Annotated in this window: 83 protein-coding genes, 9 tRNA genes, 1 pseudogene, 1 riboswitch and 2 other annotated features; of the genes and pseudogenes, 19 read left to right on the forward strand and 74 right to left on the reverse strand. The window is 42.7% G+C overall.

Annotation, left to right across the window (positions count from 1 at the left end):
- Positions 1-292 precede the first annotated feature (292 nt).
- Positions 293-2,041 carry an ABC transporter transmembrane domain-containing protein gene (locus E4K68_RS15650; protein WP_135379865.1) on the reverse strand — a complete coding sequence of 583 codons (1,749 nt, stop codon included), beginning with the start codon at positions 2,039-2,041 and terminating at the stop codon, positions 293-295.
- 1 nt (position 2,042) lies between these two features.
- Positions 2,043-3,794 carry an ABC transporter transmembrane domain-containing protein gene (locus E4K68_RS15655; protein WP_135379866.1) on the reverse strand — a complete coding sequence of 584 codons (1,752 nt, stop codon included), beginning with the start codon at positions 3,792-3,794 and terminating at the stop codon, positions 2,043-2,045.
- A gap of 520 nt (positions 3,795-4,314) precedes the next feature.
- On the opposite strand from E4K68_RS15655, the gene cphA reads away from it, so the two are divergent.
- Positions 4,315-6,924, forward strand: coding sequence for a cyanophycin synthetase (cphA, locus tag E4K68_RS15660; protein ID WP_135379867.1), 2,610 nt, complete (start codon positions 4,315-4,317; stop codon positions 6,922-6,924).
- Positions 6,925-6,972: 48 nt separating this feature from the next.
- Here the strand turns inward: cphA and E4K68_RS15665 are convergent, their stop codons facing one another.
- Positions 6,973-7,647 carry a hypothetical protein gene (locus E4K68_RS15665; protein ID WP_135379868.1) on the reverse strand — a complete coding sequence of 225 codons (675 nt, stop codon included), beginning with the start codon at positions 7,645-7,647 and terminating at the stop codon, positions 6,973-6,975.
- A gap of 305 nt (positions 7,648-7,952) precedes the next feature.
- Between E4K68_RS15665 and E4K68_RS15670 the strand changes: the two genes are divergently transcribed.
- Positions 7,953-10,553 (forward strand): EAL domain-containing protein, encoded by a 2,601-nt coding sequence (locus tag E4K68_RS15670; RefSeq protein WP_135379869.1) that lies wholly within the window; start codon positions 7,953-7,955, stop codon positions 10,551-10,553.
- 220 nt (positions 10,554-10,773) lie between these two features.
- Here the strand turns inward: E4K68_RS15670 and E4K68_RS15675 are convergent, their stop codons facing one another.
- The 8 genes from E4K68_RS15675 to E4K68_RS15710 all read right to left on the reverse strand — a co-directional run bounded on the left by E4K68_RS15675 (position 10,774) and on the right by E4K68_RS15710 (position 21,380).
- Positions 10,774-11,802 carry a 3-deoxy-7-phosphoheptulonate synthase gene (locus E4K68_RS15675; protein ID WP_135379870.1) on the reverse strand — a complete coding sequence of 343 codons (1,029 nt, stop codon included), beginning with the start codon at positions 11,800-11,802 and terminating at the stop codon, positions 10,774-10,776.
- Positions 11,803-12,134: 332 nt separating this feature from the next.
- Positions 12,135-13,970, reverse strand: coding sequence for an acyl-CoA dehydrogenase (locus tag E4K68_RS15680; protein WP_135379871.1), 1,836 nt, complete (start codon positions 13,968-13,970; stop codon positions 12,135-12,137).
- A gap of 116 nt (positions 13,971-14,086) precedes the next feature.
- Positions 14,087-15,316, reverse strand: a complete 1,230-nt coding sequence (locus tag E4K68_RS15685) for a thiolase family protein (protein WP_135379872.1) — start codon at positions 15,314-15,316, stop codon at positions 14,087-14,089.
- Between the two features lie 54 nt (positions 15,317-15,370).
- Positions 15,371-16,714 (reverse strand): acetyl-CoA hydrolase/transferase C-terminal domain-containing protein, encoded by a 1,344-nt coding sequence (locus E4K68_RS15690; RefSeq protein ID WP_135379873.1) that lies wholly within the window; start codon positions 16,712-16,714, stop codon positions 15,371-15,373.
- Between the two features lie 265 nt (positions 16,715-16,979).
- The gene (locus tag E4K68_RS15695; RefSeq protein WP_135379874.1) at positions 16,980-17,762 is read right to left on the reverse strand and encodes an enoyl-CoA hydratase-related protein; all 783 of its coding nucleotides are present in this window, start codon (positions 17,760-17,762) and stop codon (positions 16,980-16,982) included.
- 72 nt (positions 17,763-17,834) lie between these two features.
- On the reverse strand, positions 17,835-18,686 hold the full coding sequence (locus E4K68_RS15700; protein WP_135379875.1) for a 3-hydroxyacyl-CoA dehydrogenase NAD-binding domain-containing protein: 852 nt from the start codon (positions 18,684-18,686) through the stop codon (positions 17,835-17,837).
- 332 nt (positions 18,687-19,018) lie between these two features.
- Entirely contained in the window at positions 19,019-20,428 is a 1,410-nt protein-coding gene (locus tag E4K68_RS15705) for a sigma 54-interacting transcriptional regulator (RefSeq protein WP_135379876.1), read from the reverse strand.
- 520 nt (positions 20,429-20,948) lie between these two features.
- Positions 20,949-21,380, reverse strand: coding sequence for a DUF2695 domain-containing protein (locus E4K68_RS15710; protein ID WP_135379877.1), 432 nt, complete (start codon positions 21,378-21,380; stop codon positions 20,949-20,951).
- A gap of 285 nt (positions 21,381-21,665) precedes the next feature.
- Between E4K68_RS15710 and E4K68_RS15715 the strand changes: the two genes are divergently transcribed.
- The 9 genes from E4K68_RS15715 to E4K68_RS15755 all read left to right on the forward strand — a co-directional run bounded on the left by E4K68_RS15715 (position 21,666) and on the right by E4K68_RS15755 (position 22,464).
- Positions 21,666-21,749, forward strand: a tRNA-Tyr gene (locus E4K68_RS15715).
- 4 nt (positions 21,750-21,753) lie between these two features.
- A tRNA-Lys gene (locus tag E4K68_RS15720) sits at positions 21,754-21,830 on the forward strand.
- Between the two features lie 8 nt (positions 21,831-21,838).
- Positions 21,839-21,913 (forward strand) — tRNA-Gly (locus E4K68_RS15725).
- Between the two features lie 5 nt (positions 21,914-21,918).
- Positions 21,919-21,995: transfer RNA gene (locus E4K68_RS15730), tRNA-Arg, on the forward strand.
- Between the two features lie 39 nt (positions 21,996-22,034).
- Positions 22,035-22,119: transfer RNA gene (locus E4K68_RS15735), tRNA-Leu, on the forward strand.
- 14 nt (positions 22,120-22,133) lie between these two features.
- Positions 22,134-22,224 (forward strand) — tRNA-Ser (locus E4K68_RS15740).
- An 8-nt stretch (positions 22,225-22,232) separates the two neighbouring features.
- A tRNA-Asn gene (locus tag E4K68_RS15745) sits at positions 22,233-22,307 on the forward strand.
- Between the two features lies 1 nt (position 22,308).
- A tRNA-Met gene (locus E4K68_RS15750) sits at positions 22,309-22,385 on the forward strand.
- A gap of 5 nt (positions 22,386-22,390) precedes the next feature.
- Positions 22,391-22,464: transfer RNA gene (locus E4K68_RS15755), tRNA-Gly, on the forward strand.
- A gap of 125 nt (positions 22,465-22,589) precedes the next feature.
- On the opposite strand, the gene E4K68_RS15760 is transcribed toward E4K68_RS15755, so the two are convergent.
- From E4K68_RS15760 to E4K68_RS15805, 10 genes are all read right to left on the reverse strand, one after another.
- Positions 22,590-23,204: a phosphoribosylanthranilate isomerase gene (locus E4K68_RS15760; protein ID WP_135379878.1), complete on the reverse strand. Its 615-nt coding sequence runs from the start codon at positions 23,202-23,204 to the stop codon at positions 22,590-22,592.
- Positions 23,201-23,986, reverse strand: a complete 786-nt coding sequence (gene trpC / locus E4K68_RS15765; RefSeq protein WP_135379879.1) for an indole-3-glycerol phosphate synthase TrpC — start codon at positions 23,984-23,986, stop codon at positions 23,201-23,203. The genes E4K68_RS15760 and trpC overlap by 4 nt, the downstream gene beginning before the upstream one ends.
- The gene (trpD, locus tag E4K68_RS15770) at positions 23,983-25,002 is read right to left on the reverse strand and encodes an anthranilate phosphoribosyltransferase (protein WP_135379880.1); all 1,020 of its coding nucleotides are present in this window, start codon (positions 25,000-25,002) and stop codon (positions 23,983-23,985) included. The genes trpC and trpD overlap by 4 nt, the downstream gene beginning before the upstream one ends.
- A gap of 14 nt (positions 25,003-25,016) precedes the next feature.
- On the reverse strand, positions 25,017-25,583 hold the full coding sequence (locus tag E4K68_RS15775) for an aminodeoxychorismate/anthranilate synthase component II (protein ID WP_135379881.1): 567 nt from the start codon (positions 25,581-25,583) through the stop codon (positions 25,017-25,019).
- Positions 25,583-27,043: an anthranilate synthase component I family protein gene (locus tag E4K68_RS15780; RefSeq protein ID WP_135379943.1), complete on the reverse strand. Its 1,461-nt coding sequence runs from the start codon at positions 27,041-27,043 to the stop codon at positions 25,583-25,585. The genes E4K68_RS15775 and E4K68_RS15780 overlap by 1 nt, the downstream gene beginning before the upstream one ends.
- Before the next feature lie 111 nt (positions 27,044-27,154).
- Positions 27,155-27,400 (reverse strand) — a binding site (T-box leader).
- 58 nt (positions 27,401-27,458) lie between these two features.
- Positions 27,459-27,704: a binding site (T-box leader), on the reverse strand.
- Positions 27,705-27,818: 114 nt separating this feature from the next.
- Complete coding sequence (locus E4K68_RS15785) at positions 27,819-28,625, reverse strand: DUF3786 domain-containing protein (protein WP_135379882.1); 807 nt, start codon at positions 28,623-28,625, stop codon at positions 27,819-27,821.
- Between the two features lie 110 nt (positions 28,626-28,735).
- Positions 28,736-29,314 carry a nitroreductase family protein gene (locus E4K68_RS15790; RefSeq protein ID WP_135379883.1) on the reverse strand — a complete coding sequence of 193 codons (579 nt, stop codon included), beginning with the start codon at positions 29,312-29,314 and terminating at the stop codon, positions 28,736-28,738.
- Positions 29,315-29,426: 112 nt separating this feature from the next.
- Positions 29,427-30,593: an amidohydrolase family protein gene (locus E4K68_RS15795; protein ID WP_135379884.1), complete on the reverse strand. Its 1,167-nt coding sequence runs from the start codon at positions 30,591-30,593 to the stop codon at positions 29,427-29,429.
- 551 nt (positions 30,594-31,144) lie between these two features.
- Positions 31,145-31,909: a MerR family transcriptional regulator gene (locus E4K68_RS15800; RefSeq protein WP_135379885.1), complete on the reverse strand. Its 765-nt coding sequence runs from the start codon at positions 31,907-31,909 to the stop codon at positions 31,145-31,147.
- A gap of 235 nt (positions 31,910-32,144) precedes the next feature.
- Positions 32,145-33,092, reverse strand: a complete 948-nt coding sequence (locus tag E4K68_RS15805; protein ID WP_135379886.1) for a glutamate mutase L — start codon at positions 33,090-33,092, stop codon at positions 32,145-32,147.
- Positions 33,093-33,386: 294 nt separating this feature from the next.
- On the opposite strand from E4K68_RS15805, the gene E4K68_RS15810 reads away from it, so the two are divergent.
- Positions 33,387-34,022: an NlpC/P60 family protein gene (locus E4K68_RS15810; protein WP_135379944.1), complete on the forward strand. Its 636-nt coding sequence runs from the start codon at positions 33,387-33,389 to the stop codon at positions 34,020-34,022.
- Positions 34,023-34,220: 198 nt separating this feature from the next.
- Here the strand turns inward: E4K68_RS15810 and E4K68_RS15815 are convergent, their stop codons facing one another.
- Complete coding sequence (locus E4K68_RS15815; RefSeq protein ID WP_135379887.1) at positions 34,221-34,841, reverse strand: nitroreductase family protein; 621 nt, start codon at positions 34,839-34,841, stop codon at positions 34,221-34,223.
- A 347-nt stretch (positions 34,842-35,188) separates the two neighbouring features.
- Here E4K68_RS15815 and E4K68_RS15820 point away from each other — a divergent pair, with 347 nt between their 5' ends.
- Positions 35,189-35,698, forward strand: coding sequence for a flavin reductase (locus E4K68_RS15820; RefSeq protein WP_135379888.1), 510 nt, complete (start codon positions 35,189-35,191; stop codon positions 35,696-35,698).
- A 186-nt stretch (positions 35,699-35,884) separates the two neighbouring features.
- Here E4K68_RS15820 and E4K68_RS15825 read toward each other — a convergent pair whose 3' ends face one another.
- Entirely contained in the window at positions 35,885-36,943 is a 1,059-nt protein-coding gene (locus E4K68_RS15825; protein WP_135379889.1) for an ATP-grasp domain-containing protein, read from the reverse strand.
- A 291-nt stretch (positions 36,944-37,234) separates the two neighbouring features.
- Between E4K68_RS15825 and E4K68_RS15835 the strand changes: the two genes are divergently transcribed.
- Positions 37,235-37,768 carry a LysM peptidoglycan-binding domain-containing protein gene (locus E4K68_RS15835; protein WP_135379891.1) on the forward strand — a complete coding sequence of 178 codons (534 nt, stop codon included), beginning with the start codon at positions 37,235-37,237 and terminating at the stop codon, positions 37,766-37,768.
- Positions 37,769-38,077: 309 nt separating this feature from the next.
- Here the strand turns inward: E4K68_RS15835 and E4K68_RS20695 are convergent, their stop codons facing one another.
- Positions 38,078-38,254, reverse strand: coding sequence for a hypothetical protein (locus E4K68_RS20695; RefSeq protein ID WP_199241799.1), 177 nt, complete (start codon positions 38,252-38,254; stop codon positions 38,078-38,080).
- 389 nt (positions 38,255-38,643) lie between these two features.
- Positions 38,644-39,528 carry a class I SAM-dependent methyltransferase gene (locus E4K68_RS15840; protein ID WP_135379892.1) on the reverse strand — a complete coding sequence of 295 codons (885 nt, stop codon included), beginning with the start codon at positions 39,526-39,528 and terminating at the stop codon, positions 38,644-38,646.
- A 214-nt stretch (positions 39,529-39,742) separates the two neighbouring features.
- Between E4K68_RS15840 and E4K68_RS20700 the strand changes: the two genes are divergently transcribed.
- On the forward strand, positions 39,743-39,916 hold the full coding sequence (locus E4K68_RS20700; protein ID WP_199241800.1) for a hypothetical protein: 174 nt from the start codon (positions 39,743-39,745) through the stop codon (positions 39,914-39,916).
- Between the two features lie 114 nt (positions 39,917-40,030).
- On the opposite strand, the gene E4K68_RS15845 is transcribed toward E4K68_RS20700, so the two are convergent.
- The 14 genes from E4K68_RS15845 to E4K68_RS15915 form a co-directional block, all read right to left on the reverse strand.
- A complete protein-coding gene (locus E4K68_RS15845; protein WP_135379893.1) occupies positions 40,031-41,059 on the reverse strand; it encodes an anti-sigma factor domain-containing protein in 1,029 nt (342 codons plus the stop codon).
- A complete protein-coding gene (gene sigI / locus E4K68_RS15850) occupies positions 41,056-41,769 on the reverse strand; it encodes an RNA polymerase sigma-I factor (RefSeq protein WP_135379894.1) in 714 nt (237 codons plus the stop codon). Before sigI ends, E4K68_RS15845 begins: the two co-directional genes overlap by 4 nt.
- 179 nt (positions 41,770-41,948) lie before the next feature.
- Positions 41,949-42,917 (reverse strand): DUF5667 domain-containing protein, encoded by a 969-nt coding sequence (locus E4K68_RS21485; protein WP_135379895.1) that lies wholly within the window; start codon positions 42,915-42,917, stop codon positions 41,949-41,951.
- A 443-nt stretch (positions 42,918-43,360) separates the two neighbouring features.
- Positions 43,361-45,832 (reverse strand): hypothetical protein, encoded by a 2,472-nt coding sequence (locus E4K68_RS15865; protein ID WP_135379897.1) that lies wholly within the window; start codon positions 45,830-45,832, stop codon positions 43,361-43,363.
- Positions 45,822-46,985, reverse strand: a complete 1,164-nt coding sequence (locus E4K68_RS15870) for a hypothetical protein (protein WP_135379898.1) — start codon at positions 46,983-46,985, stop codon at positions 45,822-45,824. Before E4K68_RS15870 ends, E4K68_RS15865 begins: the two co-directional genes overlap by 11 nt.
- 88 nt (positions 46,986-47,073) lie before the next feature.
- On the reverse strand, positions 47,074-48,261 hold the full coding sequence (locus tag E4K68_RS15875) for an MFS transporter (RefSeq protein ID WP_135379899.1): 1,188 nt from the start codon (positions 48,259-48,261) through the stop codon (positions 47,074-47,076).
- Positions 48,262-48,380: 119 nt separating this feature from the next.
- Complete coding sequence (deoC, locus tag E4K68_RS15880; RefSeq protein WP_135379945.1) at positions 48,381-49,052, reverse strand: deoxyribose-phosphate aldolase; 672 nt, start codon at positions 49,050-49,052, stop codon at positions 48,381-48,383.
- 39 nt (positions 49,053-49,091) lie between these two features.
- Positions 49,092-50,081, reverse strand: a complete 990-nt coding sequence (locus E4K68_RS15885) for a substrate-binding domain-containing protein (RefSeq protein WP_135379900.1) — start codon at positions 50,079-50,081, stop codon at positions 49,092-49,094.
- A gap of 94 nt (positions 50,082-50,175) precedes the next feature.
- Positions 50,176-51,159 carry an ABC transporter permease gene (locus E4K68_RS15890; protein WP_135379901.1) on the reverse strand — a complete coding sequence of 328 codons (984 nt, stop codon included), beginning with the start codon at positions 51,157-51,159 and terminating at the stop codon, positions 50,176-50,178.
- A 6-nt stretch (positions 51,160-51,165) separates the two neighbouring features.
- Entirely contained in the window at positions 51,166-52,662 is a 1,497-nt protein-coding gene (locus E4K68_RS15895) for a sugar ABC transporter ATP-binding protein (protein WP_135379902.1), read from the reverse strand.
- Positions 52,655-54,214, reverse strand: coding sequence for an FGGY-family carbohydrate kinase (locus E4K68_RS15900; protein WP_135379903.1), 1,560 nt, complete (start codon positions 54,212-54,214; stop codon positions 52,655-52,657). Before E4K68_RS15900 ends, E4K68_RS15895 begins: the two co-directional genes overlap by 8 nt.
- Before the next feature lie 15 nt (positions 54,215-54,229).
- A complete protein-coding gene (locus E4K68_RS15905; protein WP_135379904.1) occupies positions 54,230-55,276 on the reverse strand; it encodes a galactitol-1-phosphate 5-dehydrogenase in 1,047 nt (348 codons plus the stop codon).
- A gap of 14 nt (positions 55,277-55,290) precedes the next feature.
- Complete coding sequence (locus E4K68_RS15910) at positions 55,291-56,205, reverse strand: sugar-binding transcriptional regulator (RefSeq protein WP_243450409.1); 915 nt, start codon at positions 56,203-56,205, stop codon at positions 55,291-55,293.
- Positions 56,206-56,541: 336 nt separating this feature from the next.
- The gene (locus E4K68_RS15915) at positions 56,542-57,978 is read right to left on the reverse strand and encodes an MFS transporter (protein WP_135379906.1); all 1,437 of its coding nucleotides are present in this window, start codon (positions 57,976-57,978) and stop codon (positions 56,542-56,544) included.
- 470 nt (positions 57,979-58,448) lie between these two features.
- Here E4K68_RS15915 and E4K68_RS15920 point away from each other — a divergent pair, with 470 nt between their 5' ends.
- A complete protein-coding gene (locus tag E4K68_RS15920; protein WP_135379907.1) occupies positions 58,449-59,084 on the forward strand; it encodes an MBL fold metallo-hydrolase in 636 nt (211 codons plus the stop codon).
- Positions 59,085-60,422: 1,338 nt separating this feature from the next.
- Here E4K68_RS15920 and E4K68_RS15925 read toward each other — a convergent pair.
- The 6 genes from E4K68_RS15925 to thiD form a co-directional block, all read right to left on the reverse strand.
- Positions 60,423-61,571 (reverse strand): GDSL-type esterase/lipase family protein, encoded by a 1,149-nt coding sequence (locus E4K68_RS15925; RefSeq protein WP_135379908.1) that lies wholly within the window; start codon positions 61,569-61,571, stop codon positions 60,423-60,425.
- A gap of 62 nt (positions 61,572-61,633) precedes the next feature.
- On the reverse strand, positions 61,634-62,371 hold the full coding sequence (locus E4K68_RS15930) for an SDR family oxidoreductase (RefSeq protein WP_135379909.1): 738 nt from the start codon (positions 62,369-62,371) through the stop codon (positions 61,634-61,636).
- Positions 62,372-62,506: 135 nt separating this feature from the next.
- A complete protein-coding gene (gene thiE, locus E4K68_RS15935) occupies positions 62,507-63,139 on the reverse strand; it encodes a thiamine phosphate synthase (protein ID WP_135379910.1) in 633 nt (210 codons plus the stop codon).
- A complete protein-coding gene (thiM, locus tag E4K68_RS15940; protein ID WP_135379911.1) occupies positions 63,132-63,944 on the reverse strand; it encodes a hydroxyethylthiazole kinase in 813 nt (270 codons plus the stop codon). The genes thiE and thiM overlap by 8 nt, the downstream gene beginning before the upstream one ends.
- On the reverse strand, positions 63,911-65,140 hold the full coding sequence (cytX, locus tag E4K68_RS15945; protein ID WP_135379912.1) for a putative hydroxymethylpyrimidine transporter CytX: 1,230 nt from the start codon (positions 65,138-65,140) through the stop codon (positions 63,911-63,913). The genes thiM and cytX overlap by 34 nt, the downstream gene beginning before the upstream one ends.
- The gene (gene thiD / locus E4K68_RS15950; RefSeq protein ID WP_135379913.1) at positions 65,137-65,940 is read right to left on the reverse strand and encodes a bifunctional hydroxymethylpyrimidine kinase/phosphomethylpyrimidine kinase; all 804 of its coding nucleotides are present in this window, start codon (positions 65,938-65,940) and stop codon (positions 65,137-65,139) included. The genes cytX and thiD overlap by 4 nt, the downstream gene beginning before the upstream one ends.
- An 88-nt stretch (positions 65,941-66,028) precedes the next feature.
- A riboswitch (TPP riboswitch) is annotated at positions 66,029-66,142 on the reverse strand.
- Between the two features lie 225 nt (positions 66,143-66,367).
- Between thiD and E4K68_RS21490 the strand changes: the two genes are divergently transcribed.
- Positions 66,368-67,255, forward strand: coding sequence for a lytic transglycosylase domain-containing protein (locus E4K68_RS21490; RefSeq protein WP_158291441.1), 888 nt, complete (start codon positions 66,368-66,370; stop codon positions 67,253-67,255).
- 168 nt (positions 67,256-67,423) lie between these two features.
- Here E4K68_RS21490 and pylSn read toward each other — a convergent pair whose 3' ends face one another.
- The 17 genes and pseudogenes from pylSn to E4K68_RS16050 all read right to left on the reverse strand — a co-directional run bounded on the left by pylSn (position 67,424) and on the right by E4K68_RS16050 (position 89,655).
- Entirely contained in the window at positions 67,424-67,747 is a 324-nt protein-coding gene (gene pylSn / locus E4K68_RS15960) for a pyrrolysine--tRNA(Pyl) ligase small subunit (protein ID WP_135379914.1), read from the reverse strand.
- A gap of 82 nt (positions 67,748-67,829) precedes the next feature.
- Positions 67,830-68,657 (reverse strand): 3-methylornithyl-N6-L-lysine dehydrogenase PylD, encoded by an 828-nt coding sequence (pylD, locus tag E4K68_RS15965; RefSeq protein ID WP_348982866.1) that lies wholly within the window; start codon positions 68,655-68,657, stop codon positions 67,830-67,832.
- Complete coding sequence (pylC, locus tag E4K68_RS15970) at positions 68,654-69,847, reverse strand: 3-methylornithine--L-lysine ligase PylC (protein ID WP_135379915.1); 1,194 nt, start codon at positions 69,845-69,847, stop codon at positions 68,654-68,656. The genes pylD and pylC overlap by 4 nt, the downstream gene beginning before the upstream one ends.
- Positions 69,848-69,869: 22 nt before the next feature.
- Positions 69,870-70,937, reverse strand: coding sequence for a methylornithine synthase PylB (pylB, locus tag E4K68_RS15975; protein ID WP_135379916.1), 1,068 nt, complete (start codon positions 70,935-70,937; stop codon positions 69,870-69,872).
- A gap of 77 nt (positions 70,938-71,014) precedes the next feature.
- A complete protein-coding gene (pylSc, locus tag E4K68_RS15980; RefSeq protein ID WP_135379917.1) occupies positions 71,015-71,848 on the reverse strand; it encodes a pyrrolysine--tRNA(Pyl) ligase large subunit in 834 nt (277 codons plus the stop codon).
- Between the two features lie 265 nt (positions 71,849-72,113).
- Positions 72,114-72,827, reverse strand: a complete 714-nt coding sequence (locus E4K68_RS15985; protein WP_135379918.1) for a vitamin B12 dependent methionine synthase — start codon at positions 72,825-72,827, stop codon at positions 72,114-72,116.
- A 246-nt stretch (positions 72,828-73,073) separates the two neighbouring features.
- Positions 73,074-73,871, reverse strand: a complete 798-nt coding sequence (locus E4K68_RS15990; RefSeq protein WP_135379919.1) for a methyltetrahydrofolate cobalamin methyltransferase — start codon at positions 73,869-73,871, stop codon at positions 73,074-73,076.
- Between the two features lie 165 nt (positions 73,872-74,036).
- Positions 74,037-74,678 carry a corrinoid protein gene (locus E4K68_RS15995; protein ID WP_135379920.1) on the reverse strand — a complete coding sequence of 214 codons (642 nt, stop codon included), beginning with the start codon at positions 74,676-74,678 and terminating at the stop codon, positions 74,037-74,039.
- Positions 74,679-74,840: 162 nt separating this feature from the next.
- On the reverse strand, positions 74,841-75,020 hold the full coding sequence (locus E4K68_RS16000; protein ID WP_135379921.1) for a hypothetical protein: 180 nt from the start codon (positions 75,018-75,020) through the stop codon (positions 74,841-74,843).
- A gap of 305 nt (positions 75,021-75,325) precedes the next feature.
- Complete coding sequence (locus E4K68_RS16005) at positions 75,326-76,744, reverse strand: trimethylamine methyltransferase family protein (protein ID WP_135379922.1); 1,419 nt, start codon at positions 76,742-76,744, stop codon at positions 75,326-75,328.
- Between the two features lie 35 nt (positions 76,745-76,779).
- Positions 76,780-77,433 carry a corrinoid protein gene (locus E4K68_RS16010; RefSeq protein ID WP_135379923.1) on the reverse strand — a complete coding sequence of 218 codons (654 nt, stop codon included), beginning with the start codon at positions 77,431-77,433 and terminating at the stop codon, positions 76,780-76,782.
- A 42-nt stretch (positions 77,434-77,475) separates the two neighbouring features.
- Positions 77,476-78,954, reverse strand: a pseudogene (locus tag E4K68_RS21180) (trimethylamine methyltransferase family protein).
- A 286-nt stretch (positions 78,955-79,240) separates the two neighbouring features.
- Complete coding sequence (locus E4K68_RS16025) at positions 79,241-81,025, reverse strand: sigma 54-interacting transcriptional regulator (protein WP_135379926.1); 1,785 nt, start codon at positions 81,023-81,025, stop codon at positions 79,241-79,243.
- Positions 81,026-81,396: 371 nt separating this feature from the next.
- Positions 81,397-82,842, reverse strand: a complete 1,446-nt coding sequence (locus E4K68_RS16030) for a trimethylamine methyltransferase family protein (protein ID WP_199241801.1) — start codon at positions 82,840-82,842, stop codon at positions 81,397-81,399.
- Positions 82,843-82,889: 47 nt separating this feature from the next.
- The gene (caiT, locus tag E4K68_RS16035) at positions 82,890-84,506 is read right to left on the reverse strand and encodes an L-carnitine/gamma-butyrobetaine antiporter (RefSeq protein WP_135379927.1); all 1,617 of its coding nucleotides are present in this window, start codon (positions 84,504-84,506) and stop codon (positions 82,890-82,892) included.
- Positions 84,507-85,249: 743 nt separating this feature from the next.
- Entirely contained in the window at positions 85,250-86,575 is a 1,326-nt protein-coding gene (locus E4K68_RS16040) for an MFS transporter (RefSeq protein WP_135379928.1), read from the reverse strand.
- A 1,832-nt stretch (positions 86,576-88,407) separates the two neighbouring features.
- A complete protein-coding gene (locus E4K68_RS16050; protein WP_135379930.1) occupies positions 88,408-89,655 on the reverse strand; it encodes an amidohydrolase family protein in 1,248 nt (415 codons plus the stop codon).
- A 680-nt stretch (positions 89,656-90,335) separates the two neighbouring features.
- On the opposite strand from E4K68_RS16050, the gene rmuC reads away from it, so the two are divergent.
- Positions 90,336-91,661 (forward strand): DNA recombination protein RmuC, encoded by a 1,326-nt coding sequence (gene rmuC / locus E4K68_RS16055; protein ID WP_135379931.1) that lies wholly within the window; start codon positions 90,336-90,338, stop codon positions 91,659-91,661.
- A gap of 67 nt (positions 91,662-91,728) precedes the next feature.
- On the opposite strand, the gene cydC is transcribed toward rmuC, so the two are convergent.
- The 12 genes from cydC to E4K68_RS16115 form a co-directional block, all read right to left on the reverse strand.
- Positions 91,729-93,462 (reverse strand): thiol reductant ABC exporter subunit CydC, encoded by a 1,734-nt coding sequence (cydC, locus tag E4K68_RS16060; RefSeq protein WP_135379949.1) that lies wholly within the window; start codon positions 93,460-93,462, stop codon positions 91,729-91,731.
- 2 nt (positions 93,463-93,464) lie between these two features.
- A complete protein-coding gene (gene cydD, locus E4K68_RS16065; protein WP_135379932.1) occupies positions 93,465-95,198 on the reverse strand; it encodes a thiol reductant ABC exporter subunit CydD in 1,734 nt (577 codons plus the stop codon).
- A 361-nt stretch (positions 95,199-95,559) separates the two neighbouring features.
- A complete protein-coding gene (gene cydB, locus E4K68_RS16070) occupies positions 95,560-96,564 on the reverse strand; it encodes a cytochrome d ubiquinol oxidase subunit II (RefSeq protein WP_135379933.1) in 1,005 nt (334 codons plus the stop codon).
- On the reverse strand, positions 96,555-97,943 hold the full coding sequence (locus tag E4K68_RS16075; RefSeq protein WP_135379934.1) for a cytochrome ubiquinol oxidase subunit I: 1,389 nt from the start codon (positions 97,941-97,943) through the stop codon (positions 96,555-96,557). The genes cydB and E4K68_RS16075 overlap by 10 nt, the downstream gene beginning before the upstream one ends.
- A gap of 202 nt (positions 97,944-98,145) precedes the next feature.
- Entirely contained in the window at positions 98,146-99,012 is an 867-nt protein-coding gene (locus E4K68_RS16080; protein ID WP_158291442.1) for a uroporphyrinogen decarboxylase family protein, read from the reverse strand.
- Positions 99,013-99,173: 161 nt separating this feature from the next.
- The gene (locus E4K68_RS16085; RefSeq protein ID WP_135379936.1) at positions 99,174-100,007 is read right to left on the reverse strand and encodes a putative manganese transporter; all 834 of its coding nucleotides are present in this window, start codon (positions 100,005-100,007) and stop codon (positions 99,174-99,176) included.
- Entirely contained in the window at positions 99,992-101,041 is a 1,050-nt protein-coding gene (locus E4K68_RS16090; protein WP_135379937.1) for a GTP-binding protein, read from the reverse strand. The genes E4K68_RS16085 and E4K68_RS16090 overlap by 16 nt, the downstream gene beginning before the upstream one ends.
- Positions 101,042-101,060: 19 nt before the next feature.
- Positions 101,061-102,794 (reverse strand): ASKHA domain-containing protein, encoded by a 1,734-nt coding sequence (locus tag E4K68_RS16095; RefSeq protein ID WP_348982867.1) that lies wholly within the window; start codon positions 102,792-102,794, stop codon positions 101,061-101,063.
- A complete protein-coding gene (locus tag E4K68_RS16100) occupies positions 102,787-103,788 on the reverse strand; it encodes a uroporphyrinogen decarboxylase family protein (protein WP_135379939.1) in 1,002 nt (333 codons plus the stop codon). The genes E4K68_RS16095 and E4K68_RS16100 overlap by 8 nt, the downstream gene beginning before the upstream one ends.
- Positions 103,789-103,817: 29 nt before the next feature.
- Positions 103,818-104,870: a uroporphyrinogen decarboxylase family protein gene (locus E4K68_RS16105; RefSeq protein WP_135379940.1), complete on the reverse strand. Its 1,053-nt coding sequence runs from the start codon at positions 104,868-104,870 to the stop codon at positions 103,818-103,820.
- Position 104,871: 1 nt separating this feature from the next.
- Positions 104,872-105,519: a corrinoid protein gene (locus E4K68_RS16110; protein ID WP_135379941.1), complete on the reverse strand. Its 648-nt coding sequence runs from the start codon at positions 105,517-105,519 to the stop codon at positions 104,872-104,874.
- Between the two features lie 303 nt (positions 105,520-105,822).
- On the reverse strand, positions 105,823-107,316 hold the full coding sequence (locus E4K68_RS16115; protein ID WP_243450410.1) for an LTA synthase family protein: 1,494 nt from the start codon (positions 107,314-107,316) through the stop codon (positions 105,823-105,825).
- 1,537 nt (positions 107,317-108,853) lie between these two features.
- On the opposite strand from E4K68_RS16115, the gene E4K68_RS21495 reads away from it, so the two are divergent.
- Entirely contained in the window at positions 108,854-108,988 is a 135-nt protein-coding gene (locus tag E4K68_RS21495; RefSeq protein ID WP_282432999.1) for a hypothetical protein, read from the forward strand.
- The last annotated feature ends 156 nt before the right edge of the window (positions 108,989-109,144 follow it).

Raw genomic sequence — 109,144 nt, forward strand, 5'->3', positions numbered from 1 at the left:
TGCGAGTTTCTCTCATTGGCTGTCCTTGTTGTTTAGTTTTCAAAGACCATGGTTTAAACTTTGTTTCCAGCACCCGTTTGGGCCGGAATCACATCTTAGCATTTTCAACTCGCGTTGTCAATCACTAATTTGTTTCATACAGATGGATCCAGTTTGAAGGTATCTTCTGATCAATCTGTGCGTCGTTTAGGCGCTTTGTTAGAATACCCTTTTTTACTCGTGTTGTCTACTGTTATTTTTATCCATTATCATTTATTACTCCCTTATTGGACTTTTTAAGATAGTTCTCTCGTTATATCCTTGCTCCCTGCTGCATCATAAACATTTTGTGATAGAGCCCTTCTTTAACTAAAAGCTCTGGATGTGTACCCTGTTCGATAATTTTCCCATTGTGGAGGACCAAAATCAAGTCTGCATCCTGGATTGTGGAAAGCCGATGAGCAATCGCTATCGTCGTACGTCCCTTGCGCATTTTTCCTAAGGCCGTTTGAATGGCCTCTTCGGTTTCAGTATCGACACTGGCGGTTGCTTCATCTAAAACAAGGATTTTTGGGTTACCAGCCATTGTCCGAGCAAAGCATATAAGTTGACGCTGACCGCTCGACAAAGTAGCCCCCCGCTCCCCGATTGGTTCTGCAAAGCCCTGAGGAAGTTTTTGAATAAATTCATCGGCTTGAACAAATAGTGCAGCATCTTCCACGTCTTGCTTACTCACGACTGGCCTAGAAAGCGCAATGTTTTTAGTGATATCTCCCACAAATAAAAATGGATCTTGGGCCACAAGTCCAACTCTCGATCGCAACTCATCCTCGGAAAACTCAGATAGAGATACCCCATCGATAAGTATTTCCCCACGAGTGACCTGATAGAAGCGCATGATGAGATTGGCGACCGTGCTTTTACCACTTCCAGTATGCCCTACTAAAGCGACGGTCTGTCCTGGATAAGCGATAAAACTAATTTTTTTCAAGACATCTGATCGATCGTCAGATAAAACGTCGTAAGAAAAACTAACATCCTTAAATTCAATCTGGCCATTTAGAATCGAAGGAGGCTCTGGACCGCTGGGGATAATAGGAGTTAAACGGACATCATCCAAAATCTCAAAGACCCGTTCGGCTGCTACCAACGATTGCTGAACCTGAGACAACCTCTGCATCATCATATTCACGGGTTCAAAGAAGCGATCCAGATAGTTTATGAAGGCATAGAGTACGCCAATTTGAATCGGTCCTTTCAACGACTGAAACCCAAAGAAGTCTAAAACAAGCACGAGGGCAACGGTATAAATTAAATCAACAGCTGGTCGGACAAACAGGCTTTCTAAGCGAATATTGTTAATGGCTGCATTGTAGTAGGCACTATTTATGACACTAAACTCTTGCCGGAAGCGCTTTTCCTGACGCATGGCCTGTACGATAGTCATCCCTTGGATAGATTCATTGAGTTTGGCATTGAGAAGACTCAGTTCTTTTCGCATAGTCCGATAAACTTTTGTGCTCAACCTTCGGTACATATACATCAAGCAAAGAATTGCAGGAAGCAAGACCAGGAAAAACGTGGCCAGTCGAACATCCAAACTAAACATGGCAATAAAAATACCAATTAGAAATACAAAGTTTTGCACTAAAGTCGAGAGAACACCTACGAATAATTCCTTGATCGCCTCAGTGTCATTAGTAATTCGTGAAACCAAGGCCCCGCTCGGAGTTTTGTCAAAAACCATAAGGCCAAGGCGTTGAACATGGTTAAAGATATCGACCCGTAATTGTTGGATCACCTTCAGTGCAATCATATTAAAGCTGACGAGCTGATAATAGTGTAAACCTACTGAAAGAAGATGAAGTCCCAAATACCCGCCTCCTAGGAGCACTAGCTCGCGTGTATCGAACGAACGTGGTATTAGATGACGATCAAGAAAGACTTTGACCAAGATTGGACCGATGACATCGGCAAAGGTGGCTAACAGTAAGATCACCGAGGCAACACTTAACGCTTTATAGTGGGGTCTGAGATATTGAAGTAAGCGCCGAATCACCATATCATGCTCCCCCTTGCTCAATTAGAGACTCTAACTGCTGACTTCGGTAAGTGGAAGCATACCATCCCTCAACAGCCATAAGTTCGGCATGAGAGCCGTATTCAGTAATTTGTCGATTCTGTAGAACAATGATTAAGTCCGCATGTTCAATAGCACTCAAACGATGAGATGAAATCAGAGTTGTCTTTTGGGACCGTTTTTCTTTTAAGCCTTGTAAAATAGCCTTTTCAGTTCTGGCGTCTACAGCGGACAGTGAATCATCTAAAATAAGGATTTCCGGTTCGAGTAAGAGAGCGCGTGCAATCGATATGCGCTGTTTTTGACCTCCTGAAAGGGTTACGCCCCGGTCCCCAACCAAGGTGCCATATTTATCTGGGAAATGTAGGATATCCTCGTGGATGGCGGCAATATCAGCAACTGCTTGGATTTCCTCCAGCATTGCTTCCGGTTTCCCGAAGGCAATGTTTTCAGCAATCGTCGTTGAAAACAAAAAGTGATCCTGAGGAACATAACCAATTGCTGCCCGCAAGGCTCCGAGCTTCAGGTGATAAATTGAGACACCGCCGATTTTAATGTCCCCCTCAGATAGATCAAATTCCCGCATAAGGAGACGGAAAAACGTGGACTTTCCACTCCCTGTTTTTCCTACGATGCCCAAGGTTTGCCCCTGCGTGACCACTACGTCAATTTTATTAAGAACCCACGAATTAGTTCCTGGATAAGCAAATGAGGCCATCTCATACGTCACTTGTCCGCTGGGAACTCGATCCATTGCCCCCTCCTGTTCACGAATTTCTTTTTTAACTTTAAGTAGCGTATTCACCCGATCATAAGACGCTCGCCCACGTTCTAGAATGTTAAAGAGCCAGCCAAAAGCTAACATAGGCCAAATAAACTGTCCGAGATAAATCGTAAACTGAGTGAGCTGGCCAAAGGTCAACTTCTCGTTCACTACTTCTCTCGCTCCAAAGGCAATGGCGAGGAAAAAGGAAATTCCAATAATCAATTGGATGGTCGGATCAAAGAGCGCATCCACTTTCGCTACGGCGATATTCTTATCCACGACGTCGGCGGATAACGTTCGAAAGGCTTCTTTTTCCGCTTCTTCCCCCCCGAACGCTTTAACCACTCTGACCCCAGAAATGTTTTCCAGAACTTTGTCATTAAGATCGGAAAAAGCTGCCTGTGCCTGATGGAACCTTTTATGGAGCATTGTACCATAATGGCTGGTGGCCCAGGCCATTAGTGGCATAGGCAGTAAGGTTATAAGGGTAAGTTTCCAACTGATAAAAAAGGCCATAGAAAAAACGACCAGGCTCCCTGTCGTCAGGGAATCGACAAACGTCAGAACCCCCATCCCGGCCGTCATTTCGATCGCTTGAATATCGTTTGTGGCATGAGCCATTAGATCTCCAGTTCGATGCTCCTGATAAAACTGCGGCGATAAGCAGGTAAAATGTTCAAAAAGCTGCTTCCTTAGCAACCGTCCGAGCCGACTCGACGCCCCGAAAATTAGCAAACGCCAGATATATCGTAATCCGTAAGATGTTAACCCCGCAGTTAAAAGAAGCAAAGACCACTTGTACAAAATTCCTTGGGTAAGATTTTCTTTACTCATTCCGTCTACGATAACCCGCACCGAATAGGGAGGAAACAGATTGATTAGAGCTACACTTACCAACACTAAAATACCTATACAGTAGCTTTTCTTTTCTTGTTTGAAAAACCACATTAGCTCTCTAAAAAGAAGCATATACTCTCCCCTTAAATTTTCTAAATCAAAATGCCAACCTATTCTAACGTAGGGGCTCTTAAGTACAAACTTATGCGACAAAACCTACCTACTGTCGTGAGTTTTTATAAGCAAGAAAATAATTATACAACGATGTATAAACAAAACATACCAGTGTACATGTTCAGCACTTGGATATATTAGAATCACAATGGTTTAAATTAACTTCTTGTTGTTAGTAGCAACCTTTACAAGTAGTTAAACTAATCCATTGTTTGAAATATATGAGGGGGAGCTTAAACACTCTCCCTTTTAAATCCCGAATTTAATTCAAAGATCACGCTTATTAGCATTTAAAAATAATGTTTTTATTCCCATGTCATAATTTCGAAAAATGTTTTCGACTTTACGACAGGTATCTGATCAATGAAACTTGTTAATTTGGAGAATATCTAAAAGCCTAGTTTTCAAACGCTAATTTGATCATTAATCTTGTTACTTTTTAATACGTTAGGGATGTGAAATTAGGAGGAGAGCTTTCGTGAAAATTATTAGTTCTAAGGTCTTTCAGGGTAGAAATATATATTCACGCAAAAAGTGCATAAGATTAAACCTAGATTTAGAAGGTTATAGTGAAATTCCAAGTAAAGAAATTAATGGGTTTAATCAAAATTTAGTAAGTATGTTGCCAGAGCTTACTAAGCATCGATGTGGAATAGATGAAGATCTAGGCTTTATTAAAAGACTTACTGAGGGAACTTATTTGGCACATGTATCAGAGCATATCATAATAGCACTCCACAATATGCTTGGTTTAGAAATAAGTTATGGAAAAGCTCGGGAGATATCCGGAGAGAATTATTATGTCATTTATCAATATGAATATATGAATACAGGGCTAGAGGCTGGGAATATAGCAGTTGATCTCATTAACTCGTTAGTAAATAAAGAGCCGTTCGATTTAGACTTGAGATTAACTAGGTTAAAGGAACTATTATTAAGTGAACAACTGGGATTAAGTACACTCGATATTTGTAACGAGGCAAGGAAACGGGGAATTCCTGTATTAAAGATCGGCGAAGAAAGCATATTTCAATTAGGTTATGGAAAACACTCAAAAACGATACAAGCAACCTTGGGTAGTGATACAAAGGAAATAGCTGTAAGTATTGCACAGGATAAATTATTAACGAAAGAATTACTGAGCTTGCATTGTATACCTGTAGCAAATGGCATCAAAGTAGGGCGAAAAATCGATGCCATTTTAGGGGCTAAGGATATTGGTTATCCAGTGGTACTTAAACCTCAGTTTGGAAACCAAGGCAAGGGAGTTATTGCCAATATAAAAGATGAGATAGCGTTATCAAATGCTTATGAACGTTTAATTAAAGATTACAAATGCCTAATAATCGAAAAGCATATAAGTGGGAAAGACTATAGAGTATGCAGTGTTTATGGTGATATAGTTGCAGTTTCAGAAAGAATTCCTCCACATATCATAGGAGATGGAATAAATTCTATTGAGAAGCTTATACGTAATACTAATGAGGATATTCGCAGAGGTGAGGGCCACGAAAAGGAATTAACTAAGATTAAAATAGATGAGATACTTATAGCCCACTTAGATCAAAAGAATTATTCATTAGAGTCTGTCCTTCCCAAAGATGAAACGATAACTTTAAAAGATAATGCAAATTTATCGACGGGTGGTTTTGCTATAGATTGTACTGATTTAATATGTGAGGAGAATATTGAACTATGCAAAAGGGCTGCGAGTGCTATTGGACTGGATATTTGTGGTATAGATTTACTATGTCAAGATATTAGTAAACCTCTGAATGAAGGAGGAGCCATTATAGAAATAAATGCTGCACCTGGTATTCGAATGCATCATAATCCATATAGTGGAACAAAACGCAATGTAGCAGGACATATTGTTGATAAATTATTTAAGGATAGCGCAGAAAAAACTCCCTTAGTATCAATCACAGGTACAAATGGGAAAACCACGACCACTAGACTTATTGCCCACATACTTTCAATTGCAGGATACACGGTTGGCATGACCACAACTGGTGGAATTTATATTGGTGGGAAATGTATCTTTAAAGGTGATACCACCGGTCCAAAGAGCGCTTTAGCTGTACTCATGAATAAGGATATTGATGCAGCAGTCCTGGAAACTGCCAGGGGGGGGATAATAAAAGGAGGATTAGCCTATGACGTTGCCGATGTCGGAGTTATCACAAACATAACTCAGGATCACCTTGGAATAGATGAGGTGGAAACTATGGAAGACTTGGCAAAAGTTAAGGCGCTGGTGGGAGAAGCAGTTAAGGACGATGGCTATGTTGTTATTAATGGGGATGATAAGATGAGTATACGTATCTTGCCCCGCTTAAAGGGTCATCCTATTATATTTTCTCATGACAAGGATAATGTAGTTCTGCAAGCTTACATGAGAAACGGTGGGTATGGTGTCTATGTCGATGAGGGTAATATAATCATCCAGAAAGGCTCTCATTCTGAAGCGTTAATCGAAATAAAAAATATAGGGATTACGTTAAAAGGCATTCTCAAATATAACATTGAAAATGCAATGGCTTCCTGTGCTGCTGCAATAGGACTAGGTATTGATTATAAGACGATTAGACAGGGCTTAATGTCCTTTTACTGTAATCAAAACCCGGGAAGATTCAATATGTATCTTGTCAATAATAAAAGGGTCATATTAGACTATGGCCATAATAAAGAAGGCTATAATTGTGTGCTAGATGGACTTAAGTATATCGAACATAATAAACTTATAGGAGTCATTGGAGTACCAGGCGATAGACCAGACAGCGATATAGTCGAAGTCGGTAAATGTGCCGGAGAGAACTTTGATTATATTTTTATAAAGGAAGATATGGAAAGAAGAGGCCGAGCTAAGGGTGAGGTAGCAGATCTCCTGGAGAAAGGTGTCATGGCATCAAAATTTCACAGCAAGAACATTAGAAAAATTCCAGAGGAGACGGAAGCCTTTAAAGCAGCTTTAGATCTTGCAGATCCTGAAGATATTGTCATTGTCTTCTTCGAGAAGTCTGAACCTCTTATTGATATAATGAGAAGCAAACTTGATGAAACAAATCTCGTTGCATTAGCTAAATAAATTTAATACAAACATAATAGCTTATTATGCTTCGCATTAATAAATAAGTTATTTGCGGACTTTAGCCAATAACTGTGATCGCTTTGCGGACTTAGCTTTTTCATAGTTACTCTTAATAGCACCTAGGATATCGGTAGAAAGATTATTTGCAACAAGTTCAGCCTGCATAGCATTTAGGGTACTGTAAAATTGACTGTCTATGCTAGCCTCAAGCATAGTTCCTGCTTGAAGATATTTTTGAACCAGCTCTGGACGGTTCAATGTGCCTGCTTTACTGCCCTGCACATACTCCTGAATTGCCGTTGAATACAAAGTATCTAAACGGCTCAAGGCTACACTCTGCAAATGGTTAAACTGAGGCTTATACTTATTGTTTAGTTCGTCTTGCGTAATCGACTTCGCAACAATAGTTTCATTCTCAGGAGCTGAAGTTGTCACTATTTTGGCTTCCTCCTGCTCTTTTGACTTTTTCATCATAGAAACAATCGTTGGACTATCAATCTTCTTTGCTAAATCCCCCACTGATTTCACATTATTAACGGGTCCTGAATTATTAACTACGTTCTCATCATCAAACGAACTAAAAAAATCAGTCCCAAACTGATTATTAAGTTGTTGTTGAATTTTCGGGTCAGGCTTAAAATATTTATTGTATCCCCAAAAGCCGACCAGAGCTATAAACAGGACCAAGATACCTGTAATTTTCAGAAACTTCTTTTTCATAATTTCTCCCTACAAATTAATGTTTAATGCTTATCAGATATCTCTTAAATTATATACTCTCAGACTTTGTTTTGGAAAGACTAGCAGATAGAATCTTTGATTAGGAAATTTTCTGGTTGTCGGCAAATACTTGATGAAGAAGAAATTTCAAGTATTGTGCCGTACGGAATTAAGAAGGAGTGACGCGATCTGTGTCGAATAATGCAAATAGTATTGTAACTTCAAAACGATTAACTGATGCTCATATGGTAATGAAACAAACAGCAAGATTTAATATATGAGTAAATGGAGATAAGGGGCTTTCAATGAATGTCGAAGTTTTATTTACTAATAAGAAACTATGTGTAGGTTGTAATAAATGCATTGCTAAATGCCCTGTCAAAGCAAACGTAGCGTTCTTATATAAAGGTGAAAATAGGGTTAAAATTGATCATTTGAAATGCATTCACTGTGGGGCATGTATAGATGTATGTGATCATAATGCCCGAGACTTCACGGATGATACTGAGAGGTTTTTTGCTAACTTAACACGGGGTATTGGTATTTCTGTCATCGCCGCTCCGTCGATCCGATTTAATTTTCCCAATTATAAACGGTTATTTGGTTATTTAAAGTCTTTAGGGGTAACGCTTATTTACGATGTGTCGATCGGTGCAGATATCACGACTTGGGCTTATCTGAAAACCATTGATGAGCTGAAACTAGATTCAATTATTGCTCAACCCTGTCCTGTGATCGTGAATTACATTCAAAAATACCACTCTGAATTAATTAAATACCTTGCCCCACTCCAAAGCCCCATGATGTGCACGGCAATTTACTTAAAAAAATACAAAGGGATCGTCGATAAGATAGCCTTCTTGTCTCCTTGCATCGGCAAAATCGATGAAATCCAAGAAATAAATACCATGGGGCTTGTTAACTATAACGTTACCTATCAAAAAATGGAGGTTTATTTTGAAAAGAATCATATTAACCTCAACGATTACCCAGAGGTAGATTATGAGGATAGTGGGTGTGGGATTGGGTTAACCTTTAGTCGCCCAGGTGGACTCCGAGAAAACATAGAATTACAATTTGGTGGCGCGTGGATACGACAAGTAGAAGGTCCAGAACCTGCCTATCGTTATCTAGATGAATACGCCAAACGAGTTCAGGAAAGCAAGTCATTGCCACTGATTGTCGACATACTGAACTGTACGGGAGGGTGCAATATTGGTACTGGAACGTGTAAATTAACGACTATTGATGATGTGGATTATAAAATGAATGAACTAAAAAAGGCCAAATTGGCCAAGCATATCAAAAATCTGCCTAAGGGAGAAATCCCGTTGGTTTTTGAGTTGTTTGAATATAAACTCCGACTTCCGGACTTTACCAGGCAATATGAAGATAAGTCGCATCTCATAATCCATGAAGAGACAACTAATCTCGAACCGATCTTCACACAGTTACATAAAACGACAGAAGCATCCCGGAATGTGAATTGTTTCTCCTGTGGTTTCGGCAATTGCCACGACTTCGCAAAAGCAGTGGCATTAAGGACAAACCATGTAGGCAATTGCATTGACTTTAACCGTCAAGAGTTAGTGAGCGAAAAAGTACACCTTTCTGAAACGAACAAGGAAGTTAAGCAACTTCATTACTTAGCGACCCATGATTTCCTGACGAACATACCCAATCGCTATTACCTAGAGGAATACCTAAATATGTTGATTCATAGCGAAGGGGGATTTCAAAATGAGAGCGCACTCCTATTTATAGATCTTGATAACTTCAAAGTCGTTAACGACTCGTTTGGACATTCAAGTGGGGATCAGATACTCCTTGATTTTGTGGCTAGATTAAAGCAGAATTTGGGACAAGACGCTTTTCTGGCTAGACTTGGTGGCGATGAATTTGCTGTCGTGTTGAGAGATACAAGACTAGAAAAAGCGCGTGCAGTCGCCAATCAATTAGTACAGGCTTTGCAGATCGATGAATTTATCGTAAAAGGCCATCAGGTGACGATTAAAATCACAGCGAGTATCGGAATTATGATGATTGATGGCACACAGGATACACAATCACTTTTTTCATATGCTGACGTCGCCTTATATACCGCCAAGGACGAGGGTAAGAATCGGATTAGTATAATTCATTCTGATGACGATATTGAACACTTATCAGAGTCCAATAATAAAATTCTGCAAATAAATGCTGCTTTAAAAGAAAATAGGTTTACGTTATACTTTCAACCCGTTTTTAAGATGGATGGAACAACCATCATTCATTACGAGGCCTTGTTAAGGATGATCGATCTCGAAGGAGGCCTTATTTTACCCAACGATTTTTTACCGATTGCTGAGCGTTTTGGACTGATGTCCCAAATTGATCGCTGGGTTGTTGATTCAGCGATTGAGATATTAGGCAAACATCCTGACTTATCAATTTTCGTAAACATCTCGGCATCGAGTCTTGGAGATATAGAATTACTGAAATTTATCGAGGGTAGAATTGAAAAGAGTGATCTTCAGCCCTTCCGAATCGGGTTTGAAATCACCGAGACGGCAGCAATCAGGGACTTAGATCAAGCAGAACATTGGATTAAGAGGTTAAAACTAATGAGTTGTAAGTTCGCCTTGGATGACTTCGGAGTCGGCTTTCTGACATTCACTCATCTACAAAGGTTGCCAGTAGATTATCTTAAACTAGATGGAACCTTTATTCGAAATCTCGACACTAGTCCCACTAATAATGCATTGGTCCAAGCCATCAATGCTGTTGCTCATGCCCTTGGTAAAGCGACCATTGCTGAATACGTTGAAAATGAGGATATATGGACAATTTTGCGTGAACTAGGGATAGATTATGGTCAAGGCTATTTTTTAGGAAAACCTCTCCCCTTCAATACACCAAGAAGTTGAACCACTTAGAAACATTTCGCTAAAAATAGCCGCCGCGTATGCGGAGGCTATTTTTGATTGGGCCCTCTTATAGTCTAGTATTCAAAAACATCGACTGGAACATCAAGAACTTAGGTGTCTCTATCGATTACGATCTCTACAACTGCCACAACATCAGGAACAATATTGCGCACGTAGTACCTAGCGGTAGCTACTTTGCCAGTATTGAAATCTTCTCCGTTTAAATATTTTCTGCGACATAATAAATTAGTTTTTCAGTACTCTCCCATCCAAGACAGGCATCCGTGATTGATTTTCCATAAATATTCTCCCCTATGCCTTGCTTACCTTCTATTAGATAGCTTTCAATCATGAGACCCTTGATCATCTTCTTAAGTAACGTATCATATTTCCTACTCATTAAGACTTCTCTTGCGATTCTTGGCTGTTCAGCATAACACTTCATAGAATTTGCATGGTTTGTGTCCACAATAATAGACGGATTTGACAATTGTAGTTTTTCATACTCGTTAGAAATGCGTATTAAATCCTCATAATGATAATTCGGGATATTTCTAGCATTAGAATCTACTGCACCTCTTAAAATAGCATGGGTGAGAGGATTACCGGTTGTTTCAATTTCCCAGCCATTATAAATAAAAGTATGACCCTGTTGTGCAGCTATGATCGAGTTCAACATAACTGAAAGGTCACCACTTGTAGGATTTTTCATACCTACTGGAGTATCGACACCACTCACTGTTAATCTGTGTTGCTGATTTTCGACGGAACGAGCCCCAATTGCAATATACCCTAAAACATCTGAGAGATAGGTATAGTTTTCCGGGTAGAGCATTTCATCCGCAGCGGGCATGTAAAATTCACATAATGATCTTAAATGCATTTTTCTGATGGCTTTTATTCCTTCAAATAAATCTGGCTTTTTGCTTGGGTCTGGTTGGTGCGCCATGCCTTTATACCCCTCACCCGTTGTTCGGGGCTTATTGGTATAGATTCTTGGAATAATTATAATTGAATCGCTTACTTTTTCCTGAACCCCAGCAAGTTTTTCAATATACTCGCAGACAGAGTCTTCATTATCCGCTGAACATGGACCTACTATAAGGATAAATCGATCATCCTTATCTTCAAAGATATTGCTTATTTCTATGTCTCTTTTTTCTTTAATATCTTTAATGTGCTTTGGCAAAGGAATTTGCTCTATAATCTCATCGGCAGTTGGGATTCGTTTCAGGAATTTAATACTCATTTTCATTTCTCCTTCGTAAAACCACCTATAGCTTCGCGGCATTGCTTGACTAGTATAACTTCAGTATAGAATTTTTCTCCTAGACTATCAATGTACTCAGTAAAGTATATTGTATTTGTTAAAGTAGTGCTTAATGTTACTTTTGCGATTTAGACATATTCTTAGAGAGTCTCGCACTACGTGGTGATGAACTGAGACATATCCCGGACACAACACTAAAGAGCCCTCCCACGGTAGAATGAATCTACTGAGGGAGGGCATTGACATGTTATGGGAATTTCAAAAGATCACATTTGCCGTGTTCTTATCCCCTTGTTTCGATTCGTTTTGCTCTAGTACTCGAAAACATCGATTGGAACATCAAGAGCTGAGGTGTCACCATCGATTACGATCTCTGCAACTGCCCATACATTAGGAACTACATTGCGCACGTAATACCTAGCGGTAGCTACTTTGCCGGTATAAAACTTATAATCAAAATGATCTGATCCCACGTCTTTGGCTTTTTTATCTGCCAATATAGCCTGATCAAGAATTTGGCGACCACAGAATAGTTGGGCTGTAGCCGTAAGGACACGGTGGGAATAGAGGGGAATCATGCTCATGTTAGTCTTGGAATATCCAGCCAGAGCCTTTAGCATCTCTTTGTAAGCATCAAGAGCCTTGCCCAAGTTAGCAAATTCCTTGTTTAAGGCTTCATTGCCTTTATTAGCTTCATAGAAATCGACGATTTCCTGTACCCAAGCGCCGAATATAGAGCCACCCTTCATATTCATTTTGCGGCCAACCAAATCTAGCGACTGTATAAAGTTAGTGCCTTCCCAGATGGAGTAGATCTTCATGTCGCGAGCGATTTGGGATACGGGATACTCTTCACAGTAACCATACCCGCCATAGGATTGGATCGCTTCGCCAATGAGCCACCAGCCTTCATCCGAAGGATAGGCCTTGCAAAGTGGGGTGGCTATTTCAATCAGATCGTTGGCAGCTTGCCTTACGGCCGGATCGGGATCACGATGCCTCTGGTCAAACGCGAGATAAACCCTATACATCATGGCTCGTATGGCTTCAATATGAGCTTTACCCATCATAAGAGTGCGCTTTATATCTTCATGGTTAATGATGGCAACCCGACCAGCCTTGGGATTCGTTAGAAGGCGACCCTGAACTCTTTCTTTAGCATTATCGCGGGCATTAGCAAAGGCGTTGATAATACAGGATAGAGCCATATGGCCGGTTTCCATACGGGCCATGTTCATCATTTGGAACATCTGAGCCATACCTTCGCCCTTGCCTTCGTTTTCGCGAGGGTCAATACCCAGCAACCAGCCGCGACAATTTCCGTTTTCCCCGGCAGCTAAAGCGGCCGTGACAGAACCATGCTGTCCCATCTTATGCTCTACTCCAGTGTTCTCGAAATCGTTGTCTTCAAAGCTACCATCTTCGTTGACCCATAACTTAGGAACAACAAACAGTGAGATGCCGCTTGTACCCGGTTTGGCACCTTCAATACGAGCCAAGTAGAGGTGGATGATATTTTCAGTAAAATCATTATTTCCGCCAGTGATAAATATCTTATTCCCTTTGATTTTAAAAATCCGCGAATCGTCGGTCGGATAAGCCTTGGAAGAAATATCCCCTACATCAGTCCCAGCGCCAGGCTCGGTCAGACACATCGTTCCTGACCAGGTTCCGTCCATCATCTTAGGTAGAAACATCGCCTTCACTTTATCATCGCCAAAGCTCTGGATCAATCCGGCTGCCCCACTGGTCAGCAAAATGTAGGGCATAAAGGTTGGATTAGCAGCACCTATCAATTCCCATACGGCGGCATATAACATTTCCGGTAAGACCATAGCATCGGGTGAATTATCGATATTGCTAGTACCCCAGCCATCTTCCTGCAACTTATGGAAAAGAGGTCCAAAGCTAGGCGGGGTCGTTACTTTACCGTCATCAAAGGTCACTGGGTGAGTTTCGTTTTCATCGTTAGTCGGCTCAATGACTTCCTTGCACATTTTTAGAACGGGCTCCAGGATTGATTTAATATCATCTTTCGAATAGTAGTCAGCAAACTGCGGGTAGTTAAAAACTCCCTCAGTCGGAAGCCATTCTTGAATGATAAATTCAAAATCTCTAATATTATTCACGGCAAAATTAGAAGCCATGTTTACATCTCCTTCAGTTCGAATCGTTATTTTACACCCTTTTTAACTTCATTTACTCAAAAGAGGTAAGGCCTAAAAAACCATCACTCTCACGATAGATTTATAGAGGGGAAGCTCTATATATCTCTAGTCCACAGGGATGCCATCGCTGCTCCGCCACCTACGCAAAGCGAAGCTCCGCCTGTTGTCTTTCCAAGTCTTTCCAGTTCGTAGTAGAGACTGACAATGATGCGCAGTCCAGTAGCACCCACCGGATGTCCCAGCCCAATTCCAGAACCATTTGTGTTAATGTTGCCATCCTGCTCAAAGGTACCGATGTTCAACATAATACCTGCTTCATCTTTAATTTTTTTACCAACGCCAAGGACTTGGGCCGCAAAGGCTTCGTTAATTTCCCAGTAATCAACGTCTTCATACTTCATGCCTGCCTCTTTCAAACATTTAGGTATGGCAACCGCGGGGCCTAAACCCATGACGCGAGCTTCTACCCCTTCATCACAGACATTGATAAGTTTCATCAGAGGTTTAATTCCCAGTTCTTCAGCTTTTTTCTTAGTCATTAAGACGACTGCAGCTGCGGCGTCATTAAGACCAGAAGCGTTGGCAGCAGTGACCACTCCGTCTTTTTTAAAAGCGGGTTTAAGTTTAGCCATACTTTCGAGACTTGCTCCCCGAATAGGATGCTCGTCATGCGTGAACACGTACTCTTTCTTCCCCTTTTTGACGGGAACAGGAACAATCTCTCTCTCGAAACGACCTTCATCACTAGCCCTTACTGCTCTCTGATGGCTGAGAAGTGCTAAGGTATCGCATTCTTCTCGTGTAATTCCATACAGTTCAGCAATATTTTCAGCAGTTCCGCCCATGTGGGAACCGGCCAGTTGACAAACAAGTCCATCGGCTAACATGGCGTCCTGAAGTTTGACATCCCCCATTCTTGCACCCCATCTAGACGTCGTAGAGATATACGGGATATTACTCATACTTTCTGTACCGGTGACTAGGGCAATATCGTATTTACCCAGTTGCAGTTTCATAGCAGCAATTTCCACCGCTCTCATGGCTGATGCGCAATTCTGGTTGACCATGCAAGCACTCGATTTGGGATCCATTCCTATTTCCATAGCCACAATACGGGGTGGACAAGAGCCATTACCATGACCTAAGCACATTCCAGACACGATTTCATCCACCTGTTTCGGCTCAATTCCCGCACGCTTAATAGCCTCAGCAGCAACTATCTTTGTCAATTCATTGGCCGATACTGGTTGGAGCGAACCTCCATAAGCACCAATCGGTGTTCTACAAGCGCTAACCATTACAACATCATTAAGTTCGATTGCCATAAATCAATTACCCCTTTATTAAGTTTATACTTAGAATTTGGGTGATCTACTGTCTTAGGATATCTTGTTGGATCTTACCCAAATTTTATTGGCCTCCGCTTCTTTGATGAGTTCCTCGCGTAAATCAGGATGAGCAATATTTATCAAAGCTTCGGCTCTTTCCCACGTACTCTTTGCCTTAAGCATGGCTATACCGTATTCAGTGACCACATAATAATTGATACTCCTAGGAACGGTCACAATCGCCCCCTGCGTCAGAGTGGGCTTGATACGTGATTGCATCTTTCCCTCTTTATCCGTGAAGGTAGAGGTAAGACAGATCAGGCCCTTACCTCCCTTGGATTTATAGGAGCCATAAATATAGTCTAACTGGCCGCCGGTTCCTGAAATATGCCTAATTCCTGATGACTCTGATGCGACCTGACCAAAGAGATCCACTTCTATCGCGTTGTTAATGCAGATCATGTTGTCATTTTGACAAATTATATCTGGATCGTTAGTATAATCGACCGGGTAACTTGCACAATTTGGATTATTATTTAAAAAATTATAGAGCTTATTGCTACCCATGGCAAAGGTATAGACCATCTTACCTTTGTCTAATTGTTTGCGCAGGCCATTAATTCTTCCAGCTTCGTACATATCCACAAATGAATCTACTAGCATTTCGGTATGAACGCCTAGGTCTTTTAAATCTGATTGGGCTATCATGGCACCCACTGCATTAGGCATAGCTCCAATCCCTAACTGCAGGCAGGCACCATCCTCGATTTGTCCTAGAATTATTGAGGCGATTGTTTTATCCACATCGGATATCGATGCTGCAGGAAGCTGAATCAGGGGTCGATTGTCGCCCTGAACAAAATAGTCTATTTCGGATACATGTAAGGTCTCCCTTGAGCCACCCAGGCATCTCGGTACGGACTCATTGACTTCGGCAATCACTATTTTAGCAGCGTCACAGACAGCATGAGTAATGGAATTAGAGGTCCCCAAGTTCACATAGCCATGTTGATCGGGAGGCGTAACCTTGATCAAGGCTACGTCAACAGGGACATAACCCCGGTCATAAAAACTGGGGCCTTCGTGATAGTTGAGCGGTATATAGTTGCACAAATTTTTATCATGGAGCTTTCTACTCGCTCCACTGAAGTGCCAGTCATTATAAATGAAATGCTTTCTTTCCGGATCATTGATAACCGTTTGCGGTGGAAAAGGACAGGTAACGGTTCGAATGATGACCCCTTCTAATTCATCTTTTCTCTTGGCCAAAGCTGCATCCAACACATGAGAAGCCATCATAAATTCTCCGTAATGAACAAGATCGCCTGATTTAACAACCTTTACCGCCTCATCAGCCGAGACGAATTTGCGCTCGTACTCGCTCTTATAATCCAAGTCAACCCCTCCTTATGAATGAACGATTTCCAAGAATCCCCCGCCAAAGCTTAAGTCCCAATATTCAGTCTTTTCTTGTCAAATTCACGTTTCGAAGATTTGGACTATATCACCCTATGACCATTCTTTTCACTTAGTCTGTTCCCTTAACTATCTGTATGCGCTTGGTTGGCACCACAGAAATATTGTTCGACCAATAAATCATCCATGAATCAGTCGCATCACGCTATTTTTGCCTCTACTAGGCTGTAGCATGATTTAAGTGTTACTTACCCATAAACTTCGGTTTTCTTTTTTCAACAAAAGCACTCATTCCTTCAGACTTATCAGCGGTAGCACAGCACATCCCGAACATATCCGACTCAATGCTCATAGCAGTTTCAATATCGACCTGCAAGCCTTTATTGATGGCAAATTTGGCATAACCAACTGCAAGTGGAGCCTTGGCGGCAATTTTCCTGGCAAGTTTCTTGGCTTGGTCCATCAACTGGTCGAGAGGATAAACATGGTTGACCAAACCTAAGCGGTACGCTTCTTGGGCATTGATTACCTCGGCGGTGAACGTAAGTTCTTTAGCACGCCCTTCACCTATCAAACGCGGAAGCCTTTGTGTTCCTCCAAAGCCGGGTATAACGCCAAGCCCTACTTCAGGTAAAGCAAAAACTGCAGTTTCCGAGGCTAGTCTCATGTCGCAAGACATGGCCAATTCACACCCCCCGCCCAGTGCAAAGCCGTTGACAGCTGCGATAACAGGTTTTTCCAGAAGTTCAAACTGCCGCATTACTCGTTCTCCTAGATCTGAGAAGAATCTTCCCTCAGCTGGAGAAAGTGGAAGTATAAACGAGATGTCAGCCCCGGCCACAAATGATTTGTCCCCCATTCCAGTCACGATCATAACCTTGACGTTTGGATCCGCTTTTACCTCTTTAATAGCTTCTTCCAACTCGTATAAGGCTTCAGCGTTGAGAGCATTCATGGCTTTAGGTCGGTTAATATAAAGTATGGCTAGATCATCTTCTTTTTCCAAAATGAGGTTATCGAATTGCATAGTTAGACCTTCCCTCCGTGCGCACTCGTGTGTCGCTCGAATTATCCATCTATAGCTCGCTGATTCTACCTACTAATTGTAGTCATAGAAGCCCTTGCCAGTCTTCTTGCCTAGGTGTCCAGCCCGTACTTTTTGTCTAAATGCCAACGATGGACGGTATTTGGAATCGGCAAATTCTTTGACGAAAAATTCGCAGACTGCCAAAATAATATCGATTCCAACCAGGTCTGCCAACTCCAAGGGACCCATAGGCATTCCTGCACCCAGTTTCATAGCCTTATCGATTTCTGCAGCTGAAGCGATACCTTCCTGGAAAACGTTAGCAGCTTCATTTATATAGGGAACCAAGATACGGTTAACAATGAAGCCAGGACTTTCTTTAGCGAGTACTGGTTCTTTGCCAATTTTCTTGGCCAATTCTATGACTGTTTGCACAACATCTTCGGTTGTTACAACGCCCGGAATTACTTCCACTAATTTCATCATGACTACCGGATTGAAGAAATGCATTCCCAACACTTTGTCAGGTCGGTTGGTAGCTGCCGCGATTTCCGTAATACTTAGCGCTGAGGTATTGGTCGCTAAAATGGCATCAGCCTTACAAATATCACCCAGTTGCTTTTGGACTTTTTTCTTTATCTCAATGTTCTCTACAATCGCTTCGATGACAATATCGACATCGCTAAAATCGTTAATATCTGTACTGCTTACGAGCAGAGCCTTATAATCAGCTACGGTTTCGGCGGTCAATTTCCCTTTTTCCACCGCTTTAGCCCATGCTTTGTTTAACCCATTAACGGCCTTTTCCACTATTTCTGGTACTACATCTATTAAAACCACACTATATCCTGCTTGAACGCTTACTTGAGCAATTCCCGCGCCCATGGTGCCAGCCCCTAATACGCCGATTTTCTTAATTTTCACCATTCTCCTCCTCTACATCCTTGATAGAAACGTAGCCTCCTAGCGTGTTACCTCTCACCTCCTTAGCTCTTCTTGTACAGTTTATTAAGCAATAAGCATGCCAACCACGCCAAGATTATTTTAAAAAGCTAAAAAGCCGTATTCTCGGCCATGCGAAGATACGGCTTAGCATTAATTCAGAGATAATAAATTGCTAGGGTCCCAAAATGAGACTATTTTTATCAGAACCAGGGTTGCAAAAAGCGACTATAGTACCAATCGCCGCTATGATAGGCTAAGGAAACCGAAAGAAAAATATAAGTTTGTAATGTTGAAAATTGGGGATAAAGCCCTTAGTAATCAGAGATTAAATTATACTTTCTTAATTTACGGTACAAAACCGATTTATTTAGACCTAGAATTTTAGCGGTTTGAGCCTTGTTATTGTAAGTATTCTGTAAAACCCTCCGGATGGTTTCCTCTTCCAGTTTTCCCACCGCTTCACCGAGGTTATCAACGCTCTTAACGCTAATGGGCTCGATGCTTGGCACAGGTCGCAACACTGTTCTCGATAACGAAGGAAAAAACTCAGGGGTAAGACAAGAGTCTTGATTCAAGTCTGCCAGGTTAATGGCCCTCTCCAGTAAATTTTCCAACTCCCGTACATTACCCGGCCAATCATAGCTACAAAGTAGCTGTAATGCTTCTTCAGATACGTTCTCTACTTGGGTATGTAAACGCTGGTTCAATTTAGGCAAGAGGTAGTTTATCAATAAATAAATATCCCGCGGTCGTTTACGCAGGGATGGAACATTTAGAGTTACCACATTCAAGCGATAATAGAGATCTTCTCTGAATGTACCTTTTTTCATCATCTCTTCCAGATTACGGTTGGTGGCTGCTATTACTTGAACATCCACCCGAATGGGTTTGGTCCCTCCCACCCGCTCAACTTCACGCTCCTGCAAAACGATGAGCAATTTGGCTTGCATGGCCAGAGGCATATCCCCAATTTCATCCAGAAATATCGTACCATGGTTGGCTATTTCAAATTTGCCCAGTTTTCCTCCCTTCCGCGCTCCCGTAAATGCTCCTTCTTCATAGCCAAACAACTCTGATTCCAAAAGATTGTCCGGCAACGCAGCGCAGTTCACCCTAACAAAGGGGCGATCCTTCCGCGGACTGGCCTGGTGAATGGCATTGGCGAAAAGTTCCTTGCCTGTACCACTTTCCCCCATGATTAGAACCGTCGATCCAGTATTCGAAGCTCGCTGGGCTATGGATTTTACATTACGAATGGTTTCATCCTCACCTACAATATTATTGAAACAATATTTAGAACTATATATACAACTGACTACATCCTTATATACAGTCAGTTCTCTTTCTAACTCTTTCAACTTTTTGGAAAGAATTTTTGCTCCCGCAGCTCCTAACACTAGGCTTTGCCCCATGGCTCCGATCAGTTTTTCATCTTTATATAAAGGCATACGAAAGACAATGGTATCATGACCATTTACCGGCCAATAATCAGCTAGATGTACCCCTCTGGTCCTTAATACCTCCGGAAGTCTAGAGTGAGGCGTAACCTCTAAGATGTGCTTGTTCAATACATCTTCTTCCTTCAGACCCAGTATTTCTAGATAGGTCTTGTTAACTTTGCTAATTCTGCCCAAGGTATCGACCAAAATGATTCCAATGTAGGGATTTTCCAGAATTCCATCCAAAATCTCAATAAATACCTCGTTTTTCAAGTCTTCCATCGGTCTACCCCCTCGTATCTTCTCCGATTCGTCCAACAATCACTTAGACATGCAAATGCATTATTAGCGTTATACAGTATTCAGGAAATGAGCGTTGTGAGAAATAATATATGAATTCAGTTAATTATCATTTAGTCTATTTTACCCTAGACTTATATCTCTATATAATTTGACAGAAATGCAATACATTCCTCTATTTATTCATGATTAATCTTGAACTATATATCATAAAGATCCATTCATTCAAGATAAATAACATAGAAACTGATCATAATCTCTTAGAGACATTATATATTTTTAACCAATATATTCCGTACCAGTATGCAGCCCTAACCATTAAAGAGTTTCACCCTAGCGACAGCGCCCATGCAGTCGCACCAAAAAAGCACAACCTCCTAAAAATTAGGGCCGTGCTTGAACCGTTGTGCAAATACCCTTGTGCCGTTGTTTATAATATCTTAGACTTCATTGAAAGATTAAATCGACCTTAAAGAGATCCGTTGCATCCTCGGTTCAAGATCTATTTACCTATTAATTGACTCTCGACATTAAAAATAATCTCACAATCACAAATCCCACCATTTTTCCTAAGCACCTCTAAAATCTCGTTTATTTTTCCACGACTGAACTGCATCTGAGTAAGTATTTGACGGCTCAGGCGGAGGGTATGGTCGCATGTTAATCCTGAGAGTTTTTCATTCAACCTATAAAAAAACATTCTATGAAAAAGAAGGCTCAATAAATCAGAGTCCTTGTTTAAACTTGCCTTCTCATAGTTATACAGAGAGTCATAGTCTAGAGTTATTGTTTGCAATCCTGAGATAATTCTACGATTTACTTCTTCTTTAATTAATTTTCGGTCTTTTAATACTTCATTTTCTGGGGTTACTTGTTCTCTGAGCTCTCTTCGTTTTTCTTTCTTGGCTATTTTTTTACCCCTAGCTAATGGCATGAATATTGCCCCCTGTTTGTTTAGTTGGTGTACCTCATTATATAGGTACTATGAAGTATCATTTGTCCAAAGTCCTATTATAATACTTACTTCGTTGGTTAAAAAAATGAAAGCAGATTTTCATGGGAGCAACATTTAACATCTTCAATTAAAGGATATCCTGGTAAAAAAATCCCTTTGACCTATAGCATATTTTTGTGTATACTAATAATCGTCTGTTGGAGATAATCAGCTGAGTTGCTAGAGCCCCTGCCATACAAGCATAATAAGGTTTTTATCTCAAATGGGTAGGTGGCCGAGTGGTTAAAGGCGACAGACTGTAAATCTGTTCCGCGAGGTACGATGGTTCGAATCCATCCCTGCCCACCAAAACGGGCCATTAGCTCAGTCGGCTAGAGCACCTGACTTTTAATCAGGGTGTCCCGCGTTCGAGTCGCGGATGGCCCACCAATCAATTTGCGGGTGTAACTCAGTGGTAGAGTGTCACCTTGCCAAGGTGAAAGTCGCGAGTCCGAATCTCGTCACCCGCTCCAAAAACGCGCTCGTAGCCCAGCTGGATAGAGCGTCTGACTACGAATCAGAAGGCCGGGGGTTCGAATCCCTCCGAGCGCACCAAGATTTCCAGTTCAATCGAGGTTAATGGCATTATCAAATGCGGGAGTGGCGAAATTGGCAGACGCGCACGCTTGAGGGGCGTGTGGGTAACACCGTACGGGTTCAAGTCCCGTCTTCCGCACCAACTTTAAAGGATTTGGAGAAGTACTCAAGTGGCTGAAGAGGACGGTTTGCTAAACCGTTAGGGTGGGTAACTGCCGCGAGGGTTCAAATCCCTCCTTCTCCGCCATCATACATTCCTCGATAGCTCAATGGTGGAGCAACCGGCTGTTAACCGGTAGGTTGTAGGTTCGAGTCCTACTCGGGGAGCCATGGCAGGGTAGCCAAGTGGTCTAAGGCAAGTGGTTCATACCCGCTCATTCGAGGGTTCAAATCCCCCCCCTGCTACCACATATGCGGGTGTAGCTCAATGGTAGAGCACTAGCCTTCCAAGCTAGCTACGTGAGTTCGATTCTCATCACCCGCTCCATCATCAATATTCTCGCTCATGACAAAATAACAATTTTATAAGATACTTGAAAACACCCTATTGAAATCAATAGGGTGTTTTTTGATAACTATGAAACGAGAAAGACATGCGTTCCGGTCCCATTTCTAGCCAATAGATCTAATTGCTTCAATGATCCGTTTGATCTTAGTTTCATCTTTCAAGCCGTCAGTTTCGGCACCGCTGCTTACATCCACGCCAAAGGGATGACATTCCTCAACTACCTGAGCGATATTGCCACTTTCCAACCCGCCAGCTAGAAAAAACGGTTTATGCAGCGTAGGAATTAATGCGCGATCGAAGGTTTTTCCGCTGCCGCCGTATAGCCCTTTTTGGTAAGTGTCCAGTAAAAGCAGGTCGCAGGACAGCTTCTGTGCCTGAAGAATCTGTTCCGTACTCTGTACTCGTATTGCTTTGATCACGAAGCACGTGGTTTTCTGTTTGAGCGCCCGGATATACTCTTCGGTTTCATTGCCGTGAAGCTGTACTACTTCGATGACTCCCGTCTCACATAGTTCGATAATGGATTGCACCAGTGCATTAGTAAAAACGCCCACTGATTTAATATGAGGATCTAACCCAGCTTTGAGATGGCGCGCCTGTTCAGGCGTCACCTGCCGGCGGCTGTTTGCAAACACAAAACCAATATAGTCAGGCCGCCATCGGTTGACGGCGGCGATGTCCTCTTCCCTTGTTAGTCCGCAAAGTTTGATTTGTGTCATAGGGCTCCTCCCCGCAGTTCTTCGAGCATTTTCCCCTTGTCCGGACTGCGCATCAGGGTTTCCCCGATCAGCACGCCGTTGACGTTGGACTGACGTAGTACATCTATGTCTGCAGCTGTTTGAATTCCGCTTTCCGCCACAAAGAGGATGTTTTCTGGAACGAGTTTTCGAAGGGCCATGCTGTTGCGGATATCCACGGTGAAATCCTTGAGATTGCGGTTGTTAACCCCGATTATTCGCGCCCCTGCTTCAAGGGCTGATTCAATTTCCCTCTCGTCGTGAGCTTCTACCAGCGCGGACAGACCAAGATCGTCACAGAATGAAATATAGTCGCGGATGGTCTGTGTGTCGAGTAGGGCACAAATGAGAAGGACTGCAGACGCACCGATTGTTTTTGCCTCATAGATCTGATAAGCATCCACCGTAAAGTCCTTGCGCAGGACAGGAATGGAAACCGCTTTTTGTATTTGAAAAAGATAGTCATCTCTACCTAAAAAATAGTCTGGCTCAGTTAGCACGGAGATTGCGGCGGCTCCAGCCTGCTCATAGTCTTTGGCAATTTGAAGGTAAGGGAAATCTTGTGCGATTAGCCCTTTGGAAGGGGATGCTCTTTTGACTTCACAGATGAAATTGATGTCCTGTCTATGCAACGCCTTTTCAAACGGAAAGCCTGTCTCTGAACCAATGTTTCTGGCTGCTTTTTTGATTTTTCTAAGAGGGATCTGTGCTTTGTTCTGCTCCACCCTAGTACGGGCGGAAGCTGCAAGTTTATCGAGTATCATGGCTGCACCTCATGGGTCAGTTTGGAAAACTCAGCCAGTTTGGCAGCAGCTTTTCCGCTGTTGATCAGTTCCTCTGCCCTTTGGATGCAGTCCTCGACAGTGCAGTTGTCAATGCCAAGATAGAGCGCCATAGCTGCATTGAGCACCACTACATCACGTTTTGCTCCCTTTTCCTTGCCGCTTAGAATGTCCCGTGTAATTTGGGCATTGTCTTCAGGCATGCCGCCCGCCAGATCCGGTAACTTGCAGCGATTAAACCCAAACTGTTCAGGAGTGATATCGTAGGTCGTTAGTTCACCATGGCGAATCTCGCAGACGTGAGTTTCACCGGTGAGTGTCACCTCGTCCATGCCGTCACAGCCGCTGACCGCTAAGCCGCGCACCACGCCAAGATTCGAAAGCACTTGGGCAAGCGGTTCCACCAGCTTCCGATCGTAAACGCCCATGAGTTGCATGGTGGCTCCTGCTGGATTAGATAGTGGTCCCAAAACGTTGAAGATGGTACGCACTCCCATCTCCCGGCGAACTGGTGCTGCGTATTTCATAGAAGAATGATAGAGCTGAGCGAACATAAAGCAGATGTTACTGTGCTCCAGGATTTTTTCACTCTGTTCGGGGGAAAGGTTCAGGTTGATTCCAAGACACTCTAGTACATCAGCCGCGCCGCTTTTGCTTGATACGCCACGGTTGCCGTGTTTTGCCACTGGTACCCCGCCTGCCGCGACCACAAAAGCAGATGTAGTGGAGATGTTGAAGCTACCCACCCCATCGCCGCCTGTTCCGACAATGTCGATGACCTTGCGCACCGGGTTAATCTTCAGCCCATTTTCACGCATGACGGTCGCGCAGGCCGTAATCTCATCGACTGTTTCTCCCTTCATCCGCAGTATGGCCAGTAAGGCACCCATCTGAGCTTGGGTAGCTGTACCGTCCATCATTTCTCTCATAACCACTTTTGCGGTCTCAAAGTCAAGATCTTTTCCATTTAGTACTTCTTGTATTGCTTGCTGTATCATTTTCATTTTCCTCCTTATAATTCCAAAAAGTTTTCTAGAATTACATGCCCCATCGGGGTCAGAATGGATTCTGGATGAAACTGCACCCCGTAAACGTCATAGTCTTTATGTTTAACTGCCATAACTTCGCCTAGTTCGTCCTCTGCGATTACTTGCAGCTGAGTGCTCATCGTCTCTTTCCGAGCGATCAGGGAATGGTAACGTGCCGCGTCGATCTGTTGCGGAAGCCCTCGGAAGATGGAAAAGGTGTTGTCAATTTGGATGTGACTTTTCTTTCCGTGCATGAGTTGTCTTGCGTGACAGATTTCGGCTCCGTATACTTCACAAATCCCTTGATGTCCTAGACAGACCCCGAGGATCGGGGATTTTCCTGCCAGCTTACGGACGACATCTTCGCAGACGCCGGCGTCTTTCGGGTAGCCCGGCCCGGGTGAAAGAATGATGTGGGAGGGATTTAGAGCTTCGATCTCTTCAACCGTCAGTTCGTCGTTTCGTACAACTCGAATATCTGAGTTAATGCCGCCTGCAAGCTGGACCAGATTATAGGAAAAGCTGTCGTAATTGTCGATCAGTAAAATCATTAGTCATCCACCTCCCCTGCATTGCGGATGGCATTCATCACGGCCAGCGCTTTATTGGCGGATTCCTCATACTCGTTTTCGGGTATGCTGTCCGCCACAATGCCGCCGCCTGCCTGAACATATACTTTTCCATCTTTCTTTACAGCCATGCGAATGGCAATACAGGTATCCATATTCCCTGTGAAATCCAGATATCCCAGCGCACCTCCGTAGATTCCGCGGGGTTCCTTTTCCAACTCCTCAATAATCTCGCACGCCCGGATCTTCGGTGCGCCGGAAAGAGTACCTGCAGGTAACACTACCTCAATGGCGCTGTATCCGTCACGTTCGGGCAGAATGTTGCTTTCTACCCGAGAACAGATATGCATGATTTTTGAGTAACGGTGAATCATCATATATTCCGTGACCTCGACAGAAGAGTACTCAGAAATTTTCCCCAGATCGTTTCTACCCAAATCTACCAGCATATTATGTTCAGAAAGTTCCTTTTCATCAGCCAAAAGCTCCTGTTCCAGTTTCTTGTCCTCTTCCTCCGTTCTCCCCCTCGGGCGGGAGCCCGCCACTGGAAAAGTAGTAAGCCGACCATTTTGCAAGCGCACAAGCGTCTCAGGAGATGAACTCATAATCTCATCTCCGTCGATATTCATATAGACCATATAGGGGGAGGGATTGGTCGTTCTCAATACGCGGTAAGCATTCATGAGGCTTCCTCTGTAAGGCGTGACAAACTGCCTGGAGATAACAGCCTGGAAGATGTCCCCATCCCTGATGTATTCTTTTACCCGCCCCACGATGGAGCAGTATTCTTGTTTGCTCATATTGCAGGTAAATTGCACATTTTTTTCACTCTCGAGTTTTGGCAACGGCTGTGTATCACGTATGATGCCAGCGATGACTTCGAGTTCAGCCATAGCCCGTCCGTAGTTTTTCAGGACATTGTCAGTTCTCATATTGACTACAATGCAGATCTTTTGTTTTAGATGATCATAGGCGATCACCTTGTCAAACAGCATAAGATCAAAATCGTTACAGTCGCCTCGTTTTATATTTAATTTCGGTTCCGTATAACCAATAATGGCATAAGCGAAATATCCTACAAAACCTCCAGTAAAGGGTGGCATATCAGGCATCTTCGGGGATTTATAGTCCTTCTGAATTTCCCGCAGCACTTCCAAAGGGTTATTGGTTTGTATTCTGGTGATATCACCATTCCGCTCGATCGTAACCATTTGTTCCTTACAGGACACTCGCATCAGCGGATCGAATCCCAGAAAGGAGTAACGACCCCACTTTTCTCCCCCCTCTACGCTTTCCAACAGATAGTAGCGTTTGCTAATACCGGACAACTTGCGCAGCAGTGTAATAGGAGTGATAATATCAGCATAGATTTCCCGACATATGGGTATTATGCTGTACTCCTTAGCTAATGTCAGTATTCTTTCACAATCCGGTTTATTCATCATCTTCACCTTATTTCATCGATTACCCTTATTTCAGAAGATAATAGGATGAAACTCCTTCTTTTCAGATTTTAAAGGGTTTTTGAGCAATAAAAAAAGCTATTGCCCCCGTTAAGGGACAAAAGCTTTTAGCTTCTGCGATACCACCCAAATTGGTAAATAAATTACCCACTCGTTTTACACACTATCATGCGCACCCCACTGATAACGGGAGGGTTCCCGTCGACGTCTACTCCCTTTCGGTTTCAAGTCGCCCTCGCAAGTCCATTCAGTGAATTCCTGTATACCGCCTTCCCACCAACCGGCGGCTCTCTGTAATACGTTCCTAAACCTACTTGTCTTGCTCATCGGTTTATATATTTAGTTTTTCGGATTATAAAGCGTATTTGACGCATTAAAAAAGCCTTTGCCCCTGTCAAGGGACAAAAGCTTTTAGCTTCTGCGATACCACCCAAATTGGTAAATAAATTACCCACTCGTTTTACGCACCATCATGCGCACCCCACTGGTAACGGGAGGGTTCCCGTCGACGTCTACTCCCTTTCGGTTTCAAGTCGCCCTCGCAAGTCCATTCAGTGAATTCCTGTATACCGCCTTCCCACCAACCGGCGACTCTCTGTAATACGTTCCTAAACCTACTTCTCTTGCTCATCGGTTTATCTAATGTAATAAAGAATAAACGTTATAGCATTATTTGTCAACCTATTTTCAACTTTTATGATGCAATTTTAACGCAGGGCTCCGCACAATTTCCCCGGATATCTGTGCGAATTTTTCATGGCTTAATGTGCCTGGAAGTAATCTTTTGAAACATCACCAATAGCCCAACGCTAAGTCTATAAATAGAATCAATGTTGAGATTGCCCTCCGCAGACGAATCGAAAAAAACGTTAAGCTTGGATTCTAGTTCCTCTTCTGGTTTAGTGTAACAAAGGAGCATTGGAAGCTTTGGGAGAGGGTGTAACACAAGGGAAATATCAGAAGAGAAACTAGTCTCCACTGGCTTTCCGCTAAAAATACAAATCATGTCCTTAATAAGATCAGGATGGTTATCAGTAAGTTGTTTTAAAGGTTTTTCAAACTTATGTTCGAAATATGAATCCCATATTGTCTTATTACTAAGTTCCCTGAACGGAACCCATTTCATGGAAAGATCATTTCCTGCACTGTCAATAATATAGTTGAGTAATGGTACCGTCACCCATTCATTAATATGGCAGTCAGATGTAATATTCCCCTCAGGATCAACCTTAAAGTCCTTTCCAAGACACTTAATGGTCAACTTATTACCAGAAAGCGTAGCCCCCAATCGTTCCACAGATGCAGAAAAATCAATGGTAGCAACTTTTCGTTTCAACGGCTCGAGTATTTGCTTCAGTTGCTCCTCAGGGGTCGCTTGTTTGATAATTTTCCCATCAAGTTCCTCAATGATCTTGCTCTCCATATGAGGGCATTCGTTGAGCCGTTTTTCTCCCTTTATTACCGCAGCGGCAAACGCCAAGCAGGTCGCCACCCCACACAGTTTACAATTTGTTTTTGGAAGTAACTTGTAAATTTCCAGAGGATTATCTAGTTGTGACATATCGCATTACCCCTTCCAATAGATTCACTGATAAAGCATTTGGGGCATAAAACTTTGTTATAATTCAACGCTAAACGTCTGACAGCGCCAGCGGGGTTGCTTAGCTTGTGTTAACGATTATGAGTAAATATTAAGTCATCTAGGGCACGTTTGGGCACATGATGAATTCCTTGCTGATCTCTCCAGTATTTTATGTCTCCGGATTCACCTAATTTTTCTATGACTACCACCTCTTTTGGTTTACCCAAAGCAATCACAGATACGATTTCAAAATGACCGGGTAAGTTCAGTTCTTGGGCTAGAGCGACACGATCAATCGCATTAAATTGGCAGCCTCCTAACCCTTTTTCGGTTGCACCCAACAAAATGCTCTGAATGGCAATTCCATGGTCCCAGAAGAAACCTTTACTGATTTTTTGATCATGAAGCACGATCACGTAGGCACTAGGCCTCTCCCCTTCTTCTGGCCCGTCCCAGTCTTTTAAGTAACCAGCCCATTTTAATGTTTTGAAAATCCGTTGATTTGTTTCGAGCCTTTGAGATAAAAAGAACTTTAACGATTGGTGGTTCCCACCTGTTGAAGAAAGTCTTGCAAGATCAATAAGTTCTCTTAAGGTCTGCTGACTGACATCTACGTCTTGATAAAATCGGCGATAGGTCCGGTTTTTTTCAATAAGTTCACGAATCATTATCATAGTCCTCCTTGTTTAGCCAAGAGTTACATTTTACATTATTTCTTAGCTTTTGCCTTGAAACCCAAAACCTGCTAAGAGACCCATACTAATATGACTCTTTAGCAGGTTATCTTAAGTCACTCACAAGTTGAAGTAAACTCATTGGGGTTCCGACGTCTAACCTCCCCAATTCAGGGCTACCGAGAATCTGAGCATTTTCATGAGTGGCCATTCGGTAGACTTCCAACTTCGGAATCCCGGCTTGAACCATCCAGTCCATTTCATCATAAAAGCTCTGTGCGTGCGGTACTCGATAAGCACCAGCATCTGTGCCTACACCCAGTCGGACTTTTAAATGATAGGCCTCGCGGATTTTAGTAAGTTGCACCTCCAGAATGCGTTTCAACGTATCGATTTCATGGGAAGAGTAACGATCCGTGGGATATTTCAAGAGATTTCCGATTGGTGCGACCGTTGGGACCCAGGCAATTCCTTTTTCTTTCATACGCTCAAGTTGTCCGGTCTTCATATAATATCCGTGTTCAATCGAATCAACCCCAGCCGTTATGGCCACGGAAATTCCCTCTTCCCCACTAGCATGAGCCATGACGGGTATTCCACGTTTATGAGCCGCCTCGACGACCTCTCCTAACTCCTCAACCGTCCATTGAGTTGGACCTACCCCCTGAAAATCATCAAACTTGATCAATCCTGTCACGACGACTTTGAGTTGATCTATGCCTTGGCCGAAGAAATCAATCTCCTTCTCCCGCCACTCTAAAAGATCTTTGAAGCCACGACCCAAAAAACGACCATACATTCCCGCTCGATTCACAGCCTCATGTACAGATATGACCCTAGGTCCAGACCATACTCCTTCCTTGACCTTTTTTTTTGCCCTCCAAGAAAAGCCGGGTAAGTCACCACCATCTCGAATAGCCACAATTCCCATCTCAAGATAATGCTGCAAAAAACCCTTGATGTTTTCCTCAATCAAGAAAGGCTGAGCCCAATTCTCCAAGCACTGATAAAAATCTAGGCTATCTAACGCTAAATGCACATGGGCATCTATCCATCCAGGCAACAGGAAATAGGAATCCCAAAGCAGTGTCGTTTTAGGGTAACTTTCTAAATGGTCTAAAGGCTGCAAGGAGTTGACCTTACCCTCCTTCCATTTCAGAAGCACCGATTGGGAGCACAAGCCCAGCTCGGGGCTCCAAAACCCTGCGACGACCGCTTCTCCTTCATAAGGAATCTCGAAAAATTTTTGTTCTGCACTGCACGAAATATTCATTACCCTATACGTCAAGCGTGTATTTCAAGGTTGTTGTTATAACATCCATGTTCATAATCTGCTTCCTTTCATGAGCGTAAAAATCTCTCAACTATCCCCTTGATTTTTCATAGGTAGACCCAATGCCCTTTGCCATGCTCCCTTCCATCATAGATATCTCAGATGGATAGAGATGGCTCCCTAAATAAAGGTATTCGCCATATACTTCAATTTTCCTACTCATTTTTCTATTAAAACCTGCTTTTGTGTGGGCTCTTAATTAGATGCGAGTATTCGGTTGTTTTTCTGATTGGTGAACCTGCTTCACTTGATGATTCAATGGGGGTTCATGAATTGTGCTGAATTAAAAGTAATCTGTAAGGGGTGGAATACATGTCCGAACAATCGATCTTATCGTTAACCAATCTAGATAAACAATATGCACAATTTCTCACCTCAAGATTAATGATAAAGACTTCCCTAATATAAGAATCAAAACTTTAATGATTTTTGATGTTTTTGATAAAGAGCCACCATTTTAAACGTGGCTTTTATCCCACAGTCTCGTCGTCTTATTTTTTCGTACCCGTATAAATGAAGACCGCATCTCTTAGGAATTCTGCAGCGCCCGGTTGTTTTTCATCATAGTATGCCGTAAATCTTGGATCATCCACATACATTTGAGCAAGTCCAGCATGGGCGTCTTTTGAATAGCTATCCCAATAATAGCATAGCCACTGACGATGGAGATCTGCTGTTTTTTGAGCGAGTTTTCCAGCAGGGTCGCCCGTTTTAAAAGCAGAATGTAGGGTTTCGATAACCTCATTAGCAAGCTTCGTTACTTCGTCGTATTGCTCTCGCGACATACTCGCAACTTTTTGATTTGACTTCTTAATCGTTTCATCGTCATATTTCTCGCGAATTTCCTTGCCATACTTTGCTTCATTGTCATCCACGAGTTTTTGCTTAAAGCCTTCAAATTTTTCTTTATTCGACATGATAATTCTCCCTTCGGTTAGCGAAATAGTCTTATCAATATTGGAAAGTAACACATTCAACTGCACTCTTTTTTCAAGAAGCTTCTCACGATGTTCTCTCAGTGCCTTTGCACCGTCGAAAGAAGGTGCTGTCATAATAGCTTTAATAGTTTCTAAGCCCACGCCTAACTCTCTATAAAAAAGAATTTGTTGCAACCGATCAACTTCAGCTTGACCATAAATTCGATACCCTGACGAGCTAATTCTTGCCGGCTTAAGAATTCCTATCTCGTCATAATATCTCAGAGTACGAGTACTTACACCCGCCATTCGACCTAATTTTTGCACCGTGTATTCCATGTGATCACCTCCTGACAAAATTACTATACACCTTTACGCTGCGTCAATGTAAAGAGGTGTTTTAGATGTTTCTTTAAACTTAAGAGAAATTGACTTTTAATAAGGATTCGTTTATAGGTAAAAAGTATGATAGATTAGTCTTTCCTAATATGGCTTCTAAGAAATCCGCCCAGAACCGGGCGGAAAACAAGTTTGCAAAGACAAAACCGCTGGCATAAAGTCCAGCGGTCTACTTCTAATTCTCCACTCCTAAGGATTCACGCAATAACTGCCAAGCTCCTTGCCGAAAGGGCGTTGTTAAAACTCCCAAGGATGCCATTATACAATCTTTATCTAACAACATAGCTATGCTCCCTTGAGGAAATAAATCATCCTTCATTCCTTGAATGCTTCCCCTCATAATTTCAAGGCCATTCGGTAACTGAGTCAGTGCCACACCTGTTCCAACGATCCATCGAATCTTTGTTAAATCCCGTCCCGCGACGCTCGTAACTTTACCACCCGCCTCATTATCATTATAAGATCGTCCACTATGCCGTTGTAACACAATGGTCACTGCCGCTGCAGTTAACTCCGCGCTAAGGGCTATTTCTTCCGGCGTCTCAGGCCTAGATTTTAAGAGTTTTTCCCAGTCTTGACCATGATGCTCCTTAATCTTATTTTCACCTATGAGTTTAACTAACGCCAAAGCGTTAATAAAAATGCCTAGATCTTCTCCTACCGTTCGTTGCGCTAATGGTTCCGACATCAAGGTTACCGAGTATACATCCGTAGATTCACTTCCAACATCAAGGACTAAGACATCTCCTACTTCTTCATAAATCAGTTGAACAGCCTTCATGATTGCTCTTGGAGTTGGCAATATCCTACCAGTGACAATCTGCAAACTATCCTGAATTTCCAGAGCATTAAGAGTATTTTGTCCATTGCCCTCCTGAACGTTGCGCCATGTCGATGCCGAACTCGTAGCATAAAATGGAATTTTACCTAAAGAACCAACTGGCCCAATATCTTTTTCTAAATCTGTTACAGCCAATCTTATTCCAATTTCGACATCCCCATCGAGTAGTGTCGTCGGAGAAACCCCTTGGCCAAGTAACCTAGGATTCTCCGTATCTAAATCACTAAAGGCATTTACAACCGTCATCTCACTCCCAATTTCGGACACTAAAACCTTTTGCATATTTCTTCTCCCTCACTTTGGCAATTTCTAGGTAGATATTATAGTGCCCTGAAAATTAAAAAGCTTGCAAATACTATTAAAGACTGTGAGGATGCCATTCTTGACTTTTCGAGCGCCTTTTGCGCGGTGTAAACCAATTTTAATATAAAATTCCAGGAAAGTTTATAACCGGTATTTTATCCAACAACTTGTACTATTTTTCTAGGTAGTTAGCATGTATACTTCACTTTGCGGGCCTTGAAAGCAACTAGTAACATGAAAGGGGTCTTTCAAGTGAAAAAATGCATTATTTTAATGACGTTAGTCTTAACAACTATAATCTCCTCATCTTCAGTAACCCAAGCCGCAACATTAACGGTTGGGACAACCGGTACGGAAATCCGCATTTTGCAATCAGAGCTCCAAACCTTAAATTATGATCTTGGGTCAGTGGACGGTATTTACGGAAGTAAAACCAAAGTTGCTGTTCAGAAGTTTCAACAGGATAACCATTTATTAGCAGATGGAATTGCCGGGCCACAAACACAAGAAGCCTTAAAAAAAGCAACTATTTCACCTCAGGAAAAAACTACTACGCAAATCATTAGTACTGCCAAAGGTTTCTTAGGCGTTCCCTATAAATGGGGAGGCACTACTCCTGAGGGCTTTGACTGCTCTGGCTTTACACGTTATGTTTTTGCTAGCCATAATATTTCTTTGCCACGTGTTAGCCTTGATCAATACGGAGTCGGTACCCCAGTGGCCTTTAGCGATCTCATTCCAGGTGACCTGGTTTTCTTTAACCTTACCTCTGGAACGCAAATTAGTCATGTAGGCATCTATATTGGGAATAATCAATTCATCAGTGCAACTAGTAGTAAGGGAATTGCTATTTACAGCTTTACTCCTTATTGGGCCAACGTATATGTCGGGGCCAAACGTATGTTGTAAAGCCCATTACCTGAAATAAATTCAGAAGACATGCTCTAAGATATTAGAAACTTTAGCAGGCAGCATTTACCCTCTCTTTAATTTTTTAGAAGAGGCCCATAATCCATTTTAGTAGTGGATTATGGGCCTCTTACATCAGTTTTAATTCACCCTTGTCATAAACTTCAAGAGCTTTAACCTTTATATAAAATTATCTCATCAGAATTTGTCGTAGACCAAAATTTGTTCTACGGGAAAACGGCCACTTCCATGAGCCGGCTCTGAAGCATAGCCCAACGTGACCAATAAAGTAGGAATATATCGATCGGGAATTTCTAATATAGTCCGGACGGCTTGAGAATCATAGCCGGACATCGGGCAAGAATCAATCCCTTCCGCTTTGGCAGCAAGCATCAATTGCATCGCCGCATACGAGGAATTCTGAAGGGCGAGTTGAACGCCCGCATTTGGAACATTATCGTAGACGTTTTTAATATTATCCATGATATTTTTCCCGGCTGATTCAGGCATATATCCAGCATTTACCGCCGCCGAGTATATTCCCTCAGCGTTCAAGTTGGCTTGGGTATCTCCTAAGATGACGATAGAAGCTGCCGCATCTTTTACTTGCTGTTGGCCATAGGCTGCTTCACATAATTTGTCCTTGAGTCTTTGATCCTCCACTACAATGAATTTCCAATGCTGGAGATTCCAAGCAGATGGAGCACTACCGGCAACTTGAATGATCTTTTTCAATACGTCCCTTGTAATTTTCTGATTCGTATACTTTCTTACAGAATGACGTTCATACATAATATCAACGATTGACGGGGTTGACATGTTTTAACTCCTCCTTGAGATTTCTCGTCGAAAAAACCTTTCTATAGTCTTCCATCGTTTGTCAGATTTAATGCTTAAATATTCATAACTAGGGACGTATCAGCGGTTTATATTGATGAGTGAGCTTCTTATTGGCTTCAAAAATCTAGTGGTCACTTTGCTTTCGAGTAAAGACCCTTGTATACTATATTTCAATACAACTGTACTCAAAGCGGTAAGGTTTGAGCATCGACGAAACAATTCTTCTTTGAACCGGATCAATTTAGAAATGGTGCGCTAATCGCTGTTTACTACGGAGTCAGTACATACATAGACGATTAAATGTTAAACAAAAGGAGAGTGGTGTTATGTCTAAATTCAATGAACTCAAACCAGAACAATTTGAGCAAAGTCCGTTTAAGCTTATAGGTAAAGATTGGATGCTCATTACCGCCGAAAAGGATGGAAAGGTGAACACAATGACAGCCTCGTGGGGCGGTTTTGGTGTAATGTGGAATAAAAATGTCGCCTATATTGTAATCCGTCCACAGCGCTTCACCAAGGAATTTATAGATAATTCCAACACATTTTCATTAACGTTTCTTGATAACAGTTTTAAAAAACAGTTAGGTTATCTTGGGACTGTATCGGGCAGAGATGAAGATAAAATCGGAAAATCGAACTTAACAATTCTCCATATGGACGATACTCCGTATTTTGAAGAAGCAGGTATAGCGATTTTCTGCAAAAAATTATATGCGCAAGAGTTCAAACCAGAGTCCTTCATAGCCCAAGAACTAAACAGAGAATGGTATCCGGATGTTGATCATCACACTTTATATATTTCCGAAATCACAAAAATACTTGTGAAGGAGTAACAAAGTAGCTGATGCCAGCACTAAAGGACATAAGTCGATTCCGACAACTTATTTTATGAAAAGGGGCTGTAACTTAACTGTTACAACCCCTTTTGTTCGAGAATTTCGTCGTTTCAATGCCAATTTATCATCTTATAGATGTTGTTCTTCGGTATACTTACCTAATGCGATAAATACGTAAAAGTGCTATCCAAGGTCTGTAAGCTCATAGTTCTCGATCGTGCGTATTTGAAAATCCCAACGTATCGCCTCTCGATTAGTGACAGCCTCCCCCATTAGGAGCTTAATGGCAAGATAGAGAAAATTAACCCCCGCTAAACTAGACTTGTGAATCCCGCCGGACATTCGGGTGTTAATTTCAATAAGGTAGACTTTTCCTTTGTGATATTTGAGCTGAATATTATACAAATAGTTTAAGTTGAACTTTTTAGTAAGTTTCTGAGCTATAGCTATCAAATCTTCTCTATGTTCAATGTTTTGGCGGTAAAAGTCTAGCTTTCTTCTAGGTATGGCCCTGATCAGTTCTCCCTTATTCGCCAAACAATCAATACTAAATTCGTCCCCCTCTAGGTATTCCATCACGATAAACGGCTCCACATTTTGAGAATCCTTTAAGATTCGTGCTATCCTATCCTTCGAAATCGTGGAACCTGTCGATTGATAAAGCTCATCGATCTCGGTCATAGTCTCTATGATTTTCTTGAAGCCATTTCCGCCAATCCCGGAGATAGGCTTCATACAAGCGCTGCTCCCAATTTCAATTATTTTAGTGTATGCGATTTGAAAGTCCTCATAGTTTTTAACGCAAAATGTCTTTGGAATCGCCACAATATCGATATTACTCAAAACCTCGTAAGTTTTTATTTTACTCTCCAGAAGTTGATAAATCTCAGAAGATCCGATAAACATCACTTTGACCCCAATACGATCAAACTCTTCCTTGTAGTTGATTAACGTGGTTACATTATATCTCGGCACAAATAATTCGATCTCATGTTTAAGACAAAAATTCAGGCAGTAGTCAACATAGTTCTTCCCATCTAGTGACGGTTCCACTTCGAAATAATCCGCAACCTCTTGCAAGTAGTTATTTACGCAGCCATGCGAAATGTAAATCTTAAATCTATGAATGTCCGAAAAACTTAGAAGTCGCTGAATGATTTTAGGAGTCGTAGAAAAACAACGATTAAAATAGACTCTAATTGGTTTTTTAGGATTTCGAATGACTTTGGTCTGATTAGGCATGGTTAGCTTGTTTACCTCCCTTTGATTCCTTAGTAGGATAAACAAAAATGCCTAAAGACATACCCCTATTGTGTATATATTCTTTCACATCACACCACAGGTCACTTAGAATCCCTTCTTGGTAACCCGCTAACAGAAGAAACAAACCTACTTCTGACGTTAAATTCAAGACCAAACAAGCCTCATTAAGACATGATGAAAAAGAATTACCAAAATCATAGTTTGTTACATTCATACTAAAGTCTTTAAGAAACCCATAGAGTATACAAATAAATCATTGGGGGGCTTGATGTGACTTATATTGTTCAAACAGGTGACACCCTTTATAAAATTGCACAAAACTTCAATACTTCCATTAATTTCATTCTCTCCACTAATCCTCAAATCACTAACCCCAATTTAATTTATCCAGGTCAGATCATAGTAATCCCAACGGGTACTGATAAATGTCCACTTCTACGCCAAGGAGATCGTGGTTCAGCGGTAAGTAGGTTCCAAACACTTCTCCTGATTGCCCGCTTTGACCCTGGTGCCATTGATGGTATACTTGGTCCTAGAACCCAAGCTGCTCTTGTGGCCTTCCAAGAAAGTCAAAAAGAGCTTGAGAGAACAGGTGTAGCGGATGAGGAAACTTGGGTTGCTTTAGATGCTGAATGCGAGCCAAGAGTAGAAATTACTAGCTATACTGTAAGACCAGGAGATTCGTTGTTTATCATTTCGACACGGTTTAACGTTTCGATTCAAAGTATATTGATGATCAATCCAGAGATAACTAATCCTAATGTTATTTCTGCCGGTCAAATTATAAGAATTCCAGCAAGTTAACCGATACCAACGGACAAAAACGTTAAGCAATATCTATAGGCTGTTAGCCAATCTCGGAAAGACTTTGAGCCGGACACAATGTTAGAGGACGATTATCCGACCGGGCACCAGGTGCAAGCAGGCACCTACTCCAACTATTTTCGTGACTGGTCTTTTCCTTATTTCGGCTTTTTCATGAATTGGATAGGTAATCCTAATGCGTCCCCAACAACCACTCCTATGATTCCACCAACTATTGCATCCTCTTTCAAATTAACACCCATATATTTCCTTACAACCTAACCTTTTGCCTCTTTGACTAGGATCTGTTCAATATTTTAACATTGTAGTCTGGAGTAGGGGTAAACCGAAATGAACAAGTGCAATAATGACCGCAATTGTCAGGGCCAATTTAAATAACTTTTTAAGAATAGATACTACAACAACAACCCCAAAAACAGCGACCAAGATTCCTTTTAACCCAAGTCCCGCAAAAAAAGTTAACATTTCTTTTTCTCCCTCCTGTTTCAATCATTTTAAGATGCTACTTCAGTTTTCTCGTTTAGTACTTCTCTGCCTAACTCACCTTTTATATCATTTCCTTAATTATTCTAGAAAACGGTATTTAAATCCTCTAAGAGGGGCAGGAGTAGGTCAATTATCTTCAAAGCCTTTAATTACTTCTGATATAAAAGTTGATACCCTACTTTAATCGGCAGCCACTACATATTCTAGGGATTCACAGCAAGAGATAGCCCACTCAGAATATCACATTCATATGTTATCAGGCTAGAACAGTGACACTAAACCACTAATAAGCGAGATGAATTTAACAAATCATATTATTAGAAAAAGCTCGTGACCGGTTACTCACGATACCGGCCACGAGCTTCAATCTACGATGGTTTTCGTCTCAAAACACTGCTGAGTAGTTGTGCACCTTTAAGCTTACGCTCGTAAAATACCTTGCGAATCCAATCGTTGAAGGTTACTTTTTCAGGAGTAGGTTTTCGTCCATAGACAAGACCAAATCCAAAATAACCCACGTTTCTCTTCATAAAACCAGCATTTTTCTGTAATCTGGGCACTAATCCGGGTTGCTTAGCGACTTTGTCTGTAAGCTCTTTTATTAGTAGCCAATCCTTTTTGAGTGCGTTCAATATTACATTGCCATTATTCCTCAAGCGCTGCGCGTTCTTGATGTCCACATCTTGAAACCCCGCTTGGGTCAATGCATTGACCCATTCTTCAAAGAGTAATGGATTGGTGCCTGAACCGAAACACACTTCCATCTGCTTTCTAAGATGAGCTGGCAATTCCCCCAGCAAGGCCATTTCAAGATCAGCAACTCTACCCTCGGGCTTTAGGATTCGATAGAACTCCTTATATATTTTGACTTTATCTAAGAAGACCGTTATTGACTCAGCAAATACCCAATCAAATTGGTTATCGGCAAAGGGTAGTTTATAAACATCGGCTACCCTAAACTCCACCAAATCAGAAACTCCTTCTTTTTGCGCCCTTAAGGTTGCTTTTTCAATCATCTGGGGATTTAAATCTACGCCCACGATTTTACAGCCAGTGGTTTTAGCTAAGTGACAAGCGGTTAGGCCACTTCCACACCCGGCGTCAAGCACATAATCTTCGGTCTTTACTTGCATTGCGTTCAGATTTTGTAGGGTAGCCGGGAAGCCTCCCGGATGTGAACTGCCGATGCCTAACCAAGCCAACAATTCAAAATAGTTCATTTCCTCTACTCTCTTGATTTCACCTGAAGCCATATATAACCCCTCCTCTCTTGGGCCTATGGTATTATATTCCATATGTGCTTTTTTGACAGTTTTGTCATTTCCAAATAGACGCGCTTATTAGAAATGTTATTCCATTATTGTGAAGGCCGTGAAGCGAAACGTTTTGAAGAGAGGATTTATTCAAGGAGTATTTCCTGCTATAATGAGGGTGCAAGCACAAATACATAAATGGAGGATTATCAAAATGAAGTTTTTAACTCAAGTAAAGGGCGAGGACACCTGGCAAGAGATTACTTTAGAAGAGTGTTTATTTAAAACTGAAAAAGCAGGTTTTTATTCACACGGAACGGTGCAGAAAATGTTAGAAGATGGTTTAACCGTGGATACGCCTTGGTCACTTTTTAAGAAAGCTGAATAGCAGGCCTTCTAATTACATAAAAGAGCCCGTCCTTTGGACGGGCTCTTTTATGTAAGTTAGGGGGACGCAGTATTTCGCCTTGTATTGAAAAAAACCTTGAAGATGTTTTTAAATTTATCTTGAGCGCTTATCGTGCTGCTCCTCCATATCGTTGCCACGTTTCAGTTGACCTGTATTATCGTTTTTACCTTTGACCACAGTACCTGGTTTTTCTTCATGTGCTGAGTCGGTACTTTGTTTTGTTTCAGATGAATTTTGCTCGCCAGACTTTTTCTGAGCGGGTCGTTTGTCTTTAGTCTCATCTTCCTTGTGACCTGGCGTTGTCTTTACTTCCCGATTTGGCTGCTCCATCACGTTCCCTGTATCAATCATATTTCTATTATTTGTAAGCTCATCCTTCACAACTGGCACTTCCAAGAGGTTAGACCGTTCTGTGGGATTCTTTACGCTTTGCGATTGTATGGAAAGCCCAGCTTTTTCTGCGGTCTGCCAAAGAGCATATTCACCCATACTCAAACCTGCATTTTTTGCTTCTGCTACTTCTTGAGAAGTCAACTTGAAGAAAACGACTTGGAGACCTAAATCCTTAGAAATTGCTACTTCATTCAAACTGTTTTGCAAAGCTTGGGCATCCACTGTGGCAAGATCATTTAGCTTCGAAGCTTTATCGTCGGATCCCTCGTTTAGCCCCAATATAATAGATTTGTGATCAGTATTTAAAAATCGCAGCTCAATGGCCCGGGTGACAATCTTGTTCATTGCGACTGCTAGGGGCTCCCCCTTAAGATTAACCCCTTCGAGTAACTGCACAGCGTCATTATTCTGAGCCTTGGTACTCACGATATGAGCTTCTTTATCCAATGCGATTTCTATACTAGGATTAATATCAACCGAAAGCATAGCTACAGCCACCGGAGTTTGCCAGTAGGACCATCCTAGAGTCGACAGAATTGTGAAAAGGAATAGCGCCGCTATCGAGAGCAGAGCTCTATACGATCTCATTTTGTTTTCTAAGACAACCTCAATCTCTTCACCGACTTCAGCATTTATACGCGAACGTACCCGACGGAAGGCTCCGCTCGGATCTAAAACAAGATAACTACCACCGTTTTTTTCTAAGACAATTGCTTTAGCTTTACTCATGAGATACGGCTCCTTCCCTGTGGGTATACATATTCGCGCAAATAAATGTAGTCGTGACTACGAGCGATTAAAATGGCTACTGCAAGAATATATTTACGACCTCGCTCCAAAACCTTTAGATGGAGTCCTGTTTTTTCGGATAATTGTTGCATAGGCAGCCTTTTTGTCCGTTCCACCTGGGACCAGAGGCTAGAATCATGAGCTAGTTCCCGGGCCGCTCGAAGCAAGCTTTCACGAGTATCCCGATGTTTTGGGGAAACCTCCACCAAATTCGCAAAAGTTAGCCCCCATTTTGCTAATTCCTCAGAATAGTCCTGAACCTCCGCCGCCCGTTCTCGGTTCTGTTCTTGTTGATAGAACTCCGGTACGCTGATATAAGTCTCCACGACGAACCCCACTTCTTCTTCATCCAAAGGAAGGGAAGCAGGTTTATTATGCCGTCTAAAATAGTCGATCAACTGCCGCTTGATCAGGAGGCGCGCGTAAGCTAAAAAAGGCACTCCCTTATCCGGTTGGAATAGATTAAGCGCCTGGTTGAAAGCTAAGAAGGCCTCCGAAAGTTCCTCGTCCCTTCCCCACTCCAAACTTCGCTTCACCACTCGGGAAGCAACATACCGAATGAAGGGCTGAAAGTGTTCAAGAAAAGCTTCTCTATCTGAAGCATCAGTCTTTAGGCGTTCCCATGGCCAATTCTCTTCCCATTCAGGCATTACTCTATTTCCCTCCCTGTCAGCATGCAATTGTTTACTACCATGTCCACCTCCATTCATACTAATACTTTTGATGTCAGAAAGGAAGTCCTCAAGCCTTAGCTGCAGGACTCCCCATCCTTGAAATCTGACTTACTGTTACCTAATTTACTATCTAAACTAATCTAGGGCGACCTGGATTAGTTATGTTGTTTTTTCTGTTGTTCGTGCTGTTTCTCGCCCTCTTGTTGTTTACTAGAATCCTTTGGCGAAATCACGTCTTTATGGTCTTCGTTCGAACTTTGATTTAGCTGGGGATGAGTGGAGGAAGCTGGATTAGGTGTTTCCTTTTGCTCCAAATCATGGCGTAGTTTTTCCAAGGCACTTTTTATCTCCTTGTTAATTTTAACCTTATCTTTATCGTTGTCTTGGTCTTTATCTTGCTCAGGGTTTATTTGACTAGGATCATTTGACACAGGAACTGGTGTTGTTGTTGAATCAGGAGTCGGAGTTGGCGCAGGAGTTGGCGTAGGAGTTGGCGCAGTCGTGGGTGTCAGTGCTTTTTTTGCTACTGCTTTTTCCATGCTGCGAACGATATTAAGAGCTATCTTTTGGGCAGCCTGCGGTGGTAATTTATCTAACAAACCCGTCAATACCGAGATGTTTGCTGCCTGTGTTTTGTTTAATGCCTCTATCAATACTTGACCTTCTGCCGAGGCTGGATCTTTAACAAGATTTAAAAATTCCTGAGCTGCTGAAATCTTATTGGTATAGCTTTCCAGGGCCTTTTGTGCTTCTTCTTGATTTCCTTTTTTAACTAATTCCTGAGCGTCCGCTAAATTTACTAAAGCTTGTCGTTCAACAAGATCAGCCTTTTTAGCGGGATTAAAGGCCAAAGCTATTTGTAGTTTTTCAATGAGACTTGTAAACCAGTACAACGGAGAATCCGGCAATGTCCCAGCGGTCACCGTTTGTCCATTACTGTCCACAACGATCGCGCTTCCTGTTGTGTCAGTAGAATTCGTACTTCCTGTTGTGCTATTAACCGTTGCCGTATTACTAACACTAGTCTCGGCGGAGACGCCCGCGTCAGCCAGTACTGGGGCCGCTGTCACGACAGGAATAAGTACAATTGCACCACTTAGTACCCAAGAAATTAATTTTTTCATTTTCAAACACTCCTCTTAATAATTATGTTGCGAAAGCTTTTTGCCTTGTCCTTACTAAGTACGTAGTTTCAAATTTTTTTTAGAGGGTATCTCTAAACTGATTCTTATCAACGTGAATTTCCGCTACAAAAAAGAGACTACAACAACACTTTATCTGGTTTGTTACAGTCTCTTTGTATTTTGTTTCTTTTGTTTCAATGAGTTCATATTAACTTCCATGTAATTTGAGGAAAACTATATAAAATATTTAGATTTATATGATACTTTCTAATAATCATCCATTAATAGCCTATAATGACATTTAGACACACAAGTTGAACTGGACGAGCCGCATTCGAAACCCACTAATTCACCTTCTAGCTGCGAGACCCCTTCAACTCTTGTGCGAAAAAGCTTGATCTTAACGATCTTACTGACAACCGAACACGATTCTTGTCTTTCTTCTACGATTTGTTCCAATCTAATGCCCCCAGTCTTTGCCAGCCAACGTTCCCCATCATCTCACTCAGCTTGGAATCCGACGTACATAGGACAACCTGTCTGGAAATGGAGAGTTTCTGAAGATAAGTTGTAACATCGTCCCAAAAACCTTGATCCTCATGAATTTCTCCTATTGAGAAAAATAACGGAACTTCAGCATAATTGCGCTGATTGCGCAGGGTTAACTGGACCATGGCCATACGATAAGCGAAGTAATTCTTCTTCACATCTGCCATATCTCGTTCTGTCTTCATTTGCGCATGTAAAGGAGAAATCTGACTGAATATCCACTGTGATTCTTCTTCTAAGACCTTTCCGTACTCGGTTTGCCATTCCTTGAACGAAGCTTCTAATAAAGCCAGCGCATCGTCCAAGGCACAATTTAAGGTTTCATAAGCCTTCAATCGCCCTTTAACTGCTTCGATTTTCCTCTCCAGAACAGACAATATTGGGAATCCTTGGTTGTACTGGAGTTGTCGTTCCGCCTTCACCCGTCGAAGACAAGTTTCCATTAGTTCGTTGTTCCAAGCTGCTAGTTCGGCTAACCTTTCTTCATCCGTAAAATAAGTTTCACGTTCCAACTCTGCCAAAGGTTCCAAACTTTTAGAAAGTCGATCCATAGTTCGATCTCCGAGTAATTCTGAAAATCTTCGAGAAGATTCCGCAAATTCCCTCTCCGTCTTATCTTTTTCACGCAGTTGGCTAGCAACACTCAAAACTGCCGCAAGGACTTCGTCTCTGTCTGTTGCAGATACCCCCCAATTCTCTAACTTTCCGTGCAGTTGTTCCGCACACCCTTGTAACTTCGTTTCTTCCACTCGCTGTTGTTCAAGTGCTAGCTGCAGCTCATTATTCCAAAGGGCCAGTTGGTCGTCTTTTGCCCAGTAGTCGTTCCACCCGTTCAACCAAGCCGGGTAGTCAGCCGTATTAGTTGAGATAAACGCTTGTTTTAGGATTTTAGTGCGAGAATGAACGACCCCGAGTAGTTTCTCCCCACGCCTGACGCTTTCCTGGAGCTTCTCTAAGTCTGTTCGCATTCTCTCGACCCTTTGCTGCTGGCCACGAAACTCCTTAATCTTCCTCTTGAATTCCTTGAAGTTTGAAACACGGTATTTTTGGTAGTATTTAGTAAGACGAAACACTAACCTTTTATTAATACTTGTCATGCCCAACAATTCCTGTAATGCAAAGTCGAAAAAGCCGCTGATTTTGGAGCTTTGCCACTGAGTTAAACGCCTTTCTCTATGCTCAATCTTAAGTTCGTCAGCCTCCGTAATTTTGGCAAAATCCTCTAAGTTCTGAAGAATCGCTAGTTCTTGCTTATAGGCTATTTCAACCTTTTGAAGTTCGCTGTTGGTTAAGGTTAGCCTGTTCAGTTCTTCTTGAGCCGTATGCATTTCTTCTTGCGCTCGGTGCAGGCGTTGATCCTCATCCTTCGATAAGCCCTGGTACCCAGATGTTTGCAAGGAATTTGTCACCTCTATAATTTTCCGTGCCCACGTTTGGGCTTTAGCGCCTATTCGTTCAACATTTTCTTGAAGACGTGCCCACTCCATGCAGCCTTCACGTAACCCTTCAATCACAGTCCAATCCACTTGCGACTCAGAGGTAAGCGCTTTCACATTTCCCTCTAATACCTGGAATCGTTCTTCCAAACGGGTCAGCTCACCTTGGAGCCGGCGTAATTCACGGTAGTCGGGGTTTTGACGAAGAATTGTCAAACGATCCTGTAATTTGGAAGTGGAACCAATTCTCGTAGCTAAAATTTTCTCTTTTTCGCGCAGATTCTTCATCTCAATCTGAAGCAATCGTTCTTCTTCCTGTCGGCGATGTGCTGCCTCCCACTCCCCTCGCAGTGCGTCATACTCTGCCTTAGTCTCAGCTATACTTTCTTTTTGGTCTTCCACTCTTCTTTGCGCCCCAGCTATTGATGCCAGCACTTTAGACAGGGAGAGCCCTTCATCCCCTCCTTGCCGCAGGTTGCGAATACGCCGAAAAAGAAGGTCCCTTTCTTCTCGTTCCGGCCATTCCACAAACCCGCCCTGGCAAAACGCCTGGAGGTTCAGCTGAAATAAATAGGCTCCCAGTGTCATCGATTCCGGCAGAGACACGCCCTGTCCAGTTTCATCCTCGATCACCAACGTTGAAAATCCAATCTGTCCATCATCGTCATGGAGAATAAATTCGCGACGTATTTGCAAGTGGGTGCTTTCGCTGGTCATCCAAACTTCAGCTAAACCCTTGCTACATTGAGCCTTAGAAACATCCAGTGGCTCTAGATCATTGAGATCGTATAAAAATCCCCGGACTAACTTGGCAAACATCTTTTGCTGACTCTTCTCCGCAACAAAGACCACACCTGGGCCAACCGGAAATCTCCAGTCAACATTTCCTAGCCCTGTTAGATTAGTGGTTCTGATCCGTTCAATCTTCATCGTCAACCCGTCCCTGCCCTAGTGCCGCCAACCCAATTTTTTGGACTAGCTCCCAGTGTTCGTGGTTCTTAGCACTCCCTGCAACTGCAAGGCATTCTTGTAGTTTCGCAATGAAAACTTGTGTTACATTAGGAATTCCATCCTTTTCTATATACACGGATTCTCTTGAAAGAACGACATCTACCCCAATTCCAGAGCCCATTGTCCCTACAAAGGGTACCACTTGGACGTAGCGAAATTCGTCTGCTAACTGTTTTCGAAGCAATAGGACCTCTCCATCCTCTTCATGTAGAGTTCCCATCAGCTTAATCCTAAACAAATCGTTTAGCCGTCCTTGTGGACTTGTTTCTGCCAATAACTGTGCAACAAACGTTTCCATGTCCGATTGAGACAGAACCTTTTCGTGATAGCGGCGTTGTCCCAGTTCCCGAAATTCGAGCTGGACTGATCCGTTCTCGATCTCTCCCAAAAGCACACCATGTGGGCCGCTCTCGTGAAAACTTCGGGCTTCAGGCGAACCACAATCAGCCCATAACGTCTCCCCGGCTCGCTGAATCCCACTCCAAACTCCCTCATGACCCAAGGCCAGGTAATTCAAACCACTCAAAGCAATCTGTTCTGGAAGAATCTTGCTAAAGCGTTCCGAATTCTTCTCTGAGCTGACCTCGGCATGGAGAAGCATGAGCGAAATTGTTCCATCCATTTTCGCCCGAAAACCGTCAAGAAACGAACCCTCCTGACGATAGGCAGTCCATCCCGCTCCATATACGATGACGTTTTGGGCAGGGAGTTTCACACTACTGATACCTCCGGAAAATATATGTACATTGCTTGGCCAGACGGTTAGACGATACGCGGACGTAATAATCAGTGGGTCAGTTTCACCTGGAACGATGAAAATTCTCGTCCCCTCCACCTTCGCTAATACGCTAGCAACTCGCTCGACAGTCTCCTTACTAACATACTCCTGATCGAATAGATTTCCGACCAAAAACAGGAAATCAACGTTTTCCGACCGACAAAGAGCGATGGTTGCTTCAAAGGTCTGCCACAGATCTTGATTTCGAAGGGTCGCCCACGCCTCCAGCCCTTCCCAAGAGGGGCTGCCAAAACGAAATCCTGCACAATGCAAAAATCGAACGCACGAAGCCATGTACTTTACTCACCTCACCAACCATCACTAATTTAATCCGAACTAATGGATGTTAGGCATTTCGACAATACAGCTTTGATTTCCTGCTCTAAGCACTCTTACTAACTCGCTTTAAGATAGAGGCGATCGGAAGTTGACTGAGTCCAAGACCCCACAGAAGCCACACTGCAGGCCAACTTCTGTTTATGAAATAGATTAAAAGTAAAATCCCAAGAATTCGCCCGATATTTAGAGGTATCTCGCGAAGACTCAAGAATTCTACCTGATAATCCGCAGTTCTCAAATTATTACGAATAACATTATAGGAAATAGTGGTTAGTGGTACAAAAATTAGAGGATAAAACAAACTATTAGCGATCCCAAACAGCCAAAATGACTTTAGACTTGGCTCCCAAAGCACCATCGTAGTGAAAAGAGCCAATAAAATTCCCCCAAGAAACATGAAAAGAAAGCGCCGATCTCTCGAAATGAACCGTCCCACAAAATAGTAACTTAAAAAGGTTATTATCGATAAAACGAAGTTGAAAAAACCCAATTGAAGTTCATTCTGAGAAAATTCATAGAAGATAAGAATCAACAAGAAAGACATCACACCTTCGCGTAAGCCTCGTAAGAACATGGACCAATTCACCCGTCGCCACTCTGCTCCGATCAAAACCCTGGCTTGGGTGAAATTGCACCGTGGTTTTCCAGTACGGGCAACAAACGTTCCCGTGATCATCGTCGCTAAAATGAAGCAAATAACCATGATGCTAAAAACTGCAATATACCCGGTGGTAGTCCCCAATTTCCGGATGATAAACCCACCGACTAACGGAGCCACCATTCCAGCCAAAGCATTGGCCGCACCATTAAAACCGGAAAATCGATCTCTATTCTGATTATTGGTCCAGTCATACGTGGACACATTATATCCAAAGTAATATAAACCCTGTCCCAACCCCATTAACACCCCAAACAAAGGCGTTAGGTGGGTGATTTTGTCTTTCAATAAGAGAACTAATAGAAAAAAACCTACATGGACAAGCAAACCTAAACGCATACTTAGAATGATTCCTTTTTGCTTAAAAAGATGAGTAGCCATAAAAAAGACGAATGGAACCATTATAAACTGAAATAAATTAAAAATCGCTGCTATTTCAAGATTTTGCGATAGTTTCCATAGATAAATGTTGAAGAAAATATTTGAAAGACTCACCCCGGTCAAAAACAAAGTATGGACTACCAATAACCTGCTTGCTTGTGAATCTATAACAGTGGAATTTTTAGAACTCATCCTAAATACCTCCCTACAATGCTTAGATTACATCATCACACGAGCAGGAAAACAAAAACAACGTAGACCTAAGATTATCACAAGGATAGTCTTAGGTCTAGAATTTGAGATCGTTTAGTTTAGAGCGCTAGTTCCTTAACAATATCTACGCCAGCACTAGCCCCAATCCTTGAAGCACCGGCTTTGACCATTTCGAGGACTTGTTCAAGGTTTTTAATGCCGCCAGAGGCTTTAACACCCATTTCAGGTCCCACCGTTTGACGCATGAGAGAAATGTCATGAGCGGTTGCACCGCCTGATCCGAATCCTGTGCTGGTTTTTACAAAATGTGCTCCAGCTTTTTTGGCTAACTGACAAGCTAGTACTTTTTCTTCATCTGTTAAATAACAGGTTTCAATAATAACCTTAGTAATTGCCTCAGGATTAGCTCCTTTAGCCGCTTCTACAACTGCCGAAATGTCCTGGAATACGACGTCTTCACGGCGTTCCTTCAAAGCACCAACATTAATAACCATATCCACTTCTAAGGCTCCATTTTTCACAGCCTCTTGGGCCTCAAAGGCCTTAGCTGCCGTAGAGGTGCTGCCCAGTGGGAAGCCTATAACAGTGCATACTAAGACTGACGAATCTTTCAGAAGGTTAGCAGCAAGTGGTACAAAAGACGGGTTGATGCAAACTGATGCAAACTCGTATTCTAGCGCTTCGTTGCATAGTTTTGTAACATCTTCCTGAGTAGCAATAGCTTTTAGTATGGTATGATCAATCAGTTTAGCTAGTTCGTTCTTAGTCATGGTCATTTCGATTACCCCTTTAATACTAACATATAGCGACTATTTAGATGCTGCAAATGTTAGTTTGTCATTAATAAATTGTGCAGCGTTGTCTTTATTAATCAAGTTAGTACCTGCATCAATGAATGCATCGTATTTCTTGCCATCTAGAACGCCTAGAGCAGTATCAACGACTGTTTTACCCAGAAGTTGTGGGTCATTCATCACAGTAGCATCATACTTTCCAGTCGGGATTGCTTTAACAGCTTCCATTAAGCCGTCAACACCAACGATTTTAACTTTACCAACCAGCTGGTTCTGTTCCAGAACTTGTAACGCACCTAAAGACATATCGTCATTATGGGAATACACCAAGTTTACATCAGGGTTAGCTTGTAGTAAGTCTTGGAATGCTTTGACTGCTTTAGAACGTGTGTAGTCGCAATAAGGTCCTTGTATTACTTTAATGCCAGGCTCTTTGTCTACTGCTAAGTGGAAACCGTCGCGGCGATCCATCATAACCTTGCCACCAGCATCCCCTTGAAGTTCAATGATTTTACCTTTAGCCTTACCTTCGCCGCCCAGCAATCGAACAGCTTCTTTTCCTGCTAACTCACCCATTTTTTTGTTATCCCGACCAACAAACGTAGCAACTTTACCATCTGTCGGGCGATCAACGGTAACTACAGGAATATTCGCCTGTTTAGCTGCCGTGAGTGAAGGAGCAACTGCCGTAGGATTGGAAGGGTTAAGAATCAGCACATTGATTCCTTTTGTGATTAAATCTTGAATGTCTTTATTTTGTTTTTCGATATTATTTTGAGCATCTACATAAACGAGTTTAGCACCCTTGGCTTCAGCTTCAGCTTTAGCTGCATCCATCAAGGATACGTAAAATGGCGAATCCAAAGTTACTTGGGAAAATCCGATCACGACTTGTTTAGGAGTTTCTTTTGGAGCAGCAGTTTCAGTTTTTGCAGTACCACATCCAGCAACCCCTATCAAAACAGACACCATTGTTAATGCTAACAAACCTCGTAATTTTCTCATCCTAAATCCTCCTCTAATTTTTATCATTTTAAGTGGGTTAAGAACTAATCTATCTTACAATTTAATGACGCACCCCCTTTCCAATAGAACTATTTCAATGAGCGTTTTTGCCCATAACAAACTTATTTAATACTAGAGCAAGCACGATGATTAGACCCATAAAGATTTGCTGATAATAGGAAGCCAATCCAACTAGATTGAATATGTTGGTAATAATACTCATCAACAGGACACCTGCAAATGTTCCTAGCACTCCACCGACACCACCGGCTAAACTGGTTCCGCCCAAAACAACCGCTGCAATAGCATTAAGTTCTGCCCCACTCGATGCAGTGGGTTGGCCTACCGTTAACCAAGATGTTAATACTACGCCAGCTAAGCCCGAAAGAATTCCAGAAATAACGAACACAGAGATGAGATGTCGATTCACTCGCACCCCGGAGAGATGCGCCGCTTCAGGATTTCCTCCAACAGCGAACAAATTTCTACCATAAGGGGTGTATTTTAGAGCAAGTGCTGACACAATGGTGAGCACGATCCAAACTAACCCACTCACTGGAACCCTACCGATAAACCCAGCTCCCAAGAAACTAAAGGACTCGGGTAGACCGTAAACCGGTTGACCATTTGTGACCAACAATGCCAACCCTCGCGCGGAAACCATCATGGCTAACGTGGCAATAAAAGCTGGAATACTGAATTTAGTGGATAAGAAACCACTGACGAAACCTAATACCCCACCTGCAGCTAGCGCTAGGATAATTGCGAGGGGGATTGACCACCCTGCGGAAATTAACATGGCTACCACCATACCTGACAGGGCCGCAATAGATCCTACCGAAAGATCAATCCCTGCAACCAAGATGACAAACGTCATTCCGATCGCCATAATCCCCGTGACAGAAGACTGTTGCAGAAGATTTAGAAAATTTTGTACAGTGAAGAACCTGGATGACAAGGTGGATGCAATGATAATAAAAACCACTAATAAAATTAATAAGTTATACTTCCCCAAAAGATAGCCAATATTTAGCTTTTTAGTCTTTTTCTCACCAGTGCCAATGCTCATATTACTCATAAACTCCTACCCTCCCGTGACCGCACAATGAAGTATGGCGTCATCTTTAAATTCTTCCTGTTGAAATTCCCCAGCAATATTACCATTGAACATAACGACCATGCGATCACACAATTGTACAAGTTCAGCCAATTCTGAAGAGGCAACGATGACACCGAACCCCTTGTCAGATAAGTTTTTAATAATTTTGTACACTTCTTCTTTAGCGCCAATATCTATCCCTTGAGTCGGTTCATCAAAGAGCAAAATGTTCGAGTTCTTAAGAAGCCATTTAGCAATAACGACTTTTTGCTGGTTGCCGCCACTTAAATTTTTCACGGATGCCCGAATGGATGGAGTTACTACTTTTAATTGTTCAACTTGTTCGTTCACATGTTTGAACATTGTGGGATACTTCAAAAATCCAAACCGAGTATATTTCTTAAGCGAGGGAACAACTGCGTTCTCCCAAACAGAAAGATTTAGCAGTAACCCTTGCGTCTTCCGACTTTCCGGAACCAAGGCAATACCCTTTTTCATAGCTTCTGCAGGAGATCGAAACTTAACTTTCCCACCGTTTATATACAATTCTCCCTTTTGTAAGGGATCCGCTCCATAAATGGCCCGTAAAATTTCAGTCCTTCCTGAGCCTACCAAACCATAAAGACCCAGAACCTCTCCTTTATATAAGGAAAGATTAATGGCATTCAACTTATTAGTGTGAATATCTTTCAAGCTTACCAGTTCTTCTGTGTAGGAGACAGAAAGCTTAGGTTTCTTTTCTTTGGAAAGAGGATGTCCGATAATCAATTCTACTAATTGATCTTGAGTGATCTCATTTAACTGTTTCGTGGCAACATATTGACCATCTCTTAAGACAGTGACCTTATCCCCCACCCTGAATAACTCTTCCAAGCGATGAGATATATAAATGATACTGATCCCTTTATTTTTCAACTCTTGAATGACCCGTACTAATGTTTCAAACTCCTCGCTCGATAAGGTTGCCGAGGGTTCATCCATGACGATCAACTTTGCATTCGACGCTAAAGCCTTAGCTAATTCCACAATTTGCCGATGCCCAATACTTAAGTTGCTGATCGGTTCCATGACATCAATCTTAATACCTAAGCTATCAATTAAGGCACGCGCCTTCTTCGTCAGTTCTGCCCAATCTAATAAGTAGCGGTATTTCCTTGGGTATTTTCCAATAAATATATTTTCCGCAACGGATAAATTGGGTAAGAGCGATAATTCCTGGTATATGACAGAAATCCCCATTTTGGTGCTGCTAATAGGATCTATAATAGTGGCTAGTTTTTGGTCAAAGAGTATTTCGCCCTCGTCCATGGAATATACCCCTGACAGAACTTTCATTAACGTCGACTTGCCAGCTCCATTTGCCCCTATCAGACAGTGTACCTCCCCAGATTCCACACTCAAATTAACCTTCTTGAGTGCTTGTACCCCTGAAAAGCCTTTGGAAATACCCCGCATTTCCAGGATCAACTTGTTTTCACCCATCGCTTCCTCCCCTTTGCTGAAATCTATACATCTGGTGCATCTGGGGCGCTAATAATTCATACGTCTTCTTATACTGATTAAAATAAAATGAATACAGTTCATAGTTCGCAGGATCAGGGTAGATTTCTTCTCCATAACAAACCATCGCCTTAGACGCTTCCAATAAGTTTGAATACAGGCCTAATCCACTCGCAGAACATATGGCACATCCTAAAATTCCAGCCTCACTAAAACTCGGTAGACGAATCGGGAGACTCGTTACATCCGCAATGATTTGTAGCCAGAGTCGATTCTTTAAGGCTCCCCCACTCGCAATAAGTTGTTGAATCTTAAAGTTTGTTGCTGAAAAGCTTTCCAAAATGTTGCGCGTCCCGTAGGATACGGATTCGAGTAGGGCACGGTATAAATGAGCACGGGTATGGCTCAGCGTTAATCCCCAAAAGCTTCCTTTGACCAGTGGATCGCGATAGGGTGTACGATTGCCTTGCCATGTATCGAGGACAACTATGCCTTCTGAACCGGGTGGAATCTTGGCTGCCTCATCAGCAAGTACTTGATAAGGTTCCTCCTCTGGGTGAGTATACTTGAGATCAGCAGCAAAATGATCTTTAAACCATCTTGTCAATGACCCACAGGACACTTGCCCTCCCTCTAGTAGCCACAACCCCTCCACCAAAGCATTAGGATATGGACCCCATAATCCAGGACGATATATGGCGTCGGGTAGTTGCGCTAGGTGCACAAAGCTAGTACCCATGATAATTCCCATTTGACCTGGTTCTACTGCCCCCATACCCAAGAGGCCGATATGCGCATCGATCCCCCCCTGAAATACCATTATATCCTCCGGAATACCCAGTTCCTTCGCGGTTTCAGACCGAATTTTCCCTATATGCTGACCGACAGGAATAACATCTATGGGTAATTTTTCTGCATAATCCTCTAGGCCAATTTCGCTCATGAAATCCGGCGACCAACCACCCTCCACATCGGCGTAATTCCACTTGCAAGTGGCCGTGCAGCGTGAAGCTACCCAACGCCCTGTTAACCGAAAATTAAGCCAGTCTTGTTCTTCAACAATCAAACTTGAACGATTGTATAGATCTGAACAATTTTCTTTTAACCAGAGCACCTTAGGGATCATCCACTCCACAGAATCCGATCCACCGGAGTATTGAAGGCGCGAATGACCTGATTGATTGATTCGTTCAGCCTCTTTGACCGCACGGTTATCCATCCAAAGAATTGCTTGGATCAGCGGCTTGCCGGTATCGTCAACCGCCAGAACCGTGGAAGATGTTGAACAAATGGTTAGGCCCCTTAATTGATTAACATCTTCCACGCTTCCCAAGCATATCGCCAGTGCTTGTTTAAAGGCCTGCCACCAATTCTGTGGGTCTTGCTCAGCCCAGCCGGGTTGAGGGTAAGATGTCGGGTATTCGGCAAAGGCCATCTTTACTAAAGCGCCGAATTGATTCATGACAGCCACCCGAACACCTTGTGTGCCAAAATCAGCCGAGAGCAACAGAGTATCACTGGCATCCATTAGCATAATCCCCTCCTGTGTTTAGGGTAAAAATAATACTTTATTGAAGAAGAAATTCTTATCCATCAACTTCTTGAAGATCTCAGGCCCCTCATCCAAACTTAGTCGATGACTAGTTATCACGTCTGTTTGGAGTTTTCCCTCAGACATTAACTCTAGGCTATAAGTCCATTCACGACCTGGAAACGGATTAGAGAAAGAATTCCAGGAACCTTTAACAGCCAGCTCATGTCTGAGAATCGTGTTGACTGCTTTTTCGCTGAGTTCTAATTTATCGTGAGATATTCCAACAAACACGACCCTAGCTAATTTTCCAGCAGAACAAACCGCCTGGTTCTGAGCAATGCGCGATCCAGCAGTTTCAATGACTAAATCAACGCCTTTTCCCCCAGTGAGCGTGTTGAGCTTCTCAATTGGGTCCTCTGTCAAGCCATTAATGACTTCATCAGCACCAACCGCTTTGGCAACCACTAATTTGTCATCTTTAATATCGACCGCTATCACCCGACTAGCACCCAGAATTTTGGCAAATTGTATGGCAAAGAGTCCTATCGGCCCGGCACCAAAAACAGCAACAGTTTCTCCTGAATTTAAGCTCCCATTCCAAATGGCATGAATAGCATTAGCAGCAGGGTCTGTCATCGCGCCTGCTTCAAATGAAACATTGTCCGGCATTAATAACAAATTATCCACGGGTACATCGACATATTCTGCCATGGCCCCATCACGCCTAGAACCGAAGTAATCGTAAGTTTCACAGAGAGAATAATGCCCTGAAGCACACCACTGACACGTTTTGCAAGGAATCAACGGAGCAACTACGACTCTATCTCCAACGTTCCACGCTCCAGCTTCGTTAACAGCCACGATTTCTCCACTAAATTCATGTCCAACGGTAAGGTTTGGACGGTAAGCACCGAAGACATTGACTCTACCAATATCTGAACCGCAAATACCCACTGCTTTAACCTTGACTAATACGTTTCCCGCTTTTAGTTCAGGTACTTCAACATCTTCTACTCGAACATCTCCAGGTGCAAACAATTTAATCGCTTTGATAATGAACATCTCCCATCAGATTATTATTTAGTTATGTTTAAGAGTTCAAGACACTTTTGAGCAGAAACCTCATCAATAAACAAAGTGTTAATATACTTTCCTCTCAGGGCCCCAATGATAGCCTCTGCTTTCTCTTCGCCATTTGCAACACCAATGGTATACTCCTTAGCACTGAGATCGTCTAAGGTAATTCCCACAGTTCTTTGGTTTAATTCATCATCAGCAATTGATCCATCAAGGCGGAAATAGCGGGAACATATATCCCCAACTGAGCCATTTTTTAATAATTCGTCGTATTCTTCATGTTTGAAATATCCAGCCTTTACTAGGATAGACTCTTCTGAAACTCGCCCAATTCCGAGAAGGGCGATTCGTGCCTCTCGACCTAAATCAAGAGATTGTTTTACATTCGAATCAGCTACGAGCGCTCTGGCTAAATCGATACTATCAACGATCGCTGGAACGGGTAGCATGTAAGGCACAGCATGAAAGGCTTGAACAAATCGTTCCATGATGGTTGTCGATTGGGTAGAAAGATAGTTCTTGGTAACCCCACCGTTCAGCTGGACAACTCTAATATTTTCAGCTGGGTATTCTTCTAAATGCTTGACCACAAAATGTAAGGTTGTTCCCCAAGATACTCCAATCACATCACCATCTTTGACGATCTCACCAAGAAAGTTACTGACAGCGCGCCCCAAATCATTGAGAATCGCATCAGGGTGATTAACTGTTACTGGTACAACGTAAACTTTTTTTAGATCAAAGTACTCTCGCAGGGTATCCGCTAATTCGTCTATTGACTGCAGAGAATAGACGACTTTGATTTCGACAATTCCTTCTTTATGGGCCTTATCAAGAAGACGACTTACTTTTGCCTTCGAAATACCTTCCATTTTAGCTATTTCATCTTGTTTATAACCAAATTCATAATACATTCGAGCTATTTTAACTAGTAATCTGACTATAAACTTCACCTTCTCCCCAAATCATTGACTATTCTTATTTATTTTGAATCTTTTAATTTGCAATAATATTCGACCTAAGATCCCAAAATCCTGCTAAGAAATGAAATTAATTTCTTAGTTGTGAAACTAATTTCAACGTTGTTTAAAGAAATATATTCTTTCGTATTAAATTTTAGAAGGTGTTTGACAAAGATTGTTTGTTAAATGCCTTCTAGCCAACGCTGTTCAAAGTTTGGAAACCTGCTAAAAAAGAAAAAGCGAGCCAAAGGCCCGCTTAATTTATACGCAATATACGTTTCTATACTTTTAATTCTCTATCACTAAATTCGGCGAAGTATCGCTCCCTCTCATGTAGGAAATTGCTGCACCTATAAGGCTTATAACAAATGAAATTGCAAATGCCGTTCTTAAGCCCCCTATAAACTGTGCTATCGCAATGCCTTGAGACCCTACCTGTGTACCAGCAAAAAGACCTTGAAACGCTTCAGGAGTTATGCTTGATGAGATAATAGCCATTGACAGTGCAATACTAATTACATTTCCTGCATTATTCATCATGGTCCTTACCCCACCAGCAATTCCTCGTCTTTCAGCAGAAACGGCCCCCATGATAGCACTGGTATTCGGTGAAAAAAATATGCCAGATCCCATTCCTGAAATGAACATCCAAATCACCAATTCTGTAATTGAAGTAGTTTCTTTTATTTCCATTAGTCCGATAAGTCCCACGGCCGATATTAAGAGTCCCAGGGAACTCAGCATCCTCGAACCATATCGGTCCGACAGTCTTCCACTAATCGGAGCCATGATCATCATAGAAATTGCAAAAGGAGCGAGAAGGATTCCAGCAACGACGGGATCAAAACCTTTTATTCCCTGAAAGTAAAAGACTAGCAGAAAGGTAATGGCCCCCCGAGCAATTCCATTCAAAAGATTACTACTAAAAGCAAACGTAAGCATTCGATTTCTAAAAAGGCTCAGGTCCAGCATGGGCTGATCTACTTTGTTTTCAATGTAAACAAAGGCAGCCATAAAGATTATTGCGAGTGCAAATAATACTAGGGTCGAGAGGTTCAACCATCCCTTAAATCCGCCAAAGGTAAGGGCAACCAATAGAGATAGCATACCAATTGTAAATAACAGTGTCCCTAACCAGTCAAATTTTTGTTTTTGAGGAAGCATTTCCACTTCCCTCAGTTGCATCCATGCCCATATCGCACCAAAAACTCCTATAGGAAGATTGATATAAAAAATCCAGCGCCAACCTATAGAAATTAAGGCTCCCCCAAGAATTGGGCCGACTACTGAACCAACACTGAGGATCATACCATTAATACCCAAAGCCTTTCCAAGCTCCTCCCTGGGAAATGCGTCTGCCACCATAGGTGTACTCACTGCTAAGAGTAATGCCCCTCCAATAGATTGGACGAACCTAAAAAGAATCAGCTGCAATGCCGTTTGTGAAAAACCGCATAATAGGGAGCCAATTGTAAAGACGATAAACCCGCTCACAAAAAGTTTTTTCCTTCCTATCATATCGGCAATCCTGCCGATCGAAGGAACTAGAATTGTTATAGCTAGCATATAAATCATGACTGTCCACATGATGGTGTTCATACTAGCATGTAATTCCTTCATGATATCAGGAAGTGCTATGATTAAGGTGTTGCTACTAAGCACTGAGAATAGGACACCTAGTGAAGTACACGAGAGTGCAATCCACTTGTACTCGATTTTTTTCATTCTTCTTACTCCTCTATTTCTACTTTTAAATCACACGCAGAATCCGCCATCTTGCGTGAAATTTTTTCAACTCATAGACTCTCTTTTTCAACAGGTATAACTCCTCCTGACAATTCCATTACTAGTTTGAGTAACATCATTAAAAAAAATAATGTCCCTTCCATATCTATGGGGTATGGAAATATTTGATTGTTACTCAACCCATCATCCTTTTAACTTGCTGAGAATACAACAAGTTGCATATGCAACTATATTATTCATTATAGTATCCATTGGTTGCAAATGCAACTATCTAAATTTTAGATAAAATTGTTGTCCATCACTTTTTCTGAAGTATTGTATTGCTTTCATTTATGTAATTAGCACCCAAGATTCATGTTTTAGACTCAATAAATGGTAATACTACACTAGTCGGATAGCAGTCTAACAAAAACTACTCAGCTTTTTATCACACAAGGAGATGAAATCACATGTCAACTATTTACCAAGACCTAATTCAATTTAGTATCCACATCCCTCAAATTGACCTGTCATTCCACCAGTATTTAATCCCCGCTAAGGAGCCTCTTCTAATCCATACTGGCAATGTCCAGCAAGCCAATGCTTTGGTGCCCCAACTCAAGGCCACACTCAACGGCGAGAGCCTCAAGTATATTTTCATTTCTCATTTTGAGGCGGATGAATGCGGAGGGCTATCTTATATTTTAGAACAATTTCCTGAAGCTAAGACCATCTGTTCAGAGGTAACAGCGCGTCAGTTAAGCGGTTTTGGTTTTACCAATGAAGTTATTATTAAGAAAGCCGGCGAAAAGATCACTACAGATAACTATGAGCTGGAATTCATCAGCTATCCTTCAGAAATGCATCTCTGGGAGGGCTTACTAGCCATGGAAAACCGTCGGGGTATTTTCTTCAGCAGTGATTTAATGATCCGCTTTGGCGAAGCTACAGGTCTCGTTGTTGATGCCGATTGGACCACAGAAATTAAGAACATTAAACCCGAACAAGTACCTGACCCAGAAAAACGAAAGCAACTTCAAAATACTCTAAGTCAATTAAACCCCAAGTTTGTAGCAACAGGTCATGGACCTTGCTTGAACACTTGAAGCCAAAAATTATCTAGACAATCTTTCCTTCATTATTGCAGCCACATCAGCTCCTATAAAAAGGAATGTTCAAAACACCACCTTAATAATGTTCCGACTCAAATCTTTAATACTCATTCCAAAAAAATTAGGCCACTCATTCGAGTGGCCTAATATCTAAAATTAAATCCCGCAAAGTTCCTCATGAATTAATGGATACACGGCTCGAGATTAATCTTCCACTGATCTTTACCAAATTACTATTATTAACTGGAGTAACTAGATTTTTAGTTTTAGCTAACACACCTTACGATTCACACGCATTACTAAATATTAACATATCGAGATAAATAAACTAGTAAGGGAGTAAATACTTTGACCTAAACTGAAACTCTAACCAGTCAAAATCTAAATTAAGGTAAGGAAACTAATCTGGACAAATCCTCCATTATTTCTTCTGTTTAACTTTAAGGGTATTATGATAGTCTATTAGAGTGAACAGCCCTGCTGAAACGGAAACATTTTAGTTTTAATTGTTTAATTACCTGATTACGAACTCAAATTTCCTACTAACTAACCGACCTAACCAACTGATCTAACTAACTAACTAACTAACTAACTGAACTAACTAACTGATCTAACTAACTGATCTAACTAACTGAACTAACTAACTGATCTAACTAACTGAACTAACTAACTGATCTAACTAACTGAACTAACTAACTGACCTAACTAACTGACCTAACTAACTGACCTAACTAACTGAACTAACTGACCTAACTAACTGACCTAACTAACTGACCTAACTAACTGACCTAACTAACTGACCTAACTAACTGACCTAACTAACTGAACTAACTGACTGACCTAACTAACTGAACTAACTAACTGATCTAACTAACTGACTTAACCAACTGACCTAACTAACTGACCTAACTAACTGACCTAACTAACTGACCTAACTAACTGACTTAACCAACTGACCTAACTAACTGACTTAACCAACTGACCTAACTAACTGATCTAACTAACTGAGCGAGGAACTTTGCGGGAAATCTTTCTACTTAATGCTGATTGGATGGTTTCGTAGGATGAACTAAAAACCAAACAACAAAAACCACCCTTCTAGGTGGCTCCAATTCTTCGAAATTCAGCACCGCTTAACTGATTGCAATGCTCAAACCTTCGACGAATCGAAACTTTACCTAGCACGCGACCAACAAATTTCTGATAAACTGAATCTTACTTTTTAGTGTCTATGTCTTTATTATACTTAAATTCTGCTTCTTGTCAAGTGTCCTAAAGAAAATATCGCGAGGTCCTTCCCGCAATGGAGAAGGACCTCCCTCCTAGAATCCATCATTCCACGATAAAATCCATTCTCATGCTTCGATCCAATTTCAGACCCAATTTAGCGGGCAATCCACTCTTTATATAAAGGCTATAAAGCCCTGGAGGATAGCCGTCATGAGGAGGCGACACAATCAGGGAATCCGACCATAGCCCTCCTTGTTTCAGCGAAACGTTCACTGGGAGACCTGTTGCCGTATAGACTTGAATAAATTCCCCAGCCGATTCTGCTAAACTCGTGCTAAATTTAATGGTCCATGTCTTGTTAGCCACTACTCCTGTTTTACTCTCCCAAGGAGAAGCCTCGGCAAGATCAAATAAGATCGATAGAGTCTGAAAAATCATCTTGTGACCTTGCTGCGTAGGGTGTGGATCAATGTGGCCTTGTAAGAAATCGAAGTTCAGAGGTTTTAGATCAAATCCCTGCAAAAAACACGAATATATATCCGCGACAGTATACCCTTGTCCAACTCTAATCGTCGTGTTAATCTGCTGGACAAAAGGATCGAATAGAGAAAACATAATGTCCCCTGGAGAAAACGGGTTATATACGGTCAATGCAAAAATCTGAGCTTCCGGGGTTGATGTTTTAATTGTTCCTATTATTTGCGGCCAATTCGCCTCAAACTCAGCCACACCACTATTTAACTCCGTTTCCAAGGTTCCAGAAAGAGCGATGTCATAAAATGTTTTATTCAGTTCTTTGTCCGTTTGTAGAGCTTTTACTAGCTGCTCTCCCAGTTGCGGGCTATTGAGATCAAGATGGTAAGCGGTTGCTACCGCCCGAATCACAGGTTCAAGTAGATTGTTTCCGCCAATGCTGACGGTCACGACACGCGCATGTGCTAAGGGGTCTTTCAGAGTCCCGTCGTCTCTTAATTGATTTAGGAGACCGCTACTCTTCGCACCAGGTTTCGATAAATTAAAGAGCTGAATACCCTCTTCATCCTGCTTACTTTGCAAGTAAGAAAAAAAGAGATCTGTATATCCTAGCCCAGTAGGAGCGCCTGTGCCATAGGCAATCGAATCACCTAATGAGACCAGATTACTGACTGATACTGGGCTTGCTACCACGTCCCTAGGGATGAGCATAGTTAAGATAAGTAAAACCATGAGGTTTATTATAAACACCGAGATGCTCGTATTGCGCAATCTCAAGGGTTTCCCTCCCTTTAAACAAATACTGGCTTGTCTATGAGGCTTCAAATTACTGGTCAATATTAAATAAAGTTTCCTCCGTCGACGACAATGGTTTGTCCAGTAACGAATCCTGCATTTGCAATTAAAGAATAGACTACTTCGGCGATATCCTCTGGGCCTGCAACACGACCGAGCGGGGTGCCGGCCGCTAGATGCGCGATATGGTCTTCCTTCCCCTCCACCCAACGTGTCTGAACGATTCCGGGAGCCACTGCATTAACCCTGACCTCTGGGGCCATGACCCTAGCCAACGATTTGGTAATACTAATTCCCGCCGCCTTTGAAGCCGAGTAGGCAATAGAACTCCCTAATCCAGTGAGTCCTGCAATGGAAGCGATATTAACGATACACCCTCGATTCTTCTTAAGTTCAGCGGAAACAGCCCTGCAGCAAAAGAACAGGCCCTTGACATTAACGCCCATAATATCGTCCCAATACTCCTCTTTCATTCCCTCTAGATCTGCATGCTCTACGAAATGAGTCATTCCTGCATTATTAACTAAGATATCCAGTTTTCCAAAATCAGCCACTACTTGACTGATCATCGCCCTAATCTCAACATCTTGCGAGACATTAGCTTTATAGGTCAAACAGCGAACTCCTAAACCTTCGACCTCTCGGGAAGTCTTTAAGGCCTCTTCTTCAGAACGAGAATAATTAATGGCAATATTTACTCCGGATCGGGCTAACATTAAAGCAATTGCCCTTCCGATCCCAGTTCCGCCTCCTGTAATCAGTGCGATTTTTCCTTGTAACATTCTAAATTCCCCCTCAATAACTTTTACATAGTCATTATGCTTTCTAGTATAACCCACACACCAAAACGCGACAAGAAATAATGAACAAATCGAACAAGGGACCCCTGCTTGAGTGGCCCCTTGTTCGATGATTGTCTAAATAGATTGTTTGATGATATCTTGCAATTGCTTTGCAGCCCCTTGGATATTTTCCTTAGCCAAAATGGCAGATACAACGGAAATTCCGTCAATACCTGTTGACATAACTTGTAGCGCGTTTGTTAAATTGATTCCCCCGATGGCAACAACGGGGATTTTCACGGAATTTTTGATAAGCTTTAATTGCTCGAAGCTAACCTCGGTGGCATCGGTCTTGGTAGATGTTTTAAAAAGAGCCCCAACTCCTAAATAGTCAGCACCCTGTTCTTGGGCTAAAAGAGCTTCTTCTTGGGTGCTAACGGAAACACCAATAATTTTATTGGGAAAGAGTTCTTTCGCTTTAATCATTGGGAGATCGTCTTGTCCCACATGTAATCCCTCGGCATCGACCGCAAGTGCAATATCCAGTCGGTCATTAATAATCAAAGGGATTTTGTAACGAGAGGTTATCTCTTTTACCCTAAGAGCCAGTTGTAAGAATTCTCGAGTAGAGACCGATTTTTCACGCAGTTGTACCAGGGTAACTCCACCCTTAATAGCTTCCTCAATACAATCACACAAATCCCGTTCTCCAAGCAGTTCACGATCCGTAACAAGATACAGACTGTAGTCTACCTCAATCTCACTCATATCTAATTTTCCCTTCTTGAGCCAAGATCTCGGGGGTTAGGTTATAAATACTATCTAACAGCCTGGCTCGAAAAGTTCCTATTCCCTCTCCATGGTGCAACGAGGCCTGAGCGATTTCTCCTGCGAGGCCCATGCTGATAATTCCTGCTACAACTGCTGCATAGTAATCGTTTGTGACACCGCAAAAAGTACCCACGAGGGATGTTGTCATACACCCGGTGCCCGTGACATCTGACAAAATTCGGTGTCCATTATCCAGTAAACAAACTTGAAGGCCATCAGAAACGACATCCGTCTTTCCTGTAATGCCGATAACGCAATTTAATTCGGACGCTAGTTTCTTGGCGACGATGGAACTATCTTGTTCGTCCGCGAGCGAATCAACTCCCTTAATGGCCACATCTAAGCCCGCCAAGACTTTGATTTCGGACATATTACCCCGGATCACATCGGGTTTAACTTCTCTGATCAGTCTTTCAGACGTATTGGTGCGCAGCTTTGTTGCTCCTACCCCTACCGGATCTAGAATGATTGGAACGCCTAATTCCTTCGCCTTTAACCCCGCAACCAGCATGCTCTCAATCGTCCTAGAATTGAGTGTGCCAATATTAAGGACTAAGGCTGAAGCAAAGCCGACCATTTCTGCGACTTCCTCCAGGTCATCCGCCATTACAGGCGAACCACCGATCGCCAAGACAATATTGGCGCAATCATTGACGGTAACATAGTTCGTAATATGGTGAATCAACGGGCTCTTTTCTTTAACAGCCCTTAAGTTCGCAGAGATTTTCGCACGTAATTCCATTTGACTGTCAACCTCCAAGTTATAGAATGTAGTAAGCTAATCAACACCATAACCGGTATTGTAGCTCCCAGAACAAAATTCAAGTTGATAAACTGGTAATATAATACCGTTCCCAATATGCAGAGGGCTAAAGTACCCCAGTTTACCAATAATTCCACTCGTATCTTCTTATTTTTCAAAAGAAAATAATCCGTCAACAGAATAGCAAACAGAGGCGCAAAAACCGAGCCAATGGCATAGAGGAAATCCTGATATTGCTCAATATTAACGATGATCGCAAGTCCTGTTCCAATCGCGGTCATAACTAAGGCCACTGTTTTTTCCTTTAAGTTTGGAAATATGTTTAGAAAAGTAACCCCTGCGGAATATGCGTCCAGAAAAGTCGTTGTTACGGTCGCCAAGACGATAATTCCTAAGGCTACGACACCAAGATTTGCAGCTAGTAACATGGCTGAAGGGTCTGGATCTGATGCTACTATGGCAGCGCCTAACCCGATAATGTACATCCAGCTGCTACCGAAAAAGTAACCAAGCCAGCTGCCTCCGGCTCCCCCTCGCTTTGTCTTGGCAAATCGAGTATAGTCGGAGATCAGGGGTAACCAAGATAAGGGCATGACCACTGCTAATTCTAAAGCTGAGCCGAAGGCCATTTCCCCAGTAACCTGCTTACTAAACAACTCATGGTTACGGAAAATTATAACGCTTAAGACTATTGTTAAAAGAAACAATAAAATAACGGCAATGTGGTTGGCCTTTTTCCAGCCGGTATCTTTTCCGAGCCAAACCCAAACAAAGATAAAGGCCCCAATAATTAAGCTCCAAACTGTCAAATGATCGAATGCCCATAATAGTTTCGTAATCTGGTTAACCGATCGCGCCCCGGATATAATCATCACGGCTGTCCAACCCAGCAACTGTAAAACGTTAAGAATTGAAAATAAGTACGAACCATACTGGCCAAAGGAAATTCTGGTAGACACCAAAGCTGGAATCCGCTCATTCGTGCCAATGATTCCTCCCAAAACTAGAAGAGTTGTTCCCACCAAGTGTCCCAAAATAATCGCCAAAAGGCCCATCTTAAAACCCAGTGGAGCCAGCAGCCCTCCCGCTAAAATTTCTGCTACAGAAATCGCCGCGCCGAACCAGAGGGTTGTAAAGTTAAACATGCTTAAGTTATTCTTATTTTCTAAACTCACTCGATTAATCCCGCCTTTTTGTAAAGTTCATAAAAGTGATGGGTTGGCCCTACGCCTTTGCCAATGGCTAAAGAATGTTGAATGGCCGTTGTAATATACTCCTTTGCTCGTGAGACAGCCTCGTTCAGATGATACCCCAGAGCTAGATTTGCAGTAAGAGCGGACGAAAGAGTACAGCCCGTTCCGTGAGTATTTTTAGTAGCAATTCGAGACGTGGAAAAATAACTGAATTCCCGTCCATCATAGAGGATATCAGTCGAGTCATCCTCTAGGTGCCCCCCCTTCAGCAGAACATTCTTGGCCCCCATCTGATAAATAGCTTTAGAAGCCTCTTCCATTTGCTTCAGAGTGTTAATGGACATTTTAGTCATTACCTCAGCCTCCGGGATATTAGGAGTTACGATCATAGCTAAAGGCAGTAATTCTTTTATCAGCGTTGATTCCGCCTCTGGATTTAACAAGTGGTAGCCGCTTTTAGATACCATGACTGGGTCAACAACGATCGTTTGTGGCTTATAACGCCTCAACTGTTCAGAAATTACTTCTATGGTCTGAACTTGAGAAACCATACCTATTTTTACCCCATCGACCTCAATATCCTCAAAGATTGCCTCGATTTGTTTGGCAATTACATCTCTTGAGATATCCTGTACTGCAAAAACTCCTTGGGTGTTTTGGGCGGTAACTGCGGTTATAACACTCATTCCATAGACTCCATGAGCAGAAAAAGTCTTTAGATCAGCTTGAATTCCCGCTCCCCCACTGCAATCTGAACCAGCTATGGTAAGTACTTTTTTCATGACGTCCTCCTAAACATTCTTGAATTCTCTTAAAGTCTAAAAAAGAGCACAGACCCCCCAGAATAGGGTTTGTGCTCCTTCATCTACATAAAAGAGTAAAACTGCTTACCTACGCTGGCATTATCCAGATCAGGTTAATAGGGTCTTAGACCTTATAGGGTCTAAATCTCAGCCAGCCTTTCCAGCTCCCCCGCCCATTGCAATATTGTTTGTTAAATTTAACATGGGAAAAGCCTAAAGTCAACGTCTTCATCCGTCATTTACCATTATAATACGTTCATTCCCTCTATACTAGTTACTCTTGTATTCCTCCAATTCCCGTCCTACTCAATCCCACTTTCGTTCTTTGGGATAGCCATTAAATGGTTTACAGCATTTCTTACGACTTATGATATAGTAAAACGGATGAAATTTTAGAGGTGTAACTATGACCGTAGCCAAAATTAACAATAAGGTCTTTAATTTTCTAAAGCAACGACGTGGACTATTATTAACTACTAGCATGTGTTTGTTAGTGATCTATCTCTTATTTTTCTGTTCTACAACTAGGCCGACATGGGAAGGCTTGATCGACGTCCTCAGCAATCGCAACCCGCCGGCTTGGTTGGTGCCTTCGCTACCTGGCGAAAAAACTGACGTCACACAAACCAAGATCTATAAACGGCAAAAGCTAGCTCAGTTTAAGGTTAAAGCGAACACAGTAAACCAAGATATCAAAACTGTTCTAGGGATAAAAACAGCGATCACAGAGGACCTAGCCCAAGGAAATTCGACGCCCTGGGCAAAGCTCAAGATTGACGTAGCTGCTGCAGGAAATACTTTTGTAGAGTTCTGGGGTATTTCCATTATTACCTACCAGGGCCAGACCATTATTGTTGGTGAGAATTCTCAACCCATCAATCTCAACGATAGGGTACTACGTTGGCAAAAGGAAATTGAAGTGTCCGCTAAGAAGTATACGCTTGAGCCTGCCTTAATTGCAGCCGTAATTGAACAAGAATCCGGTGGAGACCCGAACTCAGTTAGTCCCGTTGGGGCATTGGGTTTAATGCAGCTGATGCCGTCTACCGCGAAATCATTAAATGTAAATCCATATGACCCCGCTCAAAATATTGACGGCGGAGCCCATTACTTGCAAATACAACTGAAAGAATTTGGTAATCTTCCGGAAGCACTTGCGGCTTATAATGCTGGGCCAGGAAATGTAGAGAACCATTCCTGGGCAAAGATCCCTGAAACTCTGAACTATGTTCAGAGGGTACCCAATCTCATCAACAAATACGAACGGCTTTGGAATGAAAACCGATCACATTAATAAATATTGGTACAAGTTCAGTGTCAAATTGGATTCTGGTATTTTAGGCTTAAGACCTTGAAATAGAAAAGCGCTCTAGCGAAGTTTGAAGCTTACTTGAGCGCAGTTAAAACAGAATTCAGGAAGAGGTCCTCCGGACAAGTTCAAATAATCCAATGAAAGTCATCTCTACAAACGAGAACCATAGTTTTGATTGACAAAAGTCGCTGAGTATTTTTTTAACTTCCATTCCGGGATTTTGCAGGTACCGCAGGCATGAAAAAACAACTTATTTCGAAGGCATCGTGCTGCTCGGCTATGCTTGGAATTGTAGATCTGAAACTTTTCATTACAATGGGTTACGATCTCTGCAGTGTTTCCATGGATCGTCATGCTTTTAATGCCATGCAGAATCCCGTTTCTCGAAGGCCATAACTTTAATTTCTCTACGAACTTAAAAAAATCGACATTCTTGCGATAATAACGTTTTTTATTTCCAGAATCTATCGTCATCTATTTCGACTCCAATCTATTCTACGATTACCGCGATTCGAGTGGAAAAATTTCAAGGCGATTTGCGATTAGGGAGAGGCGTTTACAAAACGTCAAAAATCATGGTAGCCACTCCAATCTGCAATGGATCATGGAGCAATCGTTTGGGAAGTTGCTCAACGCCTGTTGCCTGCACCCCCAGTGGAATACCAGGTGCTGCAATCCTTGTATCTCCTGTGATATGCCGCAACAAAATAACATCTTCAGCTGGGCAAGCATCCACCAAAATGCTATGCCTCCCTAAAGCGCCGTCTAAGTCTGTTTCTATCTTTACGGAATAACCCTGTTTTAACAACCTCCCAGATAACCTTTGGCTAGCCGACAAATCTATGTCATATATTGAAACCTCTGCCCCAAAGTGCATTAGCGCTAAAGCAGCGCCAGTACCTACAGGGCCTGCCCCGATTACCAATACTTTTTTACGCATTAATCCATGGCACATGAGCTCTAGGCCAGACACATATCCCTTGCCTGTAGCATCTCCATTATCAGAGACCTTACCTGTTCTCACGTTTACAGCCACAAAACGATCATCATCTGCCATGAACAAAATCTCCGAACTATTTTGCACAGCTTCAGCCACACCACCTGCATCCCGGCTATTTGTAATAACGACGTCAAATCCGAGATAGTCTATAATGCTGGCGACCGACTCAACAAAACCTTTTATTATACCTTGTCCACAGGTCATCGGAATCACGGCGACTTTCGGATTTTGAACGTAGCCTCCGCTAACTACCTTACCTACTGCATGGGCGGCAATCTCTCGTAAAGAACAACCCGTCATCCTCACCAAATCAGCGTTATACTCCTCTAATGTACTGGCAATTTCAACAACATCATCTTCTTTAAGTCGAGTCAAACCGATCATCTCCCTGATGCCATTCTAATAAATCCTTCGCTATCTTCAATTACCGGGTAACGGTCGTGGTAATGTCTAATTCCAAATGCCTTGCAGATCTCTTGAAGAACAATGCATCGTTTATCCCACGCTGTTTGGCAGTCTTCTCCTGTGATAATCAAAGTGGCTACCCACTCCGTTTTATCTGGTAAATAACTTGTAAGCGCTTCATCGGCTCCGAAGAAATCTTGATATACATGAAGCGGACCGGCGTCAGCCATAATATGTTCACCAGAAACTTCTAAATATTCGTCCACAACGTGGATATGTTCATAGATTACACCCTGTTTTTCTAAGACATCAAATTCTTGCCAGGGCTTATCTTGCACAAAGGCTTCTCCAAGGATTTCTAACATATTAATCCCTGTAGAGTGATAAACCGCAATCGGTGTTTGACTAGGAAGCCTAGCATCAATTTCTAAAACTTTTAATTGTCCCTCATGGAGTATCGTTTCAATGTCCATGATCCCATTCAATTTTAAACTACGAGCTAAACTAAGACCAATCTGTTCAAATTCTATTTTGAGTTTATCTGACAAAATTGCAGAACCCACGACACGTTTGCAATCATAGCCTTCATCCATATGAAGTTCTGTGATTTTTAATACCTTGTAACATCCCGAGAAACCGATGACCTCTAACGAATAGGAGGGTCCTTCTAAATACTCCTCGGTAACCCAGCCACTTAAATTTTTTCCAGCCAATAAACGTTGATATTCCAAAGCACTATTTATTTTAATGACCCCTTCACTCCCACTAGCATCGGAAGGTTTTACGATGATAGGAAAACCACATTCCGGCCATGGGATTGGTGCAGGGACTCCACTACGTGCAAACAGTTCGTTCGAACTAATTTTCGAAGAAGAAATCGCATAAGACTCTTCATCAAATACCAAGGGAACACTGGCATAATTCGCAGTTCTCACGAGGCTCTTTAAGGCCTCGTTATTTTCTAAGGCGGGGATAATAAGATCAATCCCTTTGAAAAACAAATTCCATTCAACGACGCTCGTAACATCCAGTTCATAAAATTGATCACAAAGTTCTGCCGCCGGGACCCAAGTTTTCTTATCAATCAAGACAACTTCCCATCCGGCTTTTTTCGCAAGATAGGCCGCTTCGACCCCCTGAAGTTTTCCACCTACAATTGCTACCCGCATGCCTATGCCCCCCCATGAAATCTTATTGCCGCTGCAAGACCCACGCTGCATAGTCATCCCGGCTCGCTAGAGCAAGACCATTTTGCTTTAAGATGGGAATTATCTTTGGAATCGTGCGGTTTCCGTCTTCAATGTCCAACGAATGATTAGATACTCCCGCCAAGCCAGACTGAGGAGGTATAATCGAAGTTACGACGTTAGCTCCCGCGTTAAGACGCTCCGCTAAGCCGTTGAGTCCATCCACATCCAATGAAGCCGGAATCAAGCGATCCGGAAAAACTAAACGCATAACTGCGATGATCAGTAACTCTTTTGAGCGAGGTACCGAAGGAAAATCCTGCATTGGCGTATCCGACTGAGGAACAAAGCTCATCACTCTGAGTTGGTCAGCTCCTAACTCCCGCATCGCCTCCAGCGAGTTAACTAGGTCTTCATCCGTATCCCCGACACCGGTGAGTAACCCCTCTTCAATAAGGAAGCCCATCTTTCGAGCCATTTCCTTTCGTTCCATCCGTTCGTCAAAGCTTTGACCAAGCCGGAGTTTGCGGTATAAATTCGGGTTATGTGTTTCCTGATACGTGGCATACCAATCGACGCCAGCCTCTTTAAATCCCCTTAGAACCTTCTCTGGAACAAGACCAGCGGAAATCATGATCGGTATTTCTGTACGTTTCTTGATAAGTTCCACGGTCCTGATTAAGGGCGCAAATCCCGATTCGCGGTTGTCAAAATATAACGGATCTTCTCCCATCGTCAAATCTAGTAAGTGCACTCCGGATTCTACAAGGCTTAAAGCAGTCGCCATTATTTCTGAATCAGTTTTACGATAACGTTTCAATGTATGATTTGATTTACGATATAGACAAAAAGCACACTCGTTTCGGCAATAGGTCGAGAAATAAACAAAGCCATAGACAAATACTTTGTCTCTAAAGTGGCGAGTTCGAAGAAGACGAGCTGTTTCAAAGACTTTAATAAGATCATTTCCCTCGGATAATCCCAACAAAAAGTGGAGCTCATTTTTGCCTAGGGTGATTTCTTGGGTCGCTTTTTCCAGTATCACATCCAATTTTATACCCGACGTATCCATGGTCAAAGTCCCCTTCTTATGCAAATACTAGTATTACAGAATCAATCATAGCTTTTTAGTTCACACCCCGAGTATCTTTAAATATTTAAGCGTACACCATCAAGGTAGGTAAGGCTCCTACCCATACTTTGGACATTTTGGGCTCCTTCCTTAACCAAGAGTAAGCGTTCCAATCCAAATCCGATCCCCACCCAGGGGTCAATAATTCCCCATTGATCATCTAAAGGATGAGGCCCCATAGCACTGGATCCTAATTCTATACCCTTTACAACATCTAATGTATCTCCATAAACAACAGACGTCGTTGATTCTAACTGATAATCGGTAATGCCGGCTGTATCCATCACCAAGACAGCAAGTTCTTCCAATCTTTGCTGTCTCTGCTCTTCTGGTAAACCCAGTTCTGTCAAATTCAGCATAGTAAACTCATTAAGATGAAGAGCACCCTGAGACTCTTTACGGTAGCACGTCCCTATCTCAAAGATGCGAATAGGTTTTTCCCATAAACGCAATAAATCTTTCCATAGCGTGTATAGATTGGGTGCCAGCATCGGACGCAAACACCTCTTGGCATCAAGCCAGAATACTTGGGAAGAGAGCGGATGTTCATCTGAGACTGACATTTTTGCTAAAGATCCTTTTGAAATAATCGTGGGAGTGACAACCTGAACAAATCCCTTCCGAGTCAAAGCTTCGACAAGTTGCTGTTCAAGCACACATAAAGATGGGCGTTTTTTTATCTCTTTCAAGTCTTGCAGACGATCCTTACCTCTCACCACCAATAAACGTTCCTGTTCTTGAAAGGCACGGTCGCGGTCTTGTGGATAATCGAAATACATTGCTTGTTGTGCTTCACTGGCGTTGAGTTCTTGTAATCTTTGTTTTTGGATCTGCGTCCATGTTATTTCCAACTCTGCTTACCCCCTGAATTTATTGGCGAGGAGTACGGGAGTTTCACCCGCCTACGCGGATTTAGAGTCCACGCGATCAATCCGATCTACCCCCCATGTTTAGTTTCTAACGAAGCTTGCAATGCCAACATCAAAAACTGAGACAACTTTACCTAATCCGGGACGTCCCCAAAGCGTTTCGAGCCCAGAAATGACTAAATTTCATCACTTACTTAGGTAGACCGCCATACCTTAAACCTCCATGACCATTAACCAAATCGATTGTCTATGTTGTTGCTGGCTTGGCTTTGCCGAATTTCAAGCGGCTATGAGGACAGGTTCGCTGCTCGGCACACATATCACACGTGATAGAGCAGGACATGTTCGACTTACTCAGTTTTTGTCCAATTGGAATAAGCAAGGTATGAGATTTTATCGGAGACATTAACATCGTGTCCCCTAAAGTCACACCAATTTCTCTTGCATCCAGCAGATTAAATAAGGTTTTCTGAGCTTCTAAGGGGATCTGAACCCCCCCTGGATATAAGCTATGACCTGACTGTAAACTGCGTTTTATCACTTGCTTGACTACCATCTCCCTTAATAATTCTAGGGATTCATCAAGGGCGACTGTCCCGCAACCATCTAAGACCATCCCCTCCAGCATCTCGCCTACATCAAACAAACGAACTGATTCTGCTTCAAGGCGAGTGCCGATGGTTTGGATTGCTATTAATACTTCGTGCGCCCCCTCAAAGAAAGCGGTGGAAGCCTGGAAAGGAAACTGATTTGCAAGCAGGATTTCTCCTGTACCCGTAACCTTCACCGGTACATACTCATAGATACAGCGAACGTCAATCAGTTCTAACGCTTTGAGTCGCATCTGTTCGATCACCGGCTTAAAATTCCGGCTCCGTTCAGAGTCCGCATTCGGCATACCAATCCGCCGATAAATTTCGGAAGTATCTAAGTTTATGTTTTTCCACTCAATTCGTTGCATATAAACCTCCCCAATTTCAAACTTATAAGTTTCTTAATGTACCCTATATCTACTCCTTAGACCACGCTTTTCCCAAACTTTATTGGGAGTCGCTTCGATCTCCAATTCACCTCATCTAATACAATGAGTGTAGCCGATAAGTTGTTTTGTAGAAATATCGGTGCCGGTATATTTTTCCGAATTCGTTTTACTTAAGGAGCATCCTCTTTGTCTTATTTGAGAAGAGGATGCTCCCATATTTTTATTCTACATCTCGAATTGTTTGTTACGATAGGCTTTAAGATATTTGGCACAATAGTCATCCCGACCAGCCAGTGTTTCTGCCGTGATCAAACTCGCCATCATCATTTTATCCAAAGGGTTAATAATCAGCCCATCTAACCCTTTGCCAATAGCCATAATCGCAAAGGCATGATTCATGAATTTTCTCTCCGGAAGGCCATAGGATATATTAGATAGCCCACACATCGTGTGAACTCCTTTGAATCGCGTCATAATGGCTTCAACGGAGTTAATGAATTCTACAGCGAACGTGCTGTTTACGGAGATCGGTTGTACCAACGGATCTACATAAATGTGGTCAAGCGGCACATTGTTTTGGACGAGCCCATTTATGAGCTTATCGGCAATTCTCAACCGGTCATCCATCGTTTCAGGCATTCCTTCATCACTCATGCAAAGCGCTACAACTTTTAAATCTGTGCCTGCAACAACAGGAATCAACGCATCATAACGCACCTTTTCTAGAGATATGGAATTAATCATCGCAATGCCTTTATGAACGGACAAGGCAGCTTCAATCGCCTTTGGATCTGGGCTGTCTATACAACAAGGTGCGTCAACAACGTCTTGAACCGTTTTAACAAGCCATTGCAGGCATTCTAGTTCCTTGCCAACAAAGATACCTGCGTTAACATCAATGTAATTTGCCCCAGCCACGAACTCATCCTTCGCCACCTTTTGAATGTATTCAACATCTTGTGCTTTGATGGCCTCACCAATGGTCTTACGACTAGCATTAATTAATTCTCCTACAATGAGCATTTCATTTCCTCCTCATGTGTGATCAATCCTGATTCCCTTTCAACCCTGTTTACGAAGATTTGACAGCAACTTCTATGAAAGGCATCGTTGTTGTTAATAACAATAGACTATACAAAACCGAGTTCTACGGCCAGAAAGGTAAGTTCTGCAAGTTAAAACAATATATTAGACTTTAGACGCCAGAAGTTGCTTACAAAGCTCTACCGCCGAGCCAGCGTCCGGTGCATACCCGTCCGCTCCGATAGTGTCAGCGTAATCCTTTGAAACAGGTGCTCCCCCGATAATCACCTTAATTTTATCTCTAAGGCCGTTTTCTTTTAACAACTCGATGATATCCTTCATAGCTGGCATGGTTGTGGTTAAAAGCGCCGACAAGGCAATAATATCAGGTTCATGCTTAATACTAGCGTCAATAAAGTCTTCGGCAGAAATATCTACTCCCATATTTATCACTTCAAAGCCGCCACTTTCGACCAGCATACTAACTAGGTTTTTACCGATATCGTGGAGATCCCCTTTTACCGTTCCAATCAGAATCCTCCCATTGCTTTTTTGGTCGGCTACAGCAATTAACGGTTTAACTATCTCTAGCCCGCCACTCATACTCTTCGCAGACATGAGCACTTCTGGCACATACATATCTCCAGCCTTAAAGCGAACTCCCACTACATCCATTCCTGCAATTAAGCCCTCGCTCACAATTTCCAACGGGTTATTTCCCGCTGCGATAAGACTCGTAACTTGATTCTTGACCTGGTCCCTCTGGCCTGCAATAACACTTTGTGCAAGTTCCGCATAAGTTACCATTACAAATTACCTCCTCTTTTAAAAATACTTAAATCTGGTTTACCAATTCGCATTGACTTCCTTAACCTGGATGAAAGGTCTTTATATAAAGCTTGCTATTCCGCCAAATGGATAAAACAAGCATTATTTCGTATAGATTTCCTACATACGGTCCCCGTAGTCTTAAACCACGGATATCTTCAATTCCAAATGATAATCGATGATACCGACGTTATCCATGACCAAGTGCGCGAGTTCTTCTAATCGTTGTTGTCCCCGATACTCTGAGACAGTCATTTTAGCTAGTGATCCCTTTGAAACACATCTCTTACAGTACTTCACTGGCGTTAAGTAATATTTCATTCTGCTTACCCTCTGGATTAATTGGCGAGGAGTACGGGAGTTTCACCCGCCTACATGAATTTAGAGTCCACGCGATCAATCCGATCTACCCCCCATGTGTAGCTCCGCCTAGAAAATGCGTAGGTTGCTAATGGTCTGATGCGAAAATAAAGTATATTTTTCTTGTTACAGGAGGGCAGGCTCCCTAATTTCGATAATCTACGGATTGTCCTGTCCTCCTGGTGTAACCCCATTCTTAAATAGATGGTGCGAGGATTGCTTCCATACAACGATGGACATCTCATCCGGCAATGGTCAATCTGTACTTACATCAATGATCTTTTTGCATCAGCAATAACCTTTGCAAATTCTTTTTCGACTTCGACACCTAAAGGCGCCGGTTGATGAGTAGCCACTAAATTCTTGGCTTTTTCTTTTGCTACATCCTCGACTTTCTGGCCTTTAATGGCCCATTGTTCGAATGTTTGTCTCTGGCTAATGGTTGGTACCCATAATTCCCCAGATCGCAGATATTTCCTGGTATGTTTATGACCGAGAAAATTATCGTGGTTTTCTACTATTTCGGCTATAACATCAACCGCCAGGTTCTCTTCGTTAACTTCAAATTCTCTTATGGTTCTTTGAACCACCGAAGAAATCTCATCATCCATGACCAGCATGGTGTAACACTCCACCAAGGCATTATCTAGTGAACCAGCCGATCCGATGATGTCACTGCCAGCAAGAGCTTCCATTAAGGCGTTGTAAAGGTGTTCATACCCGCTCTGCATATCTGCAATCTTGGAGCTTCCACAATATCCACCGGGAGCAACAGGGATATGATAGTAACGTCCTAATTGATTCAGTCCCGCAGACATCATACCCATTTCAGGCATTGCCCATAATCCAAGACCTGTCCTCATATCCATAAATGTCGCACGTGAGGACATTGTTAAGGGACAGCCGGGTTTGAAAAGCTGCGCCGCGATCACGCCGGCCAGGATTTCCGCATTGTGCATAGCAACGAGACCATTCATGCTCATCGGACCAGTAGCACCCATTTGTGGACAAGGCTCCACGCCTAACGGCAGACCCGCTTCCACCACATCTAACAGTGCTTCCGCTGGTCCAAATCCATATTCCAAGGGGCTGACCGGCGAAACAGGTAAAGTGGCCAAAGGTTTTTCCATGAGAGCCTTTTCGCTGCCTGCCGCTGCCACCAACAGTTCTTTAATAAATTTCAATTCCCGTGAGGACTCCACACAGATACTCAGGGGTTTGGAAGTATTACGCAAACAGGTAGCCGTCTCAACCGTCAGAATTATTTCCTGAGGAACGTCCCTGGGAAAGAGGGGTGAAATAATATCGATATTGTCCAGGGCATCCGCCAAGCGGGTAATATCCTCCAAATCCTTGAGTAGGGCATCCCTGCGTTTTCCGCTCTCTATATCAATCACAGACGGAGCGCCAACCAATGTCTGACAGTAAGCTTTTTTACTGCCGATTTCCAATCGATGCAGGTCATTTCTGCCATGGAGATTGAAAACAGCTGGTACAGTTTTCATCCCTTTATCAATAACATCTTGAGTAAAAAGAATTCTGTTACCCTTTTCAATGCAGCCGTGATCTAAAAGTAGTGTCCGGAACCTTTTTGAACTAGTACTAATCCCCACTCTTTTTAGGAGATCAAGGCTTGCTTCGTGAACCTGCAAAAGTTGCACCTCAGAATAGTAATCAAATCTCATCTTTCTACCTCCATTTTCTATTGGCCGTCATTCAATTACCCAGCCGACACTCCCAAAAGCCGTTTGGCAACATCGACAGCCACCGAAGCATCTTCAGCATATCCATCGGCTCCAATAGTATCAGCCCAATTCTGGTTAATTGGTGCACCGCCGATCATGACCTTAACTTTTTTTCTGAGACCTTCTTCTTCCAGAAGTTCAACAATTTCCTTCTGTCGCCCAACAGTCGTTGTCAGAAGCGCAGAAATTCCAATAATGTCGGGCTTGAAATCCAGGGTTTGCTCAATAAACTTTTTGGCGGGAACGTCAATCCCTAAGTCCAACACCTCAAATCCTGCCGTCTTCAACATCATTATTACAATATTTTTGCCAATTTCATGTAAATCGCCTTGAACTGTTCCCATCAGCACTCGTCCTAAAAACTCCCTTTTTTGACCAGCCATTAGCGGTTCTATTACTTTGATTCCCGCATCCATGGCTTTAGCACCTAACAATAAATCTGGTAAGAAGTAGGTTCCGTTACCAAACAAGGCACCTACTGCCTGAATTCCTTTGGTGAGGCCCTCATTGATGACCACAAGAGGTTCGATCCCAGCTGCAACTGCTTTTCCAGTCCACTCTATTACCTGCGCGTCGTCGCCTTCTTGAACACCTTCAATAATCTTTTTTAAAATCTCTTCATCAGCCATGGTAATCCCTCCCGTTTTTCCCCTTTTATAGGGCGTCTACAATTATTCTTTTTCCGCGGCATATTCTTTTTCCGCTTCCTCAACGATATCCCTAATGACTTGCATAATACTTTCGGCCAATGGCAGAGGAGTATGATTGTTCAAGATGAAGTTGGCCTCAGCGTACGCCCGGTCAGTCAAATTCGTCTCTCCATCAATCACCCAGGTTTCCCGCATGGATCGGTCAAACAATTTGGTATGGGACTGTTCTTTCTTAAAATGATCAAAGGTATGCTGATGACTGACAAACTCACCGCCAGGACCAATCTCCTTGATTATGTCCACAGCCATGTTTTCATCAGAGACGTTAATTCCACCCAGAACCTTCCTAATCATCTTAAATATTTCGTTATCCATTACAAATTGAGCAAAGTCAAAGGTCATTCCCATGTCGAGCATGCCCGCTCCGTAGATCAGATTCGCGCCACCCTGGGCAGCGAGGAGACCTGTCAGAGTTTTTTCATGAGAAGCTTGAGCATCGGGTATTTTACTGTCTGCCTATCCGCCAGCTACAAAACTTGGCAAATTATAATATTGGGCCATCCTAGCCACAGCCGCGCTGATCATCCCCAACTCAGGGGAACCTACAGGCGCCGTAGTGTGCCGCATATCCATGATCGTTGTTGAACACCCGTAAATGCAGGGTGCTCCTTTGCAAGCTAATTGGCTGAGAATGATAGCACTCAATACTTCTGCGTTATGCGTTACCAACGTTCCCCCTAGAGTTACTGGCGAAGTAGCACCCGCCAGTGCCATAGAGATAATGTTGACCGGAATTCCTGCCCTCGCTGCTTCAATCAGCACGTCCGTGCATTCCGGAATTAGCTTGAGCAAACTGGTCGGACAGACGTTGAAACTGATTATCGGTCGTTCCTTTAATTGATCCCGCCCACCAGCCACCGCCGCCGCCATAGCAATCAATTTTCGCGCGTTTCTCACCCCATCAGCGCCGATGAAAAAGTGTTTGCTGGTGTTGGGGAAAATTGCTTCCGCATTATGCAACGCCTGAACTGGACCCGGGAAATCCTGTGCCACCACCGCACGATAGCTAATATCCATTTCCGAAAGATAATCGCTCATCTTAGCCGCATTGGCGACATCTTGCTTATTGCTACGACGATATTTTCTGGTAACCGGATCGATTACATTAACCCCTTCACCGAAATTAACAAATCCCACCCGGTTGCTTTCCAAGATATAATCTTTCTTTGGGTCCCTAGCGGCAAGCAAAATAGTACTCGGCGCTGAGCGGACCGCTTCTTCAACAATATATGGAGGAATTTTCACGATGTTTGATTTTGCATCAACCGTGGCCCCTGCAGCACAAAATATCTCTTGTGCTTCCTTGCTATCCACTCGCACTCCTACATGCTGTAACACATCGAGAGTCGCGCAATGAATAGCATAAAGCTCATCCTGTGAAAAGACATTGACTCCAAAACCGCCCATCATAGTAAAGCTGGCATGTGCATTCCTTGACATTCTTTAACCTCCGTTCTAATTTTTTTCGATCAGCAACAATTGCTATCTACGTCCTAATTCTATTGCAAGAGTTATACCAGCAAATAAACCTTTGTGAATTTTTTCGGATAAAGTCTTGGTACATCCCTGAATCGCTGGATTTTCTTATCTCTTCCATTAAATCGTTCCACATTAATGATTCTCTCTGACCTATGCGTCTTTCGTTAAGGTAAAAATTAAAAGCAGTGTAAAAATATGTAGCATTATTTTTGCTACATATTTTTACACTGCTTCACTAATTTAAAAATTATAATTTATAATTTTTATGTTTGATACCCATTTTGCGTATCCTATAATACAGGACCTGCCTGCTAATACTCAATTCATTGGCCGCCTTGGTGATATTACCACCATGCCGTTTCAAAGCGTTGATCAACCTAGCGCATTCCTGCTCCTTAATCTCCGTAAACACTTCGAGTTGATTTATCTTTTCATTGATTATAGACATAGTACCCATAAAGGAGTTGAAATTTCGGGGCGTATATTTTATGCTAAAAACGGGTTCATCCTCTGGAACCATATTCATTGCCGCTTCAATCCAGTGTTTCAACTGTCTGACATTGCCTGGCCAGTCATGGCTTTCCAACAGCGCGAATATATCTGGGGAAATTTCGCAAATATTCTTTTTCATTTTTACATTAAAACCTTTCACAAAAATCCTTACCAGAAGATTGATGTCCTCTTTCCTTGTGCGCAAAGGCGGGATTTCCAAGTTAATCACCGCCAGCCGGTAATATAAATCACTTCGCAAGAGATTTTGACGGATGACTTCTAGGGGTTCGATATTGCAAGTGCTAATGATGCGTACATCGACAGGAATCTCGTTCTTTCCTCCAAGTCGCCTAATTTTTCTTTCTTCCAGGGCGCGGAGCAATTTGCTCTGCAAACCAAGGGGCATGGAATTGATCTCATCTAAAAAGAGAGTGCCGCCGTCCGCTTCCTCAAATAAACCTTTCCGGTCAATCGCACCAGTAAACACACCTTTGACCGTACCAAAAATAATGCCCTCCAGCAATGTTTCGGGGATGGCAGCGCAGTTAATGGACACCATGGGTTTTAGGCATCGACTACTGCTGCCGTGAATGCTCTGGGCGAACATCTCTTTGCCCGTACCGGTTTCCCCGTAAATAAAGACTGGTGAATCCGATTTGGCAGCACCCCTTGCCCAACTGACGCTATCACGAATACGGACACTGTCACCAAGGATGTCGTCAAACGAAAAACTCCGTTCTTTTGCTGACGAACCACTGACCAAGACGCTAAGCAAATCCGACTGCTCAAGCTCCAATCTCTTTTGTAGGTCAATTATTTTGTCAACCATCTCTTCACTCTCTTGCAAATTTCTGTAGACAGCTACTGCTCCCGTAGTTCTTTCTCGTTGTTTGACTGGAAAATTATTTCCAGTGACACGAACATGCTTACCATAATTAGAGCAGTAGTATTGAACATAAGTACCAAAGAACTCTTCTTTCTTTAAACATTTCCCCAGTGTACTGTCTTCTGGATCAAAGTTATAAACTTCCGCCGTATGTCGACCAATAATATTTTCAAGTTTCAGCCCGTCAAATTCTAACTGAACCCTATTGCAGTAAACGATCCTATTTCTAGAATCAACTATCATCACCCCTTCGTCGATATTGTCCAGAATGGTTCTGTATGCTTCATCTAGAAATAACGTCTTTTCCATATCCTGATCCTCGTCCTCGTCCTCGTCCTCGTCCTCAGATATGATGACCAAAAAAAATGTACCGGTGATTTCATTTCCCATAGGCAGTGTTTTTAAACAAATGTTTTTACTATTATATGGCTGTTTAATAAACGTATTAGACCCAAAACAAGGCTCTTGAAATCCCGGAATAATTTCCGAAATTTTTCTATTCATTAGAAACACCTGGTCAACCTGCAATATCTCTGCAAAACTCGAATTGCAAATTTCCAATATACCTGCTGAATCAATGACAGCTAATCCCTGATGTATATCCGAAATGAATGCTCCAAACACGTCTTTAATAAGAGAGCTATTCTTTAGCATTAGGACACCTGCTTTACATCAAATTTCTCGCCCACATCAATATACAATTTGCTTCTACATACATATTTTCAGCATTTCCATACCCGCCCTGCGCAAAATTTTTTTTAGAACTAAAGTAGTGTGATTACAAGGCAAAAGTAATTTACATAGGTTTTAAGTCGACTTCGCATAGGATTATTATATAACAAAAAGGTTCCGAAAGTAGATAATTTTTACAATTATGGAACTTATATTTTGCGGTTGCGAGTATGTATTCTCCCATAACAAATTATCCCTCTCATGTTTAAACAGTATAGGGTTTTCCTAACTGTCTACATAAGAGGGATAATATCCACCCAACGTGAAAGGGGCTCTGAATTTCTCAAGGCTTATTATTTCTCTAATTGAGATTCAAACTCGTTAATGACTCCATCCATGACACTGATGGCAGCCGCTGATACAGGCACCACCTTATGCTCAGTTATAATTCGCTCGGCCTCAGCATAAGCACGTTCAGTGACACCTTTGCCGCCGGTCAAATCCATCCAAACTTCACGATTGCGCCGGTCAAAAATTGCGGCAATGGACATTTCTCTCATGTGTTTAAAGGTATGCGGATGAGTCATAAATTCCCCCCCTGGGCCAACTTCTTTGATGATATCCAGAGCCAGCGACTCATCGCTCAGATCGATTCCACCAATCACTTTGCGCACCCGGGTGAAGTTTTCGATATCCAGAACAAATTTAGCAAAATCAAAGGTTAAGCCGGATTCCAGACAGCCCGCCCCATAGGTAATATTCGCGCCGGACAAGGTGGTTAACAGCATAGTCAGTGAAGATTCATAGCCGGCTTGGGCATCAACCAATTTGCTGTCGGTCTGCCCACCATTCCCCCAGAAAGGTAACTTGTAATACTGGGCGACTCTGGCCAAAGCAGCACTCAACATTCCCCATTCCGGTGCCCCTACCGCAGCCACGGTGAACCGCAAGTCCATAATCGTGCTACAGGTGCAGTACATGGTGGGCGTGCCCTTTCTGGTCAATTGGGCCAAGACCAAAGTGCTTAGGACCTCGGCGTTATGCTGCACCAATGTTCCGCCTAAGGTAGCCGGCGCAGTTGCGCCGCTCAGCGCCATGGGGATGATAGCCACACCCGCGCCACCTCTCGCCGCAGTGATCGTGCCTTCACAGCATTGTTTGACTAAAACCAATGGACTGGTGGGACAGACGAAAGCGGTTACAAAAGGACGTTTCTCAAAATTCCCCTTGCTTCCGGCCACCGCATACGCCATTTCAAGGATTTTTTTAGCGCTATCACCCATACCAAAGGAAAGAAGAATATGCTTGGAAGTATTGGTTACCATGGCCTCAAAATTATGCAATGTTTGTGCCCCGGGGTTTTGATCGCCAGAACACATCGACCGCTCCACCATAGGCACCTGGTTATAGTAATCGCACAACAAGGTAGCCTGGGCCAAATCCTGCTTGACCGATCTCCGTATCTTTCTGCTTTGTCGGTCGATCACCTGAACATTCTCGCCAAAGGGACTCGCACCAGTTCGTTTGCCATCCACAGCATAGTCATCCTTCTCGTCACGGCCATAAAAAACGATACTGCTTGGCGCCCAGCGCAGGCAGTCTTCGACCACATAAGAAGGAATCTTCACGATAGAGTAGTCCTTATGTTTTTCCACCATACAGCCGGCGCCTGCAAAAATTTGCGTCGCTTCTTCCAGCTCAACCTTGACTCCCACATCCCGCAAAATTTCCAAACTAGCGAAATGGATCAAATCCAATTGCTCTTCGGTAAAAGTATTCAAACTAAAACCAGACATCATGGGAGTGCCTGCTCTTAATGTTCTCACACTCATCATCATTCTCCTCGTTATTTCGATTTGTCATCGGAGTTTAAGACAGGGTCAGCTTCGATTGCTGACGGCACAGTTTTTACCGCATCCCGCTGGAAATTTCCCCAGTCATCTTCCTTGATCACTTTAAAGAAACCTATAATGATGATGATAAAGATAAACAGCATGGGTAACGATACTAGGACACTAGAAGTTTGCACGGCTTTCAAGCCGCCGATGGCCATGAGGATCAAGGCCAAGATACCCAAGACAAAGACCCAGGAAATCCGGTTCCAGCCAGGTGGCTCCTGCTCGCCGGTTATTTTCTTAGTGCTCAATATGGCTAAGGTGTAGGCAGTACCGTTTAACAATGTAATCGTCGCCAAAAGTGTCATTAACAACATGACGAAAAGGAACATCTTAGGCAGGGGTAAGGATGCCCAGACCTGCACTACCGCCAATGCATTGCCTGAATTTTTCAAGGTGTCTGCCAACTGTGGCAGACGGTCATTAATAAAGGTATGCAATGTGTAGTTGCCAAAGACAGCGAAGAAAATCCATACACCCAGTCCTGTGGCAGTTAAAATTGCGATGCAAAATTCTCTAACCGTACGCCCTTTGGAGATCCGGGCAAAGTAAATACCCATTTGTGACGCATAGCTTGCCCACCAAGCCCAGTAGAAAATAGTCCACCATTGGGGGAAACCGTTAAAATCCTTGTTGCCAAAAGGCTCAGTATAAAAGCTCATTTTAAAGAAGCCATTCATCATATTACCCAAGCCTTCGCAGAAATTATTCAATATGAAGACTTTAGGGCCGACAATGAAAACATAGGCCAGAACTGCAAATATTAGCCACATCCGAATGTTGCTGATCAATTTAATTCCTTTATGAAGTCCGCTGTAAACGCAGAGAGAGATGGCGATGATCCAGAAAAGGATTAAACTGATATCCATGGTCATAGTCCGCGGGATGTTGAAAACGGAAACAATCAGTTCACTGGCCAATGGTGTAGCCAACCCAAGGGTTGTGGCTATCCCGCCCACGATGGAGAGAATCAGCAGGACATCAATCACTTTGCCGACCCAGCCACGGGTAATTTTATCACCCAAGAGCATAGCGCAGGCACTGCTGGCTCTATTCACGTCTTTCTTACGCACCCAGAACATATAGCCAAAGGCTACTCCCAAGGCACAGTACATGGAGTTACCAGTAAAGCCCCAGTGAAACAAGGGATAGGCAGTTGCCCATTGGTATGCTTCATAGGAAAACGGTTTTACGTCAAAGGGAGGTCCTGACAGATAATAAAATGGTTCAATGGTGGCCCACAAAACCACCGATCCGCCCAAGGCTGCGGTGAAAATCATAGACAGCCAGCTAAAAGTGGAAAATTCCGGTTTTTCATTACCAAATCTAAGAGTGCTGTATTTGCCAAAAATCATGTACAAACAAACTAACAAACAACCAAACGTGAAAATCTGATAAAACCAGCTAAAATTTCCAGTGACGAAGGCAAAAGAAATATCGATTATCTCACTGGCCCTTTTTAGATTAAGACCCAGATAGATGCAAACTCCTATTATCAAAATAATCGGTGCAAAGTACAAAATTTTATCGGTTTCTAACTTTTGAACCGTTTTCTGCGTGTCACTCATCAACCTTCTCCTTTCATAGTTACAATTATTTTTTTCCGTTTCTTCAAACATTTCTGTTAACGATTTGCATGCATCACCCCTTTATCCAATGCCTTAGGGTAATGAATGCCGAGGATAGCGTTAGCGTGAGTACGTTACTTTAACTATGTTCAGCCATCAATTTCCACATTCTCCGCATGGTAAAGTTAAACAATTTGCTGTAAGACTGCTCTTAGTTTGAAATTTCATTCATTGTCCTTGACAGACTGAGCAGATCCAGATTCTAAGGCCTTCCGGATGTCCGGATAAAAACAGTTTGACATTTCTTGACCTTAACTTTACCTCCTTTTGAATTTCTTTATCGTCCAACAGCAAAATGTCGTCTGCTGTTATATATAGCAAGATTCATGCCAAGGAAGATCATCCTTTACATAGCTTTTTACTACAATTTCCAACCCTGGCAAAATTGCTACCTCAGGGCCATTTTTCACAAGAAATTCCCTACTTAGTTAAGTTCATCACCCTTTAATGCTGGCGAGGTGTAAATATAACGAATAATAGTGTATAAAATCGTAGAGTCATCTACAATTTCATACACTATGTACTGTAAGACATGATTCAGTTGACGTTATACTTGGGTTGAGTTTCTTTCGTCGATTCTCTTCTAGTTCCAGTTGTTCTTGGCCATTCCTTCCGTACCGCTTTGGGTTTTCGTCCACGTTTTTTGGGAATCGCTCGACTGGGGCCTCTTTTGCGCAATACTTTCATTTGGAGGCTTTAATCAATGGTGCCATGGATGATTGGGTTAGCGTCATACCTTTTGTCTCAGGGGCCCAAACTACTGACGCTACTAAGCCAATAATCGTAATTATTGCCCCAATGAGCATTGTTGGTCCGATTCCATACTCTTTTATACTATACGGTAGAATAAACATAGCAAAAAATGTACAAATTTTGCTGGAAGCTACAGCAATCCCTATTGCCGTAGCTCGAATCTCAGTTGGGAAAAGCTCATTTGGATAAAGCCATTCCAAAATACCAGGGCCGCCAGAAAAGAATGCATAAAGTGCAAAGGCGCTAATGATAATAACTATAGGTGCACTCGGGAACATACCCAGAACAAGCATTGCTAAAGCCATTACAACAAAACCTATAATGCACAACCGGCGTCGGCCTACTGATTCCAGCCAAAACATCGCTGGAATACAGCCAATCAAGAAGAAGGCGCTGATTACTATATCACCTAATACGGCCATATTTCCTGATCCTAGGCCAAACGCATTCAATATCTGAGGGCCAAATGTATAAATAGCATACATCGGCAAAACCTGAGCTGTGTACAAGATAACCACAAATACCAATTTCTTTAAATATCCTGATTTAAATAATTTACTTAACTGAGTCTTTTCGATATGTTCATCCATTATAGGTTCAGCATCAGGGCCAAATATTTTCTTCACGATCACACGGGCCTCTTCAATACGCCCTTTACTCACTAACCATCGGGGTGATTCCGGTGTGCCCAAACGACCAATTACGAGAATTATAGCGGGTATGGCAGCACTTCCTAACATCCATCGCCAACCACCATTCACATCAAGTAAGAAGTAGCCTACAATGTCAGCCACAGTTGCCCCTACGTACCAAACCCCTGCAATGAATCCCATAGACATAGCCCGGTATTTTCGAGGCGTAAATTCCGCGATTATGGAGGTTGCTATCGGGTAATCGGCGCCTACGGCCATTCCCATTGCAAACCTTAGTATAAAAAGCTCAAGCGGGGTAGTAATAAACATCTGCATAATTGAAAGAATTATTATAGCGATTAGATCGATTGTGAACATAAGCTGACGCCCTACTAAATCAGTGACATATCCGAATACTAAGCCACCAACAAACAATCCTGCAAGTGCAGATGCCCCAATTAATCCAGTCCAAAAGACATCGAGATTAAGTCGGGGGCCTAATTGAATAAGCGCTAACCCAATAATAACCATAATATATCCATCTAAAAAAGGACCACCACTCGCAAAAGTTATCAGTTTCTTAAGAAAAGGATTAAACTCTACATCCTCTAACGTCGATCCCATATATCCATCCCCTTTTTCTTTTACCTAATTTAAAGCACTAATCCCCAGGAGGTTTGGAAGGTTACGAATCAAAAAATATAGTCCCTTACCTTTTGGTTGAATAAAGTGAGTTATGACTGTAAACTCGTGTTGAAAGTGGATAGTTTTGCTTTATTTTCGATTTCTCTTTTAAAGAACCGAGGTATCTGGAAAGTTATGGGCGATATTTCAGAAAATGCATCCTGGCATCGTAATCCAATGAGCTTAGGCTTCTTACACAATTTTCGGGTTATAGTAACCTCCATCAGTATGTAAATCTTTAATTTCCAGTTCTGCTATGCTGTGAACGATTTGCATCACCCATTCATCCAAGGGCAAAGGCTAATAGATGTCGAGGATAGCGTTGGCCTCGGCGTAAGCGCCTTATGTTAACTCTGTCAAGCCATCCAGGACCAGATTTGTCGCATGGTAAAGTTAAACAATTTGCTATGGGACTGCTCTTTGCTGAAAATTTCATTGTCCGTAACAGATTGAGGAGATAAGGAGGGATCTTTACGATGTCTGTTTCCGGATCCACATTGGCTCCGTCGTCAGCAATTATTTCCTGCGCCTCCCGGCTGTCAGGATAAAAACAGCACGACATTTCTTGACCTTAACTTTACCTCCTTTTGAATTTCTTTATCCATCAACAGCAACTGTCATCTGACTGTTATCTAACGCAAGATTCATGCCAAGAAAGACCATCTTTAACAAAGCCTTTGATAAAAATATTCCACTCCTAGTAAAATTGCCATATCAGGGCCTTCTTTTATATAAATTTCTACTTGATTAAATTTTATCACCCTTAGATGCCGGCGTGGTGTAAATATAACGAAAAATAGTGTAGAATATCGTAGAGTTATCTACAATTTCATACACTATGCACTGTTAAAACATGATTCAATGGCGTTATACTCCTGCCCTTTAGCAGGAGTATAACGCCATTGAATCATGTTTTAAATTTTTATAATTTGTAAAATTACACCAAGTAGAACCCCTATATCTTATTATTTGAAGCTAGAATAATAGAATGACCATCAATATATACACCGAAATGCTTATATCCAACCTTACTAACCAAGTAGGGGCAGCCAACGCTCCAGATACAATTTTTCGAATGTAACTTAGCCTAACTTTCCGGTAAACATGGCTTAAACCCCTGTTAAACTCCAATCCATCACAATACAGGAGTCACGCGAGCATTTTAGCGAAAAAATACGTCAAGTCATATTGTGGAAGTAAAAAACCGCTTTTCTATCGAAAACCGGCTTTTTACTTCCATACCCCTCGGGAATCTATGACCACGCTCAACCAAGTTATTAATAGCTTCTAAAGCCCAATGTCGCTAAGGTAAGTCAAGGGTAGGAGGAACTGCTGTATGAGTGTGTCCACTCAAGCGAATTGATAATTGCCAAATCTATTGATACTTTATCCATTCGTGAAGACTTAAAACAGTTTATCGGTTGGTTCGAGGCTCCTAAACACCAGGAAGAAGATACTACTTTTTGTATTGAAGATGTATCCACACCTACATTAACCTGATACCGGGACGTTATGCAAAGGATTACAGTATTAAAACCGGCTACGATTAACCGACGGCCCACGCCCACACAAAAGGATTTTTGAGTGGGCGTAGGCCATTACACAGAAAATTATTCGTCGTGGTGATCCGTCCAAGCCGATAAAGTAGTTCCTGAAGAAAAGGTTAGCCCGCGACAAATGACCGACAGTGAAGAATCTGCCTTAGTTGCAGCCGCCTTCGATACATTTACTCATGAATAAAGGGCCAGCCTAAAAAGTTGGCCCCATATATTTCATAGTTGTCCTTTTACTACCTCGCCCTCTTTCATAATCGCCCACATATTATTAGTAGACAAATTTTCGATATTATCAAGTGGGTTCTTTGTCAGAACAATAAGGTCGGCGAACTTGCCTGACTCGATAGTACCAGTGATGTTATCGACCTTGAGCATCTCAGCACCATTCTTTGTCGCGGCCATAATCGTCTGCATAGGAGTGAGCCCGGACTTGCACAAGGTATGGATTTCGGTTATTGCGTACCTACCATAGGGGGTTAGTCTACTGCAAAAGGAGTCAGAACCGACAACAATGCGAATGCCTTTCGCCACTGCGGTCTGGAAGTTGGCAATTGTGCGGTTAAGTTCTTTCTCAGCAGTATTATTACCAGGGAAGTGATCCAAAATAGTTCTATATGGTGGTTCATACTGGCTGTACCACTCGTAGAAGAACTGCAAGGTTGGGCAGAAGGTAATATTCTTCTCTCTCATTATGTCAAGGGTTTCTTCATCTAACTCCTGACCGTGTATAATGCAGGAAACTCCAGCTCTGGCTGAGTCTTTAGCACCGCTGTAACCCTCGGCATGAGACCAAACTGGAAGCCCAACCATAGAAGCCTCTTCTACAACAGCCATGATCTCTTCGTAGGTGTAATGCTGGTCAGCTTTTCGGTCTAGTCTCCAAGTTCCGCCACCTGTAGCCCAAATTTTGATGCAGTCGGGACCTTGACGCAAGCGTTGACGAACAGCTTTGCGTAGTTCCCAAGGTCCGTCAACCCGCTCAGCCCAAGGATGTGACTCTTCATTATATTCCAGCGACAGTTTGTGAGAATCGCCGTGCCCACAGGTTCTACAAAAGCCAAGACCTGATGTTATAATTCTCGGTCCCTTGATGACGCCAACTTCAATCATATTACGAAGGTCGATACCGAAGCGGGAAATCTCACCGACTGTGGTTAGCCCGTTCTCCAATGCTTCCTGAGCTTGGCCGGAAGAGACAACTGCTTTCTGGAACAGCGGCTCTAGAACCCAGTCGTTATCATCCGAGCTGAGGTTACCACAGAAGTGAAGGTGGGTGTCAATCAGGCCCGGTATAATCACAGCATCAGAAATATCCACGACCTGGTAGTCAGAGTCAACGTTTTTATTCTGTCCTGAATATACAATGTTTTTTCCTTCAATAAGAACAAGCGATTTTTCTACAGGATCCTTTCCTGTGCCATCAATCAGTAATGCCCCCCTAAGAGCTATTTTTGATGTTGGCATACTTTCATCTCCCATACATCATAAATTCTAGAAGTAAAGACATCCATAAAATTCTTACCTAAGAGACTCAGCTACTGCAGCGCAGGTTACTTTTCCTTACACTACATAACATTCACACCTAAGGACAACATTACTTTTTAGAGCAGCGTCCCCTTTGTAAGCTGACCCTAGGGTATAAAACTAGAGTTACATTGGTTAGGGCAAATGTTGATGTTCGAGCGACGGACCGGTCATGTTGCTACGAAGTTTTAATTATCTAAAAATCATCCGTGTTAACCTCCTTAATGATTTTATTTAATACATTAGCAACTATCATGCCAAGGCATAGGGCATCAACGTCTTTCGTTTGCAAAACCTATTAAGGAGATAAAATAGTTGAAATCATCTGCCTTACCCATGTTTTTCGTCCTTATCGCTTGTCAAAAGAGGACATTAATATGCTTATAAAACCTCCCTATTGTGACTTAGACCTGCAATAATGAATATCATCCATTAGAATAGAATGAATGGCCCCTGTAGCTACAAACGCTGTATTGTACAACAAATTATTTATTTCACACCAATACTTGAGAAAATTTATCTGTGGGTCTACAGATCACTATCGTGAATTAAATTCAATAATATCTCCCAAGTATGATAAAGTATTAATTATAGTCACTACATAGCAGGAGGCATTTTTCATGACAGAACAGTTACTAATTGGGTTAATTATCCTCGTAGTCGTTGCCATCATTTTACTCATTATCTTATTAACACGCTCGTCACGCTCTCCCTTTATACAGGTCGAGGGTAAATTAGCTACACTAGAGAAAAACTTGGAACGCAACGAACGACTTGTTAATGGCGAAATCTCCAGGAACCGAGAAGAATCCACAGCCAATGCCCGACAAGTTCGTGAAGAGCTAAATCAATCCGTCCGTTCATTTAACGATTCCGTGCTCTCTCGTATGGCCGAAATCGCTAGCCTTCAGCGCAATCAATTAGACATTTTCGCCACTCAGCTAGCCTCTCTCACCAAAACGAACGATCAAAAATTAGAACAGCTACGCAAAACAGTGGAAGATCGCCTTATCCTTCTCCAAAAGGACAATGGACAGAAATTAGACCAAATGCGTGCGACCGTTGACGAAAAACTAAGTGCTACACTTGAGCAACGCTTGGGAGAATCTTTCAAATTAGTCAGTGAGCGCTTAGAAGCAGTGCACAAAGGGCTTGGGGAAATGCAAACCTTGGCTTCAGGTGTCGGTGACTTAAAGAAAGTCCTCACCAATGTAAAAACCCGAGGCATGTGGGGAGAAATTCAACTTGGGAATTTATTAGAGCAAATTCTCACTCCTGAACAATATGCCACGAATGTTGTGACTAAAGTTGGGAGCAACGATCGCGTTGAATTTGCCATCAAGCTCCCCGCTCGAGATGGTCAGGACAGCATTATTTGGCTCCCGATCGATGCCAAATTTCCGGTGGAAGATTATGAACGCTTAATTGAAGCACAAGAACAAGCTAATATCCCACGTATTGAAGAACTGGGTAAATCTCTGGAAAACCGCATTAAGCTGGAGGGGAAAGCGATTCGTGACAAATACATCGATCCCCCCAATACCACAGACTTTGGTATTTTGTTCTTACCCGTTGAAGGATTATATGCAGAAGTATTACGTCGTCCTGGCCTTTGTGAAATCCTTCAACGGGAGTACAAAATCGTCGTAACTGGGCCAACCACATTAGCTGCCCTCCTCAACAGCCTACAAATGGGGTTCAGAACCCTAGCCATAGAAAAGCGCTCTAGCGAAGTCTGGAACTTGCTGAGCGCAGTGAAAACGGAATTTGGCAAATTTGTGGAAGTCCTTGAAAAAACACAGAAGAAACTCCAAGAAGCGAGTAACACCATTGAAACTGCGACCAGAAAGTCTCGAACCATTGCGCGAAAGCTTAAAAATGTGCAGACTCTTCCTGCTAACGAAGCCGAATTACTACTTGAGCAAGGGATAGATTGCGGAGAATAACAACGGGATCAAGTATGATGAGATAATAAATCGTGACATATTAGCAAAACAAGCGCTCACTTTAATATCAATTAAAGTGAGCGCTTGTTGATGCCTCCCACATCCTATGATAAAATCCCCTCAGTTGAAGGAGCTTTTCGTGGTTTCCACGTTCAACGACCTGACCGCAATCGAGAACTAGAATCTCATCCATCTTATCTAATCCGATCAGGCGATGAGTAATAACTAAGGTGCTACGCCCTTCCATAAGTTGATAGATCTCATCTATGACCTTGCGTTCGGTCAAGGGATCAAGTCCTACCATGGCTTCATCTAGTATCAAAATTGGGGCGTTTTTTAACAAGACACGAGCAATTGCCAAACGCTGCCTCTGCCCCCCCGATAATTTGAAACCACCTTCCCCTACAAGACTGTCATACCCTTGGGGTAAGGAAAGAATAAAATCATGAAGTTTGGCCTGCTGTGACGCACGAATTAGTTCTTCCTCCGTTGCCTCAGGTTTCGCCAATAGGAGATTTTCCCGTACTGTCGCATTAAAAAGATGCGTTCGCTGAGTCACGACCCCAATAAATCCCCGAGCATCCTCCAGAGTGTACTCTCGTAACGAATGTCCCCCCAACTCAATCTCTCCCTCGTCGTATTCCCAAAAACGCAGGAGAAGATTAACGACACTAGTTTTGCCAGCTCCACTCGGGCCGACAATCGCCACCTTGCCTTGTTTGGGAATACGAAATGACAGATGATTCAAAGCCCAAGGTTCGTTTGCCTTATATTTAAAGCTTACATCTTGGAAGACTAGACCTGATTCATCCGGTTGGGGAGACAGTTTAACAGCGCTCTTGACGGCGGGCTCGCCCTCGATCAGCTCCAACAAACGCTCCGCAGCGGCCCGGTTTTGTTCCAGATAATGAGGAACTAAGGCTAAAGGAAACAAAGCTTCGAAACTACTGAAGGCCCCCAGAGCTAACATCCCCAGGTTGACTCCGTTTAATTTCCCTTGTTCGACGAGTAGAATCCCCAAAACCAAGACTAACCATAGGCCGAGATGGGCAATCATCCCCGTCAGAGCTGAGGATAGCGCGGAAAGAGAAACAATTCTGCACTGCCGTCCCCTTAAGTCCCTATCTGTTTGTTGAATTGTTGCTAAGTAAGTTTTCACTTGACCATAAGCCACCAATTCCGTCATTCCCAAGAGGGTATCGGCAACCTTCGCATTCAGCTCTGATTTTAGTGCGACCATTTGACTCCCAAAGCCTTGACTTAAGACTTTTATTCCCCACGGGATTCCAATCCCCGCCACCAGAAAACAGGCGGCAAGAATCATGGAAAACCGTACATCATAACGCGCCAAAAAGAATCCATATCCGAAGAGAACCAGTACAGCGACGAACGGAGGCGCAAAGACACGCAAATAAAGGTTCTGCTGACTCTCTACATCCGCCACAATCCGGCTCAACAGATCTCCATTTCGTAAGCTTAATAGCCGAGCTGGAGCCAACGGTTCGAGCCCCTGATAAAACTTAACTCGGATTTGGCTTAAGATCCGAAACATCACGTCATGAGACACATAACGTTCTAAGTAACGGAAGACTGCGCGAGAAAGCCCGAAGAAGCGAACTCCGACGATGGTTACCATTAAATCGAGGATTGGCGGATGAAGGGCAGCCCGGGCGAGCAGAAAGGCAGATGTCGCCATTAAGCCGACATGACTCGTAATCGCAAGAGTACTTAAAATCAACGCCAACAAAATTCGCGGCCAGTAAGGTATCATCAAGTAAATCAACCATGTCATGCTCTTCATCTTCATATAGACTCTCCTCGGTATTCCGTAAGCAAGCGGTAATAGAGCCCCTGCACGCTCATCAATTCCTCGTGATTACCCTGTTCGACAATATGCCCTTGATCCATGACTAAAATGCGATCTGCTTGACGAACCGTACTCAGTCGATGGGCAATGATTAAAGTTGTCTTGCCTTGCATCAGCCGTTTTAGGGCCAGCTGAACAGCGTATTCACTTTCAGTGTCAAGGTTCGACGTCGCTTCATCTAGAATAATCAAAGGAGCATCTTTCAAAAAGGCCCTGGCGATAGCGATTCTTTGGGCCTGTCCCCCACTCAAGCGAATGCCCCCTTCTCCAAGGGGCGTATTATAGCCCTCTGGAAATTCCAAGATGAATTCATGGGCTGACCCCTCTTTTGCCGCGTTTTTAACCTCTTCCAACGTTGCGGAAGGCCGACCGAAGTGAATATTTTCCGCTATGCTCCCTGCAAAAAGATAGGGATTCTGGGGAACGTATGAAATCTGTTCCCGCCATCTCTCTGGCGACATCGTCTTAAGTAAACAACCATTGACAAAAATCTCCCCCTTTGTGGGTTCAATAAAGCGAAGCATAAGATGGGCAATCGAAGTTTTTCCCGCTCCACTTGGGCCTACAAGAGCAATCATCTCACCAGAATGTAGGGAGAGCGTGATACCGTTTAAGGCCGGCACCTGTCTCTGCGGGTAAATTAGGCTGACGCTTTCAAAGGAGATATGAAACTTGGAGGATAAGTCATTGTCGTCTTCTTTCTTCTTGTCATCACTCATCAGAGGAAAATCCAAGATCTCAAAGATTCTGCCCGCAGCATTGACTCCAGATAACCCAGCGTGGAAATTCAAACCAAGAGTCCTTAATGGGGTGTAAAACTCGGGTGCCAGAAGCAAGAGGAATAACCCCGTTGAGTAGGTGAGCGTTCCATTCACGAGCCTTAACCCTATGGTTACGGCAACTAATGCCGTACTCATAGTTGCTAAGAATTCTAAGACAAGAGCCGACAAAAAAGCAATCCTCAGCACACCTAATGTTGCTTTACGAAACGAATCACTCACTCTCTCAATTACTCGTATTTGATCTTTTGCCCGACCAAATACTTTAAGGGTCGTCATTCCCTGCAAAACATCTAAGAAATGGGCACTCATCCAGCTGAGACTTTGCCACTGCCGAAGGGAACTTTTCTCAGCTAACTTTCCAATCAGAATCATAAAGACAGGAATAAGCGGTCCAGTCAAGAGAAGAATCAACCCAGATTTCCAATCTAAGGGAAACACAAATGCTAAAATAAGAAGGGGAATTCCTGCGGCCAGAATCAGTTGGGGAAGGTACTTGGAAAAGTACTCCTCTAAGGATTCAACCCCATCCACCACGGTTGTGATTAGTTCTCCGGTCCTTTCCCCCCGTGCATACACTGGTCCCAATGCGACAATGTGGCTCATTAAGCGTTGACGCAGACTTGACTTGATACGGGAAGCCGCTTCATGAGCACTTACTTCACTGACCCATTGAAAAACTGTCCGCACCACAATGATTTTGAGAATCTGGAAAAGTGAATGCCGAAGTGAATAAAAGGTAGCTCCCTCTAGAAAGGCCTCTGCAACGACCCGAGAGAAAAACCAAGCTTGGGCAACAGCCAGTAACGCGGTCCCAATGCACATTCCGACCGCGAGTAACAGATACCCCCAAACAGGTCTCCCCTCTTGAACTAACCTTTTATTAAACATTTAGTCATCTCCTAGGAGTCAGTTTTATTTTCACGTTCACACACGTTCCATGGCTATTCGTATGACGAGAAGGCTAAAACACTATAGTTTTCTTTGCAAAGAAACTTTCTCTGGCTTAGGTCCCCACGAAGGTTTGGAGCGGTGTTAAGCGCCTCGCGTAAGTTAGGGACGGTTCTCGACTGGCATCCATCCGTAATTTTGTAGTAATTCACGACAATTCACTTTTTATAAATATCAGCTATCATCTATAATCCTATAAATTCACGGAAGGATTTCTGTCCCAAGCTAAGAAGGCTGAGCAAAAGATAAAAAGATAAAGGAACAAGATTAATCTTGCCCCTTCATTCTAAAGGATCCTGACTTAATAATGAAGGTCTTTTTCCGTTACGCGTTTGCGGAAGACCCAATAGGTCCATCCCTGGTATAGAAGAACGATAGGAACCATGGTCAAGGCAATGATCGTCATAATCTTCAGGGTGTACGGACTGGACGAAGCGTTATAGATAGTTAGGCTCCACTTCATATTAAGACTTGAAACCATCACGCGTGGGAAAAGCCCCCAGAACATGGATACTGTAAACAAGAGAATAGTCAAACCATTCACCACAAAAGCCCAGCCAGCTTTACGGAGACGTATCAAAACATTGGCTAGGATTAGAGCTACTCCGGATGCAATCAAAGTAATACCTGCCCCAAGGTTATTGAATAGATCTGTCTGAAGATAGGTTAAGCCTGCCATCAACAAAACCACTGGTATGGCTATAAAACCGATACTACGGGCGGCTTTTGACGACCGCTCAGCCATATGACCGACGGTCTTTAGACTGAGAAACAAGGCGCCATGAAACGTGAAAACGAAGAGCGTGGTCAAACCCCCAACAATGGCATATGGAGAAAGAAGATCAAAGAATGTCCCGACATATTGCATTTTCGCATTAATCGGTACACCCTTAATCAGATTCGCCACAGCGACACCCCAAAGCAGAGAGGATAGGAAACTTCCCGTGAAAATCATTCCATCCCAGGTCGCCCGCCAACGGATACTGTTGTCACTGCTGCGAAATTCAAACGCGACGCCTCGTATGATTACGGCAACTAACACCAAAAATAAGGCGAGAAAGAACCCACTAAATAAGGTTGCATACCAATTAGGAAAGGCAGCAAACATAGCTCCACCAGCTGTAATTAACCAGACCTCATTTCCGTCCCAGTGCGGTCCGATAGTATTAATGATCACCCGACGTTCTGTATCGTTTTTCCCCAGGAAAGGAAGCAAAATCCCGACTCCGAAATCAAACCCTTCCAGAAAGAAGAAACCGACAAACAAGACGGTAATGAGTATGAACCAGAGGATGTTCAAGTCCATAACGACGCCCCCTTTATTTCGCGTTTCAACGTTTCTTCCGTGCTAGCCTCTTCCGGGCCCCTCTTAATAAACTTAAGCAAGAGGTACACCTCAGCTACCGCTAAGACTGCATAAAGCAGAGCAAAGCCCGCAAAAGCGATCAGCATGGATAAGGCTGAGACAGAGGTCGAGACACCAGCCTCCACTGTTTGCAATCCATAAACGATCCAGGGCTGACGTCCGACTTCCGCCATATACCAACCCGAAGTGTTGGCGATATAGGGTATCGGAATCATCCAGAGGGCAAGTCTCAAAAACCATTTCTTTTGCTCTAAGCAATTCGACTTATAAAAGTATAGTCCAACAAGCGGGATCAACACTAACACCATACCAGCTGTCAACATAATCCTGAAACTCCAGAACAAAGACGTTACCGGTGGAACATAATTGCCTGGCCCATATTGCTCGACTGCGGCAGTCTGAAGCTCATGAATTCCCTTTACTTCCCCTGTAAAACGATTGTAAGAAAGAAAACTTAACAAGCCCGGGATCTTAAGCTCCGAGTTGTTTTTCTGACCTTGCTCATCGATGGAGGCGAATAACAATAATCCCGCTGGATTTTCCGTCTCCCAATGTGCTTCAGCCGCTGCCATCTTCATGGGTTGTGCTTCTACAAGATGCATTCCTTGTAAATGCCCCACTCCTGCAACTCCGAAGGCACTAATTAATCCAAAAACGACGGCCATATGGAAGGAACGCCGAAAAACGTCCAGATGGTTCTTCTTCGACAAATGGTAAGCACTAATTCCCATCACAAAAAACGCTGCGGTGACAAAACCGCTAAGTACAACATGAGGGAATTGATAGAAAATATGCGGATTCGTAATGAGTGCGAGAAAATCAGTCATTTCGGCTCGACCATTTCGCAATATGTATCCTACTGGTTCCTGCATAAATGAGTTGGCAATCAAGATCCAGAGTGCGGATAAATTAGAGGCAATGGCCACAAGCCAAATGCTCAGAGCATGTACTTTTTTGGGCAATCTATCCCAGCCAAAAACCCATACTCCCAAAAACGTAGACTCTAAAAAGAAGGCTACTAAGGCTTCAACGGCCAATGGCGCTCCAAAGATATCCCCGACAAACCGAGAATACTCAGACCAGTTCATGCCAAATTGAAATTCTTGCACTAAACCAGTCACGACACCCATGGCAAAGTTAATAAGGAATAACTTTCCCCAAAACTTTGTCATCTTCTTGTACGTCTCATTGCCAGTTCGCACATACCAAGTCTCCATCATCGCCACCAGAACACCCAACCCCAGTGTCAACGGCACAAATAAGAAATGATAAGACGTGATCACTGCAAATTGTAATCTGGACAAGATGAGTTCAGTCATAAATTAAGCACTCTCCTTTCTTTCTTCCCTTTGTTTATTTAATATTATACTAATTATTAATTGTTTGGTCAATATAAATTCTAACTTATGTCTTGTCTTCCTTTGTTTAGGTTAGGTTTACGCGTTAAAGGGCTGGAAATTTCCAAAAAAATTCCCAGCCCTTTAACGCGTTTTATATTCAAAATAAAAGTACGAAGTTCTTTTATTCTATTAATTCGATCCCCCAAAGGATAGGATTAACCATCCTGTTTAAGCTCCCTTTAATGCACCTATGTCCTACCACAAGGGTTTGGGTCTTCATGTCAAGTTGCTCCAAAAGTGCCCGCCCATAAGTCACTGTATCGTTTGTTTCAATGGGATAAGTGCTAGCTCTCTCCATTTTTTCAAGGGCAGTTGAGGTCTTACCGCAGAGGTGGAGAATAAAGTTTCCACCTGCATCTTTGATCCCTTTAATAATTCGCCAGCTTGAGGGACCACTATACTCTCGATAGACTTTGGGCCCTATAATGCCCATAGCTCCAACCGGGTCTCCGTAAGAAATTATTGAAGCGCCTCTTTTGATACCCTCAAGACTATAGCGAATGATACCCTCTTCAACAACAGAAAGAACTTCCCTGACTCGCTGGGGGTCCTTGCGCATTCCTTTATAAAAATTCATAGGGTCGATAAGGGACGACAGAATCGTGAAGGGACCCTCGACACTTAAAGCCACTTTTTCTCCTGAAATAGCCAGGATTTCCACTGCATCTAGGACTTCTTTAATTCGACCAATATTTAAGTCCAGCCCTTGAATGGTAGATAGTTCTCCAATTGAAGTAAAGGGATAACTCTCTACCCTAGGCCCATTTATGGCATCGCCTAGCTTGATATGTGCACCATAAGCGTCTGCTTCTACCGTAACACAGAAAGGAACCCGAGTAATGACATCCCCTCTATGTTTTCTTAATGCCCTTGCCACAGTTGCCATACTATTTTTGTCGATGTGAGCTTCCGGGAAGGTTATACCCGTTTCCCGAACAACCTCTTCTGGAATCAGTTCCAAATCGTCACCAGTACATATAAAATCCATTATTATTCCTCCAATTTCAGAAGTCAGAGGCCAGAAGTCGAAGTTCGAGTTCAGAGGTTCCCACTTCACATTTCTCACTTCGCACTTCGCGGTTGCGGATAAGCCCATTCCAAGTTCAGATAAACTTCCACTAAAACTTAGCTTCACTTGGGAGTGTTTCCTTATCCAATAGTAAAGTAAAATATCTCCCCGACTAGGATACTGATTGATTGCAAGAGCAAGATTATCAACAGGGTTTTCTTCACGGGAAGTTCCCGGAAAAGAACCAGGACGCCAAATCCCGTATTGGCGAGTAAACCAGAGATCATGGCTCCGAAACCTAAGGCCCCTTTAATAAAACCCTCGGCGATGAGTATAGACGAAAAACAACTGGGGATCATTCCTATCAAAGCCGCCAGTACTGGCTGAAGAAAGGTATCTCGGCCAAGCAAAGTATAGATTCCCTCTTCACTGAACTGATTCACCCCGAAGCCAATGATCAGAACCGTCACGTACAAAAAGAGCGTAAGCTTCAAGGTGTGAATGACACTATTGACGATCCAATTTTTATGTTTGCCGCATTTTGGACAATCACAATCAAGTCCGCACCCTTTGAGTCGGTTGCGCTTCTCCTTAACCACTAGGTTTATTAAGATGCCCGCTGCGATCCCAACCACAAGCTTGATCCCGATAATTTGCACCATCAGAGGGAGCTTATCAGGATGGGCACCTATGATAATCAGGGCTTCATCCGAACCGGAGAGGAACACGGCGATGAGCATACCCAAGGAGATGTAGCCATTTCCGTAAAGCTTGGCAAAGGCCACCGAAATGCCACATTGGGGAATTATCCCCAGTACCGCTCCACCTGGGACATCCAATCGGGAAAGTCTGCTAAACAAAGGGGATCCTTTTTGAATCTTTCTGGTCGTCCAGTCCGATACGAGGATGATCAGGTACAAAACAGGAACTACCTTGATGACATCCTGAAAGCTGTCTATCAGAATTTCAGCCAACTCAATAACCCCCCGTTTTTAACCTTAAACAAGTTCTTAATTTCCTTTTCCTTTAGGTTTTTCCCAATCAGACAAAGCTTAGGGCTAGTCTTAAATTTACTCATCGATACTGTATACTGGCCATTCGTATAACTAAACTCCAAGAACCCCTGAGAATTTTTGAGAAAACCCTTTCCTCGCAAGACCAGGCCATATTGTTGTTGGCTGAGAAGGGATAGAATTTGTTCTAGTTCTTCCTGGCTATACGCACGCGAGGTCTTCAGTGCCAAAACTTCGAATTCATTTTCACTACAAGGTTTATAGTCGGTATGCAAAAGATCCGTAAAGTCTAAGTCTGTTTGTCCAGCAAGAAGGCTTTCAAATTCCTCTGGCCCCATGCTATCCCAGAGCTTACTGATGATTTCCCCATCCTGGTTAAATTCTCTGATGGAAGTAATGATCTCGTCTACCATTTGGCTGTCAACGAACTGGCTTTTACTCAAAATTAAAACAGAGGCATTCGTTATCTGGTCTTCAAAAAACTCTCCAAATGTCTCACACTGCTGTAGATAATTAACGCTGTCCACAATAGTTACCAGGGAGTTAATCTGGAGTAGGGATACGAATTCCGGTTTGCATAGAATATCGATGATTTCACTGAGGATACTGATACCAGTTGGTTCAATGATAATCCTTTGAGGGTGGAATTCTTTGATAATCCGATCCAGCATTTGGACGAAATCCTTTTGCATGATACAGCATATACACCCACTAGAGATCTCGAAGACTTCAAAGCCTTCCCTCTCTATGAGTTCTCCATCAATGCCGATGTCTCCAAATTCGTTTTCGATCAGAACAATCTTTTCCTTCTGGTGAACTTGGAGGAGTTTCTTGACCAAAGTAGTCTTACCTGAGCCTAGGAATCCTGAGACAACATCGACTTTAATCATCGTTACACCCCTCGATCCTGATAAAGAAAACTTGGCTAGCGCCAAGCCTTCAGGCGCCAGCGGTCCCTTCTCGCCATCCTTGGCCAGCGGTAGCCTTAGTTGCACTTATACTTTCTAACTAGTATTAAAAGCTCAATGCCTTAACAAAGTAATCCTGAAATCGGGGATTTGTGGAAAGCTCCAAAACCTCCATTTTACCCTTCAATTCCTTGATCTGGGCCATCACATTCTTGTTGATCAAGGCTAAGCGAGCGCCTTCCGCTGAGGAATTGCCGACAAACGTTATCTTCGCCATAAATCCTTTAGGGAGAAGGCCGATTCCTTGGATGCTCTCAGGATTAATATGATAGCCAAAGGCCCCGGCAATGACCGCTTCCTCTATGGCTTCCAGAGGGGTACCTGCTTCTTCGAGGAGTAAGGTGACCCCCGCTGCGATAGCACCCTTAGCCAGCTGAATCTGGCGAATATCCCTCTGGGAGATATAGATATCCTCCGTCAGATAAAACTTCTTGTCTCTTACTCTGGCCTTCAACCGAGAGTCAAGATTCGGGTTAAAGCGACCGTTGGTCAGAATTATGTTATGTTTGACCATGGTTGCCGTTAGATCAATAAGTCCACTACCGCAGATGCCCTTAGGGGATGTAGCACCGATGGTCGTATAATGAAGCTCAAAATTATCATCGATTGAGCAGGAATCGATGGCTCCTGCTTCGGCACGGCAACCGCAGGAAATGTTCATCCCTTCTAAGGCCGGACCGGCTGCAGTCGAGGTGGCAATCAGCCTACCTCCTAGATTAGCCACGATTTCACCGTTTGTTCCAATATCTAAAAATATAGCCGGGTAGTCTTTTTGATCAAACGCCGTTGCCACGACACCGGCAAGGATATCTGCGCCTACATATCCCGAAACAGAAGGCAACAGAGTGACTCTTCCTTCCGGACAAATCTGTAGACCGACCTCTCTAGCCTTCATATTAACAGGTTCAAGGAAAATCGGACGGTACGGGGACTTCGCTATGGACCCTGGATAAACACCCAGAACAAAGTGCAACATGGTCGTGTTTCCGGCGATCACTACTTGGTAAACACGCTCTGCTCTTGCCGCGCTTCTCGTGAGATCTATCATTAATTCGTTGAGTTTCCCAAGGATCGTCTCCTGAAGTTGGGTTACTCCGTGCGGATTTTCTAGACAATAACTTATCCGGGATAAGACATCTCCTCCAAACTCTGTCTGAGGATTTAGACAGGAGAGTTTGTGTAGAATTTCGCCAGTGCCTAGGTCAAGGAGATAAGCGGAGATTCCGGTGGTTCCTATGTCGATAGCCGCTCCCAGGATTTCACCAGTCTCGGACCCAAGGTCAATCAGTGTGTTGTCAAATAATACGCCGTATATTTGCTGAGTCTGAGCCTGCTCAAGTTCGCCGGCCTTCCTATAAATCTCTAAGGAGTTGGAGTTATAAGAGAGTCTTTCTAGGTATGGCTGAGCTGTCTTCTCGGGAACTGGTAACAAAACCTGTTTTACTAGGCTGTCGACCTCGACTTCAATCCCTAAGCCCTGGTTAATGGTCTTAAGCAGGCTGCCCTTCGAAGGAAGCTCGATCCGAACGTCACCCTTAACCCGAGCTAAGCATGCCAAACGAATATCATGAGCGGTATCGATGAAGCCTCTTTCCGATTCCTCCGGGGGGTAAAGATCACCCCAAACTTTGACCCGACATTTTCCGCAGACTCCTGTGCCATTGCAAGGAGTCTCTAAGGTCAGACCCGCTGCTCTAATACATTCAGAAAGCCGTTCTCCCTCGGCAACTTCTATGAATTTATTCTCCTTGGTGAAATGTACCTTAACCCTGTTAATGATAAGAACCTTCTTTCACGAAATCTGTCATAGCTTTGAGATTGCGGATAGAAGTAGCCATACTGAGACCGCAAGCGGGAGCAACAATATCCACCTTGGAATGGATAGCATTACGGGTGATGGACACAATCTTCTCGCACTCCCCGGTGTGCAGAAGTTGGGTATTAACATTACCCATAAGTCCCGTCTTGATTCCTTCTCGGGCAGTTTTCATGTTGACGATGGAATCAAAACTTACAGCGTCAGCCTCTACTTCATTGAGGGAACCGATAATATTCCCGGCATTACCGCAAATATGCAGGATAACGGGTATCCCTTCCTGATGGAGCGCTGTGATAATTCTCTGATAGTAAGGAACCGCAAACTTCTGGAAATTACGGGGTCCGAGAATTTCTCCGGTAGCTGTGGGATCCGAGATAGAGATTACGTCCGCTCCTGCCTTGACCATTTCTAAAGCGTAGCGGACGAGATAGTCATTAATGAAAGCCAAAAAACGGGCTGCTCGCTCAGGTTCCCGCCTCAGCATTTTAAACATTTCTAGTGGGTCAACCACGGAAGTGGCTGTACTGATATGGCCAGAAACATTGCCGATCACGGGGACCAGGCCGTTCTTAAGTTCCCCTATGGCATCAAGGACGATCCCCATCCTACCGCTGGTCACGTCAACCTGATAGTTTTCCATAATGCCTTCAAGCGGCTGTTCGTTATACTGAGTGATTCTGGGTTCAACAAGGTTATCTCCTATGTTTACACTGGCACCAAGGGCTTCCACCTCAGCTGTTAGACAAAACGGGACTCCGTAGTTTTCAAAGCCGGCTAGCTCGTTGACTTTTCGAGCAGCACTTACCATGGCACCGGTACCTGAATGATGACCGCCCCCCACTAAATCAGAGATCTCCGTGACACAGGCGCTCATCATGCCACCTGGGCAAATAACGGGAGGCCGGTCAACCTGGTCTCCCTTTAAGACGTTTAATAGACGTTCTTTTTGATTCAAGATACTTCACCTTCTTAAGTCAATCTAGGTTAGTCTACTTTATATTCATAAAGGCCATGGCTCCGAGCCACATCAAGCATCGCTTGAATATGCTCGAAAGGGACTTTATTGGCTGTTTCACACCCAGTCGAGAGGATAAAAGCAGGGGTATACCCTTGCATGGTATCTATCGCCTCTATGCAGACCTTATGAATCTCTTCAACAGGACCGAATAAAAGTTCATTGGCTGGGTCAATATTACCGAGAATGAGGGCTCTGCCGGCAACCTTCTCTCGAGCAAGTGCGAGATCACATTTATCGAGACTGATCACATCTGCTCCAGTGTCTGTCATTTTGTCCACAATCTTGTGTGTCTTACCGCAGATATGCAGGGGAATAAGTGCTTGTAACTCATGAGCTAAGTCCACTAGTTCTTTGATATAAGGAAAGGCAATTTTGTCAAACATCTTCGGACTGAAAAGGCTACCGGAGGCAATCGGTTCCAAGATGATTGGCATAGCGCCATAGCTAGCTATCTCTCGAATCAAGTTTTTACAGCTATCAGTTGCCATTCTTAAGAGGGTATGACAAAGTTCCTGATCAGTATAGGTATCTCGAGCAAAGGCTTCAACCCCCCGCAGGGTGGCCGCCGTGGAAACTGGTCCAGAGAAGCAAACCGAAATGAAAACATCGTCGCCCACTTCTTTGTTAAGGATTTCTAGAGCTTCGTAGAAAACAGGGAATTGACCGTCATTCTTTTCGGCGACTTTAAGTTTGCTCAAGTCTTCCCTTGAGTTAATTATGGGGACCTCACAGTTAGCGGGTTCATCCTCAGAATAGTCCAGCTCAGCACCCATAGCTTCCGCTACGTAGGAACAGTTTGTGAAGAGATAAATCAAATCATAGTTATACTTCTTGAAGGCCGCAATATGCGCTTCAGCCATGACCTTACCGTCAAGTTGAAACTCCTTGACGGTTTTGCCAATGAGATGAGCGGTATTGGTGGTAACAATCGGCATACAGATAATTCTGTCTAGGGGTTTTCCGGTTAGAAGAGCCAGAACCCTTTCCTTGGAGGTTAATATGTCTTCTCTGATTAACATGTTAGGCCCTCCCCATCAGGTCTTTGGCTTGTCTCACAGCTGAACTGGCATCATTGGCGTAAAGATCAGCGCCGATTTTATCACAGAACGTTTGCGAAATAGGACCACCGCCAATGAGAACTTTGTATTTATCCCGAATGTTTCGTTCTTTTAGTCGATCGATCACGGTTTTCATTCCGTCCATGGTCGTGGTCATCAAAGTAGACATGCAAATCATATCACATTCTAATTCTTCCGCTTTTTGGATAAATTGGTCGAGGGGTACATCACGGCCAAGATCATACACTTCAAAACCTGAGGCACCCGAAAGAATCCTCACTAGGTTTTTACCGATGTCATGAGTGTCCCCTTCAACTACCCCGATGACCATTTTGATGGGTTTTTCCAAGGAGCTTTTATCCAGATAGGGGTTAACCACATCAAGACCGGCGTTGAAAGCATCAGAACACATTAAGACTTCAGGAAGGAAATATTCCTCTTCCTCAAACAGCCGACTAACCTCGTTCATACCGGGGATTAAGCCCCCAGTTATTGTTTCAAAGGCAGGAATATTTAGTTTCAGGGCATCCTCGGCAAGCTCTGCTACCTTTTCTACTTCAAACTCTACTAGTGCGTGTGAAATTTCTTGGAATAATGTTTCTTTATCCACGATGTTCCCTCCTCTATACTATATAGTTTTAATTATATACTAACATAAGTAAAACTATATAGTATAGAGGAATATTATTACTCATGATAGTTATCACCTTCGGGAAGCTCAGGATCTATTTATAGAAAATAAAAAAACTCTTCCTTTTCAGGAAGAGTCACAGATAGTCCCTAAGTCAACTCATTCTTAATTCCCTATGCTAATACTAAACCCTAACTTTAGCAAGATCTCTAGCAGGGGGTCAGCACACTATCTTTATCTAATATAATCGATTGTCAGTTCCTCGAAAATTGTCTAACCTTCTTATTTATACCCTTCCTCTTTAAAGTAATTTTTGCGAATGATTAGGTCTGCTATATCTATCCCGAGGACGTTACTTTGTAGTTTTTCATTGGACGCAGCTTCTCCAACATACTGCTTGTTAGCTAAAACCGCGAAATCTTTATTCGTGTTTAACAAATTTCGCCCGAGCACGGTCTTTTTATACTTATCCTCGCTTACACCCATTAGGTAGGCCACCGTCGGCATTGTGTCAACTTGTCCGCCTGTTATCCCAATCTCGCGACCGTTCATTCCCTTATGATAGATAATAAGAGGAATTCGTTTAGTGTCATCGAGCCACCAGTTCTCATGGGGCTGAACTTGTTTTACTTCATCATTATAGTATTTGTGCACTCCAGTATGATCTCCATAAATAACAACCACTGAATTATCTAAAACCCCGCTTTTATCAAGAGTACCTAAAAAATTGCCAATCTGTTCATCTGTGTAGTTAACACTTTGGAAGTATCCACCCAATTTCGTCTTATTCAGCTCTTCGCTGAGAGCAAGCTTCCTATATTGATCGGGCAGGTCAAACGGGTTGTGGCTTGTCAAAGTAACCATAAAATTATAGAAAGGTTGCTTTTCACTGGCAATAATCGGTGCTATTTGCTTAAAATAGCTGCCATCGCTGATACCCAAACCGATTTGTTCATCTGTCTTGAAATGAGTCACATCCATCGTTTTTTCGAACCCTATGGAAGTTAGGGCTGGCATCCAGTTCCAATATGACCCTTTATCCGGATGAATGGCTAAAGTCCCATACCCCTTTTCCTTTAAAAGCTTTGGCAACGAATTGTAAATATTGTAGGGAAATCGAAAGAAAGTAGCACCTGTCCTAATAGGATAAACCGATGTGTTAGTCATTAAATCCGCATCCGCACTGGTGCCATTATTTACTTGTTCATAAAAATTCGAAAAATAAAGACTGTTCGGCAATAGCTTATTAAGGTTAGGGGTAACTTCCTGGCCGTTTACCTTTTGGTTTAAGACAAAATTCTCAAGTGACTCCACTTGGATCATGATAAGATTTTGTCCCTTAAAAAGACCGCTAAACTGATTAGGTGGTAGATTCTCTTGCTTCTGCGCAAACCAGCTCTTAATTTCTTGGTTTTCTGCCGGAGTTAGTTTCTTGATTTTACTATCTTCGTAATAGTTATAAAGATCATAGCTATGGTACCCCAGCGGTGAAAGGTTCGACATCGTCTGATTCGGTGACCACGCAACTCGAAACAACATATCTTGACCTTTCCCTTTAAGATCTAACTCGACGTGCTGAATGTAAATATATGAGATTGAAAGTGCTAAAAGAACGAGCAAAGCAAATACGTTCCGCTTAGCTGAACCGTGAAACTTCTTAAACTTAAGCCCGATTCCTACTAAGATTACTAGGTCAATGAAGAACAAGAAATCGATGGGTCGCAGCATTGACATAATACTACTAGAAAGATTATCGAGGTTGGTTGTTTGACTCATTAAATAAGGGGAAATAAAACTGCTGAAACCACGATAATACATCAAGTCTGCCAAAATGAGTAACGAAACGAATAAATTACCAGAAACAAGAAACCAATACCGGGTTCTGCCCTTAAACAGGAAGGAAAAACTCAGAATTATAACGATAAAAGAGACATAAACGAGCATTGAAGGTGGGGCGCTGAAACTATAAAAGGCCTTAAGAAAACTAAATCGAGTAGCGTTATCATTATTAATTAGACCGATGAAAAGTATAGACTTAGTCAGGAGTGCCAGAGTTGTGAAGAAAAATACAAATGCATCTCTAGTTAAAAATTTCCCCGTGATCAAAAGACTTCTCAAACCTGCATTTTGATACCCTGTGGCATGGGTGGATCCTAATTTCGCATTGTCATAGCCCAAATTATCATCTATACCAGTCAAAGATTCACCATTCCTCTACACAAAAAATATGTCCGACTCTACTTCATTCGACAAATATTCCTATTTTCCTTCTGTAAAAAATTTCTTCCAAATGTCTCTCTAAAACATTTCTTGGTTTTCAACAACAACAAACAAAGATACTATCTCAGAAATGAAATAGTATCTTTGTTTGTTACCTGGCATTGACCTACGGGTTGAAAAGCAAAGACCTGTTAACATCATTCAGCGACTTTAAAGTTGTATATCGGACTTATTGTATCTGCAATTTCTGCTGTATCACAGATTCCAAAATCCAATGTCAAGCTGCAGTAAAGCTCCATGGGGTCTTTCTGTCCCTGTCTGTAGGATCAAAAGCTATCACTAAGGCTAGATATTCTTACATCGCTATGGGTTTATTGGCATGAAAAAAGAAATAAGAAACCGTTAGGATTCTGATAGTTTTCTTATTTCTGATACAATCGATAAGCTACTAGAACCGCTTACGATGGCTAATAAAGCAGATGGATTTTTTTGATTTCTTTTTTGACTTCTTTTTGCAGCCCGCAATAATTAATGAAGCTGACGCTTTTTGTATTTCTTTTCATGTAGTGAATTTCTCCTCTCTATATTTGGGTCTTCTCTGTCTCCAGAGAATGGACTATCTTATTCAGATTCAGACGTCTCCTAGTCGTCCTTACCTCCTTAAATTGTCTTATCACTAAATCATTTAGTTCCAAATATTCATCCAATACGATTCTAAAACCCTAGCTGCATCTTTTCCTCCCTACAATAACTGATAATAATCCAGCACTTTAAAACAAAAGGCATTCTTTCGATTTAAATCTTCTTACCATTTATTTACTTCAACTTACATATTTCCTGATTTATTATAAGATCGTTCCAGTATTTGTACACTCGTATAAACTACAGGTTAAATAAATAAATTTCCAGGTAGTTCGTACAGGTTAAAAAATATCGAGATGTATGATTCATTAAATAATAAGATGTGTCTCCCAAATATTCCTCGCTATCCTTGGGTGGTAAGTGTGAAATAGCCCCCACCTTCAAACAAAGTGAGGACTATTTTGCGCTTAGGTTTATAATCTAGTGTAGGATACATGAGTCGTTAAATAGCATGTCCAAGAACGGTAGAGACTTTGTTTCAAACACTGAACCATCCTTTACCAACGCAACGATCTATTTGCCTTTGAAACATCCTATTGAGCCGCAAGCCGACTTTGGTGAAGCCAATATTATTGAAAAAGGATAACCGAGTACTATCTGACTCTTAACTGGACTGAACGAATCTTTGACCCCAGCCGTGTGGATCGAAGGGGTGGAACCTCGACCCCATAGACGTTTAAATGCTTGAAAATCGTTCGTTCTAACACAAAAAGACTACCTCGTTAGAGATAGTCCTTTTGCT

It is taken from the genome of Desulfosporosinus sp. Sb-LF, from assembly GCF_004766055.1.
Taxonomy (GTDB): Bacteria; Bacillota; Desulfitobacteriia; order Desulfitobacteriales; family Desulfitobacteriaceae; genus Desulfosporosinus.

Excerpts from the sequence above, each read along its gene's own strand:
- E4K68_RS15650 (WP_135379865.1), bottom strand. The coding sequence starts at position 2,041 with ATGGTGATTCGGCGCTTACTTCAATATCTCAGACCCCACTATAAAGCG.
- E4K68_RS15655 (WP_135379866.1), bottom strand. The coding sequence starts at position 3,794 with ATGCTTCTTTTTAGAGAGCTAATGTGGTTTTTCAAACAAGAAAAGAAA.
- E4K68_RS15665 (WP_135379868.1), bottom strand. The coding sequence starts at position 7,647 with ATGAAAAAGAAGTTTCTGAAAATTACAGGTATCTTGGTCCTGTTTATA.
- E4K68_RS15670 (WP_135379869.1), top strand. The coding sequence starts at position 7,953 with ATGAATGTCGAAGTTTTATTTACTAATAAGAAACTATGTGTAGGTTGT.
- E4K68_RS15675 (WP_135379870.1), bottom strand. The coding sequence starts at position 11,802 with ATGAGTATTAAATTCCTGAAACGAATCCCAACTGCCGATGAGATTATA.
- E4K68_RS15680 (WP_135379871.1), bottom strand. The coding sequence starts at position 13,970 with ATGGCTTCTAATTTTGCCGTGAATAATATTAGAGATTTTGAATTTATC.
- E4K68_RS15685 (WP_135379872.1), bottom strand. The coding sequence starts at position 15,316 with ATGGCAATCGAACTTAATGATGTTGTAATGGTTAGCGCTTGTAGAACA.
- E4K68_RS15695 (WP_135379874.1), bottom strand. The coding sequence starts at position 17,762 with ATGCAATTCGATAACCTCATTTTGGAAAAAGAAGATGATCTAGCCATA.
- E4K68_RS15705 (WP_135379876.1), bottom strand. The coding sequence starts at position 20,428 with ATGGAAGACTTGAAAAACGAGGTATTTATTGAGATTTTGGATGGAATT.
- E4K68_RS15710 (WP_135379877.1), bottom strand. The coding sequence starts at position 21,380 with ATGCCATTAGCTAGGGGTAAAAAAATAGCCAAGAAAGAAAAACGAAGA.
- E4K68_RS15760 (WP_135379878.1), bottom strand. The coding sequence starts at position 23,204 with ATGACACAAATCAAACTTTGCGGACTAACAAGGGAAGAGGACATCGCC.
- trpC (WP_135379879.1), bottom strand. The coding sequence starts at position 23,986 with ATGATACTCGATAAACTTGCAGCTTCCGCCCGTACTAGGGTGGAGCAG.
- trpD (WP_135379880.1), bottom strand. The coding sequence starts at position 25,002 with ATGATACAGCAAGCAATACAAGAAGTACTAAATGGAAAAGATCTTGAC.
- E4K68_RS15775 (WP_135379881.1), bottom strand. The coding sequence starts at position 25,583 with ATGATTTTACTGATCGACAATTACGACAGCTTTTCCTATAATCTGGTC.
- E4K68_RS15780 (WP_135379943.1), bottom strand. The coding sequence starts at position 27,043 with ATGAATAAACCGGATTGTGAAAGAATACTGACATTAGCTAAGGAGTAC.
- E4K68_RS15785 (WP_135379882.1), bottom strand. The coding sequence starts at position 28,625 with ATGTCACAACTAGATAATCCTCTGGAAATTTACAAGTTACTTCCAAAA.
- E4K68_RS15790 (WP_135379883.1), bottom strand. The coding sequence starts at position 29,314 with ATGATTCGTGAACTTATTGAAAAAAACCGGACCTATCGCCGATTTTAT.
- E4K68_RS15795 (WP_135379884.1), bottom strand. The coding sequence starts at position 30,593 with ATGAATATTTCGTGCAGTGCAGAACAAAAATTTTTCGAGATTCCTTAT.
- E4K68_RS15800 (WP_135379885.1), bottom strand. The coding sequence starts at position 31,909 with ATGGAATACACGGTGCAAAAATTAGGTCGAATGGCGGGTGTAAGTACT.
- E4K68_RS15805 (WP_135379886.1), bottom strand. The coding sequence starts at position 33,092 with ATGCAAAAGGTTTTAGTGTCCGAAATTGGGAGTGAGATGACGGTTGTA.
- E4K68_RS15810 (WP_135379944.1), top strand. The coding sequence starts at position 33,387 with ATGACGTTAGTCTTAACAACTATAATCTCCTCATCTTCAGTAACCCAA.
- E4K68_RS15815 (WP_135379887.1), bottom strand. The coding sequence starts at position 34,841 with ATGTCAACCCCGTCAATCGTTGATATTATGTATGAACGTCATTCTGTA.
- E4K68_RS15820 (WP_135379888.1), top strand. The coding sequence starts at position 35,189 with ATGTCTAAATTCAATGAACTCAAACCAGAACAATTTGAGCAAAGTCCG.
- E4K68_RS15825 (WP_135379889.1), bottom strand. The coding sequence starts at position 36,943 with ATGCCTAATCAGACCAAAGTCATTCGAAATCCTAAAAAACCAATTAGA.
- E4K68_RS20695 (WP_199241799.1), bottom strand. The coding sequence starts at position 38,254 with ATGTTAACTTTTTTTGCGGGACTTGGGTTAAAAGGAATCTTGGTCGCT.
- E4K68_RS15840 (WP_135379892.1), bottom strand. The coding sequence starts at position 39,528 with ATGGCTTCAGGTGAAATCAAGAGAGTAGAGGAAATGAACTATTTTGAA.
- E4K68_RS20700 (WP_199241800.1), top strand. The coding sequence starts at position 39,743 with ATGAAGTTTTTAACTCAAGTAAAGGGCGAGGACACCTGGCAAGAGATT.
- E4K68_RS15845 (WP_135379893.1), bottom strand. The coding sequence starts at position 41,059 with ATGAGTAAAGCTAAAGCAATTGTCTTAGAAAAAAACGGTGGTAGTTAT.
- sigI (WP_135379894.1), bottom strand. The coding sequence starts at position 41,769 with ATGCCTGAATGGGAAGAGAATTGGCCATGGGAACGCCTAAAGACTGAT.
- E4K68_RS21485 (WP_135379895.1), bottom strand. The coding sequence starts at position 42,917 with ATGAAAAAATTAATTTCTTGGGTACTAAGTGGTGCAATTGTACTTATT.
- E4K68_RS15865 (WP_135379897.1), bottom strand. The coding sequence starts at position 45,832 with ATGAAGATTGAACGGATCAGAACCACTAATCTAACAGGGCTAGGAAAT.
- E4K68_RS15870 (WP_135379898.1), bottom strand. The coding sequence starts at position 46,985 with ATGGCTTCGTGCGTTCGATTTTTGCATTGTGCAGGATTTCGTTTTGGC.
- E4K68_RS15875 (WP_135379899.1), bottom strand. The coding sequence starts at position 48,261 with ATGAGTTCTAAAAATTCCACTGTTATAGATTCACAAGCAAGCAGGTTA.
- deoC (WP_135379945.1), bottom strand. The coding sequence starts at position 49,052 with ATGACTAAGAACGAACTAGCTAAACTGATTGATCATACCATACTAAAA.
- E4K68_RS15885 (WP_135379900.1), bottom strand. The coding sequence starts at position 50,081 with ATGAGAAAATTACGAGGTTTGTTAGCATTAACAATGGTGTCTGTTTTG.
- E4K68_RS15890 (WP_135379901.1), bottom strand. The coding sequence starts at position 51,159 with ATGAGTAATATGAGCATTGGCACTGGTGAGAAAAAGACTAAAAAGCTA.
- E4K68_RS15895 (WP_135379902.1), bottom strand. The coding sequence starts at position 52,662 with ATGGGTGAAAACAAGTTGATCCTGGAAATGCGGGGTATTTCCAAAGGC.
- E4K68_RS15900 (WP_135379903.1), bottom strand. The coding sequence starts at position 54,214 with ATGCTAATGGATGCCAGTGATACTCTGTTGCTCTCGGCTGATTTTGGC.
- E4K68_RS15905 (WP_135379904.1), bottom strand. The coding sequence starts at position 55,276 with ATGTTCATTATCAAAGCGATTAAATTGTTTGCACCTGGAGATGTTCGA.
- E4K68_RS15910 (WP_243450409.1), bottom strand. The coding sequence starts at position 56,205 with ATGTATTATGAATTTGGTTATAAACAAGATGAAATAGCTAAAATGGAA.
- E4K68_RS15915 (WP_135379906.1), bottom strand. The coding sequence starts at position 57,978 with ATGAAAAAAATCGAGTACAAGTGGATTGCACTCTCGTGTACTTCACTA.
- E4K68_RS15920 (WP_135379907.1), top strand. The coding sequence starts at position 58,449 with ATGTCAACTATTTACCAAGACCTAATTCAATTTAGTATCCACATCCCT.
- E4K68_RS15930 (WP_135379909.1), bottom strand. The coding sequence starts at position 62,371 with ATGTTACAAGGAAAAATCGCACTGATTACAGGAGGCGGAACTGGGATC.
- thiE (WP_135379910.1), bottom strand. The coding sequence starts at position 63,139 with ATGAGTGAGATTGAGGTAGACTACAGTCTGTATCTTGTTACGGATCGT.
- thiM (WP_135379911.1), bottom strand. The coding sequence starts at position 63,944 with ATGGAATTACGTGCGAAAATCTCTGCGAACTTAAGGGCTGTTAAAGAA.
- thiD (WP_135379913.1), bottom strand. The coding sequence starts at position 65,940 with ATGAAAAAAGTACTTACCATAGCTGGTTCAGATTGCAGTGGGGGAGCG.
- E4K68_RS21490 (WP_158291441.1), top strand. The coding sequence starts at position 66,368 with ATGACCGTAGCCAAAATTAACAATAAGGTCTTTAATTTTCTAAAGCAA.
- pylSn (WP_135379914.1), bottom strand. The coding sequence starts at position 67,747 with ATGACGATAGATTCTGGAAATAAAAAACGTTATTATCGCAAGAATGTC.
- pylD (WP_348982866.1), bottom strand. The coding sequence starts at position 68,657 with ATGATCGGTTTGACTCGACTTAAAGAAGATGATGTTGTTGAAATTGCC.
- pylC (WP_135379915.1), bottom strand. The coding sequence starts at position 69,847 with ATGCGGGTAGCAATTGTAGGTGGAAAACTTCAGGGGGTCGAAGCGGCC.
- pylB (WP_135379916.1), bottom strand. The coding sequence starts at position 70,937 with ATGGATACGTCGGGTATAAAATTGGATGTGATACTGGAAAAAGCGACC.
- E4K68_RS15985 (WP_135379918.1), bottom strand. The coding sequence starts at position 72,827 with ATGCAACGAATTGAGTGGAAAAACATAAACTTAGATACTTCCGAAATT.
- E4K68_RS15990 (WP_135379919.1), bottom strand. The coding sequence starts at position 73,871 with ATGCTCATTGTAGGAGAATTAATTAATGCTAGTCGTAAGACCATTGGT.
- E4K68_RS15995 (WP_135379920.1), bottom strand. The coding sequence starts at position 74,678 with ATGGTAACTTATGCGGAACTTGCACAAAGTGTTATTGCAGGCCAGAGG.
- E4K68_RS16000 (WP_135379921.1), bottom strand. The coding sequence starts at position 75,020 with ATGAAATATTACTTAACGCCAGTGAAGTACTGTAAGAGATGTGTTTCA.
- E4K68_RS16005 (WP_135379922.1), bottom strand. The coding sequence starts at position 76,744 with ATGAGATTTGATTACTATTCTGAGGTGCAACTTTTGCAGGTTCACGAA.
- E4K68_RS16010 (WP_135379923.1), bottom strand. The coding sequence starts at position 77,433 with ATGGCTGATGAAGAGATTTTAAAAAAGATTATTGAAGGTGTTCAAGAA.
- E4K68_RS16025 (WP_135379926.1), bottom strand. The coding sequence starts at position 81,025 with ATGCTAAAGAATAGCTCTCTTATTAAAGACGTGTTTGGAGCATTCATT.
- E4K68_RS16030 (WP_199241801.1), bottom strand. The coding sequence starts at position 82,842 with ATGATGTCTGGTTTTAGTTTGAATACTTTTACCGAAGAGCAATTGGAT.
- caiT (WP_135379927.1), bottom strand. The coding sequence starts at position 84,506 with ATGAGTGACACGCAGAAAACGGTTCAAAAGTTAGAAACCGATAAAATT.
- E4K68_RS16040 (WP_135379928.1), bottom strand. The coding sequence starts at position 86,575 with ATGGGATCGACGTTAGAGGATGTAGAGTTTAATCCTTTTCTTAAGAAA.
- E4K68_RS16050 (WP_135379930.1), bottom strand. The coding sequence starts at position 89,655 with ATGCCAACATCAAAAATAGCTCTTAGGGGGGCATTACTGATTGATGGC.
- rmuC (WP_135379931.1), top strand. The coding sequence starts at position 90,336 with ATGACAGAACAGTTACTAATTGGGTTAATTATCCTCGTAGTCGTTGCC.
- cydC (WP_135379949.1), bottom strand. The coding sequence starts at position 93,462 with ATGAAGAGCATGACATGGTTGATTTACTTGATGATACCTTACTGGCCG.
- cydD (WP_135379932.1), bottom strand. The coding sequence starts at position 95,198 with ATGTTTAATAAAAGGTTAGTTCAAGAGGGGAGACCTGTTTGGGGGTAT.
- cydB (WP_135379933.1), bottom strand. The coding sequence starts at position 96,564 with ATGGACTTGAACATCCTCTGGTTCATACTCATTACCGTCTTGTTTGTC.
- E4K68_RS16075 (WP_135379934.1), bottom strand. The coding sequence starts at position 97,943 with ATGACTGAACTCATCTTGTCCAGATTACAATTTGCAGTGATCACGTCT.
- E4K68_RS16080 (WP_158291442.1), bottom strand. The coding sequence starts at position 99,012 with ATGGATTTTATATGTACTGGTGACGATTTGGAACTGATTCCAGAAGAG.
- E4K68_RS16105 (WP_135379940.1), bottom strand. The coding sequence starts at position 104,870 with ATGTTAATCAGAGAAGACATATTAACCTCCAAGGAAAGGGTTCTGGCT.
- E4K68_RS16115 (WP_243450410.1), bottom strand. The coding sequence starts at position 107,316 with ATGAGTCAAACAACCAACCTCGATAATCTTTCTAGTAGTATTATGTCA.
- E4K68_RS21495 (WP_282432999.1), top strand. The coding sequence starts at position 108,854 with ATGTCCAAGAACGGTAGAGACTTTGTTTCAAACACTGAACCATCCTTT.